The sequence below is a fragment of the Amycolatopsis minnesotensis genome (genome assembly GCF_039529815.1).
Taxonomy (GTDB): Bacteria; Actinomycetota; Actinomycetes; order Mycobacteriales; family Pseudonocardiaceae; genus Amycolatopsis; species Amycolatopsis minnesotensis.
On sequence record NZ_BAAANN010000005.1, the window covers coordinates 170,752 to 281,645 of the forward strand.

Consider the following 110,894-nt stretch of genomic DNA (forward strand, 5'->3'; position numbering starts at 1 on the left):
CGGGTCGAAAAGATCCTCGCCATGGCCACCGGCCGCGCGGAGATCGGCGATCCCCGCTGGACGCACGAGCACCACCTCACCTGGGACCAGCCGATCCGGTGAGGGCTTCCCTACGCGGGTGAAAAAGCGGCCGAGGACAGCACTTCGGACAACGCCGCTTCGAGCCGGTCGACGCCGTCGTGGAGATCCGCGGGCTCGATCGTCAGCGGCGGCGCGATGCGGAAGATCCCGCCCATCCCCGGTAGCTGCACGATGTTCATGTGCAGCCCGCGGTCGAGGCAGGCGGCGGTCACCGCGCGGCCGAGCCCGTCGGCCGGTGTCCTGCTCGCCTTGTCCACCACCAGTTCGATTCCCTGCAGCAGGCCGCGTCCCCGCACGTCACCCACCACCTCGAAGCGGTCGCGGAGTCCCAGCAACCGGTCGCGCAGCTCCTTCCCCAGCACCCGCGCCCGGTGCACCAGGCCGTCGCGCGCCAGTACGTCCAGCACGGTCAGCGCCACCGAAGCCGCGAGCGGATCCGAGACGTGCGTGGTGTAGAAGAGGAAATCGCGCTCGTGGCACACCCGCTCGATCTCCGTCGAGGTCAGCACCGCGGCGACCGGCAGGCCCGCGCCGAGCGTCTTCGACAGGGTCAGCAGGTCCGGGACCACGCCGTCGCGTTCGAACGCGTACATGGTTCCGGTGCGGCCAAGGCCGGTCTGCGCCTCGTCCACGATCAGCAGCATTCCCCGCGCCGCGCACAGGTCCCGCAGCCGCGCGAGGTAGCCCTCGGGCAGTTCGACGATCCCGCCGGAGGACAGGATCGGTTCGACGACGCACGCGGCGAGGCTGCCCGACGACTGGGCGTCGATGAGCCCGAACCCGTAGTCGAGTTCGGTTTCCCAGTCGTAGGAACCGTCCGCGTGCCGGAACGGTGACCGGTAGGCGTTGGGCGTCGGCAGGGTGAAGTTCCCCGGCGCCGGGGGCCCGTAGCCACGGCGTCCCGCGGAGAACGTGGCCGCCGCCGCGCCGGAGGTCATCCCGTGCCACGAGCGGTCGAAGGCCACGATCTCGTAGTTCCCGGTGTACAGCTTCGCCATCTTGATCGCGGCTTCGTTCGCCTCGGCACCGGTGCTCAGCAACAGCATCCGGCTCAGCGGCGCGGGAAGCGACTCGGCGAGCCGCTCGGCGAGCTCGACCACGGGACGGCTCAGCATCCCGGAATAGAGGTGGTCGAGGGTGCCCGCGGCTTCGGCGACCGCGCGGACGACGTCGGGGTGCGCATGTCCGAGCAGCGCGCTCATCTGCCCGGACGTGAAGTCCAGGATCGCCCGTCCCTCGGCGTCGTACACGTACGACCCGGCGGCGCGCTCGATGATGCGCGGCGTGAAGGCACCCCCGTACCTGACCAGGTGGTTCGTCGCGGACCGCCAGAAGCCCTGTTCGTCCATCTCCGCTCCCGTCTCAGCACCGTAGGCCAAATCGACCCGAGTTAGACCTAGTGAACTAGGTTCAATGCTCATGGGTCAACCAGGCTCATCTACAGTGGGGCCGCAGGCGAGCGAAGGAGAGCCGGTGAACAGCGACATCCAGGTGAGCCGCCATTCCGACGCGCCCCTCTACCGCCAGATCGTCACCCAGCTCTCGTTCATGATCGAGAACGGCGATCTCGAACCGGGCCAGACCCTGCCCAGCGCCCGGCTGCTGGCCGACAACCTGCACCTCAACCGCAACACCGTGGCCCGCGCCTACGCGGAACTGAGCGAACTCGGCCTGGTCGAAAGCCGCGGCCGTGGCGGGACGACCGTGGTGGGGCCCGGCCAGGAGCGGGAGAGTTCCCCGGCACGCGACCGGGCCAGGGAAGTACTGGAAGCGGCGACGCGGGAGTGCATCGCGCTCGGCCTGTCCGCCGCCGAAATCCAGTCGCTGGTGACGGGCCTCGCCCTGCGCGCGGAGGATGACGTTCTCAGGGTTTCGTTCGTGGAGTGCAACGAGGACCGCGCGAAGTACTTCGCCTGCGAACTCGAAGGACATCTCGGACTCAGGGTGAAACCGCTCGTGCTCGGCGAATTCGGCACCGAGGACGAACAAGCGGATCTCGTGCTCACCACGTTCTTCCACCTCGCCGAGGTCCGGGGCCGGTGGCGGCGGCCGGAGACCGAGGTGGTCGCGATCGTGGTGGCGCCCCACGTGCAGACCCTGGTGAAGATCGCTTCGGTGCCCAAGCGCAGGACCGTCGGCATCTGGTACTCCACGGAGGACCAGGCGGTCAGCATCCGGGATTCGCTGACCCAGTCCGGAATCACCAACATCGAGATCCTCGACGGCGTCGAAGACGCGGACCTCGAAGGCATCGACCTCGTGGTGATCCCGAGCGAACTGCCCGAACTGAAGGGCCGCCTCCGAGGACGCGTGGACGTCATCGAATTCGGCAACGTGCTGGACGCCGCGTCGATCCGGATGGTGACCGAGGTCGTCGGCGACATGCAGGCCGCCAAGCGAAGCGGCACCCGCGCCTGAGCCCGGCCTGGCAGCGCTGCCTGGCCGGGCACGGGAGGCGGGTCAGCGGCTCCTGGTGCGGCGCAAGACGTGGTAGGCGATGGCGACCGCGGCGGCGGTGATGCTGACGGCCGCGGCGAAGACCGGGTGCATGTCCTTCGACAGGCTCGGCGCGCGATCGGGTCCGATCGCCCAGAGCGCCAGCGGGGTGGCGTAGGCCGCGGTGAGCGCGACGGCCCACCAGCGAAGCGCGCGGAGGCGGGCATCGCGCAGGGTCCCGATCAGCACGAGCGCGACCGGGATGCTGGCGACCATCGCGAACTGGCCGATGACGAGGACCGGAACGGCCCAGGCCGAGATGAGGACGGACCGCGAACCGGGGCGGGCATCGGCGGTGGCGCCGTCGGGGTCGCGGCGAAGCGTGGTGGCGGTCATTTCCTGCTCCTCGATATCGTGCTTCTGCTTGCGGGTAAGGGTTTTCAGCCAGATGCGAACGGTCACCGGTGGTGGCACGGGTCGGTTTCGGCGGCGGCCTTGAGATCGGTCAGCCACGCTTCGAGGCCCGCGCCGAGGTAGCGGGTGGCGGTGGGCACGTCGCCTTCGACCTGCGCGCCGGTCCAGGTTTCCTCGGTGCGCACGAGCACACCGCCCCCGACCTTGGTGAAGTTCCAGACGTGCACACCGTTGTCGATGCGCAGCCCCTCCCCGATCGCGGGCCCGCTCCAGCGGATGCACTTGCCGTGCTGGATCTGGTGGACGGTGGAAGTGATGCTCAGCGTGGTGTCGGGGGTCGTCTCGGTGGGCGGCGCCGGCGTGGTCCAGCGGAACCGCGAGCCGCTCCGGAGCGGGCCGGGGTCGAGGCGCTTCATGCTCTTGACCGGCGCCTGCCACGAAGGCCAGCGCCGCACGTCGGTCTGCAGCCGCCAGATGGTGTCCAGCGGAGCCTTGATGACGGCCTCGGTCCGGTAGCGGATCTTGGCGGCGGGATCGACGCTTTCCCCTCGGCAGGTCAGCGGGGCCGTCGCGTTCTGACCAGGCGCCGCGGGCGTGGCCGCCTGAGCCGGTGTGACGGTGCCGCCGAGGATTCCGGCGGCAAGCGGGATCGCGAGCAGAGCGGCGCGCGCCGCGCGGCGGGAGGTGTGCGCGGCGCCGGTCCCGGTGTGCGACTTCGGCGAAGCGGTGGGGTGGATGCCGAACATGGCTGCTCTCCTCGTTTCGATGACTGATTCCGCGAGCTGTTAGCTGCGCTCGCTGTAATTAGAGGCTATAACACTTCGCTGTGAGCGTCAATAGTGAAAGTGATAGCCTCTAACTAGCTCTTGAGGATGTCGCGGAGGCGAGGATGACCATGACCGAAGGCACGAGCCCGCGCGAGCGCTACCGGGTGCGGGTGCGCGCGGAGATCAAGCAGCACGCGTGGGAGCAGATGGCCACGACGGGCATGTCCGCACTGTCCCTCAACGCGATCGCCAAGCAGGTGGGCATGAGCGGCCCCGCGCTGTACCGGTACTTCGCCAGCCGCGACGAGTTGATCACCGAGCTCGTCCGGGACGCCTACCGAAGCCTCGCCGACACCGTCCGAGCGGCCCGCGAAACCGATGCCGACGTGGCTGGGCTCGCCCGAGCCATGCGGAAATGGGCCTTGACTGACCCCCACCGGTACTTCCTCATCTACGGCACGCCCATCCCCGGCTACCACGCGCCAGGCGAGACCACGGAGATCTCGTTCGAAATCATGAGCGTGCTGATCGACGCCCACGCCGCGCTGTCACGCGCCAAACCGGCGACACCGTTCGATGCCCACCTCGATGCCCACCGGCACTGGGCAGGCGACCACCCGGCGTCCTCCGCGACCCTGCACCGCGCCCTGTCCTTCTGGGTACGGATCCACGGCGTCCTCTCGCTCGAACTCGCCGGTCACTTCACCGGGATGGGTTTCGATCCCGCGCTGTTCTTCGACGACGAGGTGCGCGGACTGCTCGAGAACTGACCCGGTCACTCCGGCCACAGCGCGCGGACGGCGCCGGGAAAACCGGACACCGCACGCGGGCCGCGCAGGGCGAGGTTGAGCAGGAACCCGGGGAGGACCGACAGGATCACCGCGGCGAGCTGGTCGGCGGAGGCCCCGCCCCACTGCCCCGCTTCCTGGCGTTCGCGGACGAGGCTGGCGATGTCGGCGCTCATGGCGGCGATGGTCTCTTCGAGCCGCGCGGCCAGCGCGGGGTTGCGGAGGGACTCCGACCAGACCATCAGCGCCACCGCGGCGAGCTGGTGATCGGCGTGCCGGGCGGCGACCGCCTCCAGCAGTTCGGCCACCACCGGCCCGAGACCGCGCCCGGCACCCGAAGCGGCCGCGGCCCGCAGCACGCCACCCACGTCGTCGAGGTTCTGCGTGGCGGTGGCCACGATCATGTCGTCCTTGCTGGGGAAGTACCGGTAGACCGCGCCGGCGGACTTGCCCGCTTCGGTGAACACGTCCTGCATCGACGTCTGGTGAAACCCGTTGCGGACGAAGCACCGCCGCGCCGCCGCCAGGATCTGGGCGCGCTGGTCGTCCTTGTACTGCTGGCTCACCCGCGGCATGGTTCCGCCTTCCTCGCGCCCGGCGCATCGGGTTGACAGGCCGTCGCCGCGCAGCCTACCTTACAAAAAAGCGGACGTCCGTTCTCTTTAAAAACGAAGGGGCCCATGCCGAACACCGCACTCGCGCTGACGACGGTCGCGCGCTTTCCCGAGCACTACTTCCTGGAGAACCTCGCCGTCCGCGGCGACGGTTCGGTCCTGGTCACCGCCCTGCTGCACAAGCAGCTGTGGTGCGTCCCCGACCCCCGGCCGGACGCGGCGACCGGCCCGGTACTCGTGTGCACCTTCGACCACCTCGTCACGGGCATCGCCGAAGTCGAGCCGGACGTGTTCGTCATCAACCTCAGCGACGCCTACACCACGCACGAATCGCACCTGGCGCGGCTGGACCTCACCGGCTGGGCCCCTGGCGACCCGGTCTCACCGGAGATCGTCTTCACCTTCGACGACCGGGCCCGCGGGCTCAACGGCAGTTGCCTGCTCGGTCCCGGGGTGCTGCTCGTCGCCGACTGCTTCGCCGGGTTCCTCTGGCGCGTAGACCTCGCCGAGGGCGCCCGCGGTGCCACCGCCAGGATCTGGCTTGCCCACGAAACGATGGAGATGGACCCCGGCAGCGATGTCCCGCCGCCACCTCAACCCGGCGTCAACGGCATCCGCTACGGCGCCCGCACCGGCTACCTCTGGTACACCTCGACCGCGCAGCAGGTCTTCATGCGCGTCCCGGTCGACCCCGCCACGTTCGACCCCGCCGGCGCCCCGGAACTCGTCGCCACCATCGACAACGCCGACGACTTCTGCATCGACGAGGACACCGGATTCGCTTACGTGACAAGGCATCGGGCCAACACGGTCGACCGCGTCCCGCTCGCACCCGGGCACGACGAGCCGCGCCACCTCGCGGGCGACCCGTTCGATCCCGCCCTCACCGGTCCCTCCAGCGCCGCGTGGGGCCGCGGCCCCGGCGACCACGGCCGGGTCGCCTACGTGACCACCGACGGCGGAACCACCGCGCCTCCCGACGGGATCGTGCGCGAAGCCGCGCTCCTGCGCGCCGAACTGCGAACCGAGTCCTGAATGGACTGAGCCACCCGGCCGCCACCGGAGGTCAGCGCCGACGGCCACCGAGGGCGACGTGGTGATCAGCAGTACTGGGGTTCCTCCTCGCCCACCTCGCCGCGCGGGCAGTTCGGCGCACGCCACGGCTGAGGTTCACGGCCCGGCCGGCGCGTCGAGCTGGTCGGCCAGGTCGGCGAGGTCATCGGCGTAGTGGTCGAACCGGTCCGAGGACGTCGGCGGGTCGCCGACCGGCCGGGCGACGTAGGCGGTGCGCAGGCCGAGGTTCTGCGCACCCCGCAGGTCCCAGGCGTGGGCGGCGACCATCAGGAGCCGCTCCGGCGGCACCCCGGACACCGTGACAGCGAGTTCGTACACGACCGCGGCGGGCTTGTAGGCCCGCACGTCCTCGGCCGAGAGCGCCTGGTGCCAGCGCAGACCCGCGTGGGCGTTGAGCCCCAGCAGTGCCCTCCGGCTGGCATTGGACAGCCCGATCAGCGGGAAGCGCGCGGCGAGACGAGCGAGGCCGGGCACGCTGTCGGGCCAGGCGGGCGGACGCCTGCCCGACAGCGCGAGCGCGGCGGGATCGCCGATTCCGGCGGCGTCGGCGACGAGCCGGGCGGCTTCGCGATCGAGCACGTCACTGACGACATAGGCGCGGCCGCCGTCGAGAATGCGCTGCTGCTCGCCGTCGACGTGCCGGTGCCACAGCCGCACCAGCTCCTCGACGGCGGGATCGGCGAGCGACGGCGCGAGGCCGTGGATCCCGGCACGGATACCGGCGGATTCGTCGACGAGCGTGCCGAGCACGTCGAACACCACGGCGTCGATCCCGGAGGCGGGCATGGGCGAGGTCTCCCGATATTGGGTAAGGGCTAAACTGGTGGTTAGCCGAAGAGTAGCGGGAGGTCGGTAAGGGATGCAAGTTGCGTTAGACGATTACGTCTGGGCCGCGGGCGTCGCGACCGAACTGGTCAACACCGCCGCCGAGGTCTGGCACGGCGAAGACCACCTGCCCGACCTGACCGCCCTCGTCGCGTTCGTCGAGCTGCACGACCACGACGACCGCGGCGGACTGCCCGGTCTCGCGCGCCGCGCCCGTCCCGCCGACCTGCGAGCGGTCCGCGCGCTGCGCGGCACGGTGCGCGATCTGATCGATCACCCCGGCCGCGACCACCTCGTCACCGGGGCGAGCGCGCTCACCTCCCCCGCCGGTGGCGCCACACTCGTTCCCGACCCCGCGCACGAACACCGCACCCGCTGGGCCATCCCGCTCCGCCCCGAAGCCACCGTCTTCGACGCGCTCTCCCTGGTCTGCGGCGTCGGCGTCCTCGGTGTCGTGCACACCCTCGGCGAAGGACGATTCCGCGCCTGCGGCGCACCCACCTGCCACGGCGCGTTCATCGACACCACCCGGCCCGGCCGTCGCCGGTACTGCATGCCGGGCCTGTGCGGGAACCGCACCAACGTCGCCAACCACCGCGCCCGCCAAGCCGCGGCACGCGAACCGGACGGTGCGACCGGATAACCGAAGTCGCGGAAATTACTTCCGCACTGCATTGCGAATCGGGTCAGATCAAACCCAAGCCTGACCCAATTGAAACCGCACCCCCGGCCGCTGCGCTCATCGGGTTTTACTTCTACCCGACCAGGTGACATTCAGGATTGGCGCAAAAGCAAGGATTCCGGCCGCGGGCACGGCTGTTTTCCCGGGCAAGATTGGGACAAAAGAGGAGAGAAAAGAAGATCGTTTCACTCGTACGAGTGATACATAGGGACGGCCATGGCGAATTGACGTGGCATTCGAGGGAGTAGCTGGCCCTCTAACAGCTCTATCGAGCGGAAGATCATCTCGATAGCGTCGATCGACGAGCGTGCACCTCAATTCTCCTGATCTTTCCCGTTCTCTTCCCTGCTCTCTTGGAGGCTCTTGTGAGTCGATTCCCTCTTCGCACCGTCGTCGCGTTGTCCGGGGCGGCGGTCGCCGCGGCCGCCTTCGCGACACCGGCCGCCGCCGCGCCGAAGTTGTCCGAGTCGTCCGGCCCGGCGTCGCTGGCCGCCGCGCAGGCGTCGTTCAGCGCTTCACTCGGTGGGAGTTTCGCCGATTCCTGGCTGGATCAGACGACCGGCGAATTCGTCGTCGGTACCACCGATGCCGCCCGAGCGGCGCAGATCCGCGCCGGCGGCGGGGTGCCGAAAGTGGTGCGGCACAACGCGGCCGAGCTGAAGAACATCAAGTCCACATTGGACCGGAGGGGCGCCGTCGTGCCTTCCTCCGTCGTCGGGTGGTACGTCGACGCGCCCGCCAACGAAGTGGTGGTCGACGTGCTGCACAACGATGCCGCGGGGCTGGCCTGGGTCAGGGCCGCCGGTGTCGCCCCGCTGCGCGTCCAGCCGGTCGCCGAGGCACCGCGCCCGTTGTGGGACGTGATCGGCGGCCAGGAGCTGTACTTCAGCGCGGGTCGTTGTTCGGTGGGCTTCAACGCGTACAACGATGACGACGTCCACTTCGTGATCACCGCCGGGCACTGCACGGAACTCGGCGGCACGGTCAGCGGTACCGGCGGGACGATCGGCAAGGTCGCGAAGTCCTCGTTCCCCGACAACGACTACGGCACCATCAAGGTGACCAAGGACGACGTTTCGACCCCGCCGCGCGTCGACCGGTACGACGACGGTTCGGACGTGCGGATCGAAGGCACCGACGTGGTCGGCGTCGGCGGCAAGATCTGCCGGTCCGGTTCCACCACCGGCTGGCACTGCGGCAAGGTGGGCGCGCTCGACCAGACCGTGAACTACGGCAACGGCAACATCGTGCACGGTCTGACCCAGACCAACGCCTGCGCCGAGCCGGGCGACTCCGGCGGCTCGTTCGTCAGCAGGCCGTCGTCGGGATCGGGCACGAAGCTGGTGCAGGCGCAGGGCATGACCTCGGGCGGCTCCGGTAACTGCGACGACGGCGGCACCACCTACTTCCAGCCCGTCAAGGAGGTGCTCAACCGCTACGACCTGACCCTCGAAACCGACTGACACCCTGGCGACGAGGTGCGCCCACCGCCGCGGTGGGCGCACCTCGGTCACGGCCGACGCTTTCAGGGGGCCGTGTTCACCCAGTCCGTTTTCGCGGCCTCCACCGATTCGTGGATGTCGAATTCGCGGTCGAGGCCGACGAGCGCGAGCGACCGCTGCACCGGCGTCGGTAGCGCGCACAGCCGGAGCAGCACGCCGTTGCCCTGCGCCTGCTCTCGCGCCCGAAGCAGGCTCGCCATCCCCGCACTCGCCAGGAACCCGACACCGCTCATGTCGAGCAGCACGAGCTTCGGCTTCGGCGGGCGGAACGCCGCATCGACCGATGCATCCAGCTTCGGCGTGGTCGACAGGTCGATCTCACCCGACAGGGCGATCTCCGCGACCGCATCCGTGGCAGGCTTGGCCACGATTCGCAACAGTTCGTGATGCGCGTGCGACGCCATCGACAGTCCCCTTCCGCTCGCCTTGATCATGAAGCGGAAGGTGGTCAGCACGATCACCCCACCGCTTCGCGGTCGGCTGCTGACTGAACCGACGCCTAGATTAACGAGGTCTCGGAAACGTCACAACCCTCCCCCGGCAAGATCACGAACGAGGCACCCCGTCCAAGTCACTGACCGATAACGGCCTGGTCACACGGGTCGGGAATCCGGCGGGCGGGGGTTCGTCGGCGTAGCTGCGGCCGTTGGGCGCGGTGACGGTGAGTGCGCCGGTTTCGCTGTCGGTGGCGAAGGTCCAGCCGGGTTCGCCGCGCAGCACGTGGTGGACCCGGCACAGCGGCCGGAGATTCGCTTTGTCGGTTCGGCCGCCGTCTTTCCAGGCGGTGGCGTGGTCGAGGTCGGTGTACTGGGCGGGCCGGGTGCAGCCGGGCATGCTGCAGGTCCGGTGGGTGACGTGGAGGTACTTCCGCATGGCGCTCGGCGGCCGGTAGTTTTTGCGGCCGAGGTCGACGGGGAGGCCGGTCATGGGTTCGTCGATGATCCGGTTCCAGACCGAGTCGGCGTCGAACGCGATCGCCCGCGCCATCTCGGGTGAGATGTCACCACACCCCGTCAGCTCGCCCGGATTGTCCCGCAGTCCCAGCAGGGTTGGCAGGTCGATGTGCAGTCACAGGCGGCGTAGAGCGCCTGCGCTTGGTCGGAAGGCAGTTCGGCGAACAGGGTGGACGATCCGTGATCCCCATGCCGGATCTCCAACCGGCGCGCCGCCACTTTCTCCTGACGCCGCCGCTCATACCCTTCAGGGTCGACCCGCATCAGCAGCGAGTTGACCAACCTCCGCAGTGCGGGCGGATTCCGATTCTCGAACCTCCCCGCCAACAACGAGTCAACCTCAGCAGCCACCCCCTCGGACACACACGCGGTCGCCTCGAATACCCGCGAGGCCGCATACTCATTGATGAGCCCAGCCTCCATCGCGGCCAGCGTGCACGGCAGGTATGAGGTCAACGCGACAGCGAGCGCCACCTTCCGCTCCGCCGCGGCCTGCGTCAAATTCGACAGCAACGCGATCTCCCCGGCCACCGATCTTCGCGAGGACACCCGCACCATCTGAGAAATAGTGCGCAACGCACAACCAGCAAAACAAATCCCGGAACCCAATCGGGTACACAAATATCACAGGCCGCCACAACGGGACCACAACGACACGGAAGCCAAACAACAACCGGGACCGACAATGCGTCGGGAACGGCACATCGAGGCGACCAAAGAGATCCGTTCCGTGGGGAACTGTCACCGAGCCGCCAAACACGCGAACCTCAGAAGTTTAACCCACAGACACAAGTGGGTACTCAAAGTTGGACGAAAGGATCCCCATGCCAGAACCACGACCAGACGACACCGAAACCCCCGCAGACGAGCTACTCGACGCCTCACGACGGCACGTCAAGGAGGCGAAGGACGTAGCCGAGACCCGTGAATGGCGACTCGGCGCAGAGCAACCGGCACTCGCCGAGGACGCACCCCAAGACGAACACGGAGACCGTTGAGCACCCGCCCACAGGTCAGTCACCGAACGAACCATCGAAGCGCAAGCGCGCCTTTTCGATATCCGGCATATGCGCAGTAGCCCATTCGAGGAGAACGTCGACCGGGTGCCGAAGCGTCTTTCCCAGTGACGTGATCCGGTACTCGACCGCGACCGGCCGGGAACTGAGCAGCACGCGTTCGATGATGCCGTTGCGCTCAAGCCGTCGAAGCGTGGCGGTGAGCGATTTCTGGGTCACCGCGGGGATCGCCCGGCGGAGGTCGTTGAACCGGCACGGCCGCTCGCAGAGTTCGTTGAGGACCTGCAGCGACCACTTGTCGAGAACCTGATCGAGCAACTCCCGATGGGGTGCGCTGATCGCGAGTCCGGCTGGGGAGCCGTGGGAAGTATCCGGCATGGTACCTAGTCTCGTTGAAGTGTCCTGGATGTACCAGGTATCAAGGGTATACCTGACCCGAGGAGACTTCGATGAGCGTCCAGCGTTTCACCCCCGGTGGCATGATGCGGCCCACCCCGTACCACCACGTCGCCGTCGGCACCGGCACGCGCCACGTGCACGTCAGCGGTCAGATCGCGCGCCAAGCCGACGGGACGCAGGTCGCGAGCGATCTCGCCGGACAGGTCGCGCACGCGCTGCGCAACACCGCGACCGGCCTCACCGGCGCGGGTGCCACGTTCGACGACGTGGTGCGGCTGACCTTCTACGTCACCCGGTGGACACCGGAGAAGATCCGCGAATTCATGGCGGGGGTGGACGAGGTGGCCACGGAGATCGGGCTGCCGCAGCCCATGCCGCCCGCGTCGCTGATCGGGGTCGAGCACCTCTTCGAGCCCGGCGTACTCGTCGAAGTCGAGGCGACGGCGATCACGGGCTGACCGATCCCGGCGGGGACTTCTGGGCATCATCCGATGGACGAAGTGCTCCGATACCAACGGATTCACCGGCGATCGCGATTCGTGCGACCACTGTGGACACGTGGCACCCGGCACGGAGGAGGACATACCGGATGAACGAGGTCCCAGTGGACACCAGCGAACTCGCCTGGCTGGACGCCACGGCACAGGCGGATCTCGTCCGCCGGGGCGTGGTGACGCCACTGGAGCTGCTCGAAGCGGCGATCGCCCGGATCGAGGACCTCGACGGGGAGATCAACGCGGTGGTCCGCGGGCGGTTCGAGCAGGCGCGCCGCGAGGCGGCGACCGTCGAGGGCGGACCGTTCCGCGGGGTGCCGATGCTGCTGAAGGACTTCCTGTGCCACACCGCGGGTGAGCCGGTGCACGGCGGCATGGCCGTGCTCCGCGACCGCGACTGGCGGGCCGCCGAGGACTCGTACCTGGCCGCGCGGCTGCGTGCCGCGGGATTCCTGTTCTGCGGCAGGACGAACGTGCCGGAGCTGGCGCTGAGCATCACGACCGAGCCACTGGCCTACGGGGCGACCAGGAACCCGTGGGACCAGAGCCGGTCGCCCGGTGGTTCGAGCGGCGGATCAGCGGCGGCGGTGGCCGCGGGAATGGTGCCGGTGGCCCACGGCAACGACATGGCGGGCTCGATCCGGATCCCGGCGGGCGCGTGCGGCGTGGTCGGGCTGAAGCCGACGCGCGGGCGGACGAGCCTCGGCCCGCAGTACGGCGACCACTGGGCCCAGTTCACCCACGAGCACGTCCTGACCCGCTCGGTACGGGACACCGCGGCCGTGCTCGACGTCACCGCCGGGGCCGCGCCCGGTGACCCGCACACCGCGCCGCCTCCCCGCCGTCCCTACCGCGAGGAGGTCGGCGCGGATCCCGGCGCCCTGCGCATCGGTTTCCGCACCACCGCACCGAGTTCCGGGGAAGCCGCCCACCCGGACTGCGTCGCCGCGGTCGAGCACACCGCGCGCCTGCTCGCTTCGCTCGGCCACCAGGTCGGCCCAGCCGATGCCACCGCGCTCGACGCGCCCGAACTGCTGGAAAGCCTGCCGCCGGTGCTCGCCGCCGTGGTCACCTGGGAACTCGATTCCTGGTCGAAGCGCCTCGGCGAGCAACTGCCCTCGTCGGTTCTGGAACCGGCGAACGCGATGCTGGCCGAGGCGGGGCGCTCGGTCACCGCCGTCCAATGGCTGGCCGGGATCGCCGCGGCGCAGCGGTGGGCTCGCGAAATGGCCGGGCTGTGGGAGGACGAACTGGACCTCCTGCTGACCCCGACCTCGCCCGCACCGCCGACCAAGCTCGGCGAACTGGCGCCGGAGGCCAAAGCACCGGAAGAACTGGCCGCCGAGGTTTCGAACAGGACCGCCTTCACCATGCCGTTCAACATCACCGGCCAGCCCGCGATCTCCCTGCCGATGCACTGGAACGCCGAGGGCGTGCCGATCGGCGTCCAGCTCGTCGCCGCCCAGAACCGGGAAGACGTGCTGATCCGCGTCGCCGCCCAGCTCGAAAGCGCCGCCCCGTGGGCCGGATACCGGCCGCCCCTCCCCTGATCACCGCCAAGTAGGTTCCAGCCCTCGTCCCCCTACCCGCCCCACGACTTGACACGAACTTAGTTCGTCGCGTAGAACTTTGATCGTTCAATAGGTCAGTTCAGGAGGCGCGTGATGCGAGTTTCCGTTGCCGGAGCCGGTCTGGGCGGCCTGTGCCTGGCGCAGGGCCTGCGCGGCGCCGGGATCGAAGCCGACGTGTACGAGCGGGACCCGGCGATCACCGCGCGGTTCCAGGGCTACCGGCTCGTGCTGAACCCGGCGGGCTTCGAGGCACTGCGCGGCTGCCTGCCGCCGCGCTGGCACCCGCTGCTGGACGCGATCGTCGGTGACGCCTACGGCGAGCGGCTGATCCTGGACCCGCGGCTGAACCGGATCGGCGAACTCGGCCGAGGCAGGACCGGGATCGTGGTCGACCGGCACGTGCTCCGCCACCTGCTGCTGACCGGGCTCACCGTGCACACCGGGGCCGCGCTGACCGGCTACTACGTGACGGCCGAAGGCAAGGTCGAGACCCGGTTCGCGCACGGCGGCCCGGCCACCGCGGACCTGCTCGTCGGCGCGGACGGTGTCGCCTCCGCAGTCCGTTCGGTGCTGTCGCCGCGGACCACCCCGACCGACACCGGCGTCCGGTTCGTCATCGGCCGCACGCCGCTGACGGAGCGCTTCGCGGGACTGTCAAAGGCTTTCGGTTCGAAGATCGCCGGAGACGGGGTGAGCCTGCTGCTCGGCGCGATGCGCTTCCGCACCCCGCCGAAGGAAGCGGCCGAGGAACTGGCGCCCGAGGTGGCCCTCCCCGACGTCCGCGACTACGTGCGCTGGGCCATGATCCTGCCGCCGGACGGCTCGCTCGGCACTTCGACCCCGCAGGAGGCCGCACTGTCCAGGATGGACGGCTGGCACCCCGACCTGCGCGCGCTCATCGAGCAGTCCGATCCGGACAACAGCACCCTGCTGTCCATCCGCGTGGTCGAACCCCGCGAGCACTGGGCACCAGGTCCGGTCACGCTGCTCGGCGACGCGATCCACGCCACCTCCCCGACCGGCGGCAATGGCGCGAACACCGCCCTGCGCGATGCCGACCTGCTGCGCCGCTGCCTGATCGAGGCGGCGGAGGGCCGCCAGAACCTTCTCGACGCGGTCGGCGACTACGAGCGGCAGATGCTCGCTTACGGCGCCGAGGCCGTGCGCCACAGCCTCGACGCGCTCCCCGCCTTCGTCCCGGCACCGGAAACGGCCTGATTCAGGACATCCGGGCTTTCCATCCAAAGTGGACAATCGACCTTGATGAGCGCCGCACCGAGGTGCGGCGCTTTTCAGCGTGCCAAGGGCTTCAGCGCAGCGGTTCGAGCGCCTTCGCCAGTGGTTCCAGCACGGACGGGGTGTGCGGGGGCGGCAGGTAGACGATCGCCAGGTCGAGACCCGCTTCGCCGAGCGCTTCCACGTCGGCGGCGACCTTGGCGTAGTCGGCGTCCGGGTCGAGGCGGACGTGCGAGGACAGCGTGATCTCGCTCGGGTCGCGGCCGATGTCCTCGCAGTGGCGGTGCAGCACGGCGCGCTTGTGCGCGAACTCCTCCGGCGTGCCACCGACGAAGTTCCAGTGCTGGGCGTACTTCGCGGTGGTGCGCAGGGTGCGCTTCTCGCCGCTGCCGCCGATGCAGATGGGCGGGTGCGGCTTCTGCACGCCCTTCGGCTCGCAGCGGGCGTCGGTAAGCTGGTAGTGCTCGCCCTGGAAGGTCGTGGTCTCCTGGGTGAGCAGGCCGACGAGGACGGCGCAGCCCTCCTCGAACCGGTCGCTGCGCTCCTTGACCGGGCCGAGCCGCATACCGTACGCGCCGGACTCCTCCTCGTTCCAGCCCGCGCCGATGCCGATCTCGAGCCTGCCGCCGGAGACGATGTCGAGCGTGCTGGCCATGTTCGCCAGCAGCGCGGGGTGGCGGTAGTGGATACCGCTGACCAGGGTGCCCAGCCGCAGCCGCTTGGTCGCCTGCGCGAGCGCGGTGAGCGTGACCCAGCCTTCGAGGCACGGCCCGGTCGAATCGGAGAAAATGGGGTAGAAGTGGTCGAAGGTCCAGCCCGATTCGAAGAGGTCGATCTCGTCGGCGGCCTGCCACACGGCGAGCATGTCCTCCCAGACCGTGTTCTGGGGCGAGGTCTTGATGGCGAATCGCATGATCCTGATCGTAAACCTGGAGTTCCTCCAGATCGGATCCGTGAGTTCGGCCGGGGCTGTCCATCCCCCGAAGGTGACCTTCCGGGCGTGAGCGCGTCGATTCCGGTGCGATGGGTGGCGGATGCGCGGGGCGGCCGGGAGGGGCTTGTTCCCTGAAGGACGCCTTCAGGGAATCCGACGCCCCAATCTCGGCCTTCACGCCGCGCGGCATGGTGAAGCTGATGCCCCGAAGGTCGCCTTCACGCGTCAGATTCCCCCAAGGCTCCCTTCGGGGAATGCGCGACGAACCTCCCCTTGACCTCCGCAGGAGCATCCTTCAGGGCAAGCGGGCGGAGCACCGGAATGCGCGATTCGGCCGATGGGCAACGGTATCCGGCCTGGTTACCATCGAGGCACTCCCCCGCCATCGGAGGCTCCCATGCGACCGCCCCGATCTCGTTTCCTGCTCGGCGTTTTCCTGGCCCTTTGCCTCGCGGTGCCGTCCACGGCCCACGCGGGCGCCCCTGCCCCGCTCGGCGGCGGCAGCCCGCTGGAATCGAGCGCTCCGTCCCGGTGCACCGCCGGATTCGCCGCCGTCGCGGGGGCCAGCGGCTCCCTGATCGCCACCGGCGCCTGCGGCAAGCCGGGCGACACCATCCGCAGCGGCGGACGGCTGGTCGGCGTGGTTTCCGCGGCGCAGTTCCCGCCGAACGGCGCGATCGTCATCAGGGTGACCAACACGACCGACTGGCGGCTGGTGGGGTCGATCCCGCCTGCCGACAGCAAGGTGACGATCACCGGGTCGGCCGAGGCCCCGATCGGCGCCCCGGTGTGCAAGTACGGCGTGACCACCGGCTGGCGGTGCGGGGTGATCCAGGCGAAGAACCAGACCATCAACTTCCCCGACGGCACCATGACCGGCCTGACCAGAACGAACGTCTGCGCGGAACCCGGCGACGGCGGCGGGCCCTTCGTCAGCGGTACGCAGGCGCAGGGCGTGCTGATCGGCGGCACCGGGAACTGCGCCGGCGGCGGCACTTCCTACTTCCTGCCGGTCAACCCGGTGCTCTCGGCCTACGGCCTGACCATCCTCACCGGGCCGCGAAAGGACGGACCGCAACCACACCAACCACAATAGACAGTCCTCAGTGGAACGAACTCGGGGTCGATTTCCGGGTAGCACTCGGGGAAGACCCGGATGAAATCACGGCCGCGCCGGCGAACTATGACGTGGTGACGGATTTGGAAACGAACGAAGCCCGCGCACTGGCCGAATCACTGCGAAAGCTGTTCGAACTGACAACGACTTCGCTGCGCAGACCGTCCGCGCTGGCGGACCGGATCAGCACCCACCTCGGTTGCCCGATGAACGAAGTTCCCAACGTGATAGCGGTCTTCCCCGGCTGGGAGCACGCGAACCTGCAATGCGGTCTCGACGCCTACCTCGCCGAGCGGTCACCTGATGCCGAATGGTTCGGCATCGACGGCGACGGCAGAACGTACCGCGACCTCAAGGACATGCTGACCAACGCCGTCACGCGGGGTGCCTACGACCTCGGCGCGGTGGACTACGTCAGCGTGGCCGTGGGCCCGGACGAGACCATCGACGCGGTGCACCTCGGCATGGTGAACACCTTCGCCCCGGACGGGCGGCCGGTGACGGTGGCGCTGGTGGGGCCACCGGACCACAGCGTCGACCAGCCGTGCAAACTGCACGTGCTCGCCGCGGAGAGATCGGCGGCCACCGCGGTCCGCGGGGAGATCGAGCGGCTGACCGATCTGCACAACGCGTTCCGGGGGCAGGTGATCTCCTTCGGGATCAGCGAACACCGCGGCAACCACCTGCTGTCGTTCCTCCCCCGCCCCGAAGTCGAACCTGCCGACGTGGTGCTTCCCGACGGGCTGCTCGACAGCGTGGAACGGCACGTCGTCCGCTCGGCGGAGTCGAGGAGACTGCTCGCCGACCACGGCCAGCACCTCAAACGCGGACTCCTGCTGCACGGTCCGCCGGGGACGGGCAAGACGCACACCGTGCGGTACCTGCTCGGCAGGCTCGGCGATCGCACGGTCATCGTGATCTCCGGTGTCGCCGTGCTGAAGCTGCTCCGGGTGGCCACCACGCTGGCCAGGAGGCTGCAACCCGCGGTCGTCGTGGTCGAGGACGTGGACCTGGTGGCCGAGGACCGCGCGGCGAACTCGTGCGGCACCCCGGTGCTGTTCGAACTGCTCAACGAGATGGACGGGGTCGACTCGGAAGCCGACGTGACCTTCGTGCTCACCACCAACCGGGTCGCGGTGATGGAGAAGGCGCTCACCGAACGGCCCGGCCGGGTCGACCTCGCGGTGGAAGTGCCGTTACCGGACGAGCGGTGCCGTGAGCGGCTGCTGCGCCTCTACGCGAAGAACACCGATCTCGACCTGCCGGACGCGGGAGCGATCGTCGCCGCGACCGAAGGGGTCACCGCGTCGTTCATGCGGGAGCTGGTGCGCCGCGCGATCCTGCGCGGCGCCGGCGAGCACGTCGAGGGACAGCGCGTGCGGCTCGACGAGGCGGTGCTGACCGAAGCGCTCGACGAGCTGATGGACGAGCGCGGCGCGCTGACCCGCGGCATCCTCGGCGGCCGGGCGCGCTGATCCCGGTTCCTCTCACCCGCCTCCGGCACTGCGGCGGTTCCAGAGGATGTCGCAGACCTGGTGCAGTCCCAGCCGCAGGTAGCGGCGGTAGGTGCCGAACGGGATGCCGAGGCGCGCCGCCGCCCCTTCCTGGGTGGTGGCGCGCTCGAGGTAGGTGGTCTGCACCGCGCGCTGGTGCTTGATCCGGCGCGCGTCCTCGCTGAGGGCGTCGACCGCGGCGAGCACGGCTTCGCGCAGCGCGGCGGCGTCGCCGTGGACGCGGACCAACGGGTTCGCGTCCACGGCGTCGTCATCGTGCCAATCGCCAAGCACCTGCTTGACCGCCTCCGCGAAGTCCTCTTTGGACATCGACGACCGGGTGGATTCGTCGGTGACAGCCCGGAAATCGGGGTCGAAAACGGGCAAGGGCCGCTCCCGGTAGGCCGACTGCGGCATCGCGCGCCAGTCGTGCACGAACACGCCCCAGTCCCCTTCCCCGAGTTCCGGCACCGAGCGGAACAACCGGTAGTCGAAGCTCGCGAGCTTGGGGACCATGGCATCGGCGCCGGACATCACGTGGAAGGTGACGACGAGCCCGGCGCGCTGCATGATCTCGGCGGATATCCGCTCCACGCGCAGTTTGGTCCCCGTCGTCGGCCGATCGGGGACGGGCGCCGGCACCATGAACCGGGCGATCCCGACGTTGTCCCCCGGTTGCGTCCCGCCGGTGCCTTCGAGGTACTCCCCGACGGCAGCGACCGCGGGATCGCCGGTCAGCTCGTCGGTCTCCGGGTACAGGCGCAACCAGGCGAAGAACGCCACCGGCTCCATGTCCCTGGCGCGGCAGTACACGGAGAACGCCTCCGGCTGGCGATCCAGCCAGTAGGCGACGAGCCGTGCGCACTCGTCGCCCTGGTCCTCGCGCGCCAGCCGCAGCACGTCGTCGCGCGCCTCCGGCGCGTACTCGCGCTCGAACAGCTCCTCGGTGTCCAGCGCGTCGGAGCTGTCCTTGCGGCCCTGTTCTCCGTACCTGTTCAGGTAGTTGAGCTCCAGGATCGCCGCCGCCGGGTTCCCGGAGGTGGCCTGTGCGCGCTCGCCGAGGTGGCGCCACAGGCGCAGGTGCAGTTCGTCGTAGGCGGCGGGGTCGCGCCACTGGAACGACGCGTCGAGCACGTCGCGCACCAGTTCGTGGGCGACCAGCCCGTGCTCGCCCCGCTCCAGGTACGGCAACCCGCGGAGCCATTCGAACACCACGACGGCCTCGTGTTCGGCCAGCCCGGTGCGCAACAGGTCCATCGTGACGTGGCGCACGCGACCGCACACGCGCAGGCCGTACTCGTGCGAGGCCGAGGGCACCCGGTCGATCAGGCGGGCCAGCAAGGTCTGGATGACATCGGGGCCGGGTTCCCAGGCGGGGTCGTCGAACGGGGTGCCCTTCGCCGCGGTCTCGGCCGCAAGGCACAGCGCCAGTGGATGCCCGCCCGCGAAACCGTTCACGGCGGTGTGCAGGGCGCTGGGCACCCCGCGCTCGCCGAGCAGCGCGGTGGCTTCCTCCTGCGCGAGCGGCTCCAGCGCGATCGCGCGCACGAGATGGCGCCAGCCGGGGTCCAGCGTCCAGTGCGGCTGCGGACGTTGCCGCGCGGCCACGACCACGACCGTGTCCTCGGGCACCGTCATCAGGAAGTCTTCGCGCAACCAGGTTTCGAGCACCTGGCAGTGCTCGAACCCGTCGACGAGCAGCACCGGCCGGCTCACCTCGTAGACCGCCCCTGCCCGTTCCGCGAAGGCGGCGGTGGACGCCATGACGTACTCGCCGTCCACCCGGACCACGCTGCGCCCGGCCGCTTCGGCGTCGTCGGCCAGCCGCCGCAGCAACGCCGACTTCCCGATCCCGCCCGGACCGTGGATCAGCAGCACCCTGGCGGCGTCCGGCTCGCCCCGCAGGGCCGCCGCGAACGCGCGCCGGTGTTCGGCCCGCCCGACGAAGCCCTCGTCGCGGAAATCCCTGATCCGATCGGCCATCGAGCGCCGGGCAGGAGCCGCCGGCAGCCTGCGAACCACGTCGTTCACACCTTCGTCCTCCCGCGCGATCTTCACCAGTGCTACAGGCTAGGCCAGCGAGCCGCGCGCAGGCTCCGCACGGGTGACACCACCGAAGGGATTCGCTCAGCCGGTCGCCACGCAGTCCTTCGATGCCGTCCCGCCGGCAGACACCGTCACCACCACCTGGACCCGCCGCGGGTGAACGCGCACGCCGATTCCGCTGCGCCAGCGCGCGAGCTGCCAGTTTGGTCCTATGTGGACAAAGTCGCGGCCGGAGGGCGATCTCGTGGTTCGGCCGTCGTTGTTGACCAACTCCCCCCACCGTGGGTTAGCTGGACGTGGCCGCGTCTTCCGACACTGGAGGTCAGTTCCGTGGAGTCCGACGTCTTCGACTACCCGTTCCGCCAGCCCGGCGCGCTGGAACCACCGGACGAATGGGCTCGGCTGCGGCAAGAGTGCCCGGTGGCGCGCATCAAGCTGGAAACCGGCGACGAGGCCGTGCTGCTCACCCGCCACGAAGACGTCAAGAGCGTGCTGGCCGATCCCCGGTTCAGCCGCCAGATGGACGCCGACGACGCCGCGCGCCTCACCGCGGACGAGTCGGGCGGGCCGTTCGGCGGGGAGAACACGGTCGCGACCGGGGACGCGCACCTGCGGTGGCGGCGCATCGTCGGCCGGTACTTCACCGCGAAGCGCATGGCCGACCTGCGTCCCAGGATCGCCGAGGCGACCGAGCGGTTCGTCGGCGACATGGTGCGCCATGGCGCGCCGGCGGATCTCGGCGCCGCGGTCGGTTTTCCGTTGCCGGTGTGGGTGATCTGCCAGCTGCTCGCCGTCCCCGACGCCGACCGGGACCGGTTCGCCTACTGGTCGGACACCCTGCTGAACCTCAACCGCTACGAGCAGAGCGAGATCGACGCCGCCCAGGCGGGATTCGTGGCCTACCTGCGCGACCACATCGCCGACCGGCGCGCCAACCCCGGCGACGACCTGATCAGCGAACTGGTGGCGGTGCACGACGCCGACGACGGCAGGCTGTCGGAGGGCGAGCTGCTGATGACCGCACAGGGCCTGCTGATCGCCGGGCACGAGACCACGTCGAGCATGATCAGCAAGATGGCGGCGATCCTGCTGTCCGACCGGCGCCGCTGGGAACGCCTGCTGGCCGAACCGGCGCTGGTCCGCACCGCCGTCGAAGAACTCCTGCGCTTCGACACCAACGCCGGGTTCGGCGTGCCGCGGTACCTCAGCTCCGACGTCACCGTGTCCGCGGGCACGATCGCCGCGGGCACGACGGTCATCTGCCAGCTCGGCGCCGCCAACCGCGACCCCGACGCGATCGACCGGGCGGACGAGCTGGACGTGACGCGCGCGCCCAACGGGCACCTCACCTTCGGCGCCGGACCGCACTCCTGCATCGGGCAGGCGCTGGCCCGCACCGAACTGCAGACGGTGCTCGAAGTGCTCCTGCGCACGCTCCCGACGCTGGAACTGGCCGTCCCGCCGGAGCAGCTCCGGCCGACGGAGGGCCTGATCGTGGGCGGCCTGCACGAGCTGCCCGTGCGGTGGTGATCCATCGGCGCGTCCGATTGTCCCGAAAGCGTGAAAGTGGCGGTGCGCGGCGGGGAAACCCGCCTTGCCTCGCGACCGTGGCCGCCGCTTGCCCGCAGGGTGCCGCCGACCGGACAGCCGCAGCCACGAGGGATCGCCACACCCCATGCGTGTTCTTCGTCATCGCGCTGGTCAGCATCCTGCGCACCGAGATCGGGTGCGGGGTGAAGATCCGGTGGCTGCCCGCGGTGTTCTGCCTGCCGTTCCCCGGCGGCCTGCGGTGGTTCGCCATGGGCCGCCCCGCGGATCGGCGGTAGCGCGCTCAGGCGCGGCGCGCGGCCAGTGCGACGCGTTCGGTGCGCACGGCGAGGTCGTCCCGGCGCAGGATGCTGTGCGGGCCGCCGGTGTCGAGCAGCCGGTCCAGCGCGGTGAGGTCGTCGGCGGGCAGTGCGTCCGCGACGGCGCCGCGGATGCGCCGCAGGCTGGCGAGCGCGTACCGGCCGATCGCTTCCGAGCGGGAGTGCTCGATGTCGACGCCGATCGTGCGCTCGCCTTCGACGGTGAATCCCGCGGCGGTCAGCCAGGGGCCCCAGTCCGCGCCGCGGTGGGGAACCTGCGCGGCGTGGCGGTGCTCGATCACGGCGTGGCAGCGCTCCTCCAGGCCGGGCCGCTCCGCCGGGGCGTCGGCGGGCAGGAACCGGGGAAAGCCGGCGAGTTCGACGAGCGCGAACAGGCCGCCGGGGGTGAGGATGCCGCGGATCTGGCGCAGCGCGCGGGCGGGATCGGCCATGTGGTGCAGGGAAGCCGACGCCCAGACCAGGTCGGGCTCGCCGAGATCCGGCCACACCGCGTCGAGATCGGCTTGGACGACATGCACCCGATCGGTCACCCCGGACTCGCAAGCCTTGTCCCGCAAGCGGTTCAGGTGATCGACCGAGGAGTCGACGGCGGTCACGCGCGCTTCGGGGAAGCGGGTGAGCAAGGCGAAGGTACCGGCACCGGTCCCGCAGCCCAGATCCACGATCCGGCGAGGATTCCCGTCGACCGGCAGCCAGCCGGTGATGGCCGCGATGTGCTCCGAGAGCACTTCCGCGTCGAGGTCGAGGAGTTCGGCTTGGCTGTCGTCGTCGCGCCGGGTTTCGTGGTGCGGACCGTGGTCATGGGCTGTGTGGGGCATGACCTCACGGTAGGTCGGCCATGCCCCACGTGCACGAAGCTTTGCCAATACGGCAAAAAGGTCGGCGTCCTGGCTGCCGGGCGCGCAAGGGTGTCCGTGCTGTCAGGGGTGCAGAACGACCTTGATGGCGCCGGAAGCGCGGTCACCGGCCACCCGGAAGGCCTCCGCGGCGTCGTCGAGCGGGAAGCGGTGCGTGATCACCGTGCGCGCGATCTCGGGGTTGCCCGCGAGCATCGCCGCGGCCTGTTCGAAGTCGCGGCTGCCGTCGTGGCGGCTGTAGGCGATGGAGTTGAGGTAGGTGAGTTCCTTGACCAGGCTGGTGATCCCCGGGATCGGCACGGCCTGCTGGTACAGGCCCAGTAGCACGACGCGACCGCCGACGCGGGCCAGTTCGGCGCACCTGGCCAGGCCCTCCTCGCTGCCCGCGGCGTCGATCACGACGTCGTAACCGCCTTCCGCCGCCCCGGCCCCGAGGCGTTCCGCCGCGATCCGCTGGTGCTCGTGGCGCACCACGACATCGACGTCGAAGCCCCGGTGCCTGGCCGAGGCCGCGGCCAGCAGCCCGATGCTGCCGCCGCCGACGACCGCCACCCGCTCCCCCGGCTCCAGTGCCGCGCGGCGCACACCGTGCCAGGCCACCGACGCCGGTTCCACGAGGCAGGCGTCGCGCACGTCCAGACCGGACGGGAGCGGGACGAGCATGGTCTCGGCGACGGTGACGGCATCGCACATTCCACCGTCCCGGAATATCCCGAGCGTTCCGTGCTCCGGCGCGCCGCACCGCTGGACGTGCCCGGCGCGGCACTGGTCGCACTGTCCGCAGTAGACGGTGGGTTCGACGGCGTAGCACTCGCCGTCGGCCGTCGTGCCGGCGAACTCGTGACCGTAGGTGTAGCCCTGGACGCCGCCTGCCGCGAAGCCCACGTCGGTCCCGCAGACGCCCGCCGAGGCGACGGTGAGGCGAACACCAGCCGTTTCCGGTTCCTCGGTCTCGGTCACGCTGATGCCCGAATCGGTGTTTCGTACGGCGCGCACTGTGGTTCCTCTCCGCCTGTCGTTATGCGAACGCCGTTAGCTTAGACTAAGCGAAGGATGTTCGCCCAGCGGCTATCCTTGCGCGGTGCGCGATCCGATGGCGGCAGAGACAGCTGGACCGAAACCGGGCACGGCGGCCTGGTGGCTGGCCAGGGAGGACGAACCCGCCCGGCAGCGGCGACGCAGGTCACTGACCCTGGAAGCCATCCTCGACGCGTCCATGACCCTGCTCGACACCGGCGGAGCGGCCGCGCTGACGATGCGCAACCTCGCCGAGGCGCTCGGCTGCACGCAGGCGTCGCTCTACCGCCACGTGCGCAACCGGGAGGAACTGGTCACCCTGCTCGTCGACCGGGCCCTCGACGTGGCGAGTTCGGCTCCGCCCGAAGACGCGGACTGGGCCGGGAAGGCGGCGTGGTCCGCGCGGTTGTTCCGCGAGCACCTGCTCCGGCACCCCGGCGTCGCCTCGCTGCTTCGCGGGACCGAGCGGCTCGGCCCCAACTCACTGGCCGGGGTGCAGTACTCGCTCGAACTGTTCATCGGCGCCGGCCTCGGTCCCCGGCTCGCGTCGGCGGCCTCGTCGGCACTGGCCACTTTCGTGATCGGCTCGGTGCACTTCAACCTCGGCCTGGACGTGTCGGATTCCGAGGAGAGCCGTCACCGGCGCCTGCTGTACCGCTCGCGAGACGCGTCGGCTCTTCCCCTGCTCGTCGAGCACGCCGACGTCCTCTCGGAAGTCGGTAGCGACGACGTGTTCGAAGCCGGCCTCACCGCGCTGCTGACCGGATTCCGGGTCCTGATCGAGCGCGAGGGCGGCACACGCGACTGACCACCCCGCCGCGCGGCGCGGAGGTCATCGCGCGCCCGGGCGACCCGGGTGGTGCCGGCCACGCAGCCGCAGACCCGCGCCGCGTCCACAGTGGACGTGCGGTGGCCGCCGGGGTCACCGCCACGGCATGTGCTGCAGGCACCAGGTGTTGCCGTCGGGATCGGCGAAGTGCGCGTAGAAAACGCCGCCGGAGTCTTCGACCTCGCCGACTTCGACGCCGCGGCCGACGAGTTCGGCGCGGGACGCCTCGATGTCGGCCACCACCAGGTGCAGGCCGCGCAGCGTGCCAGGGGGCATGTCGAGGGTGGCGAGGCCCTCGGCGAGGGTGATCGAGCACGCCGAGCCGGGCGGGGTGAGCTGGACGATGCGGATCCCGGGTTTCGGGTTCACGTCGACGTCGAGGCGGAACCCGAGCTGGTTCTGGTAGAAGGCCTTGGCCCGTTCGACATCGGTGACCGGAACCGGCACGAGTTCCAGCAGCAGCGTGCCGGGCGGCACGGGCGGATTTCCGGGATCCTGGGGGATTTCCGCGGGATCGGCGGGGATTTCGGTGACGGGGGCCGGGGTGTCGGTCATGGTTGCTGCCTTTCGTGGAGGAGGGTGGCGAGGCGGTCGTATCCTTCGCCCGCACCGCGTTCCATCGGGCTGCGCACGACGGCGTCGCGGATTTCGGCCGAGGAATACGTTGCGGTGACGGTCATCGCGGTCCGGCCGTCCACCTCGTCGAGCACGGTGGTGACGAGTGCCTCGCCCTCGGCCCAGTCGCGGTGGATTTCGGTCTGCACGAGCCGTACCGGCGGCTCGACCTCGTGGAACAGGCCGTGCAGTGCCATCTCGGCACCGGCGGGACCGGTGGAGACGAACCGCCATGCGCCGCCGGGGCGAAGGTCGACCTCGCAGGCGGTGAGCTGCCAGCCGCGGGCGCCGTGCCAGCGGCGGAGCAGGTCAGGTTCGGTGAGCGCGGCGAAGACCAGCGGCGCGGGCGCGGCGAAGGTGCGGGTGAGGACGAGTCCGGTGCTCCCGGACGCGACGACGCGCAGCCCGTGCCCGGCGTGCGGGGATGTCATGTTTCCCCGTTCTGGAGGTCGTTCAGCACCGCGTCGAGTCGCCGGTAGCTGGTTTCCCAGTAGTCGCGGTAACCGGCCAGCCAGTCCGTGGCCGTCCGGAGCGGCTCGGCCACCAGATGGCACGGGCGCCGTTGCGCGTCGCGCCCGCGGCTGACCAGTCCCGCCCGTTCCAGCACCCGCAGGTGCTTCGAGACGGCGGGCTGGCTCATCGCGAACGGCGCGGCCAGTTCGGTGACGGTGGCGTCACCGGTCGCGAGCCGGGCCAGGATGGCCCGCCGCGTGGGGTCGGCGAGCGCCGCGAACGTCGCGTCCAGCGTGTCAGGCGCAGTCATTCAGATAACCTCTCGGTTTCATAACCTGATGGTTTTATACGTGTTAGTGTTCGGCGCTGTCAACCTCGCGAGCGCACAGGGGAAGCCATGGGCAAAGTCTTCACGCAGGCGTCGGTTTCACTGGACGGGTACATCTCGGGCCCCGGCCAGAGCGGGTTCGACCGGCTGTTCGCCTGGTGCACGGCCGGCCCCGTGGCCACCCCCACCGCCGTTCCGGACCGGCTGACCTACCGCACCTCCGAGGCGACCGCCCGGTACCTGCGCGAGCTCCAGGACCGGCTCGGGGCGTGCGTCGTCGGCCGGAAGCTGTTCGACCTCACCGCGGGCTGGCACGGGCGGCACCCGAGCGACGTGCCGGTCTTCGTCGTCACGCACCGCCCGCCGCCGTCCGATTGGGACCCCGCTTCGCCGTTCACCTTCGTCACCGACGGCGTGGCGAGCGCGATCGCGCTGGCACGCGAGGCCGCCGGGCATCGCGACGTCGGAGTCGGGCCGGGCGGCACCGTGGCCGATGCGCTCCGTGCGGGGCTGCTCGACGAGTTGCGGATGGACGTCGTGCCGGTCGTTCTCGGCGGCGGCACACCCATGCTGGCCGCGCTCGGCGGCACCGCCCCGATCGGCTTCGAACAGGTGGAGGTCGTCGAAGGGATCGGCGTGACCCACCTGGTCTACCGCCGCCCGGCGCCGCGTCCCGGGTGAGCCCGGTCAGAGCCAGCCGCTGGTTTCGGCGAGGCGGGCGGCTTCGGCGCGCGTGCGGGCCTGGGTTTTGCCGATCGCCGAGGACAGGTGGTTGCGCACGGTCCCTTCGGACAGCCTGACGATCTTCGCGATGTCCGCGACGGTGCCGCCGTCGGCCGCCGCGCGGAGCACGTCGGCTTCCCGGTCGGTGAGCGGGCTGGCGCCGCTGGCGAGGGATTCGGCCGCGAGTGCGGGATCGATGAAGCGCAGTCCGGAGTGGACACGGCGGATCGCGTTGACGAGCTGTTCGGGCGGGGAGTCCTTGACCACGTAGCCCGCCGCGCCCGCGGACATCGCGCGGGAGAGGTACCCCGGGCGGCTGAACGTGGTGCAGATGATGGTCCGGCAGGCCGGCAGCGCGTGGCGCAGTTCGGCGGCGACGGCGAGTCCGTCGCGGCCCGGCATCTGCACGTCCAGTAGTGCGATGTCGGGGGCGGTGCGCTTCGCGGCCGCCAGCACCTCGGTGCCCGCGCCGACTTCGGCGACCACTTCCAGATCGGATTCGATTCGCAGCATCGAGGCCAGCGCGCCGCGCACGAGCGCCTGGTCGTCGGCGAGAAGTACGCGGATCATGCGGTGCCAGCCTCGGCAGAGGGAGTGAGTTGTGGTGCCCGCGCCGGGCCACGGGCGACGACCCGGAAGCCACCGCCGGGGGCTCTGCCGTGTTCGATGGTGCCGGACACCGCGGCGAGCCGCTCGGCGAGGCCGGTCAGGCCGTGCCCTGCCGTCGCCTCGTCGGTGACGGTGCCGTCGTCGGCGATCTCCACCCAGTCGCGGCCGAGCCGGATGCCGCACCGCTGGGCATCGGAGTGCCGCAGCACGTTCGTGACCGCTTCCCGTACCACGTAGCCGAAAACGCCTTGCAGCGCGGGCAGCACGTCGTCGGCGGCGGCGGGCAGTTCGGCCCGCACACCTGCCGCCCGCAGCGCCATCCTGGCACCGGCGAGCTCGCTGGCCAGCGATACCGCGCGGTAGTCCGAAACGGTCGCCCGTACGTCGGAAAGTGCTTGCCTGGCAAGCCCTTCGAGCTCGCGGACCTCGGCGAGGGCGGGATCGACGGCGCCGGAGGACTCCAGTATCCGCCGGGTCAGGCCGAGCTTGACGGTCATCGTCGAGAGGCTGTGCCCGAGTACGTCGTGGAGGTCCCTGGCGACCCGCTCCCGTTCCTGGTTCACGGCCATGCTCTTGACCTGCTCGCGCGCCGCCCTCAGGTGGCCGATCGTGAAGGACAGCGCGAAAACCGTGCCCAGCGCGGCGGTCACGCCGACCAGGGTGGCCACCAATGCCCAGTTCACCCTGCCGTAGACGAGCTGCATCCACCCGATCTGACTGCCTGCCGCGAGGAAGCCGAGCAGCAGCGAGTAGCGCAACGGCAGCAGCATGAGCCCGATCGCGATGGCGTAGGTCAGATCGGTCAGGTAGTCGGGCGAGCCGAACAGCAGCGCGGGCACAACCCCGAAGGCGAACAACACGGCCACGATGGCGATCCGCCGCCGCGGCGGCGCCGCCGGTCCGTAGCACAGGCCGGCCAGGCAGGCGAGGCCGTAGCAAACCAGGGTGCCGAGCGCGACACCGGTGCGCAGGGCACCGTTCCCGCTGTCCGCGATCGCGGCGCCACGGGCGAACAGGAAGAGCAGGGCGGAGCCGCTGAGGGCGACCACCACCACGCGGCCGCGGCCGGCCTTCCCGCGGCCGCGGCGATCACCCCAGAAGCTCCAGTCCGGCCACTGCCGTGCGGAGAACTCGTCAGGATCGCGTTTGCCCACGACGGCCATGGTACGACGCCCCGCGCGAAGGGGCCCCATGACAAATGGCAGGGGACCCCGGCGGCGCCGGGGTCCCCTGCCGTGTCCGATGTGGACTTCGCCGGTGGTCAGCAGCGGCCGAAGAACTCCACTTCCCCGAGTGCGACCAGCTTGCCGGGACCGCCGCCGTGGGCAGCGCGCACGGTGAGCCGCGCGTCGGTCACGTCGGAGACCGCCAGCGCGGTGTGCTGCGGTCCCGGCTGGTCGGCGAGCCGCAGCGTGGTGGCCTGCCGGCCACCGTCCTCGGTGGACATGGTGAGCTCGAGTTCCGCCGGCCTGGCCTGTGCGTTGAACACCTCCCGTTCCGCGGACGCCCCGTTGTTCACCACGATGTCGAGCAACCGGCACGGGCTGCCGAACTTCGCGTCCAGGTACTGCCCCTGCGCCGGTGCGGGCGCGGCGGGGGCCCAGAACCGGTTGGTGAACCCGTCCACGGCCAGCTTGGCCGGATGTCCCTCGGCCTCGCTGGACGCGGTGACCGTGGCGGGGGTGAGCACGGCGGGGGTGGTGGTCTTGTCCTTCACCGCGGTGACGATGTCCGGTCCATATCGGACCAGCGCGCCCACCACCAGCGCCAGTACCACCAGCAGCACCAGGAAGGCGGGGAACCGGATCCGCCGTCCCCTGAACCGGGGCAGGCGGATCCGCCGCCACCACGGCACCCGCTCGGCTTCGGTCTTGACCTCGTCGAGCACCGCGCCGCAGCGACGGCAGAACCGGCGGCCCGGTGCGTTCGGGGTACCGCAGTTCGGGCACGGGCGGTCGTCCGGACCGCCCAGCGCCCGGTCGTCGATGGAAGCACGGACGGTGGGCCGCCTGCTGACCGGCTTGTCCGGTTGCACGGCGCCCGGCTGCTCGGCAGGGGGCGGCACGGCATCCGGCCGCGGCGCGGCGGCAGGCGGAGCCTCGGTCCGCGTGGTCTCGACCGGGGGCGGTGCGGCGGGCCGCTGCGGTTTGCCCCAGTCCAAATAGGCCCCGCAGTTGCCGCAGAAGGATTCGCCCTCGGTGACCGGCGCGCCGCACGCCTCGCACCGCCGCACCGGCTCGGCGACTGTTCCGCCCATGCTCACAACACCCCGATCTCCACCGAGAACCGCAGATGTGCCGGACAGGACCCGGCCACCACGCGGTCCACTTCGTCTCGCCGGACGGCCGCCGGATCGGGCACCCGCAACCGGACGGTCAGCACCGGCGCTCCCGGCGCGGGCAACGGCGAGCCCGCGGTCTCCGACCAGCTCACGCCACCCGGCTCGGCGATCTCGACCTCGCCGCCGAACTGGGATCGCAGCCGCTCGACGAGGCCGCGCGCGGTCCCTCGCCGCCGGTGCCTCGTCACCGCGCCCGCCACCGATTCGCGCGCGCCCTGCCGGTCCGCCGCCACCCAGAACCCCAGCAACGGCAGGAAGTCCTCGGGCGCCAGCGCCGGATCGAAGTACGCGGGCAGGTTGTCCAGCACCGAAAGCACCGGTGCCAGCACGTCGTCCAGCCCGGCGGTGAACCGCTGGGCGAACGGATCGCCCGCGTACATCGCGGGAAGCTGCTCCCCGATCGGATACCGGCTGGGCAGTCCTGGCACCCCGGCGCGCATCAGGTACCCCGCACGGGCTGGGCTTCGGTGACGGTGACCTGGTGCTGGTAGGAAAAGGCCAGCGCGGTAGGGGAAAGCTCGAGCACGTTCACCGGTTCGCCGCGCCTGCCGGTGATCGGGTCGGCGGGAAACAGCCGCAGCTCGTCCACCACCGACACGCCCGGCGCCGCGGCGAGCACGGCGTGCACCTCACCGAACTGCACCGGCCGCCCGAACGGCCAGCCGCTGCCGTCCGGCCCGCCCCGCAACGGGTTGAGGTACCGGTACAGCGCTTCCAGTGCCGCACGCCGGGCACCTTCGACGTCGCCCGAAGCGCGCAGCCGCGCCACCACGGTCACGCCCTGGTAGTACGGCGGCTCGACGACCACCCTGGTACCGACCAGCCTGCGTTCGTCGAGCTTCCCGGCGACCGCGGCCAGCATGTCGCGGGGCGGGATCAGTTGCTCCAGCCGGAGTTCGTCCCCGATGTCGGCGATCGCGCCGGGGACGACGAGCACCCGCACCGCCGCTTCGCCCTGCTCGGCCTCGGCCGCGGGCACGCACCGGACGCGGGCCGCCGCGGGCGCGGCGTCGCGCGCGATCAGCTCGAAGTCGTCCACGGTCACCGCGCGCTCCTGGGTGCGCAACGCCAGTGGCCCGCGCAACTTCGCCGCGTCGACCGTCTCACCGTCCACGCCGCCGCTGGCCGCCTCCCGGTTCTCCACCCGTGCGACGTAGGGCACCGAGCTGCTCAACATCGAAATCACCTGTCGTGCCACGTTGCCTGCCCTGCCGCCGCCGGTCCGGTAGCGGCGGATCCTGATCACCGCCCCCTTCGGCGGAACCGCACCGTAGTGCCGGATGGTGCCATCCGGTTCGCGGACCGCGGGCCCGAAGGCGAACTCACCGCTCGTGGCGTCCAGCAGCACGTGCCGGTCGGTCGCCGACGACGTGCCGAAATGCTCCACAGTGGACCATTCCTGCCAGCCCTCCCCGTCGGAGACCTCCACCACCACCGGCGCGCCGTCGGTGAGCACCGGCGGGCGGCTGACGGCGAACCGTTGTCCCGCAACACCTTCGGATTCGCCGATGATCTCGTCGAGCACCGCTTCGGCGTGCTCGGCGACGATCGTGCCGCCGATGGTGAACGCTTCGGCCTCGCTGACCGTCGGCGACTCCGAGTAGAACGGCTGCCCCGCCGACGGCTTCACCACCCGGCAGCGCAGCCACCCGGCCCGCGTACCCGCGATCACCGACGCGATGTGCTCGGCGGGAACGTGCAGCACGACGTCACCCGGCCGGTTCAGCCCGCCGGTGCTGTCCGAGTCGACCTCGCACTCCGTCCAGCCGCGACCGTCCCATGCCTCCCAGACCAGCGGTGGCTGGCGGGGGTCGACACCGATGCCCTCGACCTCGCTGCCGAGCCGGATCACCACCGCGCAGCGGGGCACCGCCGCGGACAGCCCGAACAGCATGGTGTCCCCCACCGCCGGCGGCGTCGCGAAACAGGTCACGCGCTGGCCGGAGAGCAGCTCGTCGGTCCGGTCGGCCGGGGCGCCGGATGCCGCGCTGGTCACCAGTTTCGCCAGCGAGCACGGCACCACGACCAGATCGTCCGTGGTGGCGAAGGAAACGCCTTCCTCGGTTTCGCCGCGCATCGTGCTCACCTCGGTGCCGGTCCGCAGCACCACCGGTTCCGCCTGCGGCGCGGACAGCCAGAAGGTCACCGCGGCGCGCGCCGCGGTCGGCGGGAACAACCGCACCCCGAGCAGGTCGAGGAACGCGAGGTAGTTGCGTTCCGGCACCCGGTTGAGGCGGTAGATCAACTGGTCGACCATGTGCGCGAAGGTCTCGATGAGCGTCACGCCGGGATCGGACACGTTGTGGTCCGTCCACTCGGGACTGCGCTGCTGGATGTAGCGCTTCGCCTCGTCGACCAGATCCTGGAATCGCCGGTCGTCGAGGTTGGGGGCGGGCAGGTTCACGGGGTATCACTCGGTTCGTCGTGACTGGGGATGACGTAGAAGGGGAAGACCAGGTTGCGCGGGTTGTTGGTGGACCTGATCCGGTAGTGGATGTCGAGGTAGAGCACGCCGGTGTCCACCTCGTCGTAGGCGACGGCCACCTGGTCCAGCTCGATGCGCGGCTCCCACCGCTCCAGCGCGGCGCGCACCGCGTAGGCGATCTGGCTCGCGGTGGCGGCATCCGCGGGGGCGAAGACGTAGTCGTGCGCGCCGCAGCCGAACTCGGGCCGCATCGGCCGCTCCCCCGGCGCGGTGCCGAGGATCAGCCGGATCGACTCCTCGATCTCCCGCTCACCGCCGACGGTCGCGATGGCGCCGGTGGCGTCCACCCGCAACGGGAACGCCCAGCCGCGGCCGACGAACTGGTTGCTCATCACAGCGGTCCGAAGTGCACCGACCGCGCACCGCTGCTGACCATCGATCCGCACGAGGTCAGATCGCCCTGCACCGAAGCAGTTCGCCCGCCGATGAACACGCGAGCGGCCGCCCCTGGGCCGCTCACGATGGTTCCCGAAGCGGGATGCGGTGGCGGGATGGGCGCCGCGCACGAGGTCGCCGTTCCGAGCACGGCCGCGGGCAAGCCCTCGATGAGGACGTTCGGCACCCCCGCTCCCGATATGACGCCGGTCGCCCCGGCACCGACGTGACTGGTCCGGTCGGTGGTCCTTGCCGCGGGTGGCATCGACCCCTCCTTCTACTGTGGACAATGCGATCAGTTGAGCCGGATGGCCATGCCGCGCACCGCGACGTCGGTGAAGGCGCCCACGTCCACCTCGCCGCTGCTGGCGGTGATGGAGACCGACCCCCCGGTCAGGGCGAGCCTTCCGCGACCGGCGTTGATATCGACTCCGTTGCCGGTGATCTTGACGTCCTTGGTGGCTTCGATGTCCACGCTGCCGTCGCTGTGCACGACGATCTTGGTGTTGTGCCGGTCGAGTTCGACCGAAAGCTCGTCCCTCCCGGTGCGCAGGGTGACTCCGCTCGGACCGCTCTTGTGGTCGAGCAGTTCGATCTGGTTGCCGGTGCGCGAGGAGAACGAGCGCCTGGCGACCTTGCCCTTCATGCCGTCCTTGAGGTTCGCCTTGTGCGGGCTGGGTTCGTCCTTCCCGTTGTAGAGCCCGCCCAGCACGTACGGCCGGTCCAGCAGGCCCTGCTCGAAACCGACCAGCACCTCGTCTTCGACGTCGGGGGTGACCACCCCGCCGCCGCCGACGCCACCCCACTGCACGGAGCGCACCCAGTCGGTGACGTACTTGTCGTCCAGCCAGGGGAACATCAGCTTCACCCAGCCCCGGCCGCCGCCGCCCGGCTCCTGCTGCACGTCGGTCACCAGCCCGATGGCGAGACCCGGCATGCGCGGCGGGCCCGCCGGGACATCGCCGGCCAGTCCGGCGAGCGAGCGGTCCTCGCCGCCGCTGACCAGCACCGTGGTGCGGTAACCGCGGCCGGGTTCGATCTCGTGGCAGCTGGCGCTGATCGTGTAGCGCCCGGGGAAGGTGAGGTCGGTCCTGCCGCCCAGCGCCACCGGAGTCCTGGCGCGCAGGTGCGGGTTGCCCCGGCAGACGGCTTCCAGCTCGCCGAAACCGGCCGCGGCGGTCGCGGCCTGCGCCTTGGCCACGGCGGCCACCTCGCCATTCGTGCGGTAGGCGCCGTCGGTGATCACCATTTCCCGCGCGCCACCGGGGCCGAACTTCGCGCCTGCCTCCTTGGCCGACAGCCTCGGTTCGACGGTCTTGCTGGTGACGGCGGGCTCACTGCGCGACAGCGCTCGTTTGCCCTTGACGTCCCAGCCGCGCACCGTCACCTTGTCCACCTGTTCGCTGCTGGAGAGCACCGCCCGCAGCGACAGCAGGTTCTCCCCGTACTCCAGTACCAGCGGGTCGCTCTTCCCCTGCGCGCTCGGCGACGGCGCACCGGCGGCCGGCGTGGGTTCGGCGAAGCACAGCCGGTTCTTGTCGTCGATCCACAACCAGGCACCGTGCTCGGCCGCCAGCGCGCGCAGGAACTCCCAGTCGGTCACATTGGCCTGGCTGAGCTGGTCGTACTTGTCGCTGGAGACCTGGACGGTGCCCACGGTCATGCCCGCGTTGCGGGCGACCTGGTGCACGATTCCGGCCGCGTCCTTGTTCTTGAAGGCGTACACCCTGCTGTGCCGCAACAACCGGTGCGCCCGGTCCGTGGCGCGCAGCACGGTGTACGTACCGGTTTCGGCGCCGTCGTACTCGGCTTCCACCGCGGTCACCTCGCCGGAGAACAGCGGAATCCGGGTCTTCTTGTCGGCCGCGGTGGTCACCACGAGCTTGATGGTGGTGCCGATCTTGATCCTGGTCTTCTTCAACAGGTCGTGGTAAGGATCCTTGAAGACGAGCACGGCCGTGGCCGGCCGGTTGACCGCTTCGTCCACAGTGCACCGGTCCAGCCGCTGGGCCCAGTCGTCCGGCAGCTTGGCGGGTGCCTGGACGATCGGTTCGAGTGCGAAGGAGCTTTCGGACATCAGTCTGTTCCTTCCTGGGCCGGGATGAGCAGTTCGGTGCCCGGCCGCAGGCGCATCGGGTCGTCCACCTCGTTGGCCTCGGCGATCACGCGCCACGCGGTGGCATCGCCGTACTCGCGCCAGGCGAGCATCGGCAGGCTGTCCCCGGCGACCACCTGATGGCTGCGCCTTGCCTCCAGCCCGCCGGAAGTCGGGTTCTGGCGGGGAGTGTCGCCACCGGCCTCCTCGATGCTCAGCGCGCACCTGGCCCGCAGCGGCGTGCCGTCCCCGTCGAACAGCGAATAGGTCACGGAGATGCTTTTGACGATGCCGTTGAAGCGGACCGTGGCCGATCGGCCCCATTCGAACCGCACCCACGGGCTGGCCGGCCGGTCCTTGCCGAGGCTTTCCGTGGTCGGCACGACGGCGAGCATGAGGTCCTGCACGTCGCGTTCCACCGAGTTGTCGTGCTTTCTCGTGGCGTCGAGGAAGACCTCGACGGACAGGGTGCGCGGCGCGCTGCCGACGAACTCCGGTACCGCGGCCTGGGTGGCCGTCCTGGACGGTTTGCGCCGCCACTCGGTGCGCTTGGTCAGCGTGAGCTGATTGGGGTTGAACTTGAACTTCACCCGCGCGATGCGGCCGCCGGGAGCGCCACCCACCGTGCCGGGTGGCTGCATGATGAGCAGCCGCGCGTGTTCCAGTTTCGAACCGGCCCGTGTGGACACTCAGCACTCCTCGCGCTTGTCGGTCATCGGAGTTCGCCCACCATCCCCGCGACCTCCCCCATCCATCCCCAGCCCGCTTCCAGGCCCTCGTGGGCGATCTCCAGCCGTTCCACCGCCACCTCGGACCGGGACGGGTCGAACTCGGGGCCGTGCCAGCGCACCGGCAGGATGCCGTACACCTGCCAGCGGATGATCGGGACGCGATCCGGGCGCAGCGCGATGATCTCGCCGTCCTTGCGCTTCGCCTTGTGCACGATCTTGGTCAGCCAGCGGGTCACCTCGGCCGTGTCGCCGGTGACCGGCCTGGTCAGCGTGATGTTGGACCACCTGACCCTGGTCGGTAGCTGATGGACGAAGTCGTTGTTGCCGCCCTCGGCGTACTGCTCCATCTCCACCTCGGCGCCGAGCCCGGAGCAGCTGTTGAACTCGCCGAGATCGTCGTCCCCGATGGTCAGGTGGAAGAACGGCGTGCTGGCGTAGACGGTGCTCATGATCCCTTACCCCTTCTCCCGCGGTCAGCGCCGGCGCTGGTGCAGCCGGCCGGAGCGTTCCTTGCCGAAGCGCAGTTCGGCGCGCATCAGCCGCATGACGGTGTCGACGATCTGCTGGGTCAGCTCTTCGGTTTTCCCGCGCTCGTCGTATTCCTGTTCTTCCCGGCGCGCATCGGGCTGTCCGCCGCCGCTCTCGGTGACCACTTCCTGCGCCGTCACCGCGGTGGTGGTACCCCCGGTGCCGTGGCTCACGGAGGACTTGGCGTCGTCGGGACTTCGTTGCACCGCGGTGTACGCGGCCGGGGCCTCCGAGGCGGAGGTCTTCGAGGAAGGGGCGGGCGGTGGCACCCAGCGAACCGGTACCGGCGGGGCCGAGGACTGTCCACCGGCCGTGCCCGAGGCCACGGCGAGCCGGTCGGCTGCCGGACGGCCCGGCGCCGGGGCGTCGGCGAGCAGCGCGCCCTGCCGGGACGGCCAGTTCGGTGCGCTGGCAGGCAGGTGCGCGGCGCTCCCCGACCACGACCCCGGGGCGGTGGAGCCGGTGTGCGATCGCCGCACCGGCCGCGAACGGGCCGCCGGAGTGTCCGTTGCGGACGTCTGATTCGGACCGGCCGCGGCTCGCTGCACGCTGGTGGCGGCGGTCTTGTCCGTTGCGGCCGGACCGGAAGCGCCGGTCACGGGGCGTTCGGCATCGCCGGCCCATCTCGCCGGTACCACTTTGGACCGGCTGCTCGCGACCGGGAGCGGCCCGATTCCGGTGCCGGGATCACCGCCGGCCGTCGAGCCGGACTCCGGCACGAGTGGCCGTTGGGACAGCAGCCCGCGCATCCGCACCGCCGCGGCGGTGGCCATGCGCGCGATCGGGATCACCCGGTTGGCGCGGCCCGCGGGGGCACCCGGTCCGGACCGGACCGGTGTGCCGTGCTCACCGGACGGGGCGGCACCCGCCGCGATCCCGCCCGAGGAGCCGGTGACGCCGGAGGCCCGGCCGTCCGGCGCTGGCTGCCGGCCTGCCACCACGGGCAGCACGCCTGGACGGACCACAGTGGACGGTTGCCCGGTGCTGTCCACCTCGGTGGCGCCGGGGTGCGCGGCCAGGCGTTGCGGGGTCGCGGACTCCGGCAGCAACGGCCGGTGCGCGGTCGTGGGCCGTGCTGGGACGCCCGCCGCGTCATCGGTGTCGCCGTGGGAATCGGTGGCCCGTTCGGTGTGCGCGACCTTGGCGGTGGCGGGCAACCCGGTCATCGGCTCTCCGACCGGGGACCGCGAAATCTCCCGTCCCGCAACCGGTCCGTCCGAAGCGGACGGTGCGGCGGCGCGGTGCACGGGTGTGCCGCCGCCGGTTATCGACGCGGCTCGCTCGCTCGCGGCGGCGGGCGGCGGTGCGGTCGTGGCCTGGTCCGGCGTGTCGCGTTCGCCGGACACCACCGGCAACCGCGCGGCCTCCGGTGCCGCTGCGGCGCGTGCCGCGCCGTCCTCGGTGCCCGTGCTGCCGGAGGCCAGGCGCTGGATGGCCCCGGTACGGGGCAGCAGCGGACGGTTCGGCGTGACCGCCGGACCGGATGACTCGTCCGGCCGCCGGTCACCCGCGATGAACAGCGCCGTGCTCGGCAGTGCGGTCAGCGGTGCCCCGATCCCCGGTTCGGCAGGGGAAGACGGGGAATCGTCCGAAGTGGACTTCGGGACCGCCGGTGCCGGGGAATCGGAACCGGCGGCGCTCCGTTGGACCGAGGTCGGCGAAGCCGCTGCGGGCGAGGCCGCAGGATGCCCGGCCGAGCTGGAACTGGAACTGCTTGCGGGAGAAGCGGGTTGCACGTCTCCGGCCGTGGTCGCGCGCTGCACCTCGGCCGGTACCGCGGGCGATTCGGCATGGACGGCCGCCTCTGGGGCGGGTCCGGTCGCCACCGGCAGCGCGGGGGCCGGGCCCGTGCGCGCGGGCTCGACGCGATCCGCGACGGCCGGCTCGCCGGCCGCGGTCCACGTGCCGAGAGTCGGCCGGGCGGCGGACGGCTGCCCGGTCCGCGCCGGGGCCACCGGCAACCGGCGCACCGGGTCCGCCGAACGGGCCACGGTGAGCCTGCCGCGCGGGACCGGCGACCGGCCGGTGCCGGCCACCGGGCCCGGTGTCTCCACAAAGGACTGTCCACCGGTTGCGGAGTCGCGGGCCGCGGCCACCGGAGCTGCCGCCGTGCCCGCGCGCCGGCTTACCGGCGTCGGTTCGGCGGCCTGGCCGTGGCCGGCTGCCTCGGCACCGGACGCGGACGGCTCGTCGTACTCGGCATCGGATTCGGGCGGCACCCGGTACACCACCGGTTGCGGCAACCCGGGCTGCGGGGCGCGGGCCGAGCGGGCGCCGGTGCGGACCAGTCCCGCCGTCAGGCCGGTCGGCGCCTCGGCGCTGACCGCGTGGCCCATTTCGATGCGCTGGGACGGGTTCTGCCATGCGGACAGGCCGTCGCGGAACCGCAGCCCGTCCGACATCGTGGCCAGCCGTTGCACGGTGGGGCCCAACGGCCGCACCGAACGCCACCCGCCATCGGCCCGCCGGACGGGCCGATCCGCCGCCGCTTCGCCCGCCGGTGCCGCGGCGGGCTGTTCCGGCACCCGGCCGCGACGGAAGAATCCGCGCGCCACGATCTCACCCGCCTTCGTTGATCCGGGTGTTGATCCCGGCGATCTGCTCCACCCAGCGGATCCGTTCCCGGTGTTCCAGGTCCAGCACCTCATCGCGGGACCAGTGGAAGTGGTACGCCACGTACGCGACCTCCTGGTAGAGCCGGTCGGTCGCGTACGTCACGATTCCCCCAGGCGCTCACCGGCGATGTCCACCTCGAACGCCGAGCCGCAGTCAGGGCAGGACACCGCGGCCCTGGTGTGCCCCTCGCTGTTGATCCGCCGGTAGAAGTCCTGGAGGAACGCGATGTCCGAGGCGAACATCCGCTCCACCAGCCCGGCGTGGATATCGGTGACGGTGCCCAGCTTGGTGATCACCAGGCCGAGCAGCACCACGCTCAGGTACGCCGGGTTTTCCTTGACCCGCACGTCGATCAGGGGAATCAGTTCGTCCCGTGCGGTGGCAAGGCGCATCGTGCCCTCGCGGTGGGTGACCCCGTCACTGTCCACATAGCCCCGTGGCAGCACGAACTCGAACTCGGTTCGCATCGGCTCCGGCCGCGGAGCCTGCGCGAGGGGCGCGCCCGCCTCGTCCTCGTCGTGACCCGGGACGGGCGCGCTGACCGAACGCCTGCGCATCAGGCGTCTTCGATCTTGATTTCTTCGAAGGTGACGGTCACCTTCTCCGAGGCCGCGGTGGACTCGCCCGCCTTGAACGAGGGGCCTTCCCACTTGTAGACCCAGGCGTTCATCATGTTGATCCGCCGGAAGGTCGTCTTGTCGGCGTTCATGATGTGGACCGTGATGTTCTGCCTGGCGGCCTCGACGGCGCCGTCGTTCAGGGTCTGCGTGATCCACTCGGTGAACGCGGAGCTCTTGTCGAGACCGCGGGTGATGACGATCTCGCCGCTCTTACGCGCGCCAGGCTGCTTGCGGATGATGTAGTCGCCGAGCGTGCTCGTGGAATTGACCGTGATCACGTCCTCCTCGATCATGAGGCCGCTGACCTCCTGAACCAACTCGACGTTGATCCCACCGAGTTCGAGGCCGAAAATATGCGTGGAGCCCACGTCTCCATCTGCCATGGCTGGTGCCTTTCTGCTGCTGCGCTATTCGTTGACCAGGCTGGTGCTGTCGGAGAACTGGGAAAGCCGGAACACCACGAACTCGGCCGGTTTCACCGGGCAGATACCGATCTCGCAGATCACCTGACCGGCGTCGATGGACTCCGGCGGGTTGTTCCCCGCATCGCACTTGACGTAGAACGCCTCGTTCGCGGTGCGGCCGAACAACGCGCCGCGACGCCATTCCTCGGTGAGGAAGGCGGTGATGTTGCGGCGGATGCTGGACCACAGCCGGTCGTCGTTCGGCTCGAAGACGACCCACTGGGTGCCGATGAGGATCGACTCTTCGAGGTAGTTGAACAGCCGTCGCACGTTGAGGTAGCGCCATGCCGGGTCCGACGCCAGCGTGCGCGCGCCCCAGATCCGGATGCCGCGGCCCGCGAAGGCGCGCACGCAGTTCACGCCGATCGGGTTGAGCAGGTCCTGCTCCCCCTTGGTCAGCTTGTACCCGAGGTCCACCGCGCCGCGGATCACCTCGTTGGCAGGGGCCTTGTGCACCCCGCGCTCCGCGTCCGTGCGCGCCCACACCCCGGCGATGTGCCCGCTCGGCGGCACCAGCACGTTGCGGCCGCTCGCCTGGTCGAACACCTTGATCCACGGGTAGTACAGCGCGGCGAACTTCGAGTCGTAGCCCGCATCGTCCAGCCGCCACTTGCGCACCTGCTGCGCGGTCATGCCCGGCAGCGGGTCGAGCACCGCGACCCGGTCGCCCATCTGTTCGCAGTGCGAGATGACCGCGAGCTGCACGGTCTTCACACCTTCGGCGTCGATCAGGCCCTGCTGGTGGGCGGCCATCAGGTCCGGCACCGCGACCATGGTGACCTCGTCGATGGCCTCCAGGCCACCGAGGCCGCTGCGGTCGTCGACGTGGCCGACGTACTCCTCGGCGCGCACCTTGGCCGGTGCGGCCGGAACCGGCGCGGGCACGGTGACGGCCTGGTTCTCCGGCCTGCCCTGCTGCTCCTCGGTGACGGTGATCAGCTTCGACCGCTCGCGGACCTGGGTGACCACGTAGTTCTTCACGTTCTTCTTCGTCGAGACCTCAAAGGTCTCGACCACCTTGCCCGCCTGCTTGACCTGCAGGGTGAACCGGTCCTCGGGCGGGTTCTCGCCGCCGGGGTCGGTGACCTCGACGGAAAGCTGACCGCCCGCCTCGGGCAGCGCGGCGACCCGCAACCCGCCCAGTGCCACCGGTTCGGCCGCCCTCGCGCCCTCGGCCGCGGCCGGAGCGCCGATGCGCACGATGTAGGCGGCGCCCCCGCCGTTGGCGAAGTAGCCGTACACGGACTGCGCCAGGTAGGTGTCCGCGACGAACCCGCCGAAGGCGGCCACGTAGGCGTTCCAGTTGGTCACCAAGGTGGGTTCGTGGAACGGCCCCCGCTCGGCGAACCCGACGAACGCGGCGACGGCGGTACCGACCCCTTCGATCGGCCGGGCACCACCCTGGACCTCCTCCACGTACACGCCGGGAGAGAGATAGGTCGGCATGCTGGCTCCTTCACTGCGACACGATCGGCCACCGTCCATTGTGTCCACCCGCACCCCGCGCGCGGGAGGGCTCGGAGTACCCGAATCCGGGCCCTGCGGGTGTCCGATCGGGCACCCGCAGGGGGTACCGGGTCACATGCGCTCATCTCCGGACGCCTGCCCTTCGCTCTCGGACGATTTCGCGAGATCGGTGTCGGAGTCGGTGTCGTGGGAGGTCGTCAACGAACCGCCGCTCAGAGCGGTGACGAAGGTGCGTTCCACCTTGTCGAGCGTTTCGGCGAACTCCCGTGCCGCGCTGTCCAGCGTCACTCCGGGTTCGAGCAGCTTTTCGAACGGTTCGAACTCGACGTTCGCCCCGAGGCTGGGCCAAAGCGGCCCGCTCGTCACCCCTTCCTGACCTTCGAACAGGCTGAGGTAGCACGTCGCGCAGGGACGTTTCACCCCACCGACCATCTTCGAGTCCAGTCCGGTGTCCACGGTCGAGCCGCCGAAGGCGCGCACGTACTTGAGCAGGCGGCGCTCGGCGTGCAGATCGTCGACGCGCTTCTCGTCGTCGGCGCTCCCGCCGTCGGTGACCACCACTTCCTTGTCCAGGTATGGAAGGACTTCTTCGTACCGCATATCGGGTTCGTCGGCCAGTAGCCGCTGCTCGATCTTGTCCCGGTGGCGCTCACGGTAACCCGCGCCGGAACCGGGGGTCTTGATGACTTCCTCGAGGACCTGGCGCAGCTTCTTGCCCTTCACGAGTCCGGCCAGCTTGTCGATCACGGAGTTGACATTGGCCGAGATCACCACTTGCCCGTCGTGGATGGTGCTCTGCACCTCGCGGGCGGCACCGCCGTGCGCACCGAAGAGCACGGTCGAGACCCAGCGAAGGAACTGCTTGGGGCGTTTTCCTTCGTAGCTCTTACGACCCCGGAAGCTCTCGGAGTTCTCGGCGTAGATCTGCTGCATCCGGTTCGCGCCCTCCGGGTTGGCGCCCGAGGGGTCCTTGTGGATGGTGAGGCTCTGGCCCGCGCCGTACGACTGCCAGCCCAGATCGGTCAGCGCGTCCTTCACCGCCGCTTTGACCTGGTTCGCCGTTGGCCTGCGCTTCTCCTCCCTGGCCTTGAGCCCTTCTTCCTCCTCGTTGTCCGGCCGGGCGGGAGGCGCGCCATCGGTGCGCTTTCTCTTCGAGTGGTTTTCGTTCTTCATGCGTTGCACCACGGCGTGACCGGTCGTCCCGTTTCCGTGCGCGTGGTCATGACCGTGCCCGGCGCGGCGCTGGACGGGCGCGGTCACCGCCGCCTTCCCGTAGTCGCGGGCCGCTTTCTCGTCGGCGCCGTGGGCGTCGTCGGAGATCTGGAGCCCGTTCCGCTGCACGGTGCCCGAAGGGGAGCCGCCGACACCCAGTGCGTGGCCGGCTTCGTGCGCCAGTGTCTCCATGCCCTCCGGTGTGTCCGGCCGGAACTGGTTCTTCCCGAAGTAGACGTGCTTGTCCATGGTGAAGGCGAGTGCCCCCAGCGTCTCCGCCGCCCAGTGCGCGGCGGAATCGTTGTGCACGAGGAGGCCGGAGTGGTCGTCACCGGTTCGGCTGCCCAGATCGGCGGCCACCTCGGACGACAACCGCTGCGCCTGCCCCTTCTCCGCCGCCTCCACCGCCGCGAGCTGTTCGTCTTGGATGTCCACTTCGGACTCCGCCATCCGCTGGACGACGGCGGCGTTGCCGATCTGCCCCTGCAGGCCGAGCATCCGCGCCTGCGCGGGCGGGTGCCCGGTGGCAGGTCGTCTGCCCGGTGCGACGCGATCCGCGGTTTCCTCGTGCTCTCGTTTGTGCATCGATCACCCTTCCGCGAGCCAGTCGCCGAATTCGCTTCTCAGCACCAGCCTGCCGAGCTTGCGGTACTCCCCGCGGATGGCGGCGATGAGGTCGGCCATGGCGACCGGGCGATCGGCCTCGGCTGCCAGGTAGGCGGCGGTGACCGCGCAGGCCCTGATGGAACCGCCTGCCAGTTCGAAGGAGTTCGCGCAGAACTCCAGGTCCACATCGGACGCTCGGGGCAGCTCGGCACCGAGGCAGCTTTCCCACAGTGCGAGGCGCTGGCCTGCTTCGGGGACCGGGAAGTCGACGATCACGTCGATGCGGCGGGTGAACGCCTCGTCCAGGTTGGCGCGCAGGTTGGTGGTGAGCACCGCGATGCCGTCGAAGGACTCCATCCGCTGCAGCAGGAAGGCCGATTCCATGTTGGCGTTGCGGTCGTGCGAGTCCTTGACCTCGGTGCGCTTGCCGAACAGGGCGTCGGCCTCGTCGAACAGCAGCAGCCCGTTGACCCCGGCGGCCTCGGTGAAGATGCGGTCGAGGTTCTTCTCGGTCTCGCCGATGTACTTGTCCACCACCGTGGCCAGGTCCACCACGTACAGGTCCAGCCCCAGCTCGCCCGCCACCACCTCGGCCGACATGGTCTTACCGGTGCCCGATTCGCCGGCGAACAACGCCAGCACCCCGGCACCGCGGCCACCGCCCGGCCGCATCCGCCACTGCCGCAGCACGAGATCGCGGTGCCTTGCCCGCTGCACCATTTCGCCGAGCTGGGCGCGGTGCGCGGCGGGCAGCACCAGGTCGGCCCAGCCCACCGCCGGTTCGACGCGCCGGGCCAGCCGGGCGAGACCGGACCCGTTCTGGGCCCGCACCCCGGCCCGCAGGTGGTGCGCGGTCAGCTCGCCGCCGTCCAGCACGGCAAGTCCGGCGGCGGCGCGCGCGGCCGCGGCGAGTTGCCCGGCGCCCAGCCGGTACGGGGCCAGCGCCGACGCGATCACCGCATCGTCCGGTGTGGACACCGAATGCTCGCCGACGGCCGCCTGCCACGCGTCCACCCGGTCCGGTGCCCGCGCGGGCGTCACCGGGATCGACACCGGGCCCGGCCTGCCCGGTTCGGTCTGCCACTGGCGGTTTCCGTAGAGCAGCACCGGTGCCGGACCCGGCCCGGTCAGCAGGCCGAGCAGCCGCCGGCGGCCGCGGTCCGGCAACGCCTCCAGCGGGCCGAGCACCAGGCCGCCACCGCGCAACCCGGCCTCGCGCAGGGCGATCGCCACCACCTCACCGGGTTCACCGTCGGCCAGTGCCGCCGCGTCCACCAGCACCGCGGGGCGACCGGCCGCGGCCAGCGCCGCCACCGCCAGTTCCGGTGCCGCGGCACCGGCCCGCTGCACGAGGTGCACCGGGCTCAGCCCGGCGGCCAGCCCGCGCCCCAGCCGTGCCGCCTGTTCGGTGTCCACAACGGACTCTTCGGCCACGGTGGCGATCCCGGCCAGCGCGGCGTCGGGTGCCTGGTCGCCAAGCAGGTGGGCGGTGACCCGGTCGGGCAGGCCGATGGTGCGGGACAGCAGGGGCCGTTCGGGCTCGGTCACCGTGAGCAGTCCGTGCGCGACGAGTGGTGCGCCGGCCCCGAACCGGGCCCGGCCGGCGGGATCGGCCGGCGCCACCCCGCACAGTTCCAGTGCGAGGCCGATGGTGGGCCTGCGCCGGGTGACATCGTCGTTGAGGTAGCCGTAGAACCGTTCGAACCGGGGGTCGAGGTCGGGGGCCATCGCGATCAGCAGGACCTCGACGTCCAGTTCGGACAGTCCGAACGCCTTGGCCAGCGCGGTGAGCGCGGCGACCTCGGGTGCGGGCCCCGCCTCGTCCGGCAGTGCCTGGCGCGCAGGGCCGGTCAGCAGGGCGTCGATGGTCTCCGGCGTCAGGTACAGCCCGCGGTACGGGTCGTCCGGGTTCGGATCCCCTGCCCGCATGGCGTCGACCGCCCTGCGCACCCGTGCCTCCACAGTGGACAGCCGCTGCGCCAGCGTCATCGGATGGTGCCCCTTCGCCTTCGCACCCTCGGGGTGGCCGCGCCGAGCGCCGGTACCGCGTCGGCTGCCGGATCGGGGTAGCGCAGCCTGCGGCGCTCGTCGTCGGTGCCCAGCACCAGACCGTCGGTGACCAGCGGGCCCACCGGCGTCAGCTCGCCCAGCATCGGTGCCGTGATCAACAGGTCGACCGACGGTTTCAGCTCCCCGCCCAGTGCCGACCACAGTTCCGACAACGACCGGCCCTCACCGAGCGGGCGCGCGGTCTGCATGCGCACCGCCATGCCCGCCTCGGCCACCGAGCCACGCAGGTGCTGCTCCGGCAGTGCCTCCAGCCCGGCGAGGCGGGCGAGCAGCGCGGACAGCAGGCGGTGCTCGTCCTGCGCGCGGGTGGTCCATGCGGTGACCAGGTAGGACAGGTGGTACCAGCGCGGCGGTGACCGCCAGCCGACGAGTTTGCCGTCCTCGTCGTGTTCCTCCAGCCTGCCGGAATCGCGCCGGGCCAGGTCCTCCCGCACGTCGTAGAGGAACACGTTGACCGTCGGCGCGTTGCGCCGCGCCGCCCAGTCGCTGGTCGGGGCCTCGAAGACCACCTCGATCTGGGAGTCGAGCCATGAGCCGTCGACGATCAGCGCGCGCAACGCGTCGTCCACCTCGTGGATCATCGGCGCTCCACGAAGTTCGGCGGGCCGACCGACGGCGCGACCACCATGAACGGTGTGGTCACCGGGGAGAAGTCCGCACCGGTCGCGGTGATCGTGCGCGGTCCGAGCTGGTCCTTGGGCAGGATCAGGAGCTGCGCCGCGAAACCGCCGTCCGGCCCCGGCAGCGTCGGGGCCGCCGCGGTGGTGATCCCCGGCGACCAGCTCAGCACCACCGGGCCGCCCGGCGGGAAATCGGTGCCGCGCACCGAGGTCACGAATCCCGGCGGCCCGATCGGCGGCGCCGCCACTATTTTCGGTTGCAGCACCCGCAATCGGGCGTCGGCGGTGTTGTCGCTGTAGTCGGCGTCCTGGCCGCCGGCCGCGAGCACGCCCGCCACCTGGGTGTCCACCGCGGCGTTCGGCGCGAACACCACCTGGAGCGCCGTGACACCGCCCGGTGGCAGGTCGCCGACGTAGCACTGGCCGCCCGCGCATTCCGGCGGCGCCGCGGCGACCGGTACCCCGGCAGGCAGCACCAGCGACACCCGGATCCCGGTGGCCTGCTGTCCGCCGGAGTTGCCGACCAGGTAGGTCGCCACCGCCCGTCCGCCCACATAGGACGGATCAGGGGTGACGCGCACGTGCAGGTTCGGGCTGGCCAACGGCGCCGGTGGCGGCAGTGGCGCCGGTGGTGGCGGGGCCGGTGAGGGCGGGGGCGGAGGTGGTGGCGGCGACGTACCCGGCGGCGGCGGAGCGGCCACAGTGGACACTCGCGCCGAGGCGAAGTTGTTGCCCGGATCGGCATCGAGCACCGTCCCGGTCGCCGACCAGGAGAGCTCCCTGGTACCCGGCGCGTCCCCGATGACGTCCACCGTGACCCGCACCGGCTTCCCCGGTTCCAGCACACCGAGATCGCAGCGGAGTTCGGCCGGCAGGCAGGAACCCTGCTCGCTGCTCGCGCCGGTCAGCCGCAGCCCGCTCGGCGGGGCGAAGGTCAGCCGGGTGCCTGGCGAGGGCGCGGGTCCGGCGTCGGTCACGGTGAGCGTCAGCCTGGCCGGTGTACCGACCACCGCGGGCGGTGCCGCGGCGGTGAGCTGGGTGCGCAGATCGACCGAGCGCTGCCAGGTCGCTTCCTTGTGCCTGCCAGGCAGGGAAAACGTGAGGGGCGTCAGCTTCCCGCTCGTCAGGTCCGCGGTCAGCAGGCGTTCCGGGACGTTCGGATCCACCTGGTTCCTGGCGGAGAACACCAGTTGACGGCCATCGGGGGAGAATGTGGCGTCCCGCGGCTGGTAGGGCGCGGTAGCGGGCCTGCCGACCGGTCCCGCGCAGGAAGCGCCCGATGGCAACAGGACACGGCAGTCCGAGCCGTCCGTCCGCGCCTGGAGCAGGCCGTCCGACTCGCGGTTGAACACCAGCGAGCCGCCGTCCGGCGAGAACACCGCGCTGTCGTCGACGACCGCGCAGTCCGAGCCGCACACCACCGCGGACAGATCGCGCTGCCCGGTCAGGGAGTCGGCGTCCACGGTCCAGATCCGGCCGCTTCGCACCTCCTCGCCGTTATCGTTGTAGGTGATGACGCCTCTGCTGAACGCCAGCGTCCTGCCGTCGGCGGAAAACGCGGGCTGGGTGTCGTTCTGCCCCTCGAGCCCCGGTGGTGGGGTCAGGTGGTGCACCACGCGGCCGGTGGCGGGTTCGGCGACCACGATGCGGCTCCGGCCGCCCTTGTCCGGTGGGACACCGCCGGGCGACCGGCGGGACAGCGCGATCCGGCTGCCGTCCGGCGACCACACCGGGTCGAACTCCCAGTCGCCCGCCTTCCGGTCGTCCAGCGGCATCGGCCGCGCGTTCCCGCCGTCGGCATCGGCGAGCCAGACCCGCTCGAACCGGGTTTCCGCCGGCCCTTCGAACCGGGTGAACGCCATCCGGCGGCCATCCGGGGAATAGGACTGCCGTTCCATCCACGGGTCGTACCCGGCACCGGGGTGGAACATCTTGTTCGAATCGACCGACGCGACCGGATCCTCCCGCAGCACCGAAACGCCGAGATCCCGCGGATCGGAGCCGTCCGGGCGGATGTCCCGCAGATCGGCGGTCACCCTGTCCTCCGCGGACAGCCTGGTGACGACCAGCCGGTCCGGTCCGGTCAGCCAGGTGGGGAAACTGACCTGCCGGTCCTCGGCGAGCAGCAGCTGCGGCGGTCCCGACGGCGCGGCGCCGCCCGGCGCCGGCTGTGCGTAGACCTGGTCGAACTTGGGCGTTCCGCACAGGCAGTACCGGCTGAGGAAGAGCACCGCCTCGCCGTCCGGCTTCCAGGACGGCTGACGGCTCTGCCAGTCGTCGTGGCCTCCGCCGACGAGCAGCACGTCGCCGCTGCCGTCGAGCTTGACCAGGTGCGCCTTCTGGTCCTCGGTCGTCCCGGCGTCCCGGTCGTTGTCGCAGACGTAGGCGAGCACGTCGCCGTGCACCGGGTTCCAGGACGGCTGGATCGCGTCGCCCGCGCGTTCGTCGGTGATCCGGGTGACCTCGCCCGATGCCACGGACAGCGCGTAGATCTGGCGGCCCCGCAAGGGTTCCCGGTTACTGCTGAACGCCAGCCTGCTCCCGTCCGGGGACCAGTTCGGCCACTGCTCGTCGGCGGTCGCGCCGGTTGTCGCTTCGCGCAGGCCGGTGCCGTCCGCGCCGACGAGCCACAGCGTGTGGCGGCCACCGTCGGCGGCGGCGAACGCGACCGTCTTGCCGTCCGGCGACAACGCCGGGTGGCTGGTGTCGAGACCGGTCGTCAGCCGTCGCACCTGGCCGTTCGCGGTGCGCAGGTACACCTGGGGCTTGGCCTCGTCGCGCAGGCTCGTGAACGCAAGCTGCTCGCCGCGGGCGTTGTCCTCGGTGTCCAGGTGGGCCGGGCCGTCGCCGAAGAACGGTGCGGTGCGCGCCTTGTCCCCGAGGTCCGGCGCGGCGACCGAACCGAGGCTGAGGTGCCCGGTGCCCGCGAACGCGATCCGGCCACCGGTGCCCGGTCCGTCGTCCGCCCTCGCCGGCTGGTCCTCCGGTACGGCCACCAGAACCACGCACACCGCGGCGACGAGCAGCAGCACCGCGCCCACTGCCTGGCCGAGAATGCGCGGCCTGCCTCGCCAGCTCCCCTTCACCATGCCTCCACGCTCGATCAGGTCCATCCTGTCCCGCCGGGCACGGCCGCCGCAGTGGCGGCGCGGTCCCCTTCACGGGCACACCGGGAGCCTTTCGGGCACCGGCGTCAGATCAGCCCGTGCCGCATCGCGTAGCCCACCGCGTGCGCCCGGTTCTTCAACTGCATCCGGGAGTTCAGCTCGTACAGGCACTTCTTGACGGTGCGCTCGGAGTAGGACAGCTTGGCCGCGATCTCGGTGGTGTCGAACCCGTCCGCGACCAACCGGAGCACGTCCTGTTCGCGCGCGGTGAGGTACGAGACGCCCACCGCCTGCCCGGTGTCCGCCTGCCGCTGCAACCGGCTCACCTGCTCGAACAACCGGCTAAGCAGAGTGCCGGACATACTGCCCTTTCCCGAAGCCGCGGCCTGCACCGCGTGCGACACGGAATCCGTATCCACCTCGGCCCGCACCAGCAGCCCGACCACCCCGCATTCGATCGCCGTGGTCAGCCGCTGCGCCTCGATCTGGCTGACCAGCAACACGATCCTGGTCTGGTGTGCGGACCGCAGCGCCCGCAACGCCTGCTCGCCGTCGTCGTCGAGCTGATCGAGCGCCACCACGGTGACCTCGGCCGCCTCGCGCTCGCCGACCAGCTCGAACTCGGCCTGGTGCCGCAGCAGTGCGGTCACCCCGGCCCGCGACACCACGTCTTCCGCGTGAACTGCGACACTTGTCCGGGACATCCCCATCGCTCCCCTTCGATCCGTTCCCTCGACCAAACCGGCGAAGCGTTACCGGCGGGAATCAAGGATCGATAAACGGCGAGGTGGCGCGGTGTCCCGGTCTCGTATCCGGGTGAAACCGACCGGGGAATTCAGCCCTTGTTGACGAGGAAACCGTTGACCGTCACCAGCTCGGTGCAATTGGCCGCGGGTGCCCCGCTGGGCGGTACACCGGTCTTCGAACAGGTCGCGCTCACCGAGGCGGTCGCCTTCTCGTCGATGTCGACCGGGGTGACCCAGTGGTAGTCCTGGTTCCGGAACGTCTCCATCGCGATCGTCGCGATCGTCCGGTCCCCCAGCTTGATCGTGATGCGGCCCTCGTCGCCCTGGAAGTTCGACAGCAGCATGTCGGTGACGCGGAACACCTTGCCGTCCGGCACGGTGTAGGAGTTCGTCCCGCTCTCCCCCTGATTGGTCTGGACCTCGATATTGGTGTCGAACTGCTGGCGATTCGCGCTCGCCGCCGAATCGGGGTCGTCCGGATTGTTCTCGCCGCCCTGACCGTTTCCGGGCTGCTGCCCCGGCCCCGAGCCGTTCTTCCCCGGCTGCTTGCCGGGACCGCCGCCGGGCCCCGTGGCGAGCCCGCCCGCCTCGGCGATCTGGTTCGTCTTGTCGTCGACCGCCTGCCTCGCGGCCGAATTGACCGCGGGCCGCACCAGCCCGAACCACAGTGCGAGCAGCGCCAGCAGCAGGCCGAGCAGCGCCAGCAGCCAGCGCGGGAACACCGGGCGCTGGGTGAAGGTGCCGTCCAGCACGATCGCGGGCGGCACCTCGACGTCACCGGTGTCGTCCTCGCCGCGGCGGTTCACCCTGGCCTGGAACGGTTTGCTCACCGGCTTGCCGAACCAGAGCAGCTTGTGCGCGCGTACCGCCAGCTCGGTCTCGGTGGTCTGGCCCGGCGGCAGGGTCAGCAGGTCGGGACGGGCGGTCAGGGCGAGGTCGTCACCGCTCGCCACCCCGTCCACCGCCAGCGCCGCCGCGTCGTTGCCGCGGTTGTCCAGCCGGACCACGTACTTCGCGCCTCGCCTGCCCGCCTTCGTCGACGGCACCAGCTCGGCGTCCGCGTCGAGATACGGCGCGATCGTCACGGTTTCTTCGAGCACCACGGTGTTCTCGGGGTGCTCGGCGGGCAGCACGCGCACCCCCACCGGCACCTCGCCCACCGGAACCTCCGGTGACCTCGGCGGCTGGATGGTCACCACGACGTTGCCCGAAGTTCCCGGATACAGCGAAATTCGGGCAGGCTCCGCGACCGACCACGGCGCGAGCGCGCCGAGGACCTCGAATGTGTAAGCCTCGACGATGTCCGTGCTGTTGAACACGGTCACCGTGATGGTGCCCGTCTCCCCAGGGGTGATAACGGGTGCGCCCAACGCGAGGTGTGCTGAAGTGACCACCGGACCACGGTATGCACCGGCGCCGCGCGGTTCGAGGGACCGCAGGGCACCCTCGCGGCCCCTTCTGGTTCCCCGCCGACCCTCCGCGCGGTGCGTGCCCGGTCGCGGATCCCGGTCAGGGCAGTCCGGCGGCGAACTTCCGCACCACGCCCTGGCACCCGTAGCGCCCTGGCGCGGGCGAAGTGAGCAGTTGGAGGTCGACCAGCGATTCGGCCAGCTCCTCGGCGACCTCCTCCGTGCGGCGGAGGATGCGGCCGACTTCCGGCAGCGAAAGATCGGGCGCCGCGGACGAGGCGAGCAGCCGGAGCGCCCTGGCCTGTTCCCGGCTCAACTGCTCGACGCCGAGCCGGGATCCGGTGAACGAAGCGGCCACGCCGGGGTCGCCGTGCAGGCACGCCGCGGCCGACGCGATGCGAAGGTTCGGTCGCCCGGCCACCCGTCCCGCCATTTCCCGGACGGTGAGCGGCAGGTGCCCGCATTCCGCCACCACCGCCATGGCCGCTTCGGGCTCGGCCGCCACCCGCTCCCTGCCGACGATCCGGCTGAACAGGGCGAGCGATTCCGCCGGGCCCGGTACTTCGAGCCGGCAGGTGGTGGCACCGGGCAAGGTGGACAGCGGAACGCGCCCGGCGATCAGCGCCGCGCACCCGGAAGTACCGGGCAGCAACGGGCGGACCTGTTCGGCGTCACCGACGTTGTCGAGCACGACGAGCACCCGGCGCCCCGCGAGCGTGGTCCGCAGCAACGCGGATCGCTGCTCCACCGTCGCCGGGATTTCCGCCGCGGAATGCCCGAGTGCCACCAGGAATTCCCGCACCGCACGCGACGGCGTGGTGTCCCGGAGGTCGGCGTACAGCTGGCCGTCCGGGAACCGGGCCCGCACCCGGTGCGCGACGTGCACGGCGAGCACCGTCTTGCCGACCCCGGCCATCCCGGAGATCGCGGTGATCGGCATCGCGTTTCCCGCACCGGAGCCGACGCGGTCCACGAGCTGCGCGGCGATCCCGGCACGACCGGTGAAATCGGGCAGTGCGGCGGGAAGTTGCGCGGGCCGGGGCCTGCCGGCGTGGATCGCGGGAGTCACCGGATTCGCCGGGAATTCCCCCGCGAGGAAGCGCCGGTGCAGCGCCGCCAGCTCCGGACCCGGCTCGACGCCGAGTTCCCTGATCAGGGTCCGCCGGGTGTCGCCGTAGACCGTCAGCGCCTCCCCGAGCCTGCCGCATCGGTACAACGCGGTCATCAGCTGCCCGCGAAGTCCTTCGCGCAACGGCTGTTCCATGCTGAGCGTCCGCAGCGCGGGCAGGATCTCGGCATGCCTGCCCAGGTCGAGATCGAGCTGGAACTGCTTCTCCAGCAAGGCGATCCGCCGTTGCGCGAGCCGTCCGCGCTCGCGCGCGGCGTACGGCCCCGGCACCCCGGCGAGCGGATCGCCCGCCCACAGCGCCAGTCCGGCACCGAGCAGATCGCGTGCCGTGGCCAGGTCGCCCGCCCGGCGCGCCCGCTCCGCCGCGGCGAACCTCGTTTCCGCGAGATCGGCGTCGAGCACGTCCCCGTCCAGTGGCAGGGAATAACCGCCGCCGACGGACAGCAGCACCTTCGCGGGCGCGCGGAAGGCGCGGTCCGGTTCGAGGGTGGCGCGCAGCCCGCGGACGTAGGTGCGCAACGCGGTCAGTGCTCTCGCCGGTGGCCGCTCGCCCCACACCGCGTCGATCAGCTCCGGCGCGCTCACCACCCGGCCACCGCGCAGCAGCAGCGCGGCGAGTACCGCCTGCCGCTTCGGCGGCCCGATGTCCAGCGATCGGTGGTCGTACCAGCCACGCATCGTGCCCAGTACCGCGAACCTCAGTCCGCTGGCACCCATGCCACCCCTCCCCGCCTGCGCGACGACCCCGTATCACCGCGCACCCACCATGATGACCCTGTCACCGCGCGAAAACGCGTGCGAGCGAAGTCGGGTAATTCACACTCTTCGCGGACTCGGTGCCGATGTGGACGCGGGAGGCTGGCCCGGTGACGGCGGCGGACGGTCCTGGCGAACGGGTGCGCCTGGAGGTGCTCGGCCGGGTTCGGGCCTGGCGCGGGGAGGCCGAGATCCCGCTCGGCCCGCCGCAGCAGCGCGCGGTGCTCGCGATGCTCGTCCTGCACCGGGGTGCGGTGGTGTCGATCGGTGAACTGGTCGACGGGCTGTGGGGCGAAACGCCGCCGAGCCACGCGGTGGCGGCCTTGCGCACCTACGTCGGAAGGCTGCGGGCCGCGTTCGGTCGCCGCCAGGACGAGCAGATCGTCACCTCGGTCAGCGGCGGCTACCAGCTCGCCGCCGGTCTCCGGATCGACCTCGGTGACTTCGAGCGCGGGGTCGCCGAAGCGAATCTCGCGCGTGCCTCCGGTGACCTGGCGAAAGCCAGGACGGTCCTGCTCACCGCGCTCGATCTGTGGCGAGCCGAGCCCGTGGCCGAGATTCCGGGGCCGTACGCGCGGACGCAGCGGGCGCGGCTGATCGAGCAGCGGCTCGCCGCGCTGGAAACCCGGCTGGAGATCGACCTGGCACTGGGCAACCACGCCGAAGCGGCCGCGGAACTGAGCGAGCTGGTGCACCGGCACCCGTTGCGCGAACACTGGCACGGCTTGCTGATGCGGGCGCTGCACGGCGCGGGCAGGCAGGCCGAGGCGCTCGGCGTCTACACCGATCTCCGGCGGCTCCTCGACCGCGAACTGGGCTGCGAACCCGGCGACGAGCTGCGCGCACTGCACGCGCGGCTGCTGGCGGGAACGGAACCGGGCAAGTCGCTCGATTCGCCGAAATTCGCGGTACCGGCGCAGTTGCCGGCCGATATCACCGATTTCACCGGGCGCGACGACCAGGCGGAGAAGGTGCGCGCGGCGCTCACCGCCGGGCCACCGTCGTCCCTGGCCGCGGTGACCGGGACCGGCGGGGTGGGCAAGACCGCGCTTGCCGTGTACGCGGCGCACTCGGTACGGGCCCACTTCCCGGACGGGCAGTTGTACGTCGATCTCGGGGGCACCGGTACCGACCCCGCCGCACCGGATACGGTCCTCGCCGGGTTCCTGCAGGCGCTGGGGGTCCCGCGCGCGAAGGTCCCGGCCGGTACGGCCGGCAGGGCTGCCCTGTTCCAGTCCATTGTGGCCGATCGGAAAGTGCTGGTGCTGCTGGACAACGCGCGGGATGCCGAGCAGGTCGAGCCGCTGCTGCCGGGCGGGGACGGCTGCCGGGTGCTGATCACCAGCAGGGCGAAGCTCGGCTGGCTGCCGTGCCGGACGGTGCACCTGGACGTGTTGACCGGCCCCGAGGCGCTGGCGCTGCTCGCCAGGCTGATCGGTGAGCGGCGCGTCGACGCCGAGCGGGCGGCGGCACTGGAAGTGGCGGCAGCCTGCAGTTTCCTCCCGCTGGCCATCCGGGTCGCCGGTGCGAGGCTGGCGGGCAGGCCGTCGTGGACGATCGCCTCGCTGGCCGAACGACTGGCAGGGGAACGGCTGCGGCTACGCGAGCTTCGAATGGCCGATGTCGCCGTGGAGGCGACCTTCGATCTCGGCTACGCGCAGCTCCCGCCGTCGCAGCGCAGGGCTTTCCGGCTGCTCTCGACCATCGAGGGTGTCGAGTTCACCGCGGCCCCCGCGGCCGCGATCCTGGACATGGCCGAGGAGGACGCGCTGGCGCTCATCGAGTCCCTTGTGGACGCCAGCCTGCTGGAGCAACCCGCGCCCTGCCGCTACCGCTTCCACGACCTGGTGAAGCTCTACGCCCGCCAGCGCAGCGAGGCGGAGGACGGGGACACCGAGCGAACGGCGGCGCTGGAACAACTGCTCGACTACGCGCTGGCGACCGCGCGCAACGCCTACCGGGCGATCGAGCCGGAAAGCATGCTCGCCGAAAGCCTTTCCGGCACCGCCTCGGCCGGATCGTCCTTCCACAGCGCCGGTGACGCGCAGGACTGGGTCGCCGACCACCGCCCGGTGCTGCTCGCGACCACCCGCCGCGTCGCAGGGCACCCGGCCTGCCTGCTGCGCCCCGCGGCGGATCTGCTGCTCGTCACGGGCCTGCTCGCGGACGGCGGCACCGCGGGCGCGGATCTCGAGCAGACCGGCCGGGTGATCACGCGGGTCGCGGCGGACCGCTCGGACCCGGCCAGCGCCGCGCGGGCACATGTGGTGCTCGGCAAGGTGGCGCTGGAAAACGGCCGGTGGCACCAGGCCGAGGAGGAACGCCTGCGCGCGCTCCGCCTCAGCAGGCAGACCGGTGACCACCTGCTGGTCGCCACCTGCACGCTCGCCTCCGGGATCGTCACGGTGGAGACCGGGCGCTACGCGGAAGCCGCCGAGCACCTCGACGAGGCATTGGCCGCCTACCAGGCGATCGACGACCGGCCGGGCAAGCTGTTCGCGCTGGCCTACCTCGCCCGCGCCCACCTCGGGCTGGGAAACCCCGAAAACGGGTTGCTCATGGCCGAGCACGCGGTCCGGGTCAGCCGGACCATCGGCCCGGGCGGGCTCGCCGCGCGGGCGGCCCTGCACCAGCTCGGCACCGTGCTCGCCACGCTGGGAAGACCGCACGAGGCGATCGAGGTCTGCACGGAATCCCTTCGCCTGGAACGGAAATCCGGGAACACGCTTCGCGAGGCCAGCACGTTGCTCCTGCTCGCCGAGCTCTACCTGCGCGCGGGCCGCCCCGCCGAGGCGATGAAGCACGCCGAACTGGGCCACGTCACGAGCCGCCGCATCGAGCACGCGCGGTTCAGCGGCCTCGCACTCGACCTGCTCGGACGGGCGCTCGATTCGCTCGGCCGGTGCGACCGGGCCCGCGGCTGCCGCCGGGAGGCACTGGACATCCTCGACCGGCCCGGCGTCGCGGACACCGGCCAGTTCCGGGACCGCCGGTGACCCGCCCTGCGAAAGATGGGGCACGACGGCGTGCGCGGCGTCGCCGATCACGACCGCCCTGCCGAGGTGCCACGGCGCCGGCAGGCGCACCTCGAACAGCGGGCTGTAGACGATTTCCCCGGCAGGCGGCAGGTTTTCGCGGACTTCGGCGATCGGCCCGGTGTACTCCGCAAGGCGTTCCGCGAGCAGATCCCGCCAGTCGCCCGGTTCGTGGTACGGGTTGCCCGGCTCGGCGGTGACGTGGAACAGGTACATCTCGTCCTCGGTGGTGGGCACCAGCCCGGCGTCGGTCGTGGCGCCCGCGAACTTCGTCATCGCGTCGACAAGGCGCGGCGTCTTCGGCTTGGCGCGCCAGCACGAGTAGCCGGTGAACACCGGGCCGGACTCCCCGCCGAACGTCGCGGCAGCAGCGCCGGGCCGACCTGGAGGTGAAGATCCCCCAAGTGCACCAGGATTCCCGCGGGACCTATGGTTCGGCGCGGATCACCGCCGAACCGTCGCGCAAGCGCTTGAGCAGACGATGAGTGGCGCCCTGCTTGCGTCCCTGTACGGGTGGATGCGGGAACAAGCCGACGTGGACAGCGCGGATGAACTGGGTGATCAGTGGCTTCAGGGCCGAGGGGCGGATGGTGCCGAGTCCGGCTTCGCGGGCTTTGCGGGCGGCCTTGATGAGGTTTTCCAGCGCAGCGATCGCGAACCGTGGCCAACTGTGTTCGAGGTGGGTTTCGCTCGCGGCGACCAGCTCGCGCAGATGGCTGTCCGTATCGCCTGGGTGACCTGGTCGTCGAACTCGTGACAGGCCCCCGCGATCGGCGACAGGACCCCGGCGACCCAGCCGGTCGAGACCAGCAGGCCCATCAGATTCACCAGCGACAGACTCGCCCGCGCCCCCGGCTGCCTGCACGAGCAAGCTCCACAGCCTGCGCGGCAACCAACGCGGCCAGCCCATCGTACGACGGACGAACACCCTTCCCCACAAAAAGGATCATCCCACACGGCCACCTACAACCCTTACCCGACCTGAATAGTTACCATCCAGGCAAATCTTAAAAAAGTCCAAAGTGGACCGTGTGAACAGAGACCCAACACGACGACCGGCACCGCGACACAACCAGCCAGCGAAATTAGACGGAATCCCCAACCCGTTGATCGAGCCGCCGAATCACCAACGCCGCCCCGATCCGTTGCAGCTGCCCAGGATCGGCCGGATTCAACCCCGTCAACTCCGCCGACCGGCGCACCCGGTAGTCCACCGTGTTCGGGTGCAGGTGCAAGGCGGCCGCAGTACGGCGGCGGTCCAGCCCCAACCGCAGATACGTCTCCACAGTGGACAACAGGTCCGGGTTCCGCTCCAGCGGTTCGAGCAGCATTCCCAGTTCCGCGCGGGCCGCGCTCGGCCTGGTCAGCTGGTACTCCAGCAGCACGTCGGCAAGCTGGTACAGGCCGGGTGGTTTTCCCAGTGCCACCACGAGTTCCAGGATCTCGGCGGCCTGCCGCGTCGCGGGGAGGACCTCGGTGGGCTCGGCGAGGACGCCTGCCGCGCGCACCGCGACCCCGATGGCGGCGCCGATGTCGGCCACCAGCTCCGGGAATCCGGTGTCGGCCACCGGCAGCAGCGCCGTGCCGCCGGTGGGATCGAGCAGGGCCAGCACCCCCGGGCCAGCCGATCTGCGCAGCGCCTCGGTGGCCCGGTACACCTTGCGCTGCGCGGCCATCGCGGCGCTCACCCCGGCGTCCCGTTCGTCCTCGTGCCGGTCGAAGGTGAGTGCCAGCACCAAATAGCGCTCGGGTAGCTGGATTCCGGCGTGGGCGGCCGGTTCTTCGAGCGGTTCCCCGCGCAACAACGCGGAAAGCAGGGTGTACCGGCGGTGCTGCTCGTCGCTGTCCATCCGGCGACGCTCCTCCAGGTACGCCGCCGCCACGGCGGTGCAGACGCGCTGGAGGTACCCCAGTACGAGTTCGGTGCAGGCCAACACGTCGGCGAGGTCCTCCGGTCGCGCGTCGGCGACCATCGTGCGCCAGGTCTCCAGCATGCCGGTGCTGTACGCGGCCATCACGGCGTCCAGCGGGAAGCCCTCACCGGCGCGCCGGGCGGCGGAGGTGGTGATCGGGCCGAGGTCGGCGTGGTGGGGACCCGCGCGGTGCCGCAACGACTGCGCGAAGACCTCCAGGTTCGACTCGGTCGTGCTGGCGATGTGGACCAGTTCGGGCTCGGACAACCGTTGGTAGGCGGGGATTTCCCGGCCGAGCAGGCGCACCAGCCGATCGGCGAGCCTGCGCCGTTCGGTGAGCAGCCAGCGGTACAGCACCCTGCCGTTGATCGTCAGGTGCGCTTTGTGATCGGTCATAACATCCGCCTACCACCCTTGGATCCGCTCCGATGGCCAATACGGGAGCCGCGGCACAGGATGGGACGAGAGGAGATCACGTCCACGAGGAGACCTGTGATGAGAAACAAGATTAGCCGCGCGCTGGCCGTGGTGGCGGCGCTGGGGGTCGCGCTGCCGCTGCCGGCGGGCACCGCGTCCGCTTCGCCGGGACGCGACAAACGCGGCGTGTTCACCAACACCGCGGGTCAAGTGGAATACGAGGTGCACCTGCCACCGGGCTACCAGCCGGACCGGCCGCTGCCGGTGGTGGTCGCGGTGCACGGCTGTTCGATGACCGGCTTCGGGGACAACTCGATGCGGGACACCACGCGGTTCAACGAGGTGGCCGATGCCAAGGGATTCATCGTCGTCTACCCGACCCAGGACCGGGCGCGCAACGCGAAGGGCTGCTGGAACTGGGACAAGCCGGAACACCAGCACCGGGGCGGCGGGGAGCCTTCGCTGGTGACCGGGGCTACCCAGGACGTGATTCAGCGCTACCACGCGGACCCCAAGCGGGTGCACGTGGCCGGTGCCTCTTCGGGCGCGGGCATGGCAGTGATCCTGGCGGTGACCTACCCCGACGTCTACGCCTCGGCGGTGTCGCTGGCCGGTGGCGAGTACGCCTTCGACAAGGTTCTGGAGAACCCGCTCCTGGTGAGCCCGGTGGACACCGCGAAGCTGGCTTACGCGGAGATGGGACCGCGCGCCCGCCAGCTTCCGGTGATGGTCGTGCAGGGCACGGACGACAGGACAGTGCCAGCCCTGATGGCGGATCGCCTGGTCGAGCACTGGGCCGCCATCGACGACCTGGCCGTGGACGGAAAGCTCGACGGGGACGTGGACGACAAACCCGACGCCACCGAACAAGTCGCGAAACCGGGTGAGCACCCGTACACGCGCACCAGCTACACCGCACGGGACGGCGGCGCCCCGCTGATCGAGAAGTACCTGGTGAAGGGCATGGAGCACAAGTGGCCCGGCGGTGGCACCGGACTCTTCGCGGACCCGATGGGCCCGGACATCACCGCGATCATCTGGGACTTCTTCGCCACCCGGCACCTGCCCTGAGCGATACCCGGGCACAGCGGACAGGCGGCGCCTCGTTTCGGTACTGACCGAAACGAGGCGCTCCTACGGTCGTGGTCATGACGACGCACACCTACCGCACCGCGCTGTCGTGGTCCGGCAGCACCGGCGACTACGACAGCTACGACCGCACGCACGAGATGAAGATCGGCGCCGCACCGCTCGCGGTCAGCGCGGACGCGGCGTTCCGGGGCGATCCGGAGCTGGCGAACCCGGAGCAGCTGCTCGTCGCGGCCGCGAGTTCCTGCCAGCTGCTTTCCTTCCTCGCGGTCGCCGCGCTTTCCGGTGTCGAAGTCGTGCGGTACCGCGACAACGCCGAAGGCGTGCTGCCCGAAGCGGAACGGCCCCTGCGCCTGGCACGCATCCTGCTCCGCCCGCGGATCGTCGTCCGCGGCGCGACCGCCGACCGCGTCGAACGCCTGCTGCACAAGGCCCACCGGCAGTGCTACATCGCCAACAGCCTCACCAGTGAAATCACGCTCGAACCGAGCATCGAGGTCCGCTGATGTTCGACATCGAAATCCCGGCACCGGACGGCGCCCGCTCGCTAGCCCGCATCGGCCAGGTCCTCGGCGACGCCGGTGTCGGGCTCGAAGGCGGCGGAATGTGGTCAGCGACCGCGCACTACCTGGTCGAGGACGCCGACGCGGCGGTGAGCGCACTCACCGCCGCGGGCATCGGTCCCGTTGCCGCGCGGCCGGTCCTGATCGCGGAACTCGACGCCGACGTGCCCGGCGCCCTCGGACGCCTGGTGCGGCGCCTGATCGCAAGCGACGTGCGCCTGCACGGCCAGTACAGCGATCACGGCAACCGCAAGGTCCTCATCGTCGACGACATCGAAACCGCGAGGGCCGCCGTCAGGTGGTGAGAAGGTGGTCCGCCACGCGAACGGGCGGGCCGGTCTTCTCCTGAACCTCTTCGACCGTGACGTCCGGGGCGAGCTCGACGAGTTCGAGGCCGTCCGGCCTGATGTCGAGCACGCACAGGTCGGTGATGATGCGCTGGACGACGCCCCGGCCGGTGTACGGGAGGGTGCACTCGTCCACCACCTTGTGCGTCCCGTCGCGCGCGACGTGCTCCATCAGCACGATGACCTTCTTCGCACCGTGCACGAGGTCCATCGCGCCGCCCATGCCCTTGACCATCTTGCCGGGGATCATCCAGTTCGCGATGTCGCCCGCCACGGAGACCTGCATCGCGCCGAGCACGGCGACGTCGATCTTGCCGCCGCGGATCATGCCGAAGGACAGGGCGGAGTCGAAGAACGACGCGCCCCTGCGGACGGTGACCGTTTCCTTGCCCGCGTTGATCAGGTCGGGGTTCACCTCGCTCTCGACCGGGTAAGGGCCGACGCCGAGGATGCCGTTTTCCGACTGCAGCACGAGTTCGACGTCGTCCGGCACGTAGTTCGGCACCAGGGTGGGCAGGCCGATGCCGAGGTTGACGTAGTCGCCGTCGTGCAGCTCGGCGGCCGCTCGGGCGGCCATCCGGTGGCGGTCCCAGGCCATCTCAGTCGTCCTTCTTCTCGATGTGCACGGTTCGCTTCTCGATCGGCTTTTCGGCGGCTTGGGCGGGCGTCAGCGGCACGACGCGGTGCACGAAGGCACCGGGCAGGTGGACCGTGTCGGGATCGAGGTCGCCCGGCTCGACCAGTTCCTCGACCTCGGCGACGGTCACGCGGCCTGCCATCGCGGCCAGCGGGTTGAAGTTGCGGGCCGACTCCTTGAACACGAGGTTCCCGTGCCGGTCACCCCGCCAGGCGCGGACGAGCCCGAAATCGGCCGTGATCGCGTGTTCGAGCACGAACTCCTTCGGGCCGTCGGGCGTGGCGAAGGCCTGTAGCTGCTTCGCCGGGCTGGCCTTCTCCACGGCGCCGTCGGCGTCGTACTTCCAGGGCAGGCCGCCTTCGGCGATCTGGGTGCCGACCCCGGTGGCGGTGTAGAAGGCGGCGATCCCGGATCCGCCCGCGCGAAGCCGTTCCGCGAGCGTGCCCTGCGGCGTCAGCTCGACCTCCAGCACGCCGCCGAGGTACTGGCGCGCGAACTCCTTGTTCTCGCCGACGTAGGAGGAAACCACCCGCCGCAGGCGACCGGCGCCCAGCAGGATGCCGAGTCCCCAGCCGTCCACCCCGGCGTTGTTCGAAACCACCTCGAGGTCCGCGGTGCCCGCCTCGAAGAGGGCGTCGATCAGGACGACGGGGACCCCGCACATGCCGAACCCACCGACCGCGAGCGTCGCGCCGTCGGGGATGTCGGCGACGGCCTCGGCGGCCGACACGATCACTTTGTCCATACCCGCCATGAGACGACAGCGCGCACCGGCGATCAATGAGTGAACGCGTTCTCACGCTGGATTGTTCATTTGACGGTCCCGGCCGACCACGTAGTGTTCACTGAGTGAACGCGCCTCATGACCTCGTCGGCCGCATCCACCGGTCGCTGCGCGCGGTCGCCGTGCACGAACCGGCCGGGGCGACGACGACGGCCGTCGCACGGGAGGCGGGCTTGCCCCGGCCAACGGTGCACCGGCTGCTGACCTCGCTGCAGCGCGTGGGGCTGACCGAGCGGGTGCCGGGAACCGACCACTGGGTGCTGGGGCCCGAGCTGTACCTGCTGGGCACCGCCGCGACGCGGCGCTACGACGTCACCGAAGCCGCGCTGCCCGTGGTCCGGCGGCTCGCGCTCACGACCGGCGAGAGCGCGTTCTTCTCGGCACGGCGCGGCGAGGAGACGATCTGCCTGATCCGCGAGGACGGCGCGTTCCCGATCCGCAGCCACGTCCTCTACGAGGGTGCGCGGTTCCCGCTCGGCGTCGTCTCCGCCGGCATGGTGATCCTCGCCCACCTGCCGGATCAGGAGATCGACGAGTACGTCGCGCGCGTGGAGCTGCGCACCGAGTTCGGCGCGCAGCACGACCGCGACGAGATCCGCAAGCACATCGCGACGACCCGGACGCACGGGTACGCCGTGAATCCCGGGCTCGTGGTGGAAGGAAGCTGGGGTGTCGCGGCGGCCGTCTTCGACGCCGCCGGTTCGCCGCGGTGGGCGCTCACGCTCACCGGCGTGGCGCACCGGTTCGCCGCGGACCGGCTGCCGCAGCTGGGCGAACTGCTGCTGCGGGAGGCACACGCGCTCTCCGAATCGCTGGCCAGCCGGGGTACCGGGCGATGAAGTAGACGATGAGTCCAACTTTGGATAGCATGTCCAGAGTTGGACGTCGGCAGCACGGGAAGGATCGGCGGGTGCCAGCCGGGAAAGCGGACGAGGACGAGCACCTCCTCGCCGAGGCGGAGAAGATCGCGGTCGCGCTCGGGCGGATGTTCCCCGGGCTCTGCGAGGTGGTGCTGCACGATCTGCGGGATCCGGCGCACGCCATCCGCGTGATCGAGAACAACCTGTCCGGCCGCAGGGCCGGTGACGCCGCCACCGAACTCGGGCTGGCCCGCATCGAGGATCCCGGCTACCCCGGCGTCGTCCAGAACTACGCCAACCGGTTCCCGGACGGGCGGCCGGCGAAGAGCACCTCGATCGGGATCAAGAACGCCGCCGGGAAGTACGTCGCCGCGCTGTGCCTGAACCTGGACGTCTCCACGCTGTCCCCGGTCACGCTGGCCTTGTCCAACCTGGTGGCCACCGATCCGGGGCACACCGACGTGCCGCTGGAGACACTGCGCGACCGCGCCCGCCGAGAACTGCGCGAAGTCGTCGAGTCGGCCGCCGCCGAGCGGTCCACCACCCCGCGCGCCCTTTCCCGCGAAGCCAAGCAGGACCTCGTGTTCCGGCTTCACGAGGACGGCTACTTCGATTCCCGCAACGCCGCCCGGACCATCGCCGATCTGCTCGGCATTTCCCGGGCCAGCGTCTACGCCTACACGAAACGAGCACGATGACCGGCACGAAATCCGGGGCGGAAGCGCAGGCCGATCCGCTCGCCGCCCCGGACACCCCGTTCGCACTGCTCGACGTCGCCAAGGTCCGGCGCAACATCGCGCGGCTGGCCGAGCGCGTCGGCGATCTCGGCGTCAGCCTGCGACCGCATCTCAAGACCGCGAAATCCCTGGAGGTCGCGGCCTTGGTGCACGGCGGCGAGCCCGGCCCGATCACCGTCTCCACGCTGGCCGAGGCGGAAGCCTTCGCCGACGGCGGGTACACCGACATCCTCTACGCCGTCGGCATCGATCCGCACAAGCTCCCCCGCGTGCTCGCCCTGCTGCGCCGCGGGGTCAGGCTGAGCGTCCTGCTCGACAGCACCGCGCAGGCCCGTGCCGTGCGGGAGGCCGCGGCCAGTGCCGGCACGCCCATCCCGGCGCTGATCGAGATCGACTGCGACGGGCACCGCGGCGGCTTCACCCTCGAGCACCCGTCGCTCGTCGAAACCGGGCGCATCCTCGCCGGATGCGACAGCCTCGCCGGTGTTCTCGTCCACGCCGGCGAGTCCTACTTCGCCGACGGCCTCGCCGAACAACGCGAAGCAGCCGCCCGAGAACGGGATGTCGCCGTGGCCGCCGCGCGGAAGCTGCGCGACGCCGGGCTCGAAGTCGGCACCGTCAGCGTCGGGTCCACCCCGACCGCGCACGCGGCGACCGACCTGACCGGGGTCACCGAGGTCCGCGCGGGCAACTACGTCTTCTTCGACCTGGTGATGGCCGGCCTCGGCGTGTGCGACGTCCATGACCTCGCACTGTCCATTGTGGTCACCGTAATCGGGCACCGCCCGGAGCGCGGGTGGCTCCTCACCGACGGCGGCTGGATGGCGATGTCCCGCGACCGCGGCACCGCGGGCCAGCGGGTCGACCAGGGCTATGGACTGGTCACCGACCTGGCGGGCGCGCCGATCCCGGAGCTGGTCATGACCGGCGCCAGCCAGGAGCACGGCGTCCTGTCCACTCGCGACGGCACGGCCCCGCCCGAGCTGCCGATCGGCACCCGGCTGCGCATCCTGCCCAACCACGCCTGCGCCACCGCGGCGCAGCACGCTGGCTACCACGTCATCGACGCCGGCGAGACCGCGATCCGGGGATACTGGAAGCGCATCAGCGGCTGGTGACGCGCCGTCATCGGCCGCCCAGCGTCGCCCCCTGAACCGCGACCACCTTGCGACGCCGCCAGCGGGCCAGCAGCAGGGCGATCGCGAACACCTGCAGCTCGGGATCGAGCGCGGACAGGTCGGCCGACGCGCCGTTCCCGGTCCGGGTGATCGAACCGACCGGCCGCCCGTTCTCGTCGACCATCGACTGCGTCCGGCTCCCGATCGAGTTCTGCTTGAAGTGGAAGGTCTTCCCGGCGGCGCGCATGCTCCAGCGGCGGCTCACCCTGCCCGTGGCCGCCACGAGCGAGTCCTCGGCGGTGAGCAGTTCGTGGGCGCCGGTGAACCAGTGCGAGCGGAGGCGGTACTCGATGCCGTCGAGGCTGAACCGCCCGGAGCCGAACCTCTTCGACGAGAACGTCGTCACCACCTTGCCGTGGCGGGTGATCTCGTACTCGCGGCTGAACGAACTGGTCTTCTTCGCGTGCAACATGAACCCACTAGAGCACCGCGAACACACCCGAACCCCTGCCATCTGTCATACCCGAAAGGCGCTCCGCGGAAGCTCCTCAGTGGACAATGGCGCGGTCAGGGTTTGCGGGCGACACCACCGAGGATCAGCTCACCGATGTTGCCGACGGACTCGCGCACCGGCCCGTCCGGCCACCAGTCGGTGATCGGCACCAGGCCGGGGTCGACCAGTTCGAGCCCGTCGAAGAACCGCGTGATCTCCGCGCCCGTCCGGACGTACCCGGTACCGGTCGCGCCACCGGCGAACATCGCGTGCACCTTCTTCGCGATCTCGCTGGTCTCGGGGTTCGCCTCGCCGGGATCGTGCAGGTGGGTGAGCGCGATCATGCTGCCGGAGGGGATCGCCTCGACGTACCCGGCCAGTACCCCGTGCGGATCCTGCTCGTCGGAGAGGTGGTGCAGGGCAAGGCACAGGATCACCGAGACGGGCTGGGTGAAGTCGAGGTGCGCGGTGACCACGGGGTCGGCGAGGACGGCGCCGACGTCGCTGAAGTCGGCCTCGGCGAACCAGGACACCTCCTCGTCCTCCAGCAGGGCGCGGCTGTGCGCGGCCACGACCGGATCGCGGTCGACGTAGACCACCTTCGCCTGGTGGGCGGAGCGCCGCGCGATCTCGTGGGTGTTGTCCGCGCCCGGCAGGCCGGATCCGAGGTCGAGGAACTGCGCGACCGCGCCTCGCGAGCGCGCCTCCCCCGCGAGGAAGCGGACGGCGCGGCCGAGCCAGGCCCGGTTCGCGCGGGCGAGCGCACTCGCCTCCGGCGCGAACGACTCCAGCTTGCTCGCCTCGGCGCGATCGGCCTGGTAGTTGTTCTTGCCGCCGAGCAGGGCGTCGTAGATCCGGGGCACGCTCGGCTTGCTCGTGTCGATCGCGGACGACGCCGCTTGCGCACGCACGGACGGTACTGATTCGCTCACGCAAAGAGTGTAGCCGCGGGAACGGCCTCCCGCATCCGCGAACCGGCAGGCCGCGGCAGCCGATCTTCTTCAGTCCACAAGCGACAGACGAGCGAACCGCCACGATGTGTTCTCGCCGCACCAAAAGCGGAGCACCGCCCTTGACCTCAAATCGAGCGACACGGCCGCGCGCGCCACTTACCCTTGCTCCAGCACACGACTGAGCTGGGAGGTGCCGCATGGACTGGCGACGAGCAGCACGGTGCCGCACCGAGCGCACCGATCCAGAACTCTTCTTCCCGATCACCGGGCACGGGCCGGCCCGGCTGCAGGCGAGCGAGGCGAAACTCGTTTGCCTGCGCTGCACGGTGCGCGCGGAATGCCTGGCCGACGCGCTAGACGCGGGCGTCGAATACGGAATATTCGGCGGTTTGTCCGCGGACGAGCGGCGGAATCTCGTCCGTAGCGGTCACTTGGCCGCCCACTCCGAGCTGGACTGGACGGAGCTGCGGCAGCACACCCTGGTGTTCAACACCGTCAGCAAGGCGACCGGCTCGGACGACTGGCCGGAGAACCGGCCCGGCCGCGTGCTCGCCGACCCGCCGCACGACCGATCCGCTGCTGCGGCGGTTCAACGAACTGGCGCTGTCCATCCGGCACTGAGCGGCAGGCCCCGGCGTGCTGCGCCGGGGCCTGCCGCTGAAGGGGCTAGGACAGGATCTCGACGTACCCGTTCGTCCCGTTCACGCGGATCCGCTGCCCGTCCCGGATCAGCCGGGTGGCCTGCTCCACACCCACGACGGCGGGCAGGCCGTACTCCCTGGCGATCACCGCGCCGTGGGTCATCTGGCCGCCCACCTCCGTCACCAGTCCCTTGACCGAGACGAACAGGGGCGACCAGCTCGGGTCCGTGTACGCGGTGACGAGGATGTCGTCCGCTTCGAGAGCGGCCTCCGCGACGTCCAGGATGACGCGGGCACGCCCTTCGACGGTCCCGGTGGACACCGGCAGGCCGACCAGCGCGCCCTCCGGCACGTCTTCTCGTTGGTACGCCCCGACAACGGCTTCGCCCTCCGAGGTGAGCACCCGGGGTGGCGTGAGCGCCTGGTACGACTTGAACGCCTCCTTGCGGCGGCGGATCAGCTCGCCGTCGGCCTCGTTCGCGCGCACGACGTCGTGGAGTTCCTGGAACCTGAGGTAGAACACGTCGTCCCGCTCGGCGAACAGACCGGCCCGCACGAGGCGTTCGGCCTCTTCCAGAAGTGCCTGCTTGTAGACGAAGTAGCGGCTGATCATGCCGTACTTCGGGTATTCGCGGTACCCGGTGAACGTACGGACGCGCTCGATCATCCGCTTGGTTTCTTCGGCCTTCCGCGCACCGTCCGGCAGGACTCGCAGGCGCTCCAGCACTTCCTGTTCCTTCTTCCACGCCTCCTGCCGCCCTTGTTCGAAGCGGCGCGCACCGGCGCCGGGCTCGAAGTTCTTGACGTTGGACAGGAGCACGGGCAGCAGCGTGGCAGGACGCTCGCTCCACCGCGGCCTCGTGATGTCGATTTCGCCGACGCAGCGCATGCCGTACTTGTCGAGATAGGACCGGATCGCCTCGCGCACCTCCGGCCCGCCCGCGAGCCCGTCCAGCTCGTCCAGGAACCCGTCGTCCGTGACATCCTGCAAGAAGGCGACGACCTCCGGATGCGGGCGGATCACGTCCGCGACGTCGAGCAGCGCGAGCCCCATCTCCGCGGTGACGTTGTGCGGGACGGACTGGGTGAGCGTGTCGGCCGCGTTCTTCTCGCCGAGCCACTCCTCCAGCTTCTCGTTGAGCCACCACGTCGTCTGCATCCCCGCCATGATCACCTCATGGCTCTCCGGATCGAACAGGATCCGCCGCAGCTCCTGGAAGTCCGCCAGGATGAAGTCCAGCAACGCGCTTCCGGACTTCGCCCGGATTTCGCGTTTCACCGCGGCGATGGATGCCTCGCAGCGCGCGATCAGGTCGGCGACGAGGGCCGGATCGGTCTCGATCGTGGCGGGCTCGACACCGGGGACCGGCACGGTGGGATCCTCGCCATCGAGCGGCGGGATGAAGCCGTCGCGGTCGAGGACGGTCCGCAACGCGTCCCCGATCAGCGGATCGGACTTCCCCAGGACGTCAAGGAAACCGGCGCGGTTCGCGGGCGAGGCCAGCATCTGGGTGACGTCGACGAACAGCCGCCCGCCCGCCTCCGCCATGGGCCGCGGCGTCGTCAGCTGCCAGACGGACAGGCCCAAGGGCGTCATCGGGTCGGTCATCATCTGCTGATGGCCGACCGAAACGTAGACGTGGTTGGCCAGGTCGCCGGTCTCCGGGATGGGGAACAACGTGGTGATCGGCCTGCTCTGGACGATCTGGAAGCCACCGCCGGCCAGGCACCATTCGATGTCCTGCGGGACGCCGAAGTGCCCTTCGATCCGCCTGCCGAGCTGCGCGAGCTGAACGGCTTGCGCGTCCGTCAGCGCGGGCTGTTCCTGCTGTGCCCGCTCGATCGCGCGTTCCCGCGTCCCGCCGTCGGGCAAGGCGTCGATGGCCAGCTTCTTGACACCGACCGCTTTGCCGACGAGTTCGCCGTCCCGGACCTGGTACACGTCGGCGTTCACCAGACCGGACACCAGTGCCTCGCCGAGGCCGAAGCCCGCCTCCACGGTGGTGATCTTCCGGTTCGAGGTCACAGGGTCGGCGGTGAACAGGATGCCTGCCACGTCCGAGAAGACCATCTGCTGCACGACGACCGCCATCTGCACCCTGCGGTGGTCGAACCCGTTCCGCAGGCGGTAGGTCACCGCCCGCTCGGTGAAGAGCGAGGCCCAGCACCGGCTGACGTGTTCGAGGATCGCCGCCTGCCCCACCACGTTCAGGTAGGTGTCCTGCTGGCCCGCGAAGGAAGCTGTCGGCAGATCCTCCGCGGTCGCGCTCGATCGGACGGCGTAGGCGGTCTTCTCGTCGAGCCGGGCGAGCGGCTTCGTGATCGCCTCCGCCAGGTCGTCCGGGATCACGATCCCCTCGATGCCATCGCGGATCTCCGCGCTGAGCGCGCGAATCGCCTCCCGGTCGTCCGGGCTCAGCCGCGACAGCCGGCCGAGCCGCTCGTCGATCGAGGGCACCTCCGCCATGACCCGCCGGAACGCATCCGTCGTCACGCAGTAGCCGGCCGGGACGTGGATGCCTTCGACACGCGAAAGCTCCCCCAGATTCGCCCCCTTGCCCCCCACCAGTGCGATCCGCGTCCGGTCGATCTCCTGGAAGTCCAGCACGGACCGGCTGGACGAGAAAGACCTCGCCGCACTGCTGTCACTAGCACGCATTCGCCACTTCCCACCTGCGTCGATTCTGGCTTAGGCGGAGAATTCTGCGGTACGACCCGGGTCTTGCCACAAGCCCCCAGGGGTGCTATATGTTAAACATGGCAGGGAGTACGTGACTCCTTGCCATTTGTCTGTTCAGCGGCCCCGCCGAGCCTCGCGAGCCACCGTGACGAGGTGGAAGTACCGCCTGCTGCTGGGCAGAAAGCACAACACGAGCCCGGCCGCGGAGGCCGAAGTCGCGACGATGTCGAGCACCGCGACGGAGGGGCCGTCCAAGCTCCGTGCCCACCCGTGAAAGCCCAGCCAGCAGTACGGCAGCATGAAGAAGTAGAGCACCACGAGGGAGACGACGATCCCGATCCGGGTGTCCTTCCTGCCCTTCCTCGCGCGGATCGCCCCGCCGAGGTAGAAGCCCAGCGCGATCAGCGTGATGATCCCGGCCGAATCCCCCGGCCGGAACGCTTCCACGTCGACGATCAGCCACAGCGAGAACGCAGCTATCGCCAGGCCCAGCGCGACCGAGATCTCCCGGGGGCGCACCGGCCGATGAGTTCGGACCTCGGCCACCGTCACCCTCCTCACCAGCGCACGCCACTGGCGCTGTTCGGGGGCCGACGGTACGGAAATCGCGCGGGGACCCCTCCCCGGTGCGCGGCCCCGTGCAGGCCACCGCCTGCACGGGGCGCACGACTGCCTTCCCCACTCGCTCAGCAGGTGAGCATCGAGAGGGCACTGTGCGAACAATGCGTCAGCAGGCTCAGGTTGCTGCCGGCACCGCCGTCGAAGTCCATCTCGTCCTGGGCCTCGATCGCCTGCAGTTCAAGGATGAATTCCATCTCCGCTCCTTCCTTCGTCGGATTGGTCCGCCGGTCTCGTCGGCCGGGGTCAGCGGGCCGGCGCGGTGGCCGCGCCGGCGGAGGGCGCCTGTTCGGTGAGGAAGGGCAGGACGGGGCCGTGCTGGTCGAGCACGGCGGCCAGCGCCAGCAGCACGCCGGCGCTTCCGGTGTCCAGGTCCATCGACAACCGGAGAAGCTGGTTTCCCGGGAAGGCGAGCCCGCCGCCGTACGGGATGGCGTGCCAGCGCAATCGGACGAGGTGGCGTTCGATCGCCTGGTCAAGGCGAGGGTCGGCCAGCCACCGGTTGGCGTGGGCGAGTGCTACCACCTGGCCTGCCCTGCCGAGCTGGAGTCCGGAGTGGACGACGAATTCACCGACGCAGCTCTCGAGCAGATCGCCGAGGCTGGCGACGGTGGGCGAACCAGGCGCGCGGCAGGCCAGTTCGGTGAGCACGACGGCGATTCCGGCGCTGCCGATCTCCAGGTAGGGCAGCGTGCGCCTGCCGTCGGACACCTGGAGCGAACGGTGCGGCGTTTCCACGCACTCCAGCAGGTCGCGCGCCACGGCGCGGTCGGCCAGGTCGAGCCACCGGCGGTCGCCGGTGTGGTCGGACAGGCGGATGAACAGCAGCCCCGGCCCGGACCAGCCGTGCATCAGACCGGCCTTGCCGTCGGATCCCGGTGGCTTCGCGCGGGGCAGCGCGGCCGCCAAGCGCTGCCCGATGGCAGCGGCCTCGGTCAGGAAGTCGTTGTCCTGCCGAGCTTCCGCCAGGTGCAGCAGGGTCAGCCCGATCCCGGCGAGGCCGCCGGACAGGCTGTGGTCGCCGATCCCGGACACCATCGGCGCGCACCGGGTCAGCAGCTCGGTGGCGAGGTCGTGCTGGCCGAAACGGTCCAGTACGTAGGCGATGCCGTGTGCGCCGCGCGAAAAGCCGGGGTGCTGGGGCGGGTGGCGGCGCACCGCGTCGCTCAGCCACTGTTCGTGTTCCGGGTAACGGCCCACCCCACCGGCGTCCAAGGCGTAGAGCACGCCCGCGGCGCCGTGTCCGAACGCAACGCCGCCGGAAGCGAACTGTTCGATGTCGCCGGGGAACAACCGGTCGCCGCGGTGCGGGGTGGCGCCGGCCAGGATCGCCTCGGCGATCGACTTGCGCACCGCCGACCAGTCCGGGGTGCGCTGGTCCAGTTCCGTGCGCGCGGCCGGGATGTCGTCGCGGGGTGCGAGTTCGCGGCTTATCCGGTCGGGGTAACCGGCGGGCAGGTCGAAGCGGCGGGCGACGAAGTCCAGGTACCCCGGCAGCTTCCCTGGTTCGAGCTCCAGCAAGGGGTTGAGCGGCAGGAACGCCCACAGCCGCACCGCCGCGAGCGCGTACCGGTCGAGGTCGAACCCGACCCGGCCGGCGGGCGCCCGGAAGCCCGGCACGCCCAGCGCCGGACGTGTCGCCTGCTCGACGGGGCAGGCCAGCTCGAAGTCGATCAGGCCGACAGCGTCGTGCTCGTCGAGCAGGATGTTGCCCCCGTGCAGATTGCCGAAGACCACGCCGCGCTGGTGCACCGCGTCGAGCACCGCCTCGATCCGGTCGAGGACGGCGAGCACGCGCTGGCGGTACTCGGCCACTTCGCGCGCACTCGGCTGATGGGTGAGCGGGTGGTTGGCCGCCATCCAACGGCCGAAGGTCTCACCAGCCAGGTACTCCATCGCCAGGAATTCGTGCTCCCAGACCGAAACCGCTCGTACACCGCGGGCACACCGGGGATTCCCGCCAACAGGGTGAGGATCTGGTGCTCCCGGTCGAGGCGGGTCACCGCATCGGCGTGCTCGCGGTCGAGGCCGCAGAACGGCCGGGCTTCCTTGAGCACCACCTGCGTCCCGTCGGACTCGCGGGTCGCGAGATAGACCCCGCCGCCGTTGGAGAAGTGCAGGGATTTCGTCACCTGGAAAGGGAACTGGCCCGGATCACCCGCTTTGCGCCTGGCCAGGTGCGGGCCGAGGCAGGCGGGCACCTGGACCCAGCCGGGCACCGCGAAAACGGGCTTGCGGAGGTCGGGCACCAGCGTGCCGTCCGGCTTCGCGATCGCGGGAACGCGCTTGCCACCGTGCTCCACCCACTGCTCGGCGAACCCGCCATAACGCGCGTAGAGCGGACCGCCGCCGTAGCGCAGGTCGCTGAGGATGTACGGCCCCCGCTCGCCTTCGAGCACGGCGGCGAGTTCGGTGAGCACACGCGCGAACTCGGCATCGTCGGCAGGATAGATCGTGATCAGCTTGCCGCTGGCCGATCGCGGCGCGTACTTGGAGTTGCGGGCCAGCAGGATCGACCTGGTGCGCAGGTACTTGAACGGGATCTTCCGCGCGACGCAGTAGCGGTGGACCTCGGTCAGCACCCGCTCGGCGTTGTCCATCGTCGCGGACGCGTGGATCTTCCAACCCTGCCGCCGCGCCACCGCCCCCGACGGCCAGAGGACCCGCCACACGTCACGGGTCAGTTGAGTCCACTGTGGACCAGGATCCGGCAGGAGCGGGGCGAAGTCGTCCCCGGCACTGCCGTCGACGCCCTGCACGTCGAAGAACAGCCGATCCGCCAAGCAGAACGCCTCGTAGTCGCGATCCATCCGCGCTCCCCTCCCGGATCGGTGGATCCCCGAGGGATCCGGCGTCCCGCCCACCGACCGATTCTTCGGCCGGGCCGCCGGGGTGTCGACCGCCTGGACGCATGACCACCCGTCACGTACGCGTGATCGTTGAGTAACACTCTGCAATCGATCCGTTCATGAGATAGCTCTCAGACGAATGTCTGACATTTGGCGTTAGGGTTACCTCATGAACGATATTCGTGCGCCGCGCCGGGTCGCGAGCCTGTCGGCGCAGCTGGTGGACACCCTCCGCGAACAGATCGCCTCGGGCGCTTGGCCGGTGGGGATGCGGATCCCGCCCGAACACGATCTGGTCGAGCAGCTCGGCGTCGGGCGCACGACGGTGCGCGAGGCGCTCGGCGCGCTGGTGCACCTGGGACTGCTGGAGGCCCGCAAGGGCGACGGGACGTACGTCCGGACCTCGAGCGAAATGCACTCGGTGCTGATGCGGCGCGCCGGTGCCTCGAGGTGGCACGACGTGCTGGAACTGCGCGCGGTGCTGGAGGAGTACGCCTCCGGCCTGGCCGCGGTGCGCCGCACCGAAGACGACCTGGTTCGCCTTCGGCACCTCCTCGACGAGGCCGAGGCGATCGCGGATCCACAAAGGACAGCAGCCATGGCGGAGGTCGACGCCCGCTTCCACCAGGCCGTGGTGAGCGCGGGCGGGAACACCCTGCTGGCCGAGGTTTACGACGTCCTGGGCAGCGCGGTCACCGAACAGATCGGCGGCGCCGTCTGGTCGAGCGAGACGGCCGCGGAGCACGCCCTCCTGCACCGGCGCCTGGTGGCGGCGATCGCCGCCGAGGACGAGGTCGGTGCGCGGTACTGCGCCACCGAGATCGTGAAGCTCACCGGGACCGGAACGGAAGAAGCGGAGTGACCGCCCCGAGAAACCCCACCGCGCTCGCACCGACCGCGACCGCCGAGAACCCCGTCAGCACGCCCACCCTCTCCGCCGGTCTCGTGCTCGCGATCCTGCTGGTGGCGGTCAACCTGCGCGCGACCTTGACCGGTGTCGGCACCCTGCTTCCCGCCATCGAGCACGACACCGGGCTGACCGCGGCCGCGGGCGGTGTGCTGAGTACCTTGCCGTTGCTCATGTTCGCGGTGACCTCACCCTTCGTCGGACGTGTCTCGCACCGGATCGGCACCACCCGGCTCCTCGTGGCCTCCCTCGCGGCGCTGGCGGCGGGCACCGTGCTCCGGTCCCTTCCTTCGGTCGCCTGCCTGTTCGCCGGAACGGTGGTCCTCTCGGCGGCGATCGCGGTGGGCAACGTCCTGCTGCCGACGGTGATCCGTGCCAACGTGCCCGGCCATCGGGTGCACACCATCAGCGCGCTTTACGTGACCGCCATGGGCTTGTTCGCCGCGCTGTCGTCCGGCATCTCCGTCCCGCTCGCCAAGGTCCTGCCCGGAACCTGGCATTCGGCACTGGCATGGGGCGTGGTCATCGCACTCGCCGCACTCGCGGGGTGGCTGCCCCGGCTGCGCGGGACCCGGCCGTCCGGCGGCGCGGAATCCCGCGGGAAACATGCCAGGACCCCGTGGAAGTCCTGGCTGGCGTGGCAGGTGTCCTTTTTCATGGGCCTGCAGTCCCTTGCCTTCTACACCGCCATCGCGTGGCTGCCCAGCATCCTCGGCGGGCAGGGCATGAGCACCACGGCCGCGGGCTGGATGCTGTTCTACTACCAGGTCGTCTCGCTGGTCACCGGCATGGTGCTGCCGTTGCTCACCCGTGGCCGCCACGACCAGCGCTTCACGGCTGCCGCGGCCGCGGCGATCGTGGCAGCCAGCTTCGCGATCCTGCTTCTCCTGCCGGGGTTCGCGGTCGTGGCGTGCACGCTTCTCGGGGTGGGCTCCGGCGTCTGCCTTGTGCTCGCGCTGAGCTTCCAAAGCCAGCGCGCCAGCGGCCCCAGCGAAACCACCGCGCTGGCCGGAATGGCCCAGTCCATCGGCTATCTCGTCGCCGCGGCCGGACCCCTTCTGCTGGGCGTCCTGCACGAGGCCACCGGAAGCTGGACCGGTGCCCTCGTGCTTCTCATCGCGCTGAGCACGGTCATGGCCGTCGCCGGGTACGGCGCGGGCCGCAACCGCCACGTCCGTACCTGACCTCGTCTCGGCGGCGGCGACCCCGCCCGGCTCACCCGGTGCGGGTCGATGCTCCCGCGATCTTCGCGGCGAAGGCCGCGGGAGCATCGACGATCCGAATCGTCGCCTGATCGACGAGGAAGTACTGCCCGCCGTCCTCGCGCGGGTTGGTGTAGGCGGCGGTCGCCACGAGCCTGCCGAAGTCGGCGACCACCGCGATCGGGTAGCCGCCATCGAAGACCTCACCGTGCGCCGCCGTGGCGACCGTGCCTTCCTCGTACCACGTGATGAAGTACTGCGCGGCGCCGAGTTCGAAGACGCGCATCGTCGGCTCGGTCTGCCGCACGCCGGCGAAATCGCCCTCGATACCCGACCACACCATGGTTTCGGCGTCCCGGTAGAACTGCTGGAGCACGTTTCCCGAGCCGTAGTGGAAGTTCGCCCGCACGCCGACCAGATCCTCGGTGAGCGGAAGGGTGCCGGGCACGGGGAAGTAGCGGACATCGGGTGCCACGGTGACTCCTTCGCAGGGCTTCTCGGCGCGAAGAGGACCTCGGCGCCACGAACGACGCTACGACAACCGGCGACGGCCACCCTTGCCGACGCGTGCAGCCGACTTGCCGCAACGCGCAGGAATTCGACGCCCCACGGCCGGTCCGCTCCCCGGGGCAGGACGAACAGGACGGTCGCTCTCTCCCCTGTGGACGGTGCTCCGGTCAGGGCGTGACGGCGAACTCCGTGTAGGTGCCGTACGCCTGGAAACCCAGCCGCCGGTAGACCGGTTCCCCGTCCGAAGACGCCTGCAGCACCGCGAGGTCGTACCCGGCGTCACGCGCCGCGTGCAGTGCCGCGAGCGTGATCGCCCCGCCGAATCCCCTCCTGCGGCAGGCGTCGAGCGTGGAAACGTTGTACAGACCGGAAATACCGTCGTGCAGGAGCAATTCGGCCGCACAAACCGGTTTCCGCTCGTGGTAACCGAACAGCAGCCTGCCGGGGCAACCCGCCGCGAGCACCCGGTCGGTGACCCTGGTGTAGAACTCGAGCACCCCGGCCGCGGGCGGGCTCCAGTTCGCGGCCTGGATCTCGGCGAACTCGCGCACCTGCGCCGGTGTGGTCACCGGGACGATGTCGAGATCCGTCGCGTGCCCGCCGTCCGGAAGATCGCCGAGCCGCGTCCACATGGCCGTTTCGCTCTCGGTGCGTTCCAGTCCCGCGGCGGCCAGCAGGTCGCGGAGGTCGTCCGGCTCGGACGCCGGTCCGACCCACCACGAGAAGCGGCGCCCGGTGGCCCGCAGCGCGGCGGCGGTTTCGGCGACCCTGCCTTCGGCCGCACCCGGCGCGAAGGCCGCCGCGGCGATGATGTTGAAGGGGTCGTCGTCGATCCCGCTGTCGGCGATCAGCAGGTCACCGGCGCGGGTGACCCTGGACTCCGGCAGCGCCGCGTGCAGGTAGCAGGCGTGCTCGGCGAGGTTGCGATCGAACCGTGCGAGCAACGCGTGGTCAGGCTTCATGCGCCCTTTCCCTTGTCGGTGAATCGGTGCCCAGCATCGGAGAGGACCGCCGGCCCGTCAACCGGAATCCGGGCCCGCGACCTACCACAGTGGACAGTGGCTGGCGCGGCTCAGCTCCGCTCCAGTGCGGCCAGCCGCAGCTCGAGCTGGTCGACCCGGTGCCGGAGCAGTGCGACCTGGGCCTCCAGGCTGACCTCCCGTTCCGCCCTGCGCTGAATGCGCGGTGACGCGGCGGCGCGCTCGATCACCGCGTCGAGCTGGACCAGGCGCTGCGGGCCGTTCGGGCCGTCCACCAGCCGGGACCGGATCTCGCCGTTGCGGTACCAGGACCGCAGGGCCGAGCGGGAAACGCCGGTCTCGGCCTCCGCCTTGGCCAGCGTGACCCAGGGTGTCTCGTCCAGCCGCTCGAACAGCTCCAGCTCGTGCTGCCAGCGCGCGAGCCGGTCCTCCCAGTCCGACGGAGTCTCCATCACACCCTCCCTTCGCCACGGTGACCCTATCAATAACATTGTATTGACAGGGTTGTAACCATGGAACCATGCCATTCGAAAAGTTCACGACGAAAGCACGCCAGGTGGTCGTCGCCTCCCAGGAGCAGGCGAGACTGCTCAAGCACGACTACATCGGCACGGAGCACATCCTGTTGGGGTTGCTCGATTCGCCGGACAGCACGGCGGCGAAGGTCCTGCACCAGCTCGGGTACGACAAGGAGACGGCGGAGGGCGACATCGCCGCGGTGGTCGAGCCCGGCACGGATGAGCCGCGCGGCCACATCCCGTTCACGTCGCGGGCGAAGAAGACGCTGGAACTCGCCCTGCGCGAGGCATTGCAGCTGCGCCACACCTACGTCGGCACGGAACACATCCTGCTCGCGCTGGTCAGGGAGGGCGAGGGCGTCGGCGCGCAGGTGCTCGCCGGCCGGATCACCCCGATCAGCAAGATCCGTGCCGCGGTGCTGACCGCCCTGGACGGATCGCAGGATGTCGCGGCCGGCCCGTGGCCTGCGGGCACACCCGCCACCGAAGACACCGTCTCCACCGCCAGCGCGCTGGCCGGTGGCGCACCGGTCGGCAGCCACCACCTGCTCGAAGCGTTGCTACGGGCGGAAAACAGCATGGCGGCGAAGGTGCTGCGGGAACTCGGGGTGGACCCGGACGCGGTCGCCGCCAAGATCGACGAGCTGGATCCGGACACGACCACCGACGCGAACCCGGAAGAGGCCGCCGCGCGCAAGATGGAAATCCGGCTGGCCGACGACGAGGTGCACGTGATCCTGCGGGACCCGGCGACGGTCGCGATCGCCAGGAAGGTCGCCGAGCTGTCCGACGGCCCGATCCGGGGCACCGGACCGGTCGCCGGCCTGTTCGTCCCGCTCTGGCGGTCGACGAACCAGCTCCTGCTGCAGATCCAGCGCGTACTGGAACCGGAGCCCGATGAAGAGGGCGGGTCCGCCGCCAGCAAGGTGGCCAAGGTCGTGCGCACGGTGCTCGCGCCCCGGTTCCGCCGGTGAACCGGCTCAGCGGCGGGCGGAGACAACCATGACCATCAGCATCATCGGAGCCGGCCTGGGCGGCCTGACCCTCGCCAGGGTGCTGCACGTGAACGGCATCCACGCCGTCGTGTACGAGCGGGAACCGTCGCGCGGCGCGCGCGGTCAGGGCGGCATGCTCGACATCCACTCCGGGCAGCAGGCGCTGCGCGACGCCGGTCTGATCGAGCAGTTCTTCGCGATCGCCCGTGGCGAAGGCCAGGACATGCGCCTTCTCGAACCGGACGGCACCCTGCTGCTCCAAGAGGACACACCCGACGACGCCCCGCTCCTGCGACCGGAGGTCGACCGCGCCGACCTGCGCGCCCTGTTGCTGGATTCGCTCCCCGACGACGCGGTGCGCTGGGGCCACGCGTTCCAGTCCGCCGGCAACGGCCTGCTGCGCTTCGCCGACGGCAGCGCTGCGGAGTACGACCTGCTGGTCGGCGCGGACGGCGCGGCCTCCAGGGTCCGCCCGCTGCTCACCGGCGCCCGCCCGGCGCACATCGGCAAGAACGTCGTCGAGATCGGCATTCCCGATGTCGACCGCACGCACCCCGATCTCGCGGCGATGGTCGGGCGCGGCACCTACTGGGTGCTCGGCAACGGGATATCACTGGCGGCGCAGCGCAACGGCGACGGCCGCGTCCGCATCGGGCTCAGCTTCTACAACACCGCCGAGGACTGGTTCGCCACCAGCGGGATCCCGTTCGCCGACCCGGCGGCGGCCAAGGCGCGGCTGATCGAACTGCTCCCCGGCTGGCACCCTCGGTTCACCGCGCTGATCGCGGCCTGCGACGACACGGTCGTGCCAAGGTCGATCGCCGCGCTCCCGGTCGGCCTGACCTGGCCGTCGGCACCGGACATCACGCTGCTCGGCGATGCCGCGCACCTGATGCCGCCGACGGGGCAGGGCGCCAACATGGCGCTGCTCGACGGCGCCGTGCTCGGTCTCGCACTGGCCGCGCACCCGGACGACTTCCCCACCGCCGTCAAGGAATACGAACGCGAGATGTTCGACCGCACCGGCGCCGCCGCCAGGATGTCCGCGGACATGCACGAGTTGCTGACGGCGCCGGACGCCGGCCGGAAGATGCTCGAGTTCTTCCAACCCGGCTGAGGGAACCGATCCCGTCGTGCGGGCCGAGGACGCGGGTACCTTCGAAACGCTGAAAACCCGGAACCTGCTCGGCTTCGCCCTGCACCGCGCGGGCAGGCTGGCCGAAGCCGAAGACGAGCTGCGCGCCGCGCTGGAAGACTGCGCCCGCGCACTCGGTCCGACGGATGCGGAAACCCTGTTCAGCCAAAGCCTGCTGGCTTACCTCCTGCTCGACTCCGGCACCGTGGGCGAGGCGGCGCGGAACACCCGATCACCGCCAGCTGCCGCCGCAGCCTGCAAGCGATACGGGGGACCTGAGCGTCCACATCGGACGGTTCGCGGGTCAGCGACCAGGTTCACGGGCGATCTTGTGGCCAGCTCCTCCAGCGACCAGCCCTGCGCCACCCGCAGCGCACGAACGCGGTTGCGCACCAGGCTCTCCAGCTCGCCATCGGCTTGCGTCATAGGCACGACCCCATGCCCGTTTCGCAAGCCTCACATCCGGGCTTTCAGGATGTCGATCTCGCAGCCCGGCGCGGACGGGTCGAAACCGTGCTCGACCAGCCAACGGACGGCCTGCAGGCTTCGCAACGACCACCACGCGCGGATCACGTCGAGGTCGACATCGGTGCCGTAACCGGCGACGACGTCGCCGAGGTGCTCCGGGTGGCCGAGGGTCAGGATGGCGAGGTCGAACAGGGCATCACCCTGAGCGGCCTCGGACCAGTCGAGCACGCCGGTGATCTCGTCACCGTCGACGAACACGTGGGCGACCTGCAGGTCGCCGTGTACGAACACCGGTTTCCACGGCCGCAGCGCGGCCTCGGCGATCCGGCGGTTGCGCGTGACCAGGTCGGCGGGAAGGACATCGTTCGCGACGAGCCACTCGCATTCACCGTCGAGATGCGACGCGATCTCACCGGGGCTCCGGCCGGGCCGCGGCGGCACCGGCGCCTCGTGCAGCATCCGGACGGCGGCGCCGGCCGCCGCCCACGCCGCCGGCGACGCGTTCGACGGCTCGCCGAGGCGACCGAGTGCCGTGCCGGGGAGGGCGGCGAGCGCGAGCACGGGCGGCTTTCGCCACAGGACCTCCGGGGTCGGGACCGGCGCCATGGCCATCGCATCGACCTCGACGTCGGTGCGCGTCTGATCAGCGTCGACCTTCAGGAACACGTCACCGACGCGCAGGGTCGCGCACTCGTGATGGGCGACGACGACTTCGACCTCTTCCACGGCGGCCATTGTCACGGGAACGATTGTCACGGGAACGACCACCGGCGTCACCGGGTTTTCGTGCGGTTCCTCGTGTCCGGCGGCAGCCCGTCGAGCCGGGGTTTGACCCGGCCGCGCCCGGGGCATATCCGGTCCCGATGGGATCTCAAATCGCCGCCACCTGGGTCTCCGCGATCGGCAGCGCGGGTTCGCTGCTCGGTTTCGCGTCCTATGTGTGGATCATGCTGCTCAACCGCAAGGACCAGCCCGAGATCCGCCAGCAGGAGCAGGCGCAATCGGTGTCGGCGTGGCTCGACGAGGGCAGCCGGTTCGATCGGGACGAGGACTACGTCGTGTGCGCGCACAACAGCGGTGACGCACCGGTCTTCGGGTGTGAGCTGAGGGTCACCCGCCCGGACGAGGACGAGCCGCACCACGTCCGCTTCGCGATCATCCCGCCGGGCACGACCGCGACCCGCGCGCTGCCCTTCGGGAGGGAAGCGATGTCCTCGGACGACCTGTACTCGGCGTCCGCCATTCCCGAGCTGTCGTTCACCGACTCCCACGGTGGTCACTGGGCCCGCGACACCGCGGGGTTGCTCAGCCGCACGGATCGGCGCACCCTGCGCGGGCGGTGGCGCAGCTCGGCCGGGCGCGGATGACCCGGTTCCGGCACCGCCGCAGGTGAGGAAGCGAACCCGGAGTGCGGGGCCGTTGTGGCTACTAGAAGATCTAGGTCATGAGTGAGACGCCCCCCGGCGGCGCGGTGCACCGGATGGGCGCCGACGTGCCAAGGTCGATGGCCGAGCGGATGCGACAGCTTCGCCGCCGCGGTTTCGTCGGCCGCGCCACCGAGCGCGCCGCCTTCGCTTCGGCGCTGCGCGGCGATCACGACGCCCCACGGGTGTTGCTGCTGCACGGCCCTGGCGGGATCGGGAAGTCGGCATTGCTGCGGCGGCTGGCCGACGACGCCGAGGACCTCGGCCACACCGTGACCTGGATACGCGGTGAATACGTCGAATCCTCGGCGACGACGTTCATCGCCAAGGCGGAATCGGTGTGGGCGGCCGCCCGGCCGGTGCTGCTCGTCGACGGTTTCGAACACTGCCAGGTGCTCGAAACCTGGCTGCGGGACGATTTCCTGCCCACCGTGCCGGAGGACACCGTCATCGTGGTCGCCGGGCGGCAACGCCCCGAACCGCACTGGACGCTCGATCCCGGCTGGCGCCCTCTCACCCTTGCGATCGGCCTTGAGCCGCTGCGCCCGCTGGAGGCCAGCTACCTCCTCCGCGACCGGGGCGTACCGGATTCGCTGCACGCGGCGATGAACCGGTTCGCCGGCGGGCATCCGCTGGCGCTGTGCCTCGCCGCCGAGGTCGCGGCCGAAACCCCGCCAGGGGACGCCGCGTGGGAGCCGAGCCCGGACATCATCGAGACGTTGCTGGCGCGCATGATCGACCGGGTCCCCTCGGCGGCGCACGAGTACGGGCTGCGCCTCTGCGGCCACGTCCGGCACGTCACGGCCGACCTGCTGCGCACCGGTATGTCCGAACCGGAAGCACGCACCGTGTTCGACTGGCTCGCCGCGCTCCCCTACGTGGAACCGGGAGCACACGGCCTCGTCGGCCACGAACAGGTCCGCGACGCACTCGACTCGTCCTTCCGCTGGCGCGATTCGGTCGCCTACGCCGAACTGCACGTCCGCCTGTGGCGCCACCTCGGCCAGCGCGCGTCGACCGCCCCGCCCGGCTCCGCCACGGTGATCACCGCCGAACACCTCTACCTCTACCGGTACAGCGCGCACGAGTTCGGGGATCTGTTCGAAGCCCAGCCGGCCGAGGCGCTCTACGAACGCGACTACACGCCGGAGGTGCGCGACGAGGTACTGCGCCTGGCACGAGAGGACCAGGGCGAAACCGGTGCACGGCTGGTGGCCTACTGGCTCGACCGCCAGCCCGAAGCGTTCTACGTCTATTACCGGTCGGGCGACCTGACGCCGGTGGCCTTCTTCGCCTGGCTGCGCCTGCGGCCCGGAACGGACGACTGGGCAGGCGACCCCGCGCTCGCCGCCGTGCGCGAGCACCTCGACAGCACCGGCGACCTCAACCCCGGTGAGCACGTCGGTATCGCCCGGTTCATGGTGCCGACACCGTCCGATGAGGACTACACGACCGGGGCGACCGGGGCGACCCTGCACGCCGCGCACATCACCACCGCGACCTTGCGGGGCCAGGGCCGTCTCGCCGCCAGTTTCGTGGTGGCCGCCGGGCTGGAGGTCGTCGCTCCCCGGCTCGAATACTTCGACTTCCGCCTGCTCCGCCCGATGCCGGAACTCGGCGACGGGGGCTGGGGAATCTTCGTGCACGACTGGCGGGAGGTCCCGCTGACCGAGCACCTGGACCGGGTCGTGAGCAAATTCGGCTGGGCCACTTCCGCCGACACGAGCGGGACCGCTCCCGAGGCAGCGCGACTCCCCCAGCACGAGTTCTTCGAAGCGGTCAAGCAGGCACTGCTGGACTGGCACGACGACGGCGCGATCGCCGCGAACCCGCTGACCAGGACCTACGGCGACAGCGACGCCCTGCGCGCGGCCGTGACCGCCGCCGTAGACGCCCTCCGCGCGGACCCTCGACACGTCAAGCACCAGCGCGCGGTGCGGGCCACCTACCTCGACCGCCGCACCACGCAGGAAGCGGCGGCGAACCGCCTCGGCCTCCCGTTCGGCACCTACCGGCGGCACCTGCGCACCGGCGTGGGCCAGATCTGCACCGCGCTCTGGGACCGGTGAGCCCGCGCGGTGAACGTCGAGCGGGGTTCCTGCTTCGCGAACCGCGGATGTGACAACCTCCACGACAGCATCCCGCCGCGCGGCTGTCGCCAGTAACGTGCTGGTCATGAGCGACGCGCAGGTGCCGACCCCGACCGAGGCCTTCGAGGTGCTGCTGGCCGGTAACGAGCGCTTCGTCTCCTCGACACCGGAGCACCCGAACCAGGATGCCGTACGGCGCGCCGAAACCGCGCCGGGTCAGCGGCCCTTCGCGGTGCTCTTCGGCTGCTCCGACTCCCGGCTGGCGGCCGAGATCATCTTCGACCGCGGGCTGGGCGACCTGTTCGTCGTGCGCACCGCGGGCCACGTCGCGGGACCGGAGGTCCTCGGCAGCATCGAGTACGGCGTGAGCGTGCTCGACTGCCCCCTGGTCGTGGTGCTGGGGCACGACTCCTGTGGCGCGGTCGCGGCCACCCGCACCGCGCTGACCGAGGGCATCGGCACCGCCGGGTTCGTCCGCGACGTGATCGAACGCGTCACCCCCAGCGTCCTGTCCGCTCGCGCCGCCGGGCTCACCAGCGACGAGGACATCGTCGCCGAGCACATCCGGCACACCGTCGACCTGCTGGTGAACCGCTCCAAGGTCCTTGCCGACCAGATCGAAGCCGGGCGAACGGCCGTGGCGGGCCTGTACTACCGGCTCGCCGACGGAAGCGCCGAAATCGTCACCACCCGAGGGCTGCCGGACCACCCGAAGACGCGGTGAGCACCGAGCCGCCGCGCCGGTGATGACGCCGCGGCAGTGCTCATGAGCCATCCGGCGTCCCCGGTCGAGCCGTCCCGAGTGGACTGACCGCATCGCCGAGCGGATCGGCCATCCGGCCGATATCCGGACCCGCTCCGGCAGGATTCCGCTTCGGCTGACCGGAATTGACCGGCTCATCGGGCGATGTCCGCCACCCCCGCCCCGAATAGCTTCGGACTGCTCACATTTCCGGCGGAGGTGGGACCCGTTGCTGAAGCAGTCCGTGAAGACGAAGGTGCGTGTGGGGATCGCCGCGCTCATCGTGGCGGGTGGCCTGTTCGCCACGATCGCGGTGAACAGCGGATCCGGGGGCAGCGACTGGGAAGCCGAGTGCAGTTCGGCTCCGGCGGAGGCGGCGGGCAAGCACGCGAGTGCCATCGCCGAAGCCAGGAAAGCGTTGCTGGCCAACGGAAACGATCCCCGTCTCGGCATCGAGGTCGTCGATCTGAGCGCGTGCGCGGTGGAGGTGAGCTGGAAGGCCGATCAGGCGCAGCCCACCGCGTCCGTGGTGAAGCTGCTCATCGCGCTCGACCTGATCGACGGTTCCGGGGTGCCATCGGGCAGCGAAGCGACTGCCGTCCACGACATGCTCGCGGCCAGCGACGATCGCATCGCCAGCCGCCTGTGGCAACAGCACGGCGGGCCGTCGATCGTCCGGCGGCAGGTCGAGAAGCTGGGCCTCACGCACACTTCGCCCGCCGCCGACGCCGGCCAATGGGGCTCCACCCAGATGTCGCCGAGCGACGTCATCGCGGTCTACCGGCACATCACCTCGGGACTGTCCGAAGAGGAACGCGAGTTCGTCACCGAAGCGATGGAAAGCGCCCCGCGCAACGCCGCCGACGGTTTCGACCAGTACTTCGGGATTCCGCGTGCGTTCCAGGACTCGGACTGGGCGGTGAAACAGGGCTGGGGCAGCTCGGAGGGCCGACGGGTGTTCAACACCACGGGCCTGGTCCGAACCGCGTCCAGGATCTTCGCCATCGCGGTGATGGGCACCTGGAACGAAACGGTCGACCAGACCACCGCGACGACGGCGCTCACCGCCGCCACCGGCGCGCTGAAGTCCTCGCTCACCGCCGGAAGCACCTGAATCCCTCCTGGCCGGGCGCGCTCGCGCGAGCCGGTCAGCTCGGTTTCAGCGTGGGCGTGCGCAGGTCGATCCAGGTGGCGAGGTCGAGCAGCCGTTCCAGCCCGGCCCGCTGGATGTTGGTGATACCGGAGACCGTCGCCTTGGCCGCGGTCCGCACCTGTTCGTGGTCGTAGAAGTCCAGCGCCTGGTGGTCGCCCGCGATCAGCGCCCGCGCCTGCTCCTGGATCGCGGCAAGGTAGGCCGGGTCGTAGGTGCCCGGGTAGCCGCTCTTCTTCCGGTTGGCCACCGACTCGGGCAGTACGTCGCGGGTCGCGCCGCGCAGGATGCTCTTTTCCCTGCCGTCGTAGGTTTTGAGCGACCACGGCGTGTTGAACACGTACTGCACCAGCCGGTGGTCGCAGAAGGGCACGCGGACTTCGAGCCCGACGGCCATGGACATCCGGTCCTTGCGGTCGAGCAGGGTCTGCACCATCCGGGTCAGGTGCAGGTAGCACACCTCGCGCATCCGGTGCTCGAGTCCGGTCTCGGAGTCCTTGTGCGGCACCTCGCGCAACGCCTCCTGGTACCGGTCGGCGGTGTAGGCGTTCAGGTCGAGCGCGGCGGTCACCTCCGGGGTCATCAGGCCGCCGCGGTTGATCGGCGAGTTCTGGTTGGCCAGCCAGGGAAAGGTCTCGGCGTCGCGCTGTTCGTTGTGGAACCACGGGTAGCCGCCGAACACCTCGTCCGCCGACTCGCCGGACAGCGCCACCGTCGAATGGCTGCGGATGGCCTTGAACAGCAGGTACAGCGAGTTGTCCCGGTCGCCGATGCCCGAGGGAATGTCCCGCGAGCCGACCGCCGCCGCCCGCACCGACGGATCGGCCATCGCGGCGCCGTCGAGCATGATGTCCTCGTGCTCGCAGACGATGTGGTCCGCGACCGCGTGCACGTACGGGGTGTCCTGGGTCGGCGCGACCTCCTCGGCGCGGAAGTTCTCGGCCTGGTTGGGGAAGTCGACGGCGAAGCTGCGCACCACCTCGCCCTGTTCCTGCAGTTGCCCCGCGGCGATCGCGGTCATCGCCGACGAGTCGAGTCCGCCGGAGAGCAGGGTGCATCGCGGCACGTCGGCGACGAGCTGGCGCCGGATGATGTCGTCGAGCAGTTCGCGGACGTGCGACACGGTGGCCCGCTGGTCGTCGCGGTGCTCGCCCACCTCCAGCCGCCAGTACCGGGTTTCGCGCAGCCCGTTGCGGTCCACTGTGGCCAGATGCCCCGGGCGCAGCTCGCGCATGCCGTCCCAGACGGCGTGGCCGGGGGTCTTGACGAAGCCGAAGATCTCGCGGAGCCCGTCCAGGCTGACCGTGCGGTCGGCGAGCGAATTGGCCAGGATGGCCTTGGGCTCGGACCCGAACAGCACACCGTCTTCGGTTTCGAAGAAGTAGAACGGCTTGATGCCCATCCGGTCGCGGATCATCACCAGCTTGTCGGCACGGCTGTCCCAGATGGCGAAGGCGTACATGCCGTTCAGGCGGTCGACGAGCGCCTCGCCCCATTCCACGTAACCGCGCAGGACCACCTCGGTATCGGAATCGGTGGTGCACACGACGCCGCGGCGGCGCAGTTCCTCACGCAGTTCGGTGTAGTTGTACGCCTCGCCGGAATAGACCATCGCCACCGCGCCGTCCGGCGTGTCGACGACCATCGGCTGGGTCCCGCCTGGCAGGTCGATGACGGCGAGCCTGCGGTGCCCGAGCGCCGCGTGCTCGGCGTACCAGGTACCCGAGTCGTCCGGGCCGCGGCACGACATAGTCGCCGTCATGGCGTCCAGTTCGGGCCCCTGTCCTCGCAGGTCGCGACGGAACGACACCCAGCCGGTGATGCCACACACTGTAACCTCCGCATTACGAAAAGATATTGCTGAGGCTAACTATCTACCCGAGGGACGAGCCTCCGCCATACGACAGATGGGTGGTGGTCAATCAAACACCACCAAGACCACGCATAACGGTGGATAAGCGCGGATACCGCGTCAAGCACGCCTTTCGGACAGCTCGGCCGCCCCACACCCGAGCTTTCCCGAACCACCGGCGACTTCCGCGAAATCAAGCGGCGACAACAGCTCCGCACCACTCTCGAACTCCAGGTAGCACACTTCCCCGACACCATCGTCGGTGGAATCGCAGCGAACTCGAGGGAAGGGAACGGGGCTCCCGAATAACGCACTAAAGAATGCGTCCACTCAGTCGTTGACGGCCTCCACCGCGGCGGCGATTGGTTCGAGCGCCGTGATCAGCTCGTCGAGTTCGCCGGCGGTGAGCACGTCGTAGGCGGGCGCCGCCAGCTCGTCGGTGACGGCCTCGATCCGGTTCTTGACCTTCCGGCCCGCGTCGGTGAACCCGCCGTCGACGTCCACGAAGCCGCGGCCGCGCAGCCCGTCGACGACGGTGGCCAGCTTCGCTTTGGGCAGGTGGTGGATCCGGCCGAACTCCGCCGCCCGCATTCCCTGTGAAAGAGCGAACAGGACATGGGCCTCGGTGCCGCCGATGCCATGGGCGACGAGGGTGGCGTTGTGGCCGTCCCCGCGATGCTCCCGCAGCAACGTCGCCGCGTGCCAGAGCCTGGCCACCGGCTCCTCGGGCACGACGAGCGCCCGGAGCCCGGCATACAGTGCCCGCCCCTCGATCGGCGCGCTGACCGCGGCCCGGGTGGCGAGGTCGGCGACCCGCACCAGGCCGGGGGAATCGGCCAGTTCCCCGATCATCTGCCGCAGCGCCGCGGCGCTGCCCCGCTCGCGCACGGCGATCGCCTCCTCCGGGGTGGTCTTCCCCCAGACCCACGGGACGTGGCGCGCCACCTCGCCGTCGGCGAAGTTGTAGAAGACCGCGTGCACCACCTCGGCCGATACCTGCCCCAGCGGTGCGGCGCGGCCCGCGAAGTACCCGTCCCAGTAGTTGCGCATGCCCAGTGCCAGGAACGCCTCGTTCGGCACCTCGGAGAAGGTGACAGTGGCGATCGGCTCGACGAGCTCGAACATGCGGTGGACCTTGGCCTGTGCGTGCGACATCGGTCTGCGTCTCCCGTGGTCTCGGCAGCGCCCTCGTGGCGGCCGTTCACCACGGCTACGAACAGCGCGGCCCGGATTCGACAACGCCGGTCGAATCCGCCGGGCGCCGGGGTGTCACGCCTCGTCCGCACGGCTCGCGTCCGTCCGCCGCGTCGCCGTCCAGCCGCGGATCGCGGCGACGAACTCCTCGGTCGCGTCGGACTCCACGTAGAGGCCCGCACCCTCGGCGATCACGGTCGTGTGATGGGGGAACGACGCTTCCAGCCGTTCGCGTTCCTGAGCGCGGAAGCCGACCTGGGCGTCACTCCACACGATCAGGGCCGGCAGGTGGCCGAGGTCGGCGAGACCGGCCTCGACCTCGGCGAAGAAGGCCCGGCTGGCGGTGATCCGGCCGGGGAGCACCGCGGAGGCCCGGCGCCGGTCGGGGGTGTCCAGCGCCCGGCGGTAGTGGACCATCTCGGCCGCGGTCGGCTTCCGCCGCCGGTGCCCCATCGGGATGAACGCTTTGACGACGAGGTTGAGCCGCCGGGCCAGGAAGCGGATCGGGGGTCCGCCCGCGATGCGGGCGAAGGCCTCGAAGTAGAGGTCGCCGTTGACCGGCCAGGCCCAGGTGTTGGCGAGCACCAGCCGATCGAAGACGCCCGGCCGCCGCCCCGCGGCGGCAAGGCCGATCGGGCCGCCCCAGTCCTGCCCGACCAGCGTGGCCCCGGAAAGGCCGAGCGCGTCGACGAACCCGGTGACCACGTCCGCGTGCTCCTCGGGCAGAAAGCGGTAGCCGGGCCTCGGCGTCGACAGCCCGAAGCCCGGGTAGTCGAGGGCGACGCACCGGAAGTCGTCGCGCAGCGCGCTGATCACGTCGCGCCAGAGGAACGACCAGGTCGGGTTGCCGTGCAGGAGCAGCAGCGTGGGACCCGATCCCTCGTCGACGTAGTGCACGGTGTGCCCGTCGATGTCGACGAAGCGGCTCTCGAACGGGAACAGGTCGTCGTCGACCCAGGCGGGCCGCGCGTTCTCGATGGCGTCGGCCATGACGGCCCCCTTTGGCTCGCTGGTCCGGTAAACTTGAGCTTGTCACGTGCACTTGAGAAACTCAAGCAAGGATATGATGCGTAGCTACGGTCAGTACTGCGGGCTCGCCCGGTCCCTCGAAGTCGTCGGCGACCGGTGGAACCTGCTCATCGTCCGCCAGCTCCTCATCGCCCCCGCCCGCTACCGGGACCTGATCGACGGCCTCCCCGGCATCGCGACCAACCTGCTCGCCGACCGGCTCCGCGACCTCGAGGCGGCGGGCGTGCTCGAGCGGCGGCTGGCCGGCGAGGGCAGCGTGGTCGAATACGCCCTCACGCCGTGGGGTGCCGAGCTGCGCAAGCCGATCGAGAGCCTGATCCGCTGGTCCACCCCGCTGATGGCCCGCGGCCCCGGCAGCGACTCCTTCCGCCCCGAGTGGCTCGCCCTCGCGGTCCCCGCCCTGCTCGATGCCAGGGTCAAGATCCGCGCCTCCGCGACGGTCGGCCTCGAAATCGGTGGCCCGCTCCTCCAGCTCCGCGCGACACGCTCCGGTTTCGAGGTCGGCCCGCACGACGGCCGCGCCCTCGGCACCACCGTCCGCGCCGACCCCGCCGCCGTCCTCGGTCTCGCCGCGGGCGCGCTGACCCTCAGCGACGCCCGCGCCCTCGGTCTGGTCGAGATCGACGGCGACGAGTCCGTCGTCCGCACCGTCTTCGCCGCCTGACGTCCGTCCACAATGGCCGGAACGCTAGGTGCGGCTCCGCTCTTGGCGCGCCGGCACCGCGTCCAGCACCAGCTCCACCGTGGCGAGGAAGCTCTCGCGGGTGAAGCCGACGGGGTCGATGCGGCGACTGTAGCGGGCCAGCGCGGGAAAGTCCGCCGGGTCGGCGCCCAGGGTGATCACCCGGAACGTCTCCAGTCTCCGCTTTCGCTCGGCCGGGCCGGAGGAGCGGCCGGCCGCGTGCGCGGAGATCAGCGACACGGACAAGGTCACCAGCCGGTGATACCACTCGGGAACGAGTTCCTCGGGCACCCCGGCGTCGCCGAGGGCCTGCAAGGTCTCCTCGATCACGAACTGGCTGCCGGGCCCGCTGCCCGGATAGTGGCCGGCGTCCTTCGCGAGCTGCGGCAGCGCGGCGTACGCATCCCATGAGCGCAGGGTCAGGTCGACGAGCCGCGCACGCCAGTCCCCCTGCCGCCGGTAGCCGTGCATGGCCTGGACCAGCACGTGGTCCACGATCGCGAGCATCAGCTCGGTGCGGTTGCGGAAGTGGCGGTACAGGCTGGAGGAATCGGTACCCAGCTCGGCGGCCAGCTTGCGCATGCTGAACACGTCGTCGCCCTCGGCGCCGGCAAGCAGTTCCACGGCGGCGTCCAGGATGGTCTGCTTGCTCCACCGCTGACGCATGGCGACAGCTTAGCCGAGCGGAGCGAGGCCCCCGCCAAGTGATGCACGCGATGTTGCACGCGGTGCGTGCAATGAGCTTCAATGAGCACATGGCAAAGCTGCACGAGCTGGCCGCCCGGCGAGACGGGTTCGGCCTCGACCCGGAGGTTCGACGGCGACGCGACTCCGGCGAGGTCCACCGGGTGCGGGCGCCGCTGGGGCACGAGGCCATCCTGTTCAGCCGCTACGACGATGTCCGGGCCGTGCACGACGACGCCGAACGCCTGCGCCTCGCCGACCCTCTCGAATACAAACACCGCGCGCCGATTCACGGTCCGCGGTCCCTGCCGCTGGCGTGGTGACCACCCCGAAAGGAACGACGTTGACCATCGACGAACAGGTCGTCTTCCCCGACCACCAGCAAATGAGGCAACGGTTCGGCGACCTCGCCCCGGACGGCACGACGAGCACCGTGGCGCTGGCCCGCCTGTTCGAGCATCCCCGCATCGGCCTGCGTTTCCCCCGCTTCGACAAGCTCTTGGCCGACGGAGGATTCGGGCCGTTCCACATCCTGTTCGTCGGCCAGCGCGTCGAACGGCGGACGGCGTTCGGCAAGGTCGGCGAAACCATCCGGATCGGCACCGGAATCCGGGCGGCCGGGCGGTCCTCGTACACCTACGGTCAGGGCATGTTCGCCGACGGACAGCTCGTCGCCACGGCTGAGGCCACCATCGTGCTCGCCGACAAGTCAGGGCCGATCCCGTTGCCGGACGAACTGCGCACCGATCTCGACGAGCTTCGCCTGCCGGAAACAGGTGCGGCGGTCGCGTCGAAACCCGATCCACGCCGCCGCGAACGGCCGTACTACCCCGGCACTGCCACCGTCCACGCCCGCGTCGAGGACGTCGACCTCAACCGGCACGTCAACTACATCGCCCAGCTGGGCTGGTACGACGAAGCGATCGCGGCGCACGCGCACGGCCTGCTGGGAGACGGCTCCGCCAGGAACCTCCCGCAGTTCGTCCCTTGGCACTACCGCGTGACCTACCTCGGCGAGGTCCGCTATCCCGGCACCTACGACATCGGAATCGCGGTCAGCGGCCACGACGAGCACACCGTGCACTACGAACTGGGACTGTTCGAAAATGGCCAGTGCCTGGGCACCGCGGACGCCACCGCGCCGCGCGTGCGGTAGTGAACCACTGATCCCACAACGAGATCAGCGCAATCGATGCCTCGGACGCACGGCAAGGCGAGCATCCGCTCCCGGTGCTGTCAGCTCGCGGTGGATTCAGGCACGAAGTTGTCATGCGGCGGGACGCCGACCCCACCGGTTCGGCGTCCCGCCGCCGCAGCGGCACCGATCAATCAAGCTCACCATTCGCGAGGAGTTCTCGACCGCTCTTCGCATCGTTTGCTCGATTATTCCAGATTCAGTGCCGGAAGTGCGTTCGACGAAGAGTTCGCCCGCTCATTCGAGCATGGGCCAGACCTCCGCCTCGACACTCAGCGCGGTGGCGACATCGAGCTCACCGGACCGGACCTTACCTGCGAGGGACCCGTCGTCAGGGCTGAGGAACAACCAGCCGCTGACCTGCCTGTCGCAATAACCGCGACCGCCGTCGTCCCCGCTCGTTTTGGTGAAGTGATTACGCGCGGCGATGGTGTGCGGCCACCACGCTCTGCCCCATCTGATGACAATTCTGGCGATGTCGCTGGGGACGTCGCGAGGGTGGATCAACCGGTCACCGGTGAGCGCGACCAGTTTTGGCGTGTACGTCGCTCCGGGCGCGGTCAAGAGCAGATAATCGGACACAACAGCCTCCCCAGCTGTGCAAACACGATAATATGATCTTCGGACCACGAGCCGCTCGTCGACGCGCACGAGAGAACGTGCGCTCAAAGATTTTTGCGGCCTCGGGTCTTCGGAACCAGCGTAAACTGGTTGCGGCTGTCTGCTCAACCGGGCTGGCAAATACTAGCAAACCCCAGATATTTGTTCTGTTTCCGGTGCCTTTTTCGGCGAACGGCCAGGTAGGGCGCACCTTCGGGCCCGGAATTCTCGAGCCCTGGCTGCGCCGCCGCGCTCAGGACGCATCCGGATGAGCCTGCTCGTAAAGCTGCAGGATGCGGTGCGCGATCAAGCCCCGGTCGGTGACCGGGAGGTTGTTTTCCCGTGCCCAGCGCCGGATCACCGGATTGTCCTGTCGCGCCGCGGGCGCCGCGCCACCTTCCCGCACCGATTTTCTCCGGTACCCGCGGACGTAGCGGCCCGCCTTGGCGTACCGGGAGAGCACGGAGCGAAGGGCGGCCGCGTTCTCCCGCGACAGGTCTATCCGGAACCGGTCACCATCCAGCTCGAACAAGATCGTTTCCTGTGCTGCGGTTCCGTCCAAGTCGTCCACGAGGTACTGAGCCACGATTCCCCTCAAGAGGCAACACACGCGCGGGCGCCCGCGCGACGACGACCGGCCCTGGACCAATTCGCTGCGGCAAATGGCCCGTGAGCTTGTGTACGCCGAGAAAATGACGGCGGGGACAGGTCGCGGACCGACCTGTTCCCGCCGTCATGATTTTGTCGCCCGCGACCGCGATCGGTCACGGCCCGCCGGAGCGGGTCAGTTGTGCTGCGCCGACCCGCCGTCGACCACCGCACCCGACGAGCAGTTGTAGGGCGATTCGCCGCCCGTCTCGTTCTCACCGGGGGAAAGAATCGGCAGGCCGAGGCCGTTGAGGGCGTTGCGGATCGGCACCTGGACACCGAGCACGTTCACATCGTTGCCGCAAATGCCGGGGTTGACGTTGACGTTGTGCAGCAGGTCGATGTTGTTGAGGTTGACCAGGCCGACCTGACCGCCGTGGTCGTGGCCCCAGCGGTGGGAGTGGCCGGGCTTGGGGCTGTCGGCGCCGTCGTGCCCGGCGGCCGAGGCGATTCCGCCACAGGTCATGGCCACGGCCGCGGCGGCGGCCACGGTGAATCCGATCTTCCGAATCATTCGTACTCCTGATGTTCGTGTCGATTTTTTCTGCGAGCTGATCCCGTGACCGGCGTCGGCACAGTCACGTCGTAGAGCTGGTTCGTCCCGATGTGCCGCGGTTTCCGCGCCGCAGTACTTCAGTACGACGAAGCGGACCGGGCGCACCCGCCGCTTTGCACTCCCAGGCTTCACACTTGGTTTTGCCACTCGATAGACAAACTGGACATCCCAACTTCACCGAGGTGACGCTCCCGCACCGCGTGATCACGCGAACAATTACTCGCAGTGGTGGAGACCGTACACACGGCGAGCAATTGCTGTCCAGGCGATGCCCCGATTGTGTCGGGGTGCGATCCTCTGACCGGGCTTGCCGTCCCCTGTTCGAGTAGCGGCACGGCCCGGTCCGCGGCCACGGCGGCCGCGCGCACGAAGGGGGTCGAGAGATCAAAAAGCGTTGGAGTGGCGGAAAAGCAGGGCGAGTCCGAGGTGTGCGCGAACACCGCGACGCCCCCGCTCGCGCCCGGTGCCCATCACACCTCTGATCGACTCGTGGCGAAGCAGCACAACCTGGCACTCCACCGCGGCAAGACGCCTCGGCCCCTGGTTCGCCGACCGAGCAGGACAAAACGGACCCAGCGGCCTTCAGCGCGGCCGAATCCACGGAGACCTTGCCCTGCCGGCGAAGCCCGGCCCGCGGCCTGGCCGAACACCTTAGTGTGGACGCCGCGGCGCGCTAAGGCTCCCGGCTGGCTGGAAACCGGCCTGGAAAGCAAAAGGGAGTTCGCCGGAACGAGCTACCGGCGGTACGCGCACACCGGACCACCGGGTTTTTCCGGCGTAACGTCCTATCGCGGTTGCAAATCAGCCGACGGGCGGGCTCCTGCTTTTCCTCAATCCACGACGGTGCTCGTTCCGGGCAACATCAACGGAAAGGGATTTCATGTCTGTCATCAAACGGGTCGCCGGTATCGGCGGCCTGCTGGTCGCGATGCTGGTGGCCGCCGCCGGCGTCGCGAGCGCCGATACGGAGCCCGGTGCCTCGTACTCCGACACCACCGTCGCCACCGGCAGCACCGGTGCGGTGGTCCAGCACAAGAAGGCGTCCGCCCATGGCGGCGACGCCCGGTACCGTGAAAGCACGGTTTCGGCCGGCGTCGGCGGTGCATCGGTCCGGCGGCACAGCGCGGACACCGATTCGGGCTACCACCGCGACGGCGTCCGGCGGCACCGGGGACACGACTCAGCGGTGCGGGACAACGGCACGGCGTTCCGGGACACGACGACGACCGCGGGCCCCCATGGCGCGAGTTCCAGCGGTGTCGAGGCGGCGACCACGCGCAACGGCAGCGGCTACCACAAATGGGCCAATGCGGCCGGACCCAGCGGAGCGGTCTCCAGCGGTGTCCTGAGCGTTTCGGACGTGACCGGTTCGGCGTTCCGCCAGTGGCTGTCGACCGCGGGCCCGGAGGGGGCCACCCACCACGACACCGGCGCGATCGCGGCCAGCGGGTCGGTGCGCTGACGCTCCTCCGGTAGTCACTGAGCACAACTCCGATGGGAGTGGGCTGGACGTCGTCGTACCAGCCCACTCCCATCGAGCGGTTATGGCTGGCCACGCTCACTGCGGCCGATGGCCCGGCCAGAAGTTGTTGATGTTGTTGTGTCCCAACGCTTTCTCACGCACAGTCACTCGAACGGGTGCACGGAACGGCGGTCAGGGGTCTGGCCTCGCACACGATGGGGGCAGCCGCTGGAATCGACCGGCGAGGAACGGTAAGTTCCCCGGCGCGGGTGGGCCGAAAGCAACTTTCCCTGTCATACCAGGAATTTCCCATCCCGCGAAGAATTCCCATTCTTGTACACTGAGGAGATCATCTTGTCGAAGAAGTTCGGGTTCGCGGCGAAGCTCGCCGGAACCTCGCTGGCGCTTGTCTTCGCGGCGAGCGCGGGTGCCGGCGTGGCGCAGGCGGTCACCGTGGACGGCACGCCGACCGATTCCGGCACCGAGGCGCTGACGGTGACCGGCGGCCTGCTCGACCGGCAAACGGATCTGGTCGAATTCCTCCAGCAGATGCTCGCGGGTGGCGCCACGCCATTGGGAACGATCAACGCGGCGCTGCACAAGGGTTTCGCACCCGCGGACGTCCTCAAGTCCGCCGTCGAAGCGGGCCTCGACCCGGCCGTCGTCAAAGACGCAGCGCGGAAGCTCGGCGTCTCCACCGACGTCATCGACCACGTGCTGGGCTCGGTGCGCTTGGCACAGCTGATCCCGGCGAGGTAGGTCGTCACCCCTCCCCGGCACCTCGGCGGCCGGTTCCGCCGATATCGCGCCGGACCCGGTCGGCTCGTCACGGCTTCGAAGCCGTGACGAGCCGACCGGGTCGGTTGAGCGCGTTCAGGCCTTGCGCTGCATGCTTTTCCGCGCGGGATTGCCTTGTTCCGACGCCTTGGGATCCTTTTCGCCCTGTTTCGCTCGCACGCCGGATTCGACGCGGTCGCCGAGATTCTCGTCCACGTTGTGCCAGTAGTCGAAGGCTCGCTTCAACACCGGTTCGGAGACGCCGTTGAGCAGGTGGCCCACGATGTTGTCGACCAGGCGTTCGCGGGCCGCGTCGTCCAGGACGTCGCGCACCATCGTGCCCGCCTGACCCCAGTCGTCGTCCTCGGCGTGATCGACATAGGCCGAACGCACCATTTCACCCTCGGCCGCCCAGCCCGCCGGTGTGCCGTAGCGCTGCACGTCGGCGCGCGGCCCGCCCTTGGAATTCGGCGCGTACACCGGGTCCGACACCTTGTCGAAGCGCAGCGCGCCGTCCTTGCTGTAGCTGTGCACGGGTGACTTGGACGCGTTGACGGGCAACTGCTTGTAGTTCGCCCCGATGCGGTAGCGGTGCGCGTCCGCGTAGGCGAAGAGCCGTCCCAGCAGCATCCGGTCCGGGCTCGGGCCGATTCCGGGTACCAGGTTGTTCGGTTCGAAGGCGGCCTGTTCGATCTCGGTGTGGTGGTCGGTCGGGTTGCGGTCCAGCGTCATCCGGCCCACCTCGGTCAGCGGGTAGTCGCCGTGCGGCCACACCTTGGTGAGATCGAACGGGTTGAACCGGTAGTTCTCCGCGTCGTCGAACGGCATCACCTGGACATAAAGAGTCCATTGTGGATAATCGCCGCGCGCGATCGCCTCGAACAGGTCCCGCGTGTGGTAGTCGGTGTCCGCGGCGGCCATCTGGTCCGCCTCGTGCTGGGTGAAGTGCTCCATCCCCTGCTCGGTCTTGAAGTGGTACTTCACCCAGAACCGCTCGCCCGAAGCGTTGACCCACAGGTAGGTGTGCGAGCTGTACCCGTTCATGTGCCGCCAGGTGCGCGGAATACCGCGGTCCCCCATCAGCCAGGTGACCTGGTGCGCCGACTCCGGTGACAGCGTCCAGAAGTCCCACTGCATGTCGTGGTCGCGCAGATTGTTGTCCGCCCGCCGCTTCTGCGACCGGATGAAGTGCTGGAACTTCAACGGGTCCTTGACGAAGAACACCGGCGTGTTGTTGCCGACCATGTCGTACACGCCTTCGCCGGTGTAGAACTTCAAGGCGAAGCCACGGGGATCACGCCAGGTGTCGGGGCTGCCGCGCTCCCCCGCGACGGTGGAGAACCGGGCGACCATCTCGGTTTTCGCACCCGGCTGGAACACCGCCGCCTTGGTGTAGCCGCTGACGTCCGCAGTCACCTCGAAGTGGCCGAAAGCGCCGCTGCCCTTGGCGTGGGGCTGCCGCTCGGGAACCCGCTCGCGGTTGAACTGGGCCATCTGCTCGATGAGGTAGTGGTCCTGGAGCAGGATCGGGCCACCCGGCCCGAGCGTGAGCGAGTGCTCGTCGCTTTCGACCGGGATACCGGCATCCGTCGTGGTCGGGACGTCCGTCATGGTGTCCTCTCATCGTGGTGGGCTGGCTTGTCAGCACAGGTGGCGAGCACGTCGTAGCCGGCTGCGCGGAGACCTGCGATCAGTTCTGGGCGGGTACCCGCCTTCGCGGCGGCTACACCTGGCCGGCTCCGACGATCACACGGTCGGGGCATGCGGCAGGGCGGCGCGGCTACTTCGGCAGCAAGGTCCCGAGCGGGCCGAGGTCGAGGTTCAGGTCCGACGCGGACAGGTCGTAGCGCTCGCGCAGTTCGGTCAGCCGGTCTTCCAGCAGCATCAGGGTGAGGCCCATGCGCTCCTCCTGCGCTTCGCTCAGGTCGCCCTCCTCGACCCGCCGCAGCGCCTGGCGTTCCATCAGCTGGCGCAGCAGTTCGACGATCGTCAGCACGAGTTTCATCAGATCGCGTTCGACGGTGTCGCGGTCGGTGTCGATGCGGTCGGTGAGGGTGTGCGACGCGCGGGACAGCGCGGCGCCGATCCGCTCGGCCGCGTCCGGGTCCGGGTCCGGTGTGCCTGCCATGGTTTCCTCCCTCACCACCGCAGCGGGGACGGGCGGTCCGCCTTGACCGAGGTGATCAACGCCCGCAGGGAAATGTGCACGAGGTCTACCCCCGCGATCGACAGCGTCACATCGCCGGTGAGCACCACCCCGCCCGCGAGGAGCCGGTCCAGCAGATCGACGAGGGAGACCTCCCGCCCGGCCAGCGGGTGTTCCGCGGCTCCCGGCCCGATCCGGTGCTCGAGTTCGGCGGGGTGCGCGGTCTGCTCGGCGCTCATCCCGGCGCGTCCGGTCCGGCGGACAGGTCCGGCAGCCCGAACGAATAGGGCGCCCACGGGCCGGTCACCTCGATCCGGCAACCGCGGGCCGCGGCGCGCAGTTCCCCGGCCAGCGCCAGGAAGCGGTCACCCTGTCCGTCGGGAACGAGGTAGGCCACGTTGAGCGCGTTCACCCCCGCTTCCCCGGACAGTTCGGCGCTCTGCGGACGGTGCGCGCGGCGCTCCTCGGCCAGCTCGCTCAGCGCGGTGTCGACCTCGTCGGCGGCCTGGACTGCGGACTGCCACGCTTCGTCCTTCGACCGTTGCTCGGTCAGCCGTTTCCGCAAGTACGAGCGGCCGGGTCGATCGTCGCCCGCCGCCGACGCCACAGCGGCGGGCACCGGCTTCGACAGATCGGCGTAGACTTTCACACCCCATTCGACGCGCCCGTCGACGCGATCCAGCGCGGCGGAGATCCGGGCATGACCGGTTTCCAGAACCGTTCGCACGCGGTGCTGGTCCAGGTAGAGGGTCGCCAGCCGGAACGGCAGCGTGGCGCCGTGCCGGGCGATCTCGCCGACCACGTCGTCGTGCCGCCTGGCGACCTCTTCCAGCCAGGCCAGGTCTTCGAGTTTGGCGCGCAGCGCGGTTTCGCCGAACTGTCCTAACGGGACCGGGCCGGCCACCACGGTCAGGTCGGCGAAGGTGACCGGCTCCACGAGCGCGCCCTGCAGGCCGCGCAAGCCGTCCAGGGCCGCGGCGGGAAGGTTCCGGGTGACCGCGTAGCAGTACCACACCGATGCGTCCGCGCACTGTGCCGTCTGGAGGGACTCCGCCCTCCGCTCCTCGATGCTCATGACCTGCCCTGTCGCCCTTCGAGTTCCGCTACCTTCTCCTTGAGCCGCCGGTTTTCGTCGGCGAGTTCCCCGTTCGCGGGTTTGGACGTCAGCGAGGGATCGTGCTCCCACCAGTCGATGCCCATCTCCTTCGCCCTGTCCACCGAAGCGACCAGCAGGCGCAACTTGATCGTCAGCAGCTCGATGTCGAGCAGGTTGATCTGGATATCGCCCGCGATGACGATTCCCTTGTCCAGCACGCGTTCCAGGATGTCGGCGAGGTTTGCCCCCGAGGGCGCGCCGCGCGTGGCGGCGCGCCCTCCGACCGGGCCGGCCGGTTCGGTCATGTGCTCCGTCCCTTCATCACAAGCGGACCGCCTCAGCGCGCGCCGGCTGGCTGCCGGGCGCCGTGGCGCGGCCGCTCGTCCTCTTCGGGCTCGTCGCCGTCGTCCTCGAACTCGTCGTCCTCGAACTCGTCTTCGTCCAGCTCGTCGTCTTCGGGCTCGTCGTCCTCTTCGTATTCGTCCTCATCGGACTCTTCATCGGACTCTTCGTCGATTTCCGCGTCGGAGCCGTCTTGATCTTCGGCTTCGTCGTAGCCGTCTTCCGGCTCGTCCTCCGCTTCCTCCGCATCGAGTGCCTCGTCGTGCGTGCGGACGACCTCGCCGTCGCGGATCTCGCCACGCCAGCCTTCGCCGGATGCCTCGCCCGCCATCGAGACGAAACGGCGGTAGTGCTTGAGGTCGAGCCGTGCCCGCCTTCCCTGCGCGCGCCAGATGTTGCCCGTCTTCTCGAACAGGCCCGACGGGTAGTACTCGATGACGAGCAGGATCTTGGTGAGGTTGTCGCCGAGGGGGTGGAACGTGACGACCCCCTTGATCGTCCCCTTCGGACCGTCGGTGGTCCACACGATCCGCTGGTCGGGGATCTGCTCGGTCGTGGTCGCCTTCATCGTCCGGTTGGACCAGAAGATCTTGAACTTCCAGTTCGACGTCGTGTCGTCCGCGCGCTCCGCGCTGCTGACGCCCTTGCTGAAGCTGCTGAACTTCTGGTATTCGGTCCACTGGTCGTAGGCCTCGCGGACCGGCACACCGACGTCGATGTCCTCCACGATGTTGATGACCTTCTTCCCGCCGGAACCGCCCTTTCCCTTGCTGCCCTTGAACAAGCCGGTCACCTTGTCCTTGATCGCCTTGCCGCCGGTTTCGGCGACGGCGCGCAGCGGTGACTTGCCTTCGGCGACCTTGCCCCCCGCGGTGAACAGCGAGCCGACGGTGCCGCCGTTCTCGGCGACGTCCGATAGGCGCTTGGTGGCCGCGCCGAGCTTGTCCCCGACCGACGACATCATGTTCTGCGCCTTGGCCTGCAGGTAGTCCTCACCCGCGGCGAAGAGCTGTTCGGTGGCGGGGTTCCGGGCGGCGTGGTCCCGCAGCTTCGAGATCGGGCCGCCTTCGTCGTTGCCTGCCATGCCTAGCTCCTCTTCGCGGTCGAGCCGCTTCGCTTGGCGGCGGTCCGTGCCTGCGGCTTCGCCGCGGTCTTCCGGGCGTCGGTGGTCTTGCGCGCGCTCCCCGATCCGGACTTGGCGGTCCCGGTCGTCTTGCCGGTCGCGCTCTTCGCGCTACCGCCGGTCGCCCGCTTCGGCGCCTGCTTCGCCGTCGACGAGTTCGACCTCGACCGGGAAGCGGATCCACCGCCGGAGCGCCCGTTGCCCGACGAACCCGTGCGCGCCGAAGTGGCCTTCGCGCGGGTCGTCCGGGCCGCCGCCGCGGTGCGTTTCGGCGCCTCACCGGCGGCGTTCCCGGCTTTGCGCACGCTTTCCTCAGCGCCTTCGCGGACGTCGTCGGCACCCTCCCGCAGGCCGTCAGCGCGTTCGTGGAGTGAATCGGTGAGCTTGTCGGCCTGGTTGGACAGCATCGTGGTGGCGATGGTCTTGCCGGTCGTGAGCATTTCGCCGCGGACCTGGTCACGCAGCCCGCTGAGCTGCGGCGACGAGGCCAGTTCCTTGGTCACGTCGGTGAGCAGCTTCTTCGGGTCCAGGTTGAGCTTCTTGCCGATCAGCCAGGCGCCCATCGAGATCGCCAGCTTGGCCTTCTTCCGTCTTCCCAGTACATATCCGCCCACTACCGCGGCGGCTATCTTCATTCCCGGCGTCATGCGAGGAGTTCCTTCCTGTTATCGGGTGGCCCCCCGGCCGATTTCTTCCAGTTGGTCCAGTAGCTCGTCCTCACGCTCGTCGAACTCCGCTTCACTGATTTCCCCTGCCAGCAGGCTCCGCTCCAGCTCCACGAGCTGGCGCCGGAGCACCACCGCCTGTTCCGCGATCGCGGCGTCGGTCACCTGGCCGATGGTCCAGGCCACGCCGCGCACCGGGGCGAGCGGCAGCAGCACGATCTCGCTGAGCAGCCCCATCAGGCCGGTTGCGGGCTGTCGGCGAAGCTGTACGGCGGCAGCGGGCCGCGTGTCCTGATGTCGGCCACCTCGCCCATCGAACGGCTCACCGCGTTCACCGCGGCCTCGAAGTTCTCGATCTCGCCCCGGTCGACGAGGAAGGACCGGTTCAGGAAGCACCCGGACACCGCCGGACCGTCGCTTTGCCGACGGGCGTGCGCCTCCACCGCGGTCACGATCGCCGCCGCGTCCTGTGCCTCGCGCTCGGCGAGTGCCGCGGCCACGGTCTCACCGAAGCGGACCCGCTCGTCGGGCGTGCCACCGCCGCGCTCGCGGAGATCTTCGTTCAGCTGCCGCAGCCCGGCGTCTTCGATCAGCACCGCCCGCAGAACCGCGTCCTCGTGGTGCGACACCTTGAGGTTCATCTCGACCCTGCCGTCCACATCGGACAGCGTGCCCCGGTACTCCTCCTGCCGCGCGGCCACCTCACGGGCCACCGACCCGTCGTCCTCGGCCACCACGCCGAACCGCATCGGCAGCACCGCGCCCTGCAGGCACAGCGCTTCGAGCACGGTCTCGTGCGCGAGCAGGTCCCGTCGCTTGGCCCTGAGCTGCGCGTCCACATCACCGACCACGGCCTTGAGCTCGCCGGCCTCGATGGTGCGCACCGGGCCCGGTTCTTCCCCGACGCCGGTCAGGCCGTCCACCCTGGCCGGATGCGCCGCGGCGACGATGCCGTACAGGTAGGTGCTCATTCCGACCTCGCACTTCGCCTGCCGCGACTCCGCGGGCGTGCTTCCTGCTCTTCCCGCTCGTCCTTGCCGCTGGACTTCTGGAACTGCTCGGCGAAGGTTTCGGCGGCACCGGTCAGCGCGCCCTTCGTCTTGCCCTTGCTGCCCTTTTCGGTCACGTCACCGACCAGGTCGGGCAGGGTCGTCGCGTTCGACGCCTGGTTGAGGTCGAGCCGGTTGCACGCCTCGGCGAACCGCAGGTAGGTGTCCACGCTCGCGACCACGATGCGCGCGTCGATGGTGATCAGCTCGATGCCCACCAGGGAGACCCTGACGAAGACGTCGATCACCAGGCCCTTGTCCAGGATGAGATCGAGGATGTCGTACAGGTTCCCGGATCCCGATCCGCCTCTGCCCTGCGGTGATCCCGATTGCGTTGTCGCTACTGACATGTCGGGTGTCCTTTCGCTTGCTCGTGTGCCTCACCGGTCGAGCTGACCGCGCCCGTAGCGGCGCAGCCGCTCGTACCCGGTGAACTCACCGTCCGGCTCGAGGCGCACCGCGTAGGTCGCCAGCACGCTCGTCGTGTCCGGGATGCGAGCCAGCTCGACGACCTCGACGTGCATTTCCCAGCCGTGGTCCGTCTTGGTGAACGCGGACACGGATTCGATCTCGAGACCGGCGATCTCCTCGAACTCCTGCCGCGCACCGCGGATCAGCTCGGCGGTGGGCGGCTTCTTGCGGGCGGGGGCCCGTTTCCCGCTGGCGCTCCCGGTCCGCGCCGCGCCGGCTCGCCTCGGTGTCGAGTCGTCTCCACTCATGACTCAGCGTCGGCTCCCTTCAGCCTTTCGTCGCCGACCTCAAGCCGGGCTGGACGGTGAACTGCTGCACAGGGGTTAACACGAAGGAACGCAATCCAAACCCGCTCCAGAAACGAAGGGGCGGCCCGGATTCCCATTTCGCCCGACACGGAGAGTGGAATTACCGCGACACGCACGGTGACCCTTCACGAGGGTAATCAGCACCGGGATCACGAACGTCCAACCAGGTCGTTCGGACACGAAAGACGTTGCACAGCAACGACTTCAACCCGTCGGGCAACGACTACGGCAGCACCGGGGGAAACTGGCCTACCGAGAAGTAGGGTCGGGCGATTCCGCGCGGGAAACTGTCGAATTAGGCGCGCCAGGGTTCGGCATTTCGCAGCCAAAGAGGCGCCAGTCAGACCAGGGACCGTACCGCCATTTGACGTAGCAGAAGATTTCCGGAAAATACCGGGAGTGGCTGTGGCATCACGGTCAGCCGAGGGCTTTGCCGCGCGGGGCGGTCGCGCGGGGCGGTCGCGCGGCTGGTCAAAATGGACGGATGCTCGCCCGCACCGCTCCCCGTTCCGACACCGCCGCGAGACGCCGCACCGCGCCGGCGGCCTTCGCGATCTCGTTCGTACTGGTGTGGAGCAGCGGCTACCTGGTCGGCGGGATCGGCCCCAGGGTCGCCTCGCCGACCGCGCTGGGGTTCTGGCGGTTCCTGTTCGCGGCCTCGCTACTCGCCGTCGTCGTCGCGGTGACCCGGCAGACGAATAACGCAACCGGGTACCCATTCCCCGGCCGGTGCACACCTGCCGGCGCCGAAGCGGCGGAACGTCAGTCCGCACCGGCCACCGAGAACTGCCCGTCGGCGCAGAAGAGCAGGCACACGATCGCGTTCGCCCTGTCCACGGGCTCGGGCGCGCCCACGGCGAGGCCGAGTTGCACCTCCGCGTCGCCGTCGCGCCCGCAGAGGGTGGCGAGCATCGCGCGCAGGATGGCTCGCACCGCGGGAGTAAGGTCGTCCACCTCGACCCGGTCACCGTGCCCGTCGTGGATCTCGGCGAAGTACGCCTGGTCCGGCCCCGCGGGCCCGACCCTCCGCTCGAGCCCCGCCGCGGCCTCGCCGATCAGTGCGGCGAACACCGCGCCAAGCGTGTCCCTGGTGTGCTCGCTCTCGTCCGCGGTCAAGGCGCAGATGATGTCGCCCACCGCGTCGAGCCGGTCGTGGCGGAGGAGATACCGGAGTTCGCGGCTGATCCGCGGCGCGTCGTCATGCACGGACCGGGGGTACCCGCGCTCGTCGGCGTCATACCTCGTCGCGCCGATTTTTCCCGGTTCGGTACGGCGCCGGCCCCGCCGCTTACCCCGCCCGGTTTCCGGGTAGCCACTCGTCATGGCAGCTACCAGTACGGTCGATCGGTTCGTCGTCATCGGCAGCGGCCCCGCCGCGTTGTCGGCCGCGCGGGCGTACCGGGAAGCCGGCGGGGAGGGCGAGGTTCGCATGCTCACCGCCGACGGCGAGCTTCCTTACGCGCGGCCGCCCCTGTCGAAGGAGTTCCTGCGTGCCGAAGTGAACGACGATGAGCTCCCCCTCGAAGAGCCGTCCTGCTACCGGCGGAACCGGATCGACGTTTCCCTGGACGACCCCGTCACCTCCTGGGACACCGGCGCGCGGACGGTCAGGACCGCGGCGGGCGCCACCGTGACGTACTCCCAGTGCCTCTTCGCGACCGGAGCCGGGCCCAAACGCCCTCCCGTGCCAGGAGCGGACCACGCGGACGTCCACACGCTGCGCTCCGCCGCAGACGCACGGGCACTGCGGGAGGCGGCGCGCGGCCGCCGCGGCGCGGTCGTCATCGGGGCCGGGTTCATCGGCTGCGAGGCGGCGGTGTCCCTCAGCAGGCTCGGGCCGCAGGTCACCGTGGTGTGCCAGGAGCCGGTGCCGCAACACGACCGGCTCGGCGCCGAAGCGGGCACCGAAATCCTTCGCTGGCTCAAATCCGAAGGGGTCAGTGTGCTGACGGGAACCAAGCTGCTCGGGATCGACGCGGGACACCGGGTGCGCACCGATCTCGTGCCGGTGCTGGACGCCGACGTGGTCCTGCTGGCCACCGGCATCTCCCCTCGGGCGGCGCTTGCGGAGCAGGCGGGGCTCACCGTTGAGCAAGGTCGCGTCGTCGTCGACGAACGGATGCGCACCGGCGTCGACGGGGTGTACGCGGCCGGGGACGTGGCCCTCGCGCGCAACGCGGCCGCGCGCCGTCATCTTCCGGTCGAGCACTGGGGCGAGGCCGAAGCCATGGGCGAGATCGCGGGGGCCAACGCGGCGGGCGAAGACCGGACGTGGCGGAACACACCCGGTTTCTGGTCGGTGATCGGGGATCGCGTGCTCAAGTACGCCGCGTGGGGCGACGGGTTCGACGAAGCGAAGATGATCCGGCACGGCGAATCATCCTTCACCGTCTGGTACGGCCAGGACGGCGTGACCGTGGGCGTGCTCGCCCACGACGCCGACGACGACTACGAAACGGGTGCGGGCCTGGTGGAAACGGGTGCGCCCGTGCCCTGATTACTCCGCCCGATCGCGGGTACTCCCCCGGCAGAGGCCGACGTCCACGGCCCACCGACCCCGTCGTCCACATTCAGGAGGATCGCACATGACCGACCGCGAGGACGCGTCCGCCGAAGGCGTCAAGGGTGCCGTCGAGGAGATCAAGGGCAAGGTCAAGGAGACCGCGGGCACCTTCACCGGCAACGACTCGATGGAGCGGGAAGGCAAGGCCCAGCGGGAAAAGGCCGCCGCGCAGCAGGAGGTCGCCGAGAAGGAAGCGGAGGCGGAACGCGCCAGGGCCAAGGCGGACGAGCACGAGGCGCGCGAAAACCGGGAACAGTAGCCGAGACCGACGCGGTGCCGGTGGGACGATCCCACCGGCACCGTCCTATCCCGACTGTCCTTTATCCACAGTCCACAAGGAGGCGGCGGCATGACCAGCCTGCTCGAAACACCGGCTGTGGCGGCCGAACTCCGGCGGCTGGCCGAGGACGGTGCGCTCGACCTGCCCCTGCCAGGCGGCGGGCACACCGGCGATCGCTGGTCCGCACTGGCCGATCTCGGCGGCCGCGACCTCGCGCTGGCCAGGCTCGCCGAAGGGCACACCGACGCGCTCGCCGTGCTCGCCGAAGCGGGACGAGACCCCGCGCCCGGCGCGCTGTACGGCGTCTGGGCGGCGAAGTCCGGCGGCACCGGCGCACGGCTCGCCGGCGGAGAGCTGTCGGGCACGGTGCGGTTCTGCTCCGGTGCGCACTTCCTCGATCGCGCAGTCGTCGCGGCGGGCGACCACCTCGTCGAGGTGGACCTCGCGCGGGCGGGCATCACCCGCGACGAGGAAAGCTGGCAGGCGATCGGCATGGCCGCCTCCGACAGCGCCGACGTGACCTTCCACGGCGTTCCCGTCGAACCGGGCGAAATCATCGGTCCGCCGGGATGGTACGTGTCGCGGTCCGGCTTCGCCCGCGGCGGCTGCGGTGTCGCCGCCGTCTGGCTCGGCGGCTGCGACGGTGTCGTCGGCTACGTGACCGCGCACCTGCGCGCCCGCGACCACGTCGACGAGCACCAGCTCGCCCACCTCGGCGCGATGCACACCGCGATCCGGGCCGCGGAAGCGGTGTTGCGCCAGGCGGCGCACGCGATCGACGAGGGCACCGACACCGACCCGCCGCGGACGGCGGCCACCTGCCGCGCCGCCGTCGAACGGGCCACCACGGAGGTCCTCGACCGCGCCCCGAAGGTCACCGGCCCCACCCCGTTGTGCCGTGACCGGGATTTCGCCCAGCGCCTCGCCGATCTCCTGGTCTACGTGCGCCAGCACCACGCCGAACGAGACCTCGCCGCGCTCGGGCGCACCGTGCTCGACGGCGTGGACCAGTGACCACAATGGACGATCCATGGACGGAAGCCTTGACAGCACAACGTCTACGGCCGTTGGAGCTGAACGGGATCGCGCGCGCCGCACTCGTCGCCGCGCATCCCGACGACGAGACGCTCGGCGCGGGCGGCCTCGCCCAGCGGTTGCACGCCAACGGCACGGAGCTCACCGTGGTCGTGGCGACGGACGGCGAGGCGGCATTTCCCCTTTCCGGCGAACGCGAACGCCGCAGGCTCGCCGCGACCCGTCGCGAGGAACTGCGGAAGTCCCTTGCCGCACAAGGGATCACAGGCGTCGAACCCGTCTGGCTCGGACTGCCGGACTCGGGCCTGCACCGCTGCCCCGGTCCGCTCGCCGAAGCACTGGGAGACCTGCTCGACGGCAGTGACCTGTGCCTGGCTCCGTGGCCGGACGACCCGCACCCCGACCACCGCGAAACCGGGCTGGCCGTGTTCCGTGCCGCGCCGGAAATCGCGCAATGCTGGTCGTACCCGATCTGGATGTGGCACCGGCACGATCCCGGCGACCCCGCAATCCCTTGGCACCGAGCCTTTTCCCACGAGCTGACCGATCCGGAGCACGCCGCGAAGGCGGCCGCGATCGACGCGTTCGCCTCGCAGACCGGGCCAGGGCCCGGTGGCGAAGATCCGATCCTGCCCGCCGGTGTGCTCGCCCATTTCCGGGGCAGGCGCGAGATGTTCTTCCGCGAACCGCCGCACCGATCGGCGCCTCGCACGCGCTTCGACGAGTTGTACCGCGACACAGCCGATCCGTGGCACGTGCGGTCGCGCTGGTACGAACGGCGCAAGCGCGCACTCGCGCTCGCCGCGCTGCCGAGGGAGCACTACGGCACCGCGGTCGAACCGGCGTGCGGCAACGGTGCCTTCACCGGGGAACTGGCCGCGCGGTGCGATCGGGTGCACGCGTTCGACCCCGTGCGCGCCGCCGTCGAAGCCGCGCGGCGCGCCACCGCGAACCTGCCCCACGTCGAGATCGGGACCGGCGCGCTGCCGGGCGCGCTCGTCGCGGAGGACGCGGATCTGGTGGTGCACAGTGAAATCCTGTACTACCTCGACGACGGTGATCTCGCGGAAACCTTCGAGCGCACCGCCGGGGCATTGCGCCGCGGCGGGCACGTGCTGGCCGTGCACTGGAAGCCGTGGGCGCCGGAGGCACCCCGCGACGGCGCCGACGCGCACCGCCGCCTGCTCGCGCACCCCGCCTTCGAGCCGCTGGTCGGCCACGACGACGAGGAGTTCGTCCTGCACGTGCTGAAGCGGCGATGATCACCGCCGTCGGTGTCGTCGTCCCCGCGCGGGACGAAGCCGGAACCGTCGGCGCGTGCCTGGACGCCATCGCGCACGCCCTGCGGCGCCTGCCCGCACGGCTCGACCGCGCGGTGTGCGTCGTCGCCGACCGCTGTACCGACGACACCGCGGAAACCGCGGCAGCCGCCTTCGGTGGCTGGCCGCCGGGACTGATCTGCCGCACCGAACGCGACCGGACCATCGGCGAGGTCCGCGCGCTGGGCGCACGACAATGCCTCTCGCGGCTGGCCGCGCACCACCCCGCGGAGACACTGCTGCTCAGCACGGACGCCGACAGCCGCGTCGACCCGGCATGGGCGTGCGAACACTTCGCCAGGGCGAGCGAAGGCCACCACGCGATCGCCGGATCCGCGGAACTCATGAGCCCCTCGGCGCTGAGACCGCTCGCGCGTTGCCGGTACCAGTCCCTCCTCGAAGACACCCTCCGGCCGGAGGGGCACGGAAACGTCTACGGCGCGAACCTCGGCGTGCGAGCCGACGCCTACGCGTCCGTCGGCGGCTTCGCCGCCCTGCGCACCGGCGAGGACCACGATCTGTGGAACCGGCTGGGACGGGCGGGATTCCGGCGCTGTTACGACGATCGCGCGCGCGTGATCACCAGTTCACGGCTCTCCGGTCGCGCGCCCGGCGGGCTCGCGGCACTGCTGCGCGATCTGTCCACCGCCTGAGGAAGCCCCGCGGCCCGTTCAGCCGGCCACGGGTCGTTCGCCGTCGAAGGAAAGCGGCAGCGTGTAGAGCCCGCGGGAGGTGTGGCCGGGGTCGAGCCAGCCGTGGAAGAACAGGTGCCCGTCCACGACGTCCGCGCCACCAGGGCCGTCAAGACCCGGCCGGGTACCGAGCAGGGGCGCATCGGATTTCACGAACGGCCCGGTGAGCGCGGGCGCATTCGCGTAGGACGTGTGGTAGCCGGAGCTTTGGAAAGTGTCGGCGGAATAGAAGAGCGTGTAGCCATCTTGCCGCTTCACCATCGAAGGCGCCTCCACCACGGATTTCTCCGCGGCCAGGTCGGCGCGCAGCAGTTCGGTGCGCGGCCCCTTCAGCGTCAGCGCGTCCGCTTCCAGCTCCTGCAGCCAGATCGCGGCCGGGCTGCCGGTCCGCGCCCCGTTGCTCTTGTACAGCAGGTACCTCCGGCCGTCACCGTCCACAAAGGTCTGCGGATCGATGTCACCGGAATCACCTGGCACGCACACGAGCGCGGCGTCGCCGGCCGGGTGGTACGGGCCGGCCGGATCACCGCTCGTCGCCGCGCCGACGCACATCTGCCCGCTCGCCGCGACCGTCGCCGAGAAGTACAGCACGAACCCGCCGTCGGCGCGGCGGGCGACATCGGGCGCCCAGAACCCGCCCGGCGTGGCCCATCGCGGTGGATTGGGCAGTGCGTCGCCTTTCACCGCCCATCCCGAACCGGGCGCCGCGGAGACCGCGTACGGCACGTTCCCGGCGCCGCTGCTGGTGGAAAAGCCGACGTAACCCGCGTCGGTCCGCACCACGTCCGGGTCCGCGAAGTTCTGCGCCAGCAACAAGACCGGCGCGGCCGCCCGACCGCTCGCCACCGCCGGTACGGCCTGCGCGAAGACCAGCACGGCTACCACCGCGATCAGACGTGGCCTCATCGCCCCTCCTCAGCTCACCGACCCCGCCTGACGACGGAACGTGACCGAGAGATGACCGGGCGCGTCTGCTGCTACACCTCGCTTCACCCGCCCGTGTTTCCGGCCGGATCCGGCGGACGGCTCGGCGGGCCCAGGCCGATTCCGGTGATGAGCAGGGCCGAAGCAGTTCCCTGACCTCATCGGGCGCACTGGCCATCAGACACGCGACGACCACCGGATCGGTGCTCCGGCGACGCCGCCCCTGGCGACGACTCGCCAAGGGCACCATCGAAGCCATCCCGCTGCCTGCCGAAACCACCGACGTGGTGATCTCACTCCGCGAAACCGGAACCCGACACCGCATCGCGCCGTTCTGATCGGCGCGGTGCTGAGCGAAACACTGACCCGCAAAGGAAAGGAGGGCGGCCGACCTGGAATTTGCCAGGGCGCGCTCGCGCAGACGGCAACACTTCTGGAGCAACACGATCATCCCGCGTTCGACTAAGCTGACTCGGGTGTGAAGTGCCGAACCCTGGTACGAGGCAACGATGGCGGACGAAGGGACACCCTGATGCGCGCGAGCGGGAGTGGAACCGGACCGACAGGCGGGGCCCTCGCCGTGCTCGGGTTGGTCGCCGCCACGACGCTGGCCCTGCCTGCCACCGCGAACGCCGCATCGGCGGGCTGCTCGGCCTTCATGAGTTCCGCCGTCAGCGGCGGCTACCAGGCCACCCTCAACTGCCACGGCATCGGCCTCTCCTTCATCAACGGCCTCGGCACCACACTCACCGACGCCGGCACGGAAGCACGCGCCCTCGCGCAGATCGCGCTCACCGGCGGCGACACCTGCAGCGCCTTCACCCACACCACCGTCCCCGGCGGCTACCGGGTCACACTCACCTGCGTCCACACCGGTCTGGTGTCCGGCGTCGGCACCACCCTGACCGACGCCTCACGAGCGGCTCGCGCGTCCATCTGAGAAATCGCGGGTGGTTTCCCGCGTCGCCAGCGGTAGCCGTCCCGCAGTGCCTCGTGGAACCTTTCCGCTTCAGGGGTTTCGGCGCCCGCGGGCAGGCTGGCGGTGATGGCAGTGAAGGCGACCGGTCAGTTCGGAGAAGGTGCGTTTCGTGTTGTCGGGGGCCCAGCTCACCGCGTCGCCGGAACCGGTCAGAAGCGCTGGCTTCGGCTCTCGGTGACGTAGTCGGTCCAAGCCGCGCACAGCGACCGCGCGTCTCCTCGGGGACGCTGAAGGTGTCGGCCCGCTACTC

General features: G+C 70.2%; 116 protein-coding genes and 2 pseudogenes (1 of these 118 running past the window's edge). 45 read left to right on the top strand and 73 right to left on the bottom strand.

What is annotated here, in order from left to right:
• Window positions 1–102: the end of an FAD-dependent oxidoreductase gene (locus tag ABD256_RS08090; RefSeq protein WP_344415192.1), read on the top strand. The gene continues 1,002 nt to the left of window position 1, outside the view; only the last 102 of its 1,104 coding nucleotides appear in the window; its start codon lies beyond the left edge, outside the window; it ends in the stop codon at window positions 100–102.
• An 8-nt stretch (window positions 103–110) separates the two neighbouring features.
• Here the strand turns inward: ABD256_RS08090 and ABD256_RS08095 are convergent, their stop codons facing one another.
• Window positions 111–1,430: an aspartate aminotransferase family protein gene (locus ABD256_RS08095; RefSeq protein WP_344415194.1), complete on the bottom strand. Its 1,320-nt coding sequence runs from the start codon at window positions 1,428–1,430 to the stop codon at window positions 111–113.
• A gap of 124 nt (window positions 1,431–1,554) precedes the next feature.
• On the opposite strand from ABD256_RS08095, the gene ABD256_RS08100 reads away from it, so the two are divergent.
• Window positions 1,555–2,499 (top strand): GntR family transcriptional regulator, encoded by a 945-nt coding sequence (locus tag ABD256_RS08100; protein ID WP_344415196.1) that lies wholly within the window; start codon window positions 1,555–1,557, stop codon window positions 2,497–2,499.
• 42 nt (window positions 2,500–2,541) lie between these two features.
• On the opposite strand, the gene ABD256_RS08105 is transcribed toward ABD256_RS08100, so the two are convergent.
• Entirely contained in the window at window positions 2,542–2,913 is a 372-nt protein-coding gene (locus ABD256_RS08105) for a hypothetical protein (protein ID WP_344415198.1), read from the bottom strand.
• A 62-nt stretch (window positions 2,914–2,975) separates the two neighbouring features.
• Window positions 2,976–3,677: an SRPBCC family protein gene (locus tag ABD256_RS08110; RefSeq protein ID WP_344415201.1), complete on the bottom strand. Its 702-nt coding sequence runs from the start codon at window positions 3,675–3,677 to the stop codon at window positions 2,976–2,978.
• Between the two features lie 143 nt (window positions 3,678–3,820).
• Here ABD256_RS08110 and ABD256_RS08115 point away from each other — a divergent pair, with 143 nt between their 5' ends.
• Entirely contained in the window at window positions 3,821–4,468 is a 648-nt protein-coding gene (locus tag ABD256_RS08115; protein WP_344415204.1) for a TetR/AcrR family transcriptional regulator, read from the top strand.
• Between the two features lie 5 nt (window positions 4,469–4,473).
• Here ABD256_RS08115 and ABD256_RS08120 read toward each other — a convergent pair whose 3' ends face one another.
• Window positions 4,474–5,061, bottom strand: a complete 588-nt coding sequence (locus ABD256_RS08120; RefSeq protein WP_344415206.1) for a TetR/AcrR family transcriptional regulator — start codon at window positions 5,059–5,061, stop codon at window positions 4,474–4,476.
• A 105-nt stretch (window positions 5,062–5,166) separates the two neighbouring features.
• Between ABD256_RS08120 and ABD256_RS08125 the strand changes: the two genes are divergently transcribed.
• The gene (locus ABD256_RS08125) at window positions 5,167–6,135 is read left to right on the top strand and encodes a hypothetical protein (protein ID WP_344415208.1); all 969 of its coding nucleotides are present in this window, start codon (window positions 5,167–5,169) and stop codon (window positions 6,133–6,135) included.
• Between the two features lie 135 nt (window positions 6,136–6,270).
• On the opposite strand, the gene ABD256_RS08130 is transcribed toward ABD256_RS08125, so the two are convergent.
• Window positions 6,271–6,960 (bottom strand): haloacid dehalogenase type II, encoded by a 690-nt coding sequence (locus tag ABD256_RS08130; RefSeq protein WP_344415210.1) that lies wholly within the window; start codon window positions 6,958–6,960, stop codon window positions 6,271–6,273.
• A 73-nt stretch (window positions 6,961–7,033) separates the two neighbouring features.
• Here ABD256_RS08130 and ABD256_RS08135 point away from each other — a divergent pair, with 73 nt between their 5' ends.
• Together ABD256_RS08135 and ABD256_RS08140 are read left to right on the top strand one after the other, a co-directional pair.
• A complete protein-coding gene (locus ABD256_RS08135; RefSeq protein WP_344415212.1) occupies window positions 7,034–7,642 on the top strand; it encodes a CGNR zinc finger domain-containing protein in 609 nt (202 codons plus the stop codon).
• A gap of 404 nt (window positions 7,643–8,046) precedes the next feature.
• Window positions 8,047–9,144, top strand: coding sequence for a S1 family peptidase (locus ABD256_RS08140; RefSeq protein WP_344415214.1), 1,098 nt, complete (start codon window positions 8,047–8,049; stop codon window positions 9,142–9,144).
• 62 nt (window positions 9,145–9,206) lie between these two features.
• Here ABD256_RS08140 and ABD256_RS08145 read toward each other — a convergent pair whose 3' ends face one another.
• From ABD256_RS08145 to ABD256_RS08160, 4 genes are all read right to left on the bottom strand, one after another.
• A complete protein-coding gene (locus ABD256_RS08145; protein ID WP_344415216.1) occupies window positions 9,207–9,638 on the bottom strand; it encodes an STAS domain-containing protein in 432 nt (143 codons plus the stop codon).
• Window positions 9,639–9,729: 91 nt separating this feature from the next.
• On the bottom strand, window positions 9,730–10,170 hold the full coding sequence (locus tag ABD256_RS08150) for an HNH endonuclease signature motif containing protein (protein ID WP_344415219.1): 441 nt from the start codon (window positions 10,168–10,170) through the stop codon (window positions 9,730–9,732).
• A 26-nt stretch (window positions 10,171–10,196) separates the two neighbouring features.
• Window positions 10,197–10,694 carry a DUF222 domain-containing protein gene (locus ABD256_RS08155; RefSeq protein ID WP_344415221.1) on the bottom strand — a complete coding sequence of 166 codons (498 nt, stop codon included), beginning with the start codon at window positions 10,692–10,694 and terminating at the stop codon, window positions 10,197–10,199.
• A gap of 455 nt (window positions 10,695–11,149) precedes the next feature.
• Window positions 11,150–11,530 carry a winged helix-turn-helix transcriptional regulator gene (locus ABD256_RS08160; RefSeq protein ID WP_344415224.1) on the bottom strand — a complete coding sequence of 127 codons (381 nt, stop codon included), beginning with the start codon at window positions 11,528–11,530 and terminating at the stop codon, window positions 11,150–11,152.
• 71 nt (window positions 11,531–11,601) lie between these two features.
• Between ABD256_RS08160 and ABD256_RS08165 the strand changes: the two genes are divergently transcribed.
• The 3 genes from ABD256_RS08165 (at window position 11,602) to ABD256_RS08175 (ending at window position 14,834) form a co-directional block, all read left to right on the top strand.
• Complete coding sequence (locus tag ABD256_RS08165; RefSeq protein ID WP_344415227.1) at window positions 11,602–12,009, top strand: RidA family protein; 408 nt, start codon at window positions 11,602–11,604, stop codon at window positions 12,007–12,009.
• A gap of 131 nt (window positions 12,010–12,140) precedes the next feature.
• Entirely contained in the window at window positions 12,141–13,595 is a 1,455-nt protein-coding gene (locus tag ABD256_RS08170; RefSeq protein WP_344415229.1) for an amidase, read from the top strand.
• Between the two features lie 114 nt (window positions 13,596–13,709).
• On the top strand, window positions 13,710–14,834 hold the full coding sequence (locus ABD256_RS08175) for an FAD-dependent oxidoreductase (RefSeq protein WP_344415231.1): 1,125 nt from the start codon (window positions 13,710–13,712) through the stop codon (window positions 14,832–14,834).
• 91 nt (window positions 14,835–14,925) lie between these two features.
• Here ABD256_RS08175 and ABD256_RS08180 read toward each other — a convergent pair whose 3' ends face one another.
• A complete protein-coding gene (locus ABD256_RS08180) occupies window positions 14,926–15,765 on the bottom strand; it encodes an LLM class F420-dependent oxidoreductase (RefSeq protein ID WP_344415233.1) in 840 nt (279 codons plus the stop codon).
• A 418-nt stretch (window positions 15,766–16,183) separates the two neighbouring features.
• Here ABD256_RS08180 and ABD256_RS08185 point away from each other — a divergent pair, with 418 nt between their 5' ends.
• Together ABD256_RS08185 and ABD256_RS08190 are read left to right on the top strand one after the other, a co-directional pair.
• Complete coding sequence (locus ABD256_RS08185) at window positions 16,184–16,882, top strand: S1 family peptidase (protein WP_344415235.1); 699 nt, start codon at window positions 16,184–16,186, stop codon at window positions 16,880–16,882.
• A gap of 95 nt (window positions 16,883–16,977) precedes the next feature.
• On the top strand, window positions 16,978–18,378 hold the full coding sequence (locus ABD256_RS08190; RefSeq protein ID WP_344415238.1) for an AAA family ATPase: 1,401 nt from the start codon (window positions 16,978–16,980) through the stop codon (window positions 18,376–18,378).
• Window positions 18,379–18,390: 12 nt separating this feature from the next.
• On the opposite strand, the gene ABD256_RS08195 is transcribed toward ABD256_RS08190, so the two are convergent.
• Window positions 18,391–20,427, bottom strand: coding sequence for an AAA family ATPase (locus tag ABD256_RS08195; protein WP_344415241.1), 2,037 nt, complete (start codon window positions 20,425–20,427; stop codon window positions 18,391–18,393).
• A 345-nt stretch (window positions 20,428–20,772) separates the two neighbouring features.
• Between ABD256_RS08195 and ABD256_RS08200 the strand changes: the two genes are divergently transcribed.
• Window positions 20,773–21,972: a cytochrome P450 gene (locus ABD256_RS08200; RefSeq protein WP_344415243.1), complete on the top strand. Its 1,200-nt coding sequence runs from the start codon at window positions 20,773–20,775 to the stop codon at window positions 21,970–21,972.
• A gap of 149 nt (window positions 21,973–22,121) precedes the next feature.
• Window positions 22,122–22,268 carry a PLDc N-terminal domain-containing protein gene (locus tag ABD256_RS08205; protein WP_344415247.1) on the top strand — a complete coding sequence of 49 codons (147 nt, stop codon included), beginning with the start codon at window positions 22,122–22,124 and terminating at the stop codon, window positions 22,266–22,268.
• A gap of 5 nt (window positions 22,269–22,273) precedes the next feature.
• Here ABD256_RS08205 and ABD256_RS08210 read toward each other — a convergent pair whose 3' ends face one another.
• Window positions 22,274–23,128, bottom strand: a complete 855-nt coding sequence (locus ABD256_RS08210) for a class I SAM-dependent methyltransferase (protein ID WP_344415250.1) — start codon at window positions 23,126–23,128, stop codon at window positions 22,274–22,276.
• A gap of 102 nt (window positions 23,129–23,230) precedes the next feature.
• Window positions 23,231–24,163, bottom strand: a complete 933-nt coding sequence (locus ABD256_RS08215) for a zinc-dependent alcohol dehydrogenase (RefSeq protein WP_344415252.1) — start codon at window positions 24,161–24,163, stop codon at window positions 23,231–23,233.
• A gap of 85 nt (window positions 24,164–24,248) precedes the next feature.
• Between ABD256_RS08215 and ABD256_RS08220 the strand changes: the two genes are divergently transcribed.
• Window positions 24,249–24,992 (top strand): TetR/AcrR family transcriptional regulator C-terminal domain-containing protein, encoded by a 744-nt coding sequence (locus ABD256_RS08220; RefSeq protein WP_344415254.1) that lies wholly within the window; start codon window positions 24,249–24,251, stop codon window positions 24,990–24,992.
• 114 nt (window positions 24,993–25,106) lie between these two features.
• Here the strand turns inward: ABD256_RS08220 and ABD256_RS08225 are convergent, their stop codons facing one another.
• From ABD256_RS08225 to ABD256_RS08235, 3 genes are read right to left on the bottom strand one after another with little or no spacing between them, the layout of a single operon-like run.
• Entirely contained in the window at window positions 25,107–25,568 is a 462-nt protein-coding gene (locus ABD256_RS08225; protein WP_344415256.1) for a VOC family protein, read from the bottom strand.
• Window positions 25,565–26,059 (bottom strand): SRPBCC family protein, encoded by a 495-nt coding sequence (locus tag ABD256_RS08230; RefSeq protein WP_344415259.1) that lies wholly within the window; start codon window positions 26,057–26,059, stop codon window positions 25,565–25,567. Before ABD256_RS08230 ends, ABD256_RS08225 begins: the two co-directional genes overlap by 4 nt.
• Window positions 26,056–26,391, bottom strand: coding sequence for an ArsR/SmtB family transcription factor (locus tag ABD256_RS08235; RefSeq protein ID WP_344415261.1), 336 nt, complete (start codon window positions 26,389–26,391; stop codon window positions 26,056–26,058). The genes ABD256_RS08230 and ABD256_RS08235 overlap by 4 nt, the downstream gene beginning before the upstream one ends.
• Window positions 26,392–26,478: 87 nt before the next feature.
• On the opposite strand from ABD256_RS08235, the gene ABD256_RS08240 reads away from it, so the two are divergent.
• Window positions 26,479–27,090: a dihydrofolate reductase family protein gene (locus tag ABD256_RS08240; RefSeq protein ID WP_344415263.1), complete on the top strand. Its 612-nt coding sequence runs from the start codon at window positions 26,479–26,481 to the stop codon at window positions 27,088–27,090.
• A gap of 6 nt (window positions 27,091–27,096) precedes the next feature.
• Here the strand turns inward: ABD256_RS08240 and ABD256_RS08245 are convergent, their stop codons facing one another.
• From ABD256_RS08245 to ABD256_RS08350, 22 genes are all read right to left on the bottom strand, one after another.
• Complete coding sequence (locus ABD256_RS08245; RefSeq protein WP_344415265.1) at window positions 27,097–27,702, bottom strand: response regulator transcription factor; 606 nt, start codon at window positions 27,700–27,702, stop codon at window positions 27,097–27,099.
• Window positions 27,699–28,895, bottom strand: coding sequence for a sensor histidine kinase (locus tag ABD256_RS08250; protein WP_344415267.1), 1,197 nt, complete (start codon window positions 28,893–28,895; stop codon window positions 27,699–27,701). Before ABD256_RS08250 ends, ABD256_RS08245 begins: the two co-directional genes overlap by 4 nt.
• A gap of 107 nt (window positions 28,896–29,002) precedes the next feature.
• Window positions 29,003–29,998, bottom strand: coding sequence for an NADase-type glycan-binding domain-containing protein (locus tag ABD256_RS08255; protein WP_344415269.1), 996 nt, complete (start codon window positions 29,996–29,998; stop codon window positions 29,003–29,005).
• 2 nt (window positions 29,999–30,000) lie between these two features.
• Window positions 30,001–30,522, bottom strand: a complete 522-nt coding sequence (locus ABD256_RS08260; RefSeq protein ID WP_344415271.1) for a phage tail protein — start codon at window positions 30,520–30,522, stop codon at window positions 30,001–30,003.
• Window positions 30,522–32,486, bottom strand: a complete 1,965-nt coding sequence (locus ABD256_RS08265; RefSeq protein WP_344415273.1) for a putative baseplate assembly protein — start codon at window positions 32,484–32,486, stop codon at window positions 30,522–30,524. Before ABD256_RS08265 ends, ABD256_RS08260 begins: the two co-directional genes overlap by 1 nt.
• Window positions 32,483–32,899: a GPW/gp25 family protein gene (locus tag ABD256_RS08270; RefSeq protein WP_344415275.1), complete on the bottom strand. Its 417-nt coding sequence runs from the start codon at window positions 32,897–32,899 to the stop codon at window positions 32,483–32,485. Before ABD256_RS08270 ends, ABD256_RS08265 begins: the two co-directional genes overlap by 4 nt.
• Window positions 32,899–33,207 (bottom strand): PAAR domain-containing protein, encoded by a 309-nt coding sequence (locus ABD256_RS08275; RefSeq protein WP_344415277.1) that lies wholly within the window; start codon window positions 33,205–33,207, stop codon window positions 32,899–32,901. The genes ABD256_RS08270 and ABD256_RS08275 overlap by 1 nt, the downstream gene beginning before the upstream one ends.
• A gap of 30 nt (window positions 33,208–33,237) precedes the next feature.
• A complete protein-coding gene (locus tag ABD256_RS08280; protein WP_344415280.1) occupies window positions 33,238–35,019 on the bottom strand; it encodes a VgrG-related protein in 1,782 nt (593 codons plus the stop codon).
• Window positions 35,019–35,726: a CIS tube protein gene (locus tag ABD256_RS08285; RefSeq protein ID WP_344415282.1), complete on the bottom strand. Its 708-nt coding sequence runs from the start codon at window positions 35,724–35,726 to the stop codon at window positions 35,019–35,021. Before ABD256_RS08285 ends, ABD256_RS08280 begins: the two co-directional genes overlap by 1 nt.
• 23 nt (window positions 35,727–35,749) lie before the next feature.
• On the bottom strand, window positions 35,750–36,217 hold the full coding sequence (locus ABD256_RS08290; RefSeq protein ID WP_344415284.1) for a phage tail protein: 468 nt from the start codon (window positions 36,215–36,217) through the stop codon (window positions 35,750–35,752).
• Between the two features lie 24 nt (window positions 36,218–36,241).
• Window positions 36,242–38,851, bottom strand: coding sequence for a hypothetical protein (locus ABD256_RS08295; RefSeq protein WP_344415286.1), 2,610 nt, complete (start codon window positions 38,849–38,851; stop codon window positions 36,242–36,244).
• 4 nt (window positions 38,852–38,855) lie between these two features.
• Window positions 38,856–39,014 carry a DUF6760 family protein gene (locus ABD256_RS08300; RefSeq protein WP_344415288.1) on the bottom strand — a complete coding sequence of 53 codons (159 nt, stop codon included), beginning with the start codon at window positions 39,012–39,014 and terminating at the stop codon, window positions 38,856–38,858.
• Complete coding sequence (locus ABD256_RS08305; RefSeq protein WP_344415290.1) at window positions 39,011–39,469, bottom strand: phage tail assembly protein; 459 nt, start codon at window positions 39,467–39,469, stop codon at window positions 39,011–39,013. Before ABD256_RS08305 ends, ABD256_RS08300 begins: the two co-directional genes overlap by 4 nt.
• Window positions 39,469–39,915, bottom strand: a complete 447-nt coding sequence (locus ABD256_RS08310; protein ID WP_344415292.1) for a phage tail protein — start codon at window positions 39,913–39,915, stop codon at window positions 39,469–39,471. The genes ABD256_RS08305 and ABD256_RS08310 overlap by 1 nt, the downstream gene beginning before the upstream one ends.
• 24 nt (window positions 39,916–39,939) lie before the next feature.
• The gene (locus tag ABD256_RS08315; RefSeq protein WP_344415294.1) at window positions 39,940–41,442 is read right to left on the bottom strand and encodes a phage tail sheath family protein; all 1,503 of its coding nucleotides are present in this window, start codon (window positions 41,440–41,442) and stop codon (window positions 39,940–39,942) included.
• 132 nt (window positions 41,443–41,574) lie between these two features.
• Window positions 41,575–43,260, bottom strand: a complete 1,686-nt coding sequence (locus tag ABD256_RS08320; RefSeq protein WP_344415296.1) for an eCIS core domain-containing protein — start codon at window positions 43,258–43,260, stop codon at window positions 41,575–41,577.
• Window positions 43,261–43,263: 3 nt separating this feature from the next.
• Entirely contained in the window at window positions 43,264–45,270 is a 2,007-nt protein-coding gene (locus ABD256_RS08325) for an ATP-binding protein (RefSeq protein WP_344415298.1), read from the bottom strand.
• Window positions 45,267–45,932 (bottom strand): Pvc16 family protein, encoded by a 666-nt coding sequence (locus ABD256_RS08330; RefSeq protein ID WP_344415300.1) that lies wholly within the window; start codon window positions 45,930–45,932, stop codon window positions 45,267–45,269. Before ABD256_RS08330 ends, ABD256_RS08325 begins: the two co-directional genes overlap by 4 nt.
• Entirely contained in the window at window positions 45,929–49,060 is a 3,132-nt protein-coding gene (locus ABD256_RS08335) for a hypothetical protein (RefSeq protein ID WP_344415302.1), read from the bottom strand. Before ABD256_RS08335 ends, ABD256_RS08330 begins: the two co-directional genes overlap by 4 nt.
• A 104-nt stretch (window positions 49,061–49,164) precedes the next feature.
• The gene (locus ABD256_RS08340) at window positions 49,165–49,782 is read right to left on the bottom strand and encodes a response regulator transcription factor (protein WP_344415304.1); all 618 of its coding nucleotides are present in this window, start codon (window positions 49,780–49,782) and stop codon (window positions 49,165–49,167) included.
• Between the two features lie 131 nt (window positions 49,783–49,913).
• A complete protein-coding gene (locus ABD256_RS08345; protein ID WP_344415306.1) occupies window positions 49,914–51,218 on the bottom strand; it encodes a COG1470 family protein in 1,305 nt (434 codons plus the stop codon).
• A gap of 115 nt (window positions 51,219–51,333) precedes the next feature.
• Complete coding sequence (locus ABD256_RS08350) at window positions 51,334–53,079, bottom strand: AfsR/SARP family transcriptional regulator (RefSeq protein WP_344415308.1); 1,746 nt, start codon at window positions 53,077–53,079, stop codon at window positions 51,334–51,336.
• A gap of 149 nt (window positions 53,080–53,228) precedes the next feature.
• Between ABD256_RS08350 and ABD256_RS08355 the strand changes: the two genes are divergently transcribed.
• Together ABD256_RS08355 and ABD256_RS08360 are read left to right on the top strand one after the other, a co-directional pair.
• Window positions 53,229–56,114, top strand: coding sequence for an AfsR/SARP family transcriptional regulator (locus tag ABD256_RS08355; protein ID WP_344415310.1), 2,886 nt, complete (start codon window positions 53,229–53,231; stop codon window positions 56,112–56,114).
• A 15-nt stretch (window positions 56,115–56,129) separates the two neighbouring features.
• Complete coding sequence (locus ABD256_RS08360) at window positions 56,130–56,546, top strand: hypothetical protein (RefSeq protein WP_344415312.1); 417 nt, start codon at window positions 56,130–56,132, stop codon at window positions 56,544–56,546.
• Window positions 56,547–56,580: 34 nt separating this feature from the next.
• Here the strand turns inward: ABD256_RS08360 and ABD256_RS08365 are convergent, their stop codons facing one another.
• Both ABD256_RS08365 and ABD256_RS08370 read right to left on the bottom strand, forming a co-directional pair.
• A complete protein-coding gene (locus ABD256_RS08365; RefSeq protein ID WP_344415314.1) occupies window positions 56,581–57,024 on the bottom strand; it encodes a hypothetical protein in 444 nt (147 codons plus the stop codon).
• 214 nt (window positions 57,025–57,238) lie between these two features.
• Window positions 57,239–58,462 (bottom strand): PucR family transcriptional regulator, encoded by a 1,224-nt coding sequence (locus ABD256_RS08370; protein WP_344415316.1) that lies wholly within the window; start codon window positions 58,460–58,462, stop codon window positions 57,239–57,241.
• 99 nt (window positions 58,463–58,561) lie between these two features.
• On the opposite strand from ABD256_RS08370, the gene ABD256_RS08375 reads away from it, so the two are divergent.
• The 3 genes from ABD256_RS08375 (at window position 58,562) to ABD256_RS08385 (ending at window position 60,440) form a co-directional block, all read left to right on the top strand.
• Window positions 58,562–59,554 (top strand): extracellular catalytic domain type 1 short-chain-length polyhydroxyalkanoate depolymerase, encoded by a 993-nt coding sequence (locus tag ABD256_RS08375; RefSeq protein WP_344415318.1) that lies wholly within the window; start codon window positions 58,562–58,564, stop codon window positions 59,552–59,554.
• A gap of 77 nt (window positions 59,555–59,631) precedes the next feature.
• Window positions 59,632–60,078, top strand: a complete 447-nt coding sequence (locus ABD256_RS08380; RefSeq protein ID WP_344415320.1) for an OsmC family protein — start codon at window positions 59,632–59,634, stop codon at window positions 60,076–60,078.
• Window positions 60,078–60,440 (top strand): hypothetical protein, encoded by a 363-nt coding sequence (locus ABD256_RS08385; protein ID WP_344415322.1) that lies wholly within the window; start codon window positions 60,078–60,080, stop codon window positions 60,438–60,440. The genes ABD256_RS08380 and ABD256_RS08385 overlap by 1 nt, the downstream gene beginning before the upstream one ends.
• Here the strand turns inward: ABD256_RS08385 and ABD256_RS08390 are convergent.
• Together ABD256_RS08390 and ABD256_RS08395 are read right to left on the bottom strand one after the other, a co-directional pair.
• Entirely contained in the window at window positions 60,430–61,080 is a 651-nt protein-coding gene (locus ABD256_RS08390; RefSeq protein WP_344415324.1) for a 3-oxoacid CoA-transferase subunit B, read from the bottom strand. The genes ABD256_RS08385 and ABD256_RS08390 overlap by 11 nt on opposite strands.
• Before the next feature lies 1 nt (window position 61,081).
• Window positions 61,082–61,864: a CoA transferase subunit A gene (locus ABD256_RS08395; protein WP_344415326.1), complete on the bottom strand. Its 783-nt coding sequence runs from the start codon at window positions 61,862–61,864 to the stop codon at window positions 61,082–61,084.
• A 104-nt stretch (window positions 61,865–61,968) separates the two neighbouring features.
• Between ABD256_RS08395 and ABD256_RS08400 the strand changes: the two genes are divergently transcribed.
• The 3 genes from ABD256_RS08400 (at window position 61,969) to ABD256_RS08410 (ending at window position 64,618) form a co-directional block, all read left to right on the top strand.
• A complete protein-coding gene (locus tag ABD256_RS08400; RefSeq protein WP_344415328.1) occupies window positions 61,969–62,742 on the top strand; it encodes an IclR family transcriptional regulator in 774 nt (257 codons plus the stop codon).
• Window positions 62,743–62,813: 71 nt separating this feature from the next.
• Window positions 62,814–63,461, top strand: a complete 648-nt coding sequence (locus tag ABD256_RS08405) for a helix-turn-helix transcriptional regulator (protein WP_344415330.1) — start codon at window positions 62,814–62,816, stop codon at window positions 63,459–63,461.
• Window positions 63,458–64,618, top strand: a complete 1,161-nt coding sequence (locus ABD256_RS08410; protein WP_344415332.1) for an alanine racemase — start codon at window positions 63,458–63,460, stop codon at window positions 64,616–64,618. Before ABD256_RS08405 ends, ABD256_RS08410 begins: the two co-directional genes overlap by 4 nt.
• A 7-nt stretch (window positions 64,619–64,625) precedes the next feature.
• Here ABD256_RS08410 and ABD256_RS08415 read toward each other — a convergent pair whose 3' ends face one another.
• Together ABD256_RS08415 and ABD256_RS08420 are read right to left on the bottom strand one after the other, a co-directional pair.
• A complete protein-coding gene (locus tag ABD256_RS08415) occupies window positions 64,626–65,090 on the bottom strand; it encodes a hypothetical protein (protein ID WP_344415334.1) in 465 nt (154 codons plus the stop codon).
• A 95-nt stretch (window positions 65,091–65,185) separates the two neighbouring features.
• Entirely contained in the window at window positions 65,186–66,043 is an 858-nt protein-coding gene (locus tag ABD256_RS08420; protein ID WP_344415336.1) for an SAM-dependent methyltransferase, read from the bottom strand.
• A gap of 218 nt (window positions 66,044–66,261) precedes the next feature.
• Between ABD256_RS08420 and ABD256_RS08425 the strand changes: the two are divergent.
• Window positions 66,262–66,468, top strand: a pseudogene (locus ABD256_RS08425) (WhiB family transcriptional regulator); the annotation flags it as partial.
• A gap of 262 nt (window positions 66,469–66,730) precedes the next feature.
• Here the strand turns inward: ABD256_RS08425 and rph are convergent.
• The 5 genes from rph to ABD256_RS44355 form a co-directional block, all read right to left on the bottom strand.
• Window positions 66,731–69,364, bottom strand: coding sequence for a rifamycin-inactivating phosphotransferase (gene rph / locus ABD256_RS08430; protein ID WP_344415338.1), 2,634 nt, complete (start codon window positions 69,362–69,364; stop codon window positions 66,731–66,733).
• Between the two features lie 135 nt (window positions 69,365–69,499).
• On the bottom strand, window positions 69,500–69,931 hold the full coding sequence (locus ABD256_RS08435; protein WP_344415340.1) for a hypothetical protein: 432 nt from the start codon (window positions 69,929–69,931) through the stop codon (window positions 69,500–69,502).
• A 140-nt stretch (window positions 69,932–70,071) separates the two neighbouring features.
• Complete coding sequence (locus tag ABD256_RS08440; RefSeq protein WP_344415342.1) at window positions 70,072–70,200, bottom strand: SapB/AmfS family lanthipeptide; 129 nt, start codon at window positions 70,198–70,200, stop codon at window positions 70,072–70,074.
• A 49-nt stretch (window positions 70,201–70,249) separates the two neighbouring features.
• Window positions 70,250–71,776, bottom strand: a complete 1,527-nt coding sequence (locus tag ABD256_RS08445) for a hypothetical protein (protein WP_425546406.1) — start codon at window positions 71,774–71,776, stop codon at window positions 70,250–70,252.
• On the bottom strand, window positions 71,677–72,813 hold the full coding sequence (locus tag ABD256_RS44355; RefSeq protein ID WP_425546401.1) for a class III lanthionine synthetase LanKC N-terminal domain-containing protein: 1,137 nt from the start codon (window positions 72,811–72,813) through the stop codon (window positions 71,677–71,679). The genes ABD256_RS08445 and ABD256_RS44355 overlap by 100 nt, the downstream gene beginning before the upstream one ends.
• 208 nt (window positions 72,814–73,021) lie before the next feature.
• Between ABD256_RS44355 and ABD256_RS08450 the strand changes: the two genes are divergently transcribed.
• Complete coding sequence (locus ABD256_RS08450; protein WP_344415346.1) at window positions 73,022–73,714, top strand: FadR/GntR family transcriptional regulator; 693 nt, start codon at window positions 73,022–73,024, stop codon at window positions 73,712–73,714.
• The gene (locus ABD256_RS08455) at window positions 73,711–74,943 is read left to right on the top strand and encodes a CynX/NimT family MFS transporter (RefSeq protein WP_344415348.1); all 1,233 of its coding nucleotides are present in this window, start codon (window positions 73,711–73,713) and stop codon (window positions 74,941–74,943) included. Before ABD256_RS08450 ends, ABD256_RS08455 begins: the two co-directional genes overlap by 4 nt.
• A gap of 31 nt (window positions 74,944–74,974) precedes the next feature.
• Here ABD256_RS08455 and ABD256_RS08460 read toward each other — a convergent pair whose 3' ends face one another.
• From ABD256_RS08460 to ABD256_RS08470, 3 genes are all read right to left on the bottom strand, one after another.
• Complete coding sequence (locus ABD256_RS08460; protein ID WP_344415350.1) at window positions 74,975–75,436, bottom strand: MoaF C-terminal domain-containing protein; 462 nt, start codon at window positions 75,434–75,436, stop codon at window positions 74,975–74,977.
• A gap of 202 nt (window positions 75,437–75,638) precedes the next feature.
• Window positions 75,639–76,433, bottom strand: a complete 795-nt coding sequence (locus ABD256_RS08465) for a GNAT family N-acetyltransferase (protein ID WP_344415352.1) — start codon at window positions 76,431–76,433, stop codon at window positions 75,639–75,641.
• A gap of 110 nt (window positions 76,434–76,543) precedes the next feature.
• A complete protein-coding gene (locus tag ABD256_RS08470) occupies window positions 76,544–76,903 on the bottom strand; it encodes an excisionase (RefSeq protein ID WP_344415354.1) in 360 nt (119 codons plus the stop codon).
• A gap of 68 nt (window positions 76,904–76,971) precedes the next feature.
• On the opposite strand from ABD256_RS08470, the gene ABD256_RS44360 reads away from it, so the two are divergent.
• The 3 genes and pseudogenes from ABD256_RS44360 to ABD256_RS08490 form a co-directional block, all read left to right on the top strand.
• Entirely contained in the window at window positions 76,972–77,943 is a 972-nt protein-coding gene (locus ABD256_RS44360; RefSeq protein WP_425546402.1) for a Clp protease N-terminal domain-containing protein, read from the top strand.
• Between the two features lie 28 nt (window positions 77,944–77,971).
• The gene (locus tag ABD256_RS08485) at window positions 77,972–79,081 is read left to right on the top strand and encodes an FAD-dependent oxidoreductase (RefSeq protein WP_344415356.1); all 1,110 of its coding nucleotides are present in this window, start codon (window positions 77,972–77,974) and stop codon (window positions 79,079–79,081) included.
• A gap of 16 nt (window positions 79,082–79,097) precedes the next feature.
• Window positions 79,098–79,289, top strand: a pseudogene (locus ABD256_RS08490) (tetratricopeptide repeat protein); the annotation flags it as partial.
• A gap of 266 nt (window positions 79,290–79,555) precedes the next feature.
• Here ABD256_RS08490 and ABD256_RS08495 read toward each other — a convergent pair.
• Entirely contained in the window at window positions 79,556–80,302 is a 747-nt protein-coding gene (locus tag ABD256_RS08495) for a phosphotransferase family protein (RefSeq protein WP_344415542.1), read from the bottom strand.
• Between the two features lie 128 nt (window positions 80,303–80,430).
• Between ABD256_RS08495 and ABD256_RS08500 the strand changes: the two genes are divergently transcribed.
• The 4 genes from ABD256_RS08500 (at window position 80,431) to ABD256_RS08515 (ending at window position 84,937) form a co-directional block, all read left to right on the top strand.
• Complete coding sequence (locus ABD256_RS08500; protein ID WP_344415359.1) at window positions 80,431–80,934, top strand: hypothetical protein; 504 nt, start codon at window positions 80,431–80,433, stop codon at window positions 80,932–80,934.
• Between the two features lie 77 nt (window positions 80,935–81,011).
• Window positions 81,012–83,060 (top strand): ATP-binding protein, encoded by a 2,049-nt coding sequence (locus ABD256_RS08505; protein ID WP_344415361.1) that lies wholly within the window; start codon window positions 81,012–81,014, stop codon window positions 83,058–83,060.
• 106 nt (window positions 83,061–83,166) lie between these two features.
• On the top strand, window positions 83,167–83,805 hold the full coding sequence (locus ABD256_RS08510; protein ID WP_344415363.1) for a carbonic anhydrase: 639 nt from the start codon (window positions 83,167–83,169) through the stop codon (window positions 83,803–83,805).
• Between the two features lie 247 nt (window positions 83,806–84,052).
• Entirely contained in the window at window positions 84,053–84,937 is an 885-nt protein-coding gene (locus tag ABD256_RS08515; RefSeq protein WP_344415365.1) for a serine hydrolase, read from the top strand.
• A gap of 34 nt (window positions 84,938–84,971) precedes the next feature.
• Here ABD256_RS08515 and asnB read toward each other — a convergent pair whose 3' ends face one another.
• The 3 genes from asnB to ABD256_RS08530 form a co-directional block, all read right to left on the bottom strand.
• The gene (gene asnB / locus ABD256_RS08520) at window positions 84,972–86,804 is read right to left on the bottom strand and encodes an asparagine synthase (glutamine-hydrolyzing) (protein ID WP_344415367.1); all 1,833 of its coding nucleotides are present in this window, start codon (window positions 86,802–86,804) and stop codon (window positions 84,972–84,974) included.
• A gap of 351 nt (window positions 86,805–87,155) precedes the next feature.
• Window positions 87,156–87,980, bottom strand: coding sequence for a MarR family winged helix-turn-helix transcriptional regulator (locus tag ABD256_RS08525; RefSeq protein ID WP_425546403.1), 825 nt, complete (start codon window positions 87,978–87,980; stop codon window positions 87,156–87,158).
• Window positions 87,981–88,094: 114 nt separating this feature from the next.
• Window positions 88,095–89,009, bottom strand: coding sequence for an alpha/beta fold hydrolase (locus ABD256_RS08530; RefSeq protein WP_344415371.1), 915 nt, complete (start codon window positions 89,007–89,009; stop codon window positions 88,095–88,097).
• 76 nt (window positions 89,010–89,085) lie between these two features.
• Between ABD256_RS08530 and ABD256_RS08535 the strand changes: the two genes are divergently transcribed.
• Window positions 89,086–89,712 carry a winged helix-turn-helix transcriptional regulator gene (locus tag ABD256_RS08535; RefSeq protein ID WP_344415373.1) on the top strand — a complete coding sequence of 209 codons (627 nt, stop codon included), beginning with the start codon at window positions 89,086–89,088 and terminating at the stop codon, window positions 89,710–89,712.
• 24 nt (window positions 89,713–89,736) lie between these two features.
• Here ABD256_RS08535 and ABD256_RS08540 read toward each other — a convergent pair whose 3' ends face one another.
• Entirely contained in the window at window positions 89,737–90,396 is a 660-nt protein-coding gene (locus ABD256_RS08540) for a TetR/AcrR family transcriptional regulator (protein ID WP_344415375.1), read from the bottom strand.
• Between the two features lie 89 nt (window positions 90,397–90,485).
• Between ABD256_RS08540 and ABD256_RS08545 the strand changes: the two genes are divergently transcribed.
• Together ABD256_RS08545 and ABD256_RS08550 are read left to right on the top strand one after the other, a co-directional pair.
• Window positions 90,486–90,737, top strand: a complete 252-nt coding sequence (locus ABD256_RS08545) for a hypothetical protein (RefSeq protein ID WP_344415377.1) — start codon at window positions 90,486–90,488, stop codon at window positions 90,735–90,737.
• Between the two features lie 20 nt (window positions 90,738–90,757).
• A complete protein-coding gene (locus ABD256_RS08550) occupies window positions 90,758–91,570 on the top strand; it encodes a hypothetical protein (RefSeq protein ID WP_344415379.1) in 813 nt (270 codons plus the stop codon).
• Window positions 91,571–91,846: 276 nt separating this feature from the next.
• Here the strand turns inward: ABD256_RS08550 and ABD256_RS08555 are convergent, their stop codons facing one another.
• The 3 genes from ABD256_RS08555 to ABD256_RS08565 all read right to left on the bottom strand — a co-directional run bounded on the left by ABD256_RS08555 (window position 91,847) and on the right by ABD256_RS08565 (window position 93,371).
• Complete coding sequence (locus tag ABD256_RS08555; RefSeq protein ID WP_344415381.1) at window positions 91,847–92,191, bottom strand: hypothetical protein; 345 nt, start codon at window positions 92,189–92,191, stop codon at window positions 91,847–91,849.
• A gap of 271 nt (window positions 92,192–92,462) precedes the next feature.
• A complete protein-coding gene (locus tag ABD256_RS08560) occupies window positions 92,463–92,819 on the bottom strand; it encodes a histone-like nucleoid-structuring protein Lsr2 (RefSeq protein ID WP_344415383.1) in 357 nt (118 codons plus the stop codon).
• Window positions 92,820–92,993: 174 nt separating this feature from the next.
• Window positions 92,994–93,371: a hypothetical protein gene (locus ABD256_RS08565; RefSeq protein WP_344415385.1), complete on the bottom strand. Its 378-nt coding sequence runs from the start codon at window positions 93,369–93,371 to the stop codon at window positions 92,994–92,996.
• Between the two features lie 922 nt (window positions 93,372–94,293).
• Between ABD256_RS08565 and ABD256_RS08570 the strand changes: the two genes are divergently transcribed.
• Together ABD256_RS08570 and ABD256_RS08575 are read left to right on the top strand one after the other, a co-directional pair.
• A complete protein-coding gene (locus ABD256_RS08570) occupies window positions 94,294–94,875 on the top strand; it encodes a hypothetical protein (protein WP_344415387.1) in 582 nt (193 codons plus the stop codon).
• Window positions 94,876–95,229: 354 nt separating this feature from the next.
• Window positions 95,230–95,634 (top strand): hypothetical protein, encoded by a 405-nt coding sequence (locus ABD256_RS08575; protein ID WP_344415389.1) that lies wholly within the window; start codon window positions 95,230–95,232, stop codon window positions 95,632–95,634.
• A 114-nt stretch (window positions 95,635–95,748) separates the two neighbouring features.
• Here the strand turns inward: ABD256_RS08575 and ABD256_RS08580 are convergent, their stop codons facing one another.
• The 12 genes from ABD256_RS08580 to ABD256_RS08635 all read right to left on the bottom strand — a co-directional run bounded on the left by ABD256_RS08580 (window position 95,749) and on the right by ABD256_RS08635 (window position 104,058).
• Window positions 95,749–97,263, bottom strand: a complete 1,515-nt coding sequence (locus ABD256_RS08580) for a catalase (protein WP_344415391.1) — start codon at window positions 97,261–97,263, stop codon at window positions 95,749–95,751.
• A gap of 169 nt (window positions 97,264–97,432) precedes the next feature.
• Complete coding sequence (locus tag ABD256_RS08585) at window positions 97,433–97,780, bottom strand: gas vesicle protein K (RefSeq protein ID WP_344415393.1); 348 nt, start codon at window positions 97,778–97,780, stop codon at window positions 97,433–97,435.
• Window positions 97,781–97,791: 11 nt separating this feature from the next.
• The gene (locus ABD256_RS08590) at window positions 97,792–98,037 is read right to left on the bottom strand and encodes a gas vesicle protein (RefSeq protein ID WP_344415395.1); all 246 of its coding nucleotides are present in this window, start codon (window positions 98,035–98,037) and stop codon (window positions 97,792–97,794) included.
• Window positions 98,034–98,873, bottom strand: a complete 840-nt coding sequence (locus ABD256_RS08595; protein ID WP_344415398.1) for a GvpL/GvpF family gas vesicle protein — start codon at window positions 98,871–98,873, stop codon at window positions 98,034–98,036. Before ABD256_RS08595 ends, ABD256_RS08590 begins: the two co-directional genes overlap by 4 nt.
• Window positions 98,870–99,199, bottom strand: coding sequence for a gas vesicle protein (locus ABD256_RS08600; RefSeq protein ID WP_344415400.1), 330 nt, complete (start codon window positions 99,197–99,199; stop codon window positions 98,870–98,872). Before ABD256_RS08600 ends, ABD256_RS08595 begins: the two co-directional genes overlap by 4 nt.
• Before the next feature lie 32 nt (window positions 99,200–99,231).
• Window positions 99,232–100,320 carry an SRPBCC family protein gene (locus ABD256_RS08605; RefSeq protein WP_344415402.1) on the bottom strand — a complete coding sequence of 363 codons (1,089 nt, stop codon included), beginning with the start codon at window positions 100,318–100,320 and terminating at the stop codon, window positions 99,232–99,234.
• A gap of 2 nt (window positions 100,321–100,322) precedes the next feature.
• A complete protein-coding gene (locus tag ABD256_RS08610; protein ID WP_344415404.1) occupies window positions 100,323–101,006 on the bottom strand; it encodes a hypothetical protein in 684 nt (227 codons plus the stop codon).
• Between the two features lie 18 nt (window positions 101,007–101,024).
• Complete coding sequence (locus tag ABD256_RS08615; RefSeq protein WP_344415406.1) at window positions 101,025–101,261, bottom strand: gas vesicle protein GvpG; 237 nt, start codon at window positions 101,259–101,261, stop codon at window positions 101,025–101,027.
• Entirely contained in the window at window positions 101,261–101,995 is a 735-nt protein-coding gene (locus ABD256_RS08620; protein ID WP_344415409.1) for a GvpL/GvpF family gas vesicle protein, read from the bottom strand. Before ABD256_RS08620 ends, ABD256_RS08615 begins: the two co-directional genes overlap by 1 nt.
• Window positions 101,992–102,423, bottom strand: coding sequence for a gas vesicle structural protein GvpA (locus ABD256_RS08625; RefSeq protein ID WP_344415411.1), 432 nt, complete (start codon window positions 102,421–102,423; stop codon window positions 101,992–101,994). The genes ABD256_RS08620 and ABD256_RS08625 overlap by 4 nt, the downstream gene beginning before the upstream one ends.
• A gap of 30 nt (window positions 102,424–102,453) precedes the next feature.
• Window positions 102,454–102,792, bottom strand: coding sequence for a gas vesicle protein GvpO (locus ABD256_RS08630; RefSeq protein ID WP_344415413.1), 339 nt, complete (start codon window positions 102,790–102,792; stop codon window positions 102,454–102,456).
• An 822-nt stretch (window positions 102,793–103,614) separates the two neighbouring features.
• Entirely contained in the window at window positions 103,615–104,058 is a 444-nt protein-coding gene (locus ABD256_RS08635) for a hypothetical protein (protein WP_344415415.1), read from the bottom strand.
• Between the two features lie 115 nt (window positions 104,059–104,173).
• Here ABD256_RS08635 and ABD256_RS08640 point away from each other — a divergent pair, with 115 nt between their 5' ends.
• The 5 genes from ABD256_RS08640 to ABD256_RS08660 all read left to right on the top strand — a co-directional run bounded on the left by ABD256_RS08640 (window position 104,174) and on the right by ABD256_RS08660 (window position 108,702).
• Window positions 104,174–105,349: an NAD(P)/FAD-dependent oxidoreductase gene (locus tag ABD256_RS08640; RefSeq protein WP_344415417.1), complete on the top strand. Its 1,176-nt coding sequence runs from the start codon at window positions 104,174–104,176 to the stop codon at window positions 105,347–105,349.
• An 88-nt stretch (window positions 105,350–105,437) separates the two neighbouring features.
• Window positions 105,438–105,674: a microaggregate-binding protein 1 gene (gene mbp1, locus ABD256_RS08645; RefSeq protein ID WP_344415419.1), complete on the top strand. Its 237-nt coding sequence runs from the start codon at window positions 105,438–105,440 to the stop codon at window positions 105,672–105,674.
• Window positions 105,675–105,764: 90 nt separating this feature from the next.
• Window positions 105,765–106,709, top strand: a complete 945-nt coding sequence (locus tag ABD256_RS08650) for an acyl-CoA dehydrogenase family protein (RefSeq protein ID WP_344415421.1) — start codon at window positions 105,765–105,767, stop codon at window positions 106,707–106,709.
• Between the two features lie 29 nt (window positions 106,710–106,738).
• Window positions 106,739–107,992: a PIG-L family deacetylase gene (locus tag ABD256_RS08655; protein ID WP_344415423.1), complete on the top strand. Its 1,254-nt coding sequence runs from the start codon at window positions 106,739–106,741 to the stop codon at window positions 107,990–107,992.
• Window positions 107,989–108,702, top strand: a complete 714-nt coding sequence (locus ABD256_RS08660) for a glycosyltransferase family 2 protein (protein ID WP_344415425.1) — start codon at window positions 107,989–107,991, stop codon at window positions 108,700–108,702. Before ABD256_RS08655 ends, ABD256_RS08660 begins: the two co-directional genes overlap by 4 nt.
• An 18-nt stretch (window positions 108,703–108,720) precedes the next feature.
• On the opposite strand, the gene ABD256_RS08665 is transcribed toward ABD256_RS08660, so the two are convergent.
• Window positions 108,721–109,647 carry a glycoside hydrolase family 43 protein gene (locus ABD256_RS08665; protein ID WP_344415427.1) on the bottom strand — a complete coding sequence of 309 codons (927 nt, stop codon included), beginning with the start codon at window positions 109,645–109,647 and terminating at the stop codon, window positions 108,721–108,723.
• A 221-nt stretch (window positions 109,648–109,868) separates the two neighbouring features.
• Here ABD256_RS08665 and ABD256_RS08670 point away from each other — a divergent pair, with 221 nt between their 5' ends.
• Together ABD256_RS08670 and ABD256_RS08675 are read left to right on the top strand one after the other, a co-directional pair.
• A complete protein-coding gene (locus ABD256_RS08670) occupies window positions 109,869–110,003 on the top strand; it encodes a hypothetical protein (protein ID WP_344415429.1) in 135 nt (44 codons plus the stop codon).
• Window positions 110,004–110,245: 242 nt separating this feature from the next.
• On the top strand, window positions 110,246–110,605 hold the full coding sequence (locus ABD256_RS08675; protein WP_344415431.1) for a hypothetical protein: 360 nt from the start codon (window positions 110,246–110,248) through the stop codon (window positions 110,603–110,605).
• Window positions 110,606–110,894 lie beyond the last annotated feature (289 nt).

Bases quoted from the DNA above. Each gene is read 5' to 3' on its own strand.
- ABD256_RS08260 (WP_344415271.1), bottom strand. From the start codon at position 30,522: ATGCGCGCCGGGGTGCCAGGACTGCCCAGCCGGTATCCGATCGGGGAG.
- ABD256_RS08360 (WP_344415312.1), top strand. From the start codon at position 56,130: ATGGGGCACGACGGCGTGCGCGGCGTCGCCGATCACGACCGCCCTGCC.
- ABD256_RS08390 (WP_344415324.1), bottom strand. From the start codon at position 61,080: ATGGCCTGGGACCGCCACCGGATGGCCGCCCGAGCGGCCGCCGAGCTG.
- ABD256_RS08380 (WP_344415320.1), top strand. From the start codon at position 59,632: ATGACGACGCACACCTACCGCACCGCGCTGTCGTGGTCCGGCAGCACC.
- ABD256_RS08095 (WP_344415194.1), bottom strand. From the start codon at position 1,430: ATGGACGAACAGGGCTTCTGGCGGTCCGCGACGAACCACCTGGTCAGG.
- ABD256_RS08135 (WP_344415212.1), top strand. From the start codon at position 7,034: ATGCAAGTTGCGTTAGACGATTACGTCTGGGCCGCGGGCGTCGCGACC.
- ABD256_RS08320 (WP_344415296.1), bottom strand. From the start codon at position 43,260: ATGCACAAACGAGAGCACGAGGAAACCGCGGATCGCGTCGCACCGGGC.
- ABD256_RS08335 (WP_344415302.1), bottom strand. From the start codon at position 49,060: ATGGTGAAGGGGAGCTGGCGAGGCAGGCCGCGCATTCTCGGCCAGGCA.
- ABD256_RS08235 (WP_344415261.1), bottom strand. From the start codon at position 26,391: ATGACTGCGCCTGACACGCTGGACGCGACGTTCGCGGCGCTCGCCGAC.
- ABD256_RS08115 (WP_344415204.1), top strand. From the start codon at position 3,821: ATGACCATGACCGAAGGCACGAGCCCGCGCGAGCGCTACCGGGTGCGG.
- ABD256_RS08570 (WP_344415387.1), top strand. From the start codon at position 94,294: ATGTCTGTCATCAAACGGGTCGCCGGTATCGGCGGCCTGCTGGTCGCG.
- ABD256_RS08370 (WP_344415316.1), bottom strand. From the start codon at position 58,462: ATGACCGATCACAAAGCGCACCTGACGATCAACGGCAGGGTGCTGTAC.
- ABD256_RS08230 (WP_344415259.1), bottom strand. From the start codon at position 26,059: ATGACATCCCCGCACGCCGGGCACGGGCTGCGCGTCGTCGCGTCCGGG.
- ABD256_RS08185 (WP_344415235.1), top strand. From the start codon at position 16,184: ATGCGACCGCCCCGATCTCGTTTCCTGCTCGGCGTTTTCCTGGCCCTT.
- ABD256_RS08600 (WP_344415400.1), bottom strand. From the start codon at position 99,199: ATGACCGAACCGGCCGGCCCGGTCGGAGGGCGCGCCGCCACGCGCGGC.
- ABD256_RS08325 (WP_344415298.1), bottom strand. From the start codon at position 45,270: ATGACGCTGGCGCAGCGGCTGTCCACTGTGGAGGCACGGGTGCGCAGG.
- ABD256_RS08525 (WP_425546403.1), bottom strand. From the start codon at position 87,980: ATGTCGCACGCACAGGCCAAGGTCCACCGCATGTTCGAGCTCGTCGAG.
- ABD256_RS08495 (WP_344415542.1), bottom strand. From the start codon at position 80,302: ATGGCCGCCGTGGAAGAGGTCGAAGTCGTCGTCGCCCATCACGAGTGC.
- ABD256_RS08375 (WP_344415318.1), top strand. From the start codon at position 58,562: ATGAGAAACAAGATTAGCCGCGCGCTGGCCGTGGTGGCGGCGCTGGGG.
- ABD256_RS08165 (WP_344415227.1), top strand. From the start codon at position 11,602: ATGAGCGTCCAGCGTTTCACCCCCGGTGGCATGATGCGGCCCACCCCG.
- ABD256_RS08210 (WP_344415250.1), bottom strand. From the start codon at position 23,128: ATGCCCCACACAGCCCATGACCACGGTCCGCACCACGAAACCCGGCGC.
- ABD256_RS08280 (WP_344415280.1), bottom strand. From the start codon at position 35,019: ATGTCCGAAAGCTCCTTCGCACTCGAACCGATCGTCCAGGCACCCGCC.
- mbp1 (WP_344415419.1), top strand. From the start codon at position 105,438: ATGACCGACCGCGAGGACGCGTCCGCCGAAGGCGTCAAGGGTGCCGTC.
- ABD256_RS08605 (WP_344415402.1), bottom strand. From the start codon at position 100,320: ATGGCAGGCAACGACGAAGGCGGCCCGATCTCGAAGCTGCGGGACCAC.
- ABD256_RS08310 (WP_344415292.1), bottom strand. From the start codon at position 39,915: ATGGCAGATGGAGACGTGGGCTCCACGCATATTTTCGGCCTCGAACTC.
- ABD256_RS08610 (WP_344415404.1), bottom strand. From the start codon at position 101,006: ATGACGCCGGGAATGAAGATAGCCGCCGCGGTAGTGGGCGGATATGTA.
- rph (WP_344415338.1), bottom strand. From the start codon at position 69,364: ATGCGTGCTAGTGACAGCAGTGCGGCGAGGTCTTTCTCGTCCAGCCGG.
- ABD256_RS08665 (WP_344415427.1), bottom strand. From the start codon at position 109,647: ATGAGGCCACGTCTGATCGCGGTGGTAGCCGTGCTGGTCTTCGCGCAG.
- ABD256_RS08640 (WP_344415417.1), top strand. From the start codon at position 104,174: ATGGCAGCTACCAGTACGGTCGATCGGTTCGTCGTCATCGGCAGCGGC.
- ABD256_RS08585 (WP_344415393.1), bottom strand. From the start codon at position 97,780: ATGGCAGGCACACCGGACCCGGACCCGGACGCGGCCGAGCGGATCGGC.
- ABD256_RS44360 (WP_425546402.1), top strand. From the start codon at position 76,972: ATGCCATTCGAAAAGTTCACGACGAAAGCACGCCAGGTGGTCGTCGCC.
- ABD256_RS08340 (WP_344415304.1), bottom strand. From the start codon at position 49,782: ATGTCCCGGACAAGTGTCGCAGTTCACGCGGAAGACGTGGTGTCGCGG.
- ABD256_RS08595 (WP_344415398.1), bottom strand. From the start codon at position 98,873: ATGAGCATCGAGGAGCGGAGGGCGGAGTCCCTCCAGACGGCACAGTGC.
- ABD256_RS08175 (WP_344415231.1), top strand. From the start codon at position 13,710: ATGCGAGTTTCCGTTGCCGGAGCCGGTCTGGGCGGCCTGTGCCTGGCG.
- ABD256_RS08160 (WP_344415224.1), bottom strand. From the start codon at position 11,530: ATGCCGGATACTTCCCACGGCTCCCCAGCCGGACTCGCGATCAGCGCA.
- ABD256_RS08130 (WP_344415210.1), bottom strand. From the start codon at position 6,960: ATGCCCGCCTCCGGGATCGACGCCGTGGTGTTCGACGTGCTCGGCACG.
- ABD256_RS08580 (WP_344415391.1), bottom strand. From the start codon at position 97,263: ATGACGGACGTCCCGACCACGACGGATGCCGGTATCCCGGTCGAAAGC.
- ABD256_RS08225 (WP_344415256.1), bottom strand. From the start codon at position 25,568: ATGACCGACACCCCGGCCCCCGTCACCGAAATCCCCGCCGATCCCGCG.
- ABD256_RS08415 (WP_344415334.1), bottom strand. From the start codon at position 65,090: ATGTTGCACGCGAAGAAGACCAGTTCGTTCAGCCGCGAGTACGAGATC.
- ABD256_RS08395 (WP_344415326.1), bottom strand. From the start codon at position 61,864: ATGGACAAAGTGATCGTGTCGGCCGCCGAGGCCGTCGCCGACATCCCC.
- ABD256_RS08180 (WP_344415233.1), bottom strand. From the start codon at position 15,765: ATGCGATTCGCCATCAAGACCTCGCCCCAGAACACGGTCTGGGAGGAC.
- ABD256_RS08315 (WP_344415294.1), bottom strand. From the start codon at position 41,442: ATGCCGACCTATCTCTCTCCCGGCGTGTACGTGGAGGAGGTCCAGGGT.
- ABD256_RS08120 (WP_344415206.1), bottom strand. From the start codon at position 5,061: ATGCCGCGGGTGAGCCAGCAGTACAAGGACGACCAGCGCGCCCAGATC.
- ABD256_RS44355 (WP_425546401.1), bottom strand. From the start codon at position 72,813: ATGGATCGCGACTACGAGGCGTTCTGCTTGGCGGATCGGCTGTTCTTC.
- ABD256_RS08510 (WP_344415363.1), top strand. From the start codon at position 83,167: ATGAGCGACGCGCAGGTGCCGACCCCGACCGAGGCCTTCGAGGTGCTG.
- ABD256_RS08500 (WP_344415359.1), top strand. From the start codon at position 80,431: ATGGGATCTCAAATCGCCGCCACCTGGGTCTCCGCGATCGGCAGCGCG.
- ABD256_RS08620 (WP_344415409.1), bottom strand. From the start codon at position 101,995: ATGAGCACCTACCTGTACGGCATCGTCGCCGCGGCGCATCCGGCCAGG.
- ABD256_RS08660 (WP_344415425.1), top strand. From the start codon at position 107,989: ATGATCACCGCCGTCGGTGTCGTCGTCCCCGCGCGGGACGAAGCCGGA.
- ABD256_RS08305 (WP_344415290.1), bottom strand. From the start codon at position 39,469: ATGCGCAGGCGTTCGGTCAGCGCGCCCGTCCCGGGTCACGACGAGGAC.
- ABD256_RS08245 (WP_344415265.1), bottom strand. From the start codon at position 27,702: ATGATCCGCGTACTTCTCGCCGACGACCAGGCGCTCGTGCGCGGCGCG.
- ABD256_RS08535 (WP_344415373.1), top strand. From the start codon at position 89,086: ATGCGTAGCTACGGTCAGTACTGCGGGCTCGCCCGGTCCCTCGAAGTC.
- ABD256_RS08350 (WP_344415308.1), bottom strand. From the start codon at position 53,079: ATGGGTGCCAGCGGACTGAGGTTCGCGGTACTGGGCACGATGCGTGGC.
- ABD256_RS08385 (WP_344415322.1), top strand. From the start codon at position 60,078: ATGTTCGACATCGAAATCCCGGCACCGGACGGCGCCCGCTCGCTAGCC.
- ABD256_RS08155 (WP_344415221.1), bottom strand. From the start codon at position 10,694: ATGGTGCGGGTGTCCTCGCGAAGATCGGTGGCCGGGGAGATCGCGTTG.
- ABD256_RS08170 (WP_344415229.1), top strand. From the start codon at position 12,141: ATGAACGAGGTCCCAGTGGACACCAGCGAACTCGCCTGGCTGGACGCC.
- ABD256_RS08440 (WP_344415342.1), bottom strand. From the start codon at position 70,200: ATGGAATTCATCCTTGAACTGCAGGCGATCGAGGCCCAGGACGAGATG.
- ABD256_RS08540 (WP_344415375.1), bottom strand. From the start codon at position 90,396: ATGCGTCAGCGGTGGAGCAAGCAGACCATCCTGGACGCCGCCGTGGAA.
- ABD256_RS08125 (WP_344415208.1), top strand. From the start codon at position 5,167: ATGCCGAACACCGCACTCGCGCTGACGACGGTCGCGCGCTTTCCCGAG.
- ABD256_RS08545 (WP_344415377.1), top strand. From the start codon at position 90,486: ATGGCAAAGCTGCACGAGCTGGCCGCCCGGCGAGACGGGTTCGGCCTC.
- ABD256_RS08150 (WP_344415219.1), bottom strand. From the start codon at position 10,170: ATGGCGCGGGCGATCGCGTTCGACGCCGACTCGGTCTGGAACCGGATC.
- ABD256_RS08110 (WP_344415201.1), bottom strand. From the start codon at position 3,677: ATGTTCGGCATCCACCCCACCGCTTCGCCGAAGTCGCACACCGGGACC.
- ABD256_RS08105 (WP_344415198.1), bottom strand. From the start codon at position 2,913: ATGACCGCCACCACGCTTCGCCGCGACCCCGACGGCGCCACCGCCGAT.
- ABD256_RS08290 (WP_344415284.1), bottom strand. From the start codon at position 36,217: ATGAGCACCGTCTACGCCAGCACGCCGTTCTTCCACCTGACCATCGGG.
- ABD256_RS08275 (WP_344415277.1), bottom strand. From the start codon at position 33,207: ATGCCACCCGCGGCAAGGACCACCGACCGGACCAGTCACGTCGGTGCC.
- ABD256_RS08470 (WP_344415354.1), bottom strand. From the start codon at position 76,903: ATGGAGACTCCGTCGGACTGGGAGGACCGGCTCGCGCGCTGGCAGCAC.
- ABD256_RS08630 (WP_344415413.1), bottom strand. From the start codon at position 102,792: ATGAGTGGAGACGACTCGACACCGAGGCGAGCCGGCGCGGCGCGGACC.
- ABD256_RS08410 (WP_344415332.1), top strand. From the start codon at position 63,458: ATGACCGGCACGAAATCCGGGGCGGAAGCGCAGGCCGATCCGCTCGCC.
- ABD256_RS08615 (WP_344415406.1), bottom strand. From the start codon at position 101,261: ATGGGGCTGCTCAGCGAGATCGTGCTGCTGCCGCTCGCCCCGGTGCGC.
- ABD256_RS08565 (WP_344415385.1), bottom strand. From the start codon at position 93,371: ATGATTCGGAAGATCGGATTCACCGTGGCCGCCGCCGCGGCCGTGGCC.
- ABD256_RS08465 (WP_344415352.1), bottom strand. From the start codon at position 76,433: ATGAAGCCTGACCACGCGTTGCTCGCACGGTTCGATCGCAACCTCGCC.
- ABD256_RS08255 (WP_344415269.1), bottom strand. From the start codon at position 29,998: ATGGGCGGAACAGTCGCCGAGCCGGTGCGGCGGTGCGAGGCGTGCGGC.
- ABD256_RS08530 (WP_344415371.1), bottom strand. From the start codon at position 89,009: ATGGCCGACGCCATCGAGAACGCGCGGCCCGCCTGGGTCGACGACGAC.
- ABD256_RS08330 (WP_344415300.1), bottom strand. From the start codon at position 45,932: ATGATCCACGAGGTGGACGACGCGTTGCGCGCGCTGATCGTCGACGGC.
- ABD256_RS08625 (WP_344415411.1), bottom strand. From the start codon at position 102,423: ATGTCAGTAGCGACAACGCAATCGGGATCACCGCAGGGCAGAGGCGGA.
- ABD256_RS08270 (WP_344415275.1), bottom strand. From the start codon at position 32,899: ATGAGCAACCAGTTCGTCGGCCGCGGCTGGGCGTTCCCGTTGCGGGTG.
- ABD256_RS08240 (WP_344415263.1), top strand. From the start codon at position 26,479: ATGGGCAAAGTCTTCACGCAGGCGTCGGTTTCACTGGACGGGTACATC.
- ABD256_RS08450 (WP_344415346.1), top strand. From the start codon at position 73,022: ATGAACGATATTCGTGCGCCGCGCCGGGTCGCGAGCCTGTCGGCGCAG.
- ABD256_RS08485 (WP_344415356.1), top strand. From the start codon at position 77,972: ATGACCATCAGCATCATCGGAGCCGGCCTGGGCGGCCTGACCCTCGCC.
- ABD256_RS08650 (WP_344415421.1), top strand. From the start codon at position 105,765: ATGACCAGCCTGCTCGAAACACCGGCTGTGGCGGCCGAACTCCGGCGG.
- ABD256_RS08505 (WP_344415361.1), top strand. From the start codon at position 81,012: ATGAGTGAGACGCCCCCCGGCGGCGCGGTGCACCGGATGGGCGCCGAC.
- ABD256_RS08590 (WP_344415395.1), bottom strand. From the start codon at position 98,037: ATGAGCGCCGAGCAGACCGCGCACCCCGCCGAACTCGAGCACCGGATC.